Annotated in this window: 87 protein-coding genes and 2 pseudogenes; 34 read left to right on the top strand and 55 right to left on the bottom strand. The window is 70.8% G+C overall.

The annotated features are described in order from the left end of the window. The 7 genes from LMU33_RS37665 to LMU33_RS37635 all read right to left on the bottom strand — a co-directional run. On the bottom strand, positions 1-408 hold a 408-nt coding region (locus LMU33_RS37665), incomplete at its 3' end, for an ATP-binding cassette domain-containing protein (protein WP_228625983.1). Between the two features lie 35 nt (positions 409-443). Beyond that, positions 444-1,508 (bottom strand): ABC transporter ATP-binding protein, encoded by a 1,065-nt coding sequence (locus tag LMU33_RS37660; protein ID WP_228625981.1) that lies wholly within the window; start codon positions 1,506-1,508, stop codon positions 444-446. Between the two features lie 10 nt (positions 1,509-1,518). Beyond that, a complete protein-coding gene (locus LMU33_RS37655; RefSeq protein ID WP_228625979.1) occupies positions 1,519-2,499 on the bottom strand; it encodes an ABC transporter permease in 981 nt (326 codons plus the stop codon). 87 nt (positions 2,500-2,586) lie between these two features. After that, positions 2,587-4,395 carry an ABC transporter substrate-binding protein gene (locus LMU33_RS37650; RefSeq protein WP_228625977.1) on the bottom strand — a complete coding sequence of 603 codons (1,809 nt, stop codon included), beginning with the start codon at positions 4,393-4,395 and terminating at the stop codon, positions 2,587-2,589. 57 nt (positions 4,396-4,452) lie between these two features. Further along, entirely contained in the window at positions 4,453-5,487 is a 1,035-nt protein-coding gene (locus LMU33_RS37645; RefSeq protein ID WP_228625976.1) for an ABC transporter permease, read from the bottom strand. 547 nt (positions 5,488-6,034) lie between these two features. Beyond that, positions 6,035-7,942, bottom strand: a complete 1,908-nt coding sequence (gene typA / locus LMU33_RS37640; protein ID WP_228625974.1) for a translational GTPase TypA — start codon at positions 7,940-7,942, stop codon at positions 6,035-6,037. A gap of 153 nt (positions 7,943-8,095) precedes the next feature. Beyond that, positions 8,096-10,285 (bottom strand): ABC transporter family substrate-binding protein, encoded by a 2,190-nt coding sequence (locus tag LMU33_RS37635; RefSeq protein ID WP_228625972.1) that lies wholly within the window; start codon positions 10,283-10,285, stop codon positions 8,096-8,098. A gap of 314 nt (positions 10,286-10,599) precedes the next feature. On the opposite strand from LMU33_RS37635, the gene LMU33_RS37630 reads away from it, so the two are divergent. From LMU33_RS37630 to LMU33_RS37615, 4 genes are read left to right on the top strand one after another with little or no spacing between them, the layout of a single operon-like run. After that, positions 10,600-10,890: an Rv0250c family protein gene (locus LMU33_RS37630; protein ID WP_228625970.1), complete on the top strand. Its 291-nt coding sequence runs from the start codon at positions 10,600-10,602 to the stop codon at positions 10,888-10,890. A 22-nt stretch (positions 10,891-10,912) separates the two neighbouring features. Continuing rightward, the gene (sdhC, locus tag LMU33_RS37625) at positions 10,913-11,734 is read left to right on the top strand and encodes a succinate dehydrogenase subunit SdhC (RefSeq protein WP_228625968.1); all 822 of its coding nucleotides are present in this window, start codon (positions 10,913-10,915) and stop codon (positions 11,732-11,734) included. An 18-nt stretch (positions 11,735-11,752) separates the two neighbouring features. Further along, positions 11,753-13,714: a fumarate reductase/succinate dehydrogenase flavoprotein subunit gene (locus LMU33_RS37620; RefSeq protein WP_228625966.1), complete on the top strand. Its 1,962-nt coding sequence runs from the start codon at positions 11,753-11,755 to the stop codon at positions 13,712-13,714. Beyond that, positions 13,711-14,481, top strand: a complete 771-nt coding sequence (locus tag LMU33_RS37615; RefSeq protein ID WP_228625964.1) for a succinate dehydrogenase/fumarate reductase iron-sulfur subunit — start codon at positions 13,711-13,713, stop codon at positions 14,479-14,481. The genes LMU33_RS37620 and LMU33_RS37615 overlap by 4 nt, the downstream gene beginning before the upstream one ends. Before the next feature lie 97 nt (positions 14,482-14,578). On the opposite strand, the gene LMU33_RS37610 is transcribed toward LMU33_RS37615, so the two are convergent. Next, on the bottom strand, positions 14,579-15,763 hold the full coding sequence (locus LMU33_RS37610; protein WP_228625962.1) for a glycoside hydrolase family 18 protein: 1,185 nt from the start codon (positions 15,761-15,763) through the stop codon (positions 14,579-14,581). A gap of 81 nt (positions 15,764-15,844) precedes the next feature. On the opposite strand from LMU33_RS37610, the gene LMU33_RS37605 reads away from it, so the two are divergent. Further along, a complete protein-coding gene (locus LMU33_RS37605; protein ID WP_228625960.1) occupies positions 15,845-17,419 on the top strand; it encodes a hypothetical protein in 1,575 nt (524 codons plus the stop codon). Positions 17,420-17,427: 8 nt separating this feature from the next. Here LMU33_RS37605 and LMU33_RS37600 read toward each other — a convergent pair whose 3' ends face one another. From LMU33_RS37600 to LMU33_RS37580, 5 genes are all read right to left on the bottom strand, one after another. Next, positions 17,428-20,013, bottom strand: coding sequence for a SpoIIE family protein phosphatase (locus LMU33_RS37600; protein WP_228625958.1), 2,586 nt, complete (start codon positions 20,011-20,013; stop codon positions 17,428-17,430). Positions 20,014-20,284: 271 nt separating this feature from the next. Beyond that, positions 20,285-20,713: an ATP-binding protein gene (locus LMU33_RS37595; protein WP_228625956.1), complete on the bottom strand. Its 429-nt coding sequence runs from the start codon at positions 20,711-20,713 to the stop codon at positions 20,285-20,287. A gap of 99 nt (positions 20,714-20,812) precedes the next feature. After that, positions 20,813-21,223 carry a (deoxy)nucleoside triphosphate pyrophosphohydrolase gene (locus LMU33_RS37590; protein WP_228625999.1) on the bottom strand — a complete coding sequence of 137 codons (411 nt, stop codon included), beginning with the start codon at positions 21,221-21,223 and terminating at the stop codon, positions 20,813-20,815. A gap of 125 nt (positions 21,224-21,348) precedes the next feature. Continuing rightward, positions 21,349-21,540, bottom strand: coding sequence for an SPOR domain-containing protein (locus LMU33_RS37585; protein WP_228625954.1), 192 nt, complete (start codon positions 21,538-21,540; stop codon positions 21,349-21,351). A gap of 492 nt (positions 21,541-22,032) precedes the next feature. Next, positions 22,033-22,785 carry a GntR family transcriptional regulator gene (locus LMU33_RS37580; protein WP_228625952.1) on the bottom strand — a complete coding sequence of 251 codons (753 nt, stop codon included), beginning with the start codon at positions 22,783-22,785 and terminating at the stop codon, positions 22,033-22,035. A gap of 491 nt (positions 22,786-23,276) precedes the next feature. On the opposite strand from LMU33_RS37580, the gene LMU33_RS37575 reads away from it, so the two are divergent. Together LMU33_RS37575 and LMU33_RS37570 are read left to right on the top strand one after the other, a co-directional pair. Next, complete coding sequence (locus LMU33_RS37575; protein ID WP_228625950.1) at positions 23,277-24,512, top strand: serpin family protein; 1,236 nt, start codon at positions 23,277-23,279, stop codon at positions 24,510-24,512. Between the two features lie 25 nt (positions 24,513-24,537). Continuing rightward, complete coding sequence (locus LMU33_RS37570; RefSeq protein ID WP_372478135.1) at positions 24,538-25,758, top strand: serpin family protein; 1,221 nt, start codon at positions 24,538-24,540, stop codon at positions 25,756-25,758. On the opposite strand, the gene LMU33_RS37565 is transcribed toward LMU33_RS37570, so the two are convergent. After that, positions 25,721-26,161, bottom strand: coding sequence for a MarR family winged helix-turn-helix transcriptional regulator (locus LMU33_RS37565; protein ID WP_228625995.1), 441 nt, complete (start codon positions 26,159-26,161; stop codon positions 25,721-25,723). The genes LMU33_RS37570 and LMU33_RS37565 overlap by 38 nt on opposite strands. A 137-nt stretch (positions 26,162-26,298) precedes the next feature. Here LMU33_RS37565 and LMU33_RS37560 point away from each other — a divergent pair, with 137 nt between their 5' ends. After that, complete coding sequence (locus LMU33_RS37560) at positions 26,299-27,276, top strand: SMP-30/gluconolactonase/LRE family protein (RefSeq protein ID WP_308280840.1); 978 nt, start codon at positions 26,299-26,301, stop codon at positions 27,274-27,276. A gap of 563 nt (positions 27,277-27,839) precedes the next feature. On the opposite strand, the gene ychF is transcribed toward LMU33_RS37560, so the two are convergent. Then, positions 27,840-28,928 carry a redox-regulated ATPase YchF gene (gene ychF / locus LMU33_RS37555; RefSeq protein ID WP_228625949.1) on the bottom strand — a complete coding sequence of 363 codons (1,089 nt, stop codon included), beginning with the start codon at positions 28,926-28,928 and terminating at the stop codon, positions 27,840-27,842. Positions 28,929-29,295: 367 nt separating this feature from the next. Here ychF and LMU33_RS37550 point away from each other — a divergent pair, with 367 nt between their 5' ends. Then, positions 29,296-29,694, top strand: a complete 399-nt coding sequence (locus LMU33_RS37550) for a DUF6542 domain-containing protein (protein ID WP_372478134.1) — start codon at positions 29,296-29,298, stop codon at positions 29,692-29,694. A gap of 32 nt (positions 29,695-29,726) precedes the next feature. Here the strand turns inward: LMU33_RS37550 and ppgK are convergent, their stop codons facing one another. Both ppgK and LMU33_RS37540 read right to left on the bottom strand, forming a co-directional pair. Then, positions 29,727-30,473 (bottom strand): polyphosphate--glucose phosphotransferase, encoded by a 747-nt coding sequence (ppgK, locus tag LMU33_RS37545; protein ID WP_228625945.1) that lies wholly within the window; start codon positions 30,471-30,473, stop codon positions 29,727-29,729. Between the two features lie 29 nt (positions 30,474-30,502). Then, positions 30,503-31,510 carry a 4-hydroxy-3-methylbut-2-enyl diphosphate reductase gene (locus LMU33_RS37540; protein WP_228625943.1) on the bottom strand — a complete coding sequence of 336 codons (1,008 nt, stop codon included), beginning with the start codon at positions 31,508-31,510 and terminating at the stop codon, positions 30,503-30,505. Positions 31,511-31,661: 151 nt separating this feature from the next. Here LMU33_RS37540 and xseA point away from each other — a divergent pair, with 151 nt between their 5' ends. From xseA to LMU33_RS37525, 3 genes are all read left to right on the top strand, one after another. Beyond that, the gene (xseA, locus tag LMU33_RS37535; protein WP_228625941.1) at positions 31,662-32,870 is read left to right on the top strand and encodes an exodeoxyribonuclease VII large subunit; all 1,209 of its coding nucleotides are present in this window, start codon (positions 31,662-31,664) and stop codon (positions 32,868-32,870) included. Further along, positions 32,867-33,109: an exodeoxyribonuclease VII small subunit gene (locus LMU33_RS37530; protein WP_228625939.1), complete on the top strand. Its 243-nt coding sequence runs from the start codon at positions 32,867-32,869 to the stop codon at positions 33,107-33,109. The genes xseA and LMU33_RS37530 overlap by 4 nt, the downstream gene beginning before the upstream one ends. Positions 33,110-33,254: 145 nt before the next feature. After that, the gene (locus tag LMU33_RS37525; RefSeq protein WP_228625937.1) at positions 33,255-33,845 is read left to right on the top strand and encodes a malonic semialdehyde reductase; all 591 of its coding nucleotides are present in this window, start codon (positions 33,255-33,257) and stop codon (positions 33,843-33,845) included. Positions 33,846-33,911: 66 nt separating this feature from the next. Here the strand turns inward: LMU33_RS37525 and LMU33_RS37520 are convergent, their stop codons facing one another. Further along, a complete protein-coding gene (locus LMU33_RS37520; RefSeq protein WP_228625935.1) occupies positions 33,912-34,439 on the bottom strand; it encodes a DUF4245 domain-containing protein in 528 nt (175 codons plus the stop codon). Between the two features lie 127 nt (positions 34,440-34,566). Here LMU33_RS37520 and glpX point away from each other — a divergent pair, with 127 nt between their 5' ends. After that, the gene (gene glpX, locus LMU33_RS37515; protein WP_228625933.1) at positions 34,567-35,601 is read left to right on the top strand and encodes a class II fructose-bisphosphatase; all 1,035 of its coding nucleotides are present in this window, start codon (positions 34,567-34,569) and stop codon (positions 35,599-35,601) included. Positions 35,602-35,646: 45 nt separating this feature from the next. On the opposite strand, the gene LMU33_RS37510 is transcribed toward glpX, so the two are convergent. Together LMU33_RS37510 and LMU33_RS37505 are read right to left on the bottom strand one after the other, a co-directional pair. Continuing rightward, positions 35,647-36,024 (bottom strand): WhiB family transcriptional regulator, encoded by a 378-nt coding sequence (locus LMU33_RS37510; protein WP_228625931.1) that lies wholly within the window; start codon positions 36,022-36,024, stop codon positions 35,647-35,649. A 176-nt stretch (positions 36,025-36,200) separates the two neighbouring features. Next, positions 36,201-36,920 (bottom strand): DUF1707 SHOCT-like domain-containing protein, encoded by a 720-nt coding sequence (locus tag LMU33_RS37505; RefSeq protein ID WP_228625929.1) that lies wholly within the window; start codon positions 36,918-36,920, stop codon positions 36,201-36,203. A gap of 123 nt (positions 36,921-37,043) precedes the next feature. Between LMU33_RS37505 and LMU33_RS37500 the strand changes: the two genes are divergently transcribed. From LMU33_RS37500 to LMU33_RS37480, 5 genes are all read left to right on the top strand, one after another. Next, positions 37,044-37,268: a hypothetical protein gene (locus LMU33_RS37500; RefSeq protein ID WP_228625927.1), complete on the top strand. Its 225-nt coding sequence runs from the start codon at positions 37,044-37,046 to the stop codon at positions 37,266-37,268. 120 nt (positions 37,269-37,388) lie between these two features. Then, complete coding sequence (locus LMU33_RS37495; protein ID WP_228625925.1) at positions 37,389-39,059, top strand: fumarate hydratase; 1,671 nt, start codon at positions 37,389-37,391, stop codon at positions 39,057-39,059. A 117-nt stretch (positions 39,060-39,176) separates the two neighbouring features. Further along, a complete protein-coding gene (locus tag LMU33_RS37490; protein ID WP_228625923.1) occupies positions 39,177-40,568 on the top strand; it encodes a class II fumarate hydratase in 1,392 nt (463 codons plus the stop codon). Positions 40,569-40,650: 82 nt separating this feature from the next. Beyond that, entirely contained in the window at positions 40,651-41,358 is a 708-nt protein-coding gene (gene fomD, locus LMU33_RS37485) for a cytidylyl-2-hydroxypropylphosphonate hydrolase (RefSeq protein ID WP_228625921.1), read from the top strand. A gap of 244 nt (positions 41,359-41,602) precedes the next feature. Continuing rightward, positions 41,603-43,810, top strand: a complete 2,208-nt coding sequence (locus tag LMU33_RS37480; RefSeq protein ID WP_249814808.1) for a SpoIIE family protein phosphatase — start codon at positions 41,603-41,605, stop codon at positions 43,808-43,810. Between the two features lie 221 nt (positions 43,811-44,031). Here the strand turns inward: LMU33_RS37480 and LMU33_RS37475 are convergent, their stop codons facing one another. After that, the gene (locus tag LMU33_RS37475; protein ID WP_228625917.1) at positions 44,032-46,353 is read right to left on the bottom strand and encodes a transglycosylase domain-containing protein; all 2,322 of its coding nucleotides are present in this window, start codon (positions 46,351-46,353) and stop codon (positions 44,032-44,034) included. Positions 46,354-46,568: 215 nt separating this feature from the next. Here LMU33_RS37475 and LMU33_RS37470 point away from each other — a divergent pair, with 215 nt between their 5' ends. The 5 genes from LMU33_RS37470 (at position 46,569) to LMU33_RS37450 (ending at position 51,381) form a co-directional block, all read left to right on the top strand. Next, complete coding sequence (locus tag LMU33_RS37470) at positions 46,569-47,507, top strand: SPFH domain-containing protein (RefSeq protein ID WP_228625915.1); 939 nt, start codon at positions 46,569-46,571, stop codon at positions 47,505-47,507. Beyond that, a complete protein-coding gene (locus LMU33_RS37465; protein ID WP_228625913.1) occupies positions 47,504-47,737 on the top strand; it encodes a type II toxin-antitoxin system antitoxin in 234 nt (77 codons plus the stop codon). The genes LMU33_RS37470 and LMU33_RS37465 overlap by 4 nt, the downstream gene beginning before the upstream one ends. A gap of 94 nt (positions 47,738-47,831) precedes the next feature. Next, the gene (locus LMU33_RS37460; RefSeq protein WP_228625912.1) at positions 47,832-48,356 is read left to right on the top strand and encodes a PadR family transcriptional regulator; all 525 of its coding nucleotides are present in this window, start codon (positions 47,832-47,834) and stop codon (positions 48,354-48,356) included. Further along, entirely contained in the window at positions 48,353-49,042 is a 690-nt protein-coding gene (locus LMU33_RS37455) for an ABC transporter ATP-binding protein (protein WP_228625910.1), read from the top strand. Before LMU33_RS37460 ends, LMU33_RS37455 begins: the two co-directional genes overlap by 4 nt. Further along, a complete protein-coding gene (locus LMU33_RS37450) occupies positions 49,039-51,381 on the top strand; it encodes an ABC transporter permease (protein ID WP_228625908.1) in 2,343 nt (780 codons plus the stop codon). Before LMU33_RS37455 ends, LMU33_RS37450 begins: the two co-directional genes overlap by 4 nt. Positions 51,382-51,444: 63 nt before the next feature. Here the strand turns inward: LMU33_RS37450 and LMU33_RS37445 are convergent, their stop codons facing one another. From LMU33_RS37445 to LMU33_RS37430, 4 genes are all read right to left on the bottom strand, one after another. Next, positions 51,445-51,870, bottom strand: coding sequence for a hypothetical protein (locus LMU33_RS37445; RefSeq protein ID WP_228625906.1), 426 nt, complete (start codon positions 51,868-51,870; stop codon positions 51,445-51,447). A 3-nt stretch (positions 51,871-51,873) separates the two neighbouring features. Further along, entirely contained in the window at positions 51,874-52,260 is a 387-nt protein-coding gene (locus tag LMU33_RS37440) for a roadblock/LC7 domain-containing protein (protein WP_228625904.1), read from the bottom strand. 60 nt (positions 52,261-52,320) lie between these two features. Then, positions 52,321-53,187, bottom strand: coding sequence for a MarR family transcriptional regulator (locus LMU33_RS37435; RefSeq protein WP_228625902.1), 867 nt, complete (start codon positions 53,185-53,187; stop codon positions 52,321-52,323). A 175-nt stretch (positions 53,188-53,362) separates the two neighbouring features. Beyond that, entirely contained in the window at positions 53,363-54,310 is a 948-nt protein-coding gene (locus LMU33_RS37430; protein ID WP_228625991.1) for a LysR substrate-binding domain-containing protein, read from the bottom strand. Positions 54,311-54,448: 138 nt separating this feature from the next. On the opposite strand from LMU33_RS37430, the gene LMU33_RS37425 reads away from it, so the two are divergent. The 5 genes from LMU33_RS37425 to LMU33_RS37405 all read left to right on the top strand — a co-directional run bounded on the left by LMU33_RS37425 (position 54,449) and on the right by LMU33_RS37405 (position 61,184). Then, positions 54,449-55,003: a peroxiredoxin gene (locus LMU33_RS37425; RefSeq protein WP_067120133.1), complete on the top strand. Its 555-nt coding sequence runs from the start codon at positions 54,449-54,451 to the stop codon at positions 55,001-55,003. 3 nt (positions 55,004-55,006) lie between these two features. After that, the gene (locus LMU33_RS37420) at positions 55,007-55,549 is read left to right on the top strand and encodes an alkyl hydroperoxide reductase (RefSeq protein ID WP_228625900.1); all 543 of its coding nucleotides are present in this window, start codon (positions 55,007-55,009) and stop codon (positions 55,547-55,549) included. A gap of 333 nt (positions 55,550-55,882) precedes the next feature. Then, entirely contained in the window at positions 55,883-56,425 is a 543-nt protein-coding gene (locus LMU33_RS37415; RefSeq protein WP_228625898.1) for a hypothetical protein, read from the top strand. Positions 56,426-56,643: 218 nt separating this feature from the next. Then, positions 56,644-60,618 (top strand): SGNH/GDSL hydrolase family protein, encoded by a 3,975-nt coding sequence (locus LMU33_RS37410; RefSeq protein ID WP_228625896.1) that lies wholly within the window; start codon positions 56,644-56,646, stop codon positions 60,616-60,618. A gap of 95 nt (positions 60,619-60,713) precedes the next feature. Continuing rightward, positions 60,714-61,184 carry a hypothetical protein gene (locus tag LMU33_RS37405; RefSeq protein WP_228625894.1) on the top strand — a complete coding sequence of 157 codons (471 nt, stop codon included), beginning with the start codon at positions 60,714-60,716 and terminating at the stop codon, positions 61,182-61,184. Here LMU33_RS37405 and LMU33_RS37400 read toward each other — a convergent pair. From LMU33_RS37400 to LMU33_RS37380, 5 genes are all read right to left on the bottom strand, one after another. Next, the gene (locus tag LMU33_RS37400) at positions 61,140-62,471 is read right to left on the bottom strand and encodes an AI-2E family transporter (RefSeq protein ID WP_228625892.1); all 1,332 of its coding nucleotides are present in this window, start codon (positions 62,469-62,471) and stop codon (positions 61,140-61,142) included. The genes LMU33_RS37405 and LMU33_RS37400 overlap by 45 nt on opposite strands. A 137-nt stretch (positions 62,472-62,608) precedes the next feature. Beyond that, entirely contained in the window at positions 62,609-63,307 is a 699-nt protein-coding gene (locus LMU33_RS37395) for an aggregation-promoting factor C-terminal-like domain-containing protein (protein ID WP_228625890.1), read from the bottom strand. A gap of 401 nt (positions 63,308-63,708) precedes the next feature. Beyond that, entirely contained in the window at positions 63,709-65,034 is a 1,326-nt protein-coding gene (gene phoH2, locus LMU33_RS37390; RefSeq protein ID WP_228625888.1) for an RNA 5'-3' helicase PhoH2, read from the bottom strand. A 341-nt stretch (positions 65,035-65,375) separates the two neighbouring features. Beyond that, positions 65,376-66,149: an isoprenyl transferase gene (locus LMU33_RS37385; RefSeq protein ID WP_228625886.1), complete on the bottom strand. Its 774-nt coding sequence runs from the start codon at positions 66,147-66,149 to the stop codon at positions 65,376-65,378. Positions 66,150-66,852: 703 nt separating this feature from the next. Continuing rightward, positions 66,853-67,635, bottom strand: coding sequence for a methyltransferase domain-containing protein (locus LMU33_RS37380; protein WP_228625884.1), 783 nt, complete (start codon positions 67,633-67,635; stop codon positions 66,853-66,855). Between the two features lie 52 nt (positions 67,636-67,687). On the opposite strand from LMU33_RS37380, the gene LMU33_RS37375 reads away from it, so the two are divergent. After that, positions 67,688-68,197, top strand: coding sequence for a DinB family protein (locus tag LMU33_RS37375; protein ID WP_228625882.1), 510 nt, complete (start codon positions 67,688-67,690; stop codon positions 68,195-68,197). Here the strand turns inward: LMU33_RS37375 and LMU33_RS37370 are convergent. The 3 genes from LMU33_RS37370 to LMU33_RS37360 all read right to left on the bottom strand — a co-directional run bounded on the left by LMU33_RS37370 (position 68,181) and on the right by LMU33_RS37360 (position 70,203). Next, positions 68,181-68,519 carry a hypothetical protein gene (locus LMU33_RS37370; protein WP_228625881.1) on the bottom strand — a complete coding sequence of 113 codons (339 nt, stop codon included), beginning with the start codon at positions 68,517-68,519 and terminating at the stop codon, positions 68,181-68,183. The two genes, LMU33_RS37375 and LMU33_RS37370, sit on opposite strands and share 17 nt — an antisense overlap. A 258-nt stretch (positions 68,520-68,777) precedes the next feature. Then, entirely contained in the window at positions 68,778-69,278 is a 501-nt protein-coding gene (locus LMU33_RS37365) for a GNAT family N-acetyltransferase (protein WP_228625879.1), read from the bottom strand. A gap of 46 nt (positions 69,279-69,324) precedes the next feature. Next, complete coding sequence (locus LMU33_RS37360; protein WP_228625877.1) at positions 69,325-70,203, bottom strand: LLM class flavin-dependent oxidoreductase; 879 nt, start codon at positions 70,201-70,203, stop codon at positions 69,325-69,327. 95 nt (positions 70,204-70,298) lie between these two features. On the opposite strand from LMU33_RS37360, the gene LMU33_RS37355 reads away from it, so the two are divergent. Next, positions 70,299-70,709, top strand: a complete 411-nt coding sequence (locus tag LMU33_RS37355; protein WP_228625875.1) for a DUF192 domain-containing protein — start codon at positions 70,299-70,301, stop codon at positions 70,707-70,709. Between the two features lie 51 nt (positions 70,710-70,760). Here LMU33_RS37355 and LMU33_RS37350 read toward each other — a convergent pair whose 3' ends face one another. The 14 genes from LMU33_RS37350 to LMU33_RS37285 all read right to left on the bottom strand — a co-directional run bounded on the left by LMU33_RS37350 (position 70,761) and on the right by LMU33_RS37285 (position 82,048). Then, positions 70,761-71,375: an OmpA family protein gene (locus LMU33_RS37350; RefSeq protein WP_228625873.1), complete on the bottom strand. Its 615-nt coding sequence runs from the start codon at positions 71,373-71,375 to the stop codon at positions 70,761-70,763. Between the two features lie 7 nt (positions 71,376-71,382). Further along, the gene (locus LMU33_RS37345) at positions 71,383-71,964 is read right to left on the bottom strand and encodes a hypothetical protein (RefSeq protein ID WP_228625871.1); all 582 of its coding nucleotides are present in this window, start codon (positions 71,962-71,964) and stop codon (positions 71,383-71,385) included. A gap of 34 nt (positions 71,965-71,998) precedes the next feature. Further along, the gene (locus tag LMU33_RS37340; protein WP_228625869.1) at positions 71,999-72,592 is read right to left on the bottom strand and encodes a pilus assembly protein TadG-related protein; all 594 of its coding nucleotides are present in this window, start codon (positions 72,590-72,592) and stop codon (positions 71,999-72,001) included. Beyond that, positions 72,592-72,789 (bottom strand): Flp family type IVb pilin, encoded by a 198-nt coding sequence (locus LMU33_RS37335; RefSeq protein ID WP_228625867.1) that lies wholly within the window; start codon positions 72,787-72,789, stop codon positions 72,592-72,594. Before LMU33_RS37335 ends, LMU33_RS37340 begins: the two co-directional genes overlap by 1 nt. A 131-nt stretch (positions 72,790-72,920) precedes the next feature. Beyond that, positions 72,921-73,676, bottom strand: a complete 756-nt coding sequence (locus LMU33_RS37330) for a response regulator (RefSeq protein ID WP_228625865.1) — start codon at positions 73,674-73,676, stop codon at positions 72,921-72,923. Between the two features lie 11 nt (positions 73,677-73,687). After that, on the bottom strand, positions 73,688-75,040 hold the full coding sequence (locus tag LMU33_RS37325) for a sensor histidine kinase (protein WP_372478136.1): 1,353 nt from the start codon (positions 75,038-75,040) through the stop codon (positions 73,688-73,690). A gap of 150 nt (positions 75,041-75,190) precedes the next feature. Next, positions 75,191-76,078 carry a DUF5936 domain-containing protein gene (locus LMU33_RS37320; protein ID WP_228625987.1) on the bottom strand — a complete coding sequence of 296 codons (888 nt, stop codon included), beginning with the start codon at positions 76,076-76,078 and terminating at the stop codon, positions 75,191-75,193. Positions 76,079-76,094: 16 nt separating this feature from the next. After that, entirely contained in the window at positions 76,095-77,039 is a 945-nt protein-coding gene (locus LMU33_RS37315) for a type II secretion system F family protein (RefSeq protein ID WP_228625863.1), read from the bottom strand. A 7-nt stretch (positions 77,040-77,046) separates the two neighbouring features. Then, a complete protein-coding gene (locus tag LMU33_RS37310; protein WP_228625861.1) occupies positions 77,047-78,384 on the bottom strand; it encodes a TadA family conjugal transfer-associated ATPase in 1,338 nt (445 codons plus the stop codon). A gap of 16 nt (positions 78,385-78,400) precedes the next feature. Next, on the bottom strand, positions 78,401-78,754 hold the full coding sequence (locus LMU33_RS37305; RefSeq protein WP_228625859.1) for a TadE/TadG family type IV pilus assembly protein: 354 nt from the start codon (positions 78,752-78,754) through the stop codon (positions 78,401-78,403). Position 78,755: 1 nt separating this feature from the next. Continuing rightward, positions 78,756-79,136, bottom strand: coding sequence for a TadE family protein (locus tag LMU33_RS37300; protein ID WP_228625857.1), 381 nt, complete (start codon positions 79,134-79,136; stop codon positions 78,756-78,758). A gap of 7 nt (positions 79,137-79,143) precedes the next feature. After that, positions 79,144-80,385: a CpaE/TadZ family protein gene (locus LMU33_RS37295; protein ID WP_228625855.1), complete on the bottom strand. Its 1,242-nt coding sequence runs from the start codon at positions 80,383-80,385 to the stop codon at positions 79,144-79,146. A 12-nt stretch (positions 80,386-80,397) separates the two neighbouring features. Continuing rightward, positions 80,398-81,105, bottom strand: a complete 708-nt coding sequence (cpaB, locus tag LMU33_RS37290) for a Flp pilus assembly protein CpaB (RefSeq protein ID WP_228625853.1) — start codon at positions 81,103-81,105, stop codon at positions 80,398-80,400. Positions 81,106-81,163: 58 nt separating this feature from the next. Continuing rightward, positions 81,164-82,048: a hypothetical protein gene (locus LMU33_RS37285; protein WP_372478131.1), complete on the bottom strand. Its 885-nt coding sequence runs from the start codon at positions 82,046-82,048 to the stop codon at positions 81,164-81,166. Positions 82,049-82,362: 314 nt separating this feature from the next. Here LMU33_RS37285 and LMU33_RS37280 point away from each other — a divergent pair, with 314 nt between their 5' ends. Together LMU33_RS37280 and LMU33_RS37275 are read left to right on the top strand one after the other, a co-directional pair. Further along, positions 82,363-84,078 carry a chitinase gene (locus LMU33_RS37280; RefSeq protein ID WP_228625851.1) on the top strand — a complete coding sequence of 572 codons (1,716 nt, stop codon included), beginning with the start codon at positions 82,363-82,365 and terminating at the stop codon, positions 84,076-84,078. A 112-nt stretch (positions 84,079-84,190) separates the two neighbouring features. After that, positions 84,191-84,791 (top strand): annotated as a pseudogene (locus LMU33_RS37275) (CatB-related O-acetyltransferase). 170 nt (positions 84,792-84,961) lie between these two features. Here LMU33_RS37275 and LMU33_RS37270 read toward each other — a convergent pair. From LMU33_RS37270 to LMU33_RS37250, 5 genes are all read right to left on the bottom strand, one after another. Beyond that, positions 84,962-85,519 carry a hypothetical protein gene (locus LMU33_RS37270; RefSeq protein WP_228625849.1) on the bottom strand — a complete coding sequence of 186 codons (558 nt, stop codon included), beginning with the start codon at positions 85,517-85,519 and terminating at the stop codon, positions 84,962-84,964. 73 nt (positions 85,520-85,592) lie between these two features. Further along, positions 85,593-87,080 carry a GntP family permease gene (locus tag LMU33_RS37265; protein WP_228625848.1) on the bottom strand — a complete coding sequence of 496 codons (1,488 nt, stop codon included), beginning with the start codon at positions 87,078-87,080 and terminating at the stop codon, positions 85,593-85,595. Between the two features lie 122 nt (positions 87,081-87,202). Then, on the bottom strand, positions 87,203-87,613 hold the full coding sequence (locus tag LMU33_RS37260; protein ID WP_228625845.1) for a RidA family protein: 411 nt from the start codon (positions 87,611-87,613) through the stop codon (positions 87,203-87,205). Positions 87,614-87,629: 16 nt separating this feature from the next. After that, positions 87,630-88,391 carry an IclR family transcriptional regulator gene (locus LMU33_RS37255; protein WP_228625844.1) on the bottom strand — a complete coding sequence of 254 codons (762 nt, stop codon included), beginning with the start codon at positions 88,389-88,391 and terminating at the stop codon, positions 87,630-87,632. Then, on the bottom strand, positions 88,388-89,431 hold the full coding sequence (locus tag LMU33_RS37250; protein ID WP_228625842.1) for a sugar kinase: 1,044 nt from the start codon (positions 89,429-89,431) through the stop codon (positions 88,388-88,390). The genes LMU33_RS37255 and LMU33_RS37250 overlap by 4 nt, the downstream gene beginning before the upstream one ends. Before the next feature lie 158 nt (positions 89,432-89,589). Here LMU33_RS37250 and LMU33_RS37245 point away from each other — a divergent pair, with 158 nt between their 5' ends. Continuing rightward, the gene (locus LMU33_RS37245) at positions 89,590-90,861 is read left to right on the top strand and encodes an amino acid deaminase (protein WP_228625840.1); all 1,272 of its coding nucleotides are present in this window, start codon (positions 89,590-89,592) and stop codon (positions 90,859-90,861) included. 17 nt (positions 90,862-90,878) lie between these two features. Next, positions 90,879-92,492 (top strand): N-acyl-D-amino-acid deacylase family protein, encoded by a 1,614-nt coding sequence (locus tag LMU33_RS37240; RefSeq protein WP_228625838.1) that lies wholly within the window; start codon positions 90,879-90,881, stop codon positions 92,490-92,492. Here LMU33_RS37240 and LMU33_RS37235 read toward each other — a convergent pair. The 3 genes and pseudogenes from LMU33_RS37235 to LMU33_RS42130 form a co-directional block, all read right to left on the bottom strand. Beyond that, a complete protein-coding gene (locus LMU33_RS37235) occupies positions 92,489-93,322 on the bottom strand; it encodes a trypsin-like serine peptidase (protein ID WP_228625836.1) in 834 nt (277 codons plus the stop codon). The genes LMU33_RS37240 and LMU33_RS37235 overlap by 4 nt on opposite strands. Positions 93,323-93,427: 105 nt before the next feature. After that, positions 93,428-93,586: a hypothetical protein gene (locus tag LMU33_RS37230; protein ID WP_228625834.1), complete on the bottom strand. Its 159-nt coding sequence runs from the start codon at positions 93,584-93,586 to the stop codon at positions 93,428-93,430. A gap of 122 nt (positions 93,587-93,708) precedes the next feature. After that, positions 93,709-93,753: pseudogene (locus LMU33_RS42130) on the bottom strand (hypothetical protein); the annotation flags it as partial. Positions 93,754-94,001: the final 248 nt, after the last annotated feature.

Genomic DNA, 94,001 nt, shown 5'->3' with positions numbered 1-94,001 from the left:
ACCGGAGATGATCTTGCCGACCGTCTGCCGCGGGTTCAGCGACGAGTACGGGTCCTGGAAGATCATCTGGATCTCTGAGCGGATCGGGGTGAGCTGCTTACGGGTGGCGTGGCTGATGTCCCGCCCGCGGTAGGTGATCGTGCCGCTCGTCGGCTCCAGCAGGCGGGTGATCAGCCGGCCCGTGGTCGACTTGCCGCAGCCCGACTCACCGACCAGGCCGAAGCTCTCCCCCGCGTGCACGGTGATGTCGATGCCGTCCACGGCCTGCACCGCGCCGATCGTCCGGCGGATCGGAAAGCCGCCCTTGACGGGGAAGTGCTTGGTCAGTCCGGAGACCTCCAGCAGCGGCTCTCCGTCCGCGCCGGCGCTCTTCTCGCGCGGGGCCGGGAGGACCATGTCCTCGGTCATGACGGTGTCCTCCTAGGACAACTGGCGACTGGCGACTAGCCCAGACGGGGCTTGATCTCTTCGATGAAGATGGTCCGCTTCTGTTCCTCCGTGAGATGGCACGCGGAGGCCCGGTCCGGAGCGAGCAGCGGGCGCTCGCGGACACAGCGCCCCGTGCCCTCCACCCGCTCCTGGAAACCGCAGCGCGGGTGGAAGCGGCAGCCGGACGGCGGGTTGAGCAGCGAGGGCGGGGCGCCGGGGATCGGGGACAGCGGGGCGCCGAGGTCGGAGTCCAGGCGCGGCATCGAGTTCAGCAGGCCCCAGGTGTACGGGTGCCGGGGCGCGCGCAGCACCTCGTCGGTGCTGCCCCGCTCCACCGCGCCGCCCGCGTACATCACCATGATGTCGTCGGCCATGTCGGCGATCACCCCCAGGTCGTGGGTGATGAAGATGATGCCGGATCCGAACTCCTGTTGCAGGTCCTTGAGCAGGTCCAGAATCTGCGCCTGGACGGTGACGTCCAGGGCGGTCGTCGGCTCGTCGGCGATCAGCAGGTCGGGGTCGCAGACCAGCGCCATGGCGATCATCGCGCGCTGGCGCATACCGCCGGAGAACTGGTGCGGGTAGTCCTTCGCCCGCTCCTTGGGATTCGGGATGCCGACCTTGCCCAGCATCTCCACGGCGCGTTCCCAGGCCTGCTTCTTGGAGGCGCCGGTGTGCTTCATGTACGGCTCGGCGATCTGCCGGCCGACGGTGTAGTACGGGGAGAGCGCGGTGAGCGGGTCCTGGAAGATCATGGCGACCTTGTTGCCGCGCAGCCTCTCCAGCTCGGACTCGCGGGCCGTGGTCAACTCCCGCCCGTCCAGCAGGATTTCACCCTCGACGGTGGTGAACATGGGGTTGTGCAGGCCGAGGACGGTCAGGTTGGTCACCGACTTCCCCGAGCCGGACTCGCCCACGATGCCGAGCGTCCTGCCGCGCTCCAGGTCGAAGGAGAGCCCGTCCACGGCCCGTACGACGCCGTCCTCGGTCTTGAAGCTGACGTGCAGGTCCCGCACCGAGAGCAGGGGACCGGTGCCGGCCGGGGTCGGGGCACCGGCCTCCTTGGTCAGAGTGGTCACGACAGTGCTCCTAGGACAGCCGCACGCGCGGGTCGATGAAGGCGTAGGCGGCGTCGACGATGATGTTGAACAGCAGAATCATGCTGGCGGAGAAGAGCATCACGCCGAGCAGCAGCGGCAGGTCGCTGAAGAACACGGACTGCACGGCGAGGTTGCCGAGGCCGGGCAGGCCGAAGGTGTACTCGGTGATGATCGCGCCGCCGAACAGCGAGCCGAGGTCGATGCCGAAGATGGTGACGATCGGGATCAGTGAGCCCCGCCAGGCGTAGCGGAAGAAGACGTAGGCCCGGGACATGCCCTTGGCGCGGGCGGTGCGGACGTGTTCCTCCTGGAGCTGTTCGATCATCGAGGACCGGGCCATACGGGTGTACTGCGCGGCGAAGATCGTGGAGAGGATCACCCAGGGGATGATCAGCCCGGTGAACCAGGAAACGGGGTCATGGGTGAAGTCGGTGTAGTCGGGCTTGTCGAACCAGTGGGTCTGGTAGACGAGGATCGCCAGGGCCAGCGGGCCGAGGAAGTAGATCTGCAGCGAGCTGATCACCATGGCGCCCGCGGTGGCCGCCTTGTCGATCAGCGTGCCGCGCCGCCAGGCGGCGAGCAGCCCGGTGCCGAGGCCGACGAACAGGAAGCACACGGCCGCGCCCAGGGTGAGGGAGACGGTGGTGGGCAGCCGGTCCATGAGGGTGGCCCAGACCTGCTCGTTGGTGTGGTACGAGTAGCCGAAGCAGGGGGCGGGGCACGGACCCTGGGCGAACTGGTTGCTGCCCATGACGAGGTTGTGCAGGAAGATCCAGTACTGCTCGGTGATGGGTTTGTCCAGGCCGAGCACATGGTGGATGTTCGCGATGGCGTCCGGGTTGCAGGTCTTGCCGCACATCATCAGCGCGGGGTCCCGGGGCACCCCGAAGAACAGCACGAACGTGACGATGCTCAGCAGGAACAGAATGACGACGGCACCGATGATCCGGCGGACGAGGAAGCGCAGCATGGCAGGGCAGCTCTCAGACGTCGGCGGCCTTGGCGGTACCCGGCGCGCCCGTGCGGTGCGGGCGCGCCGGGTACCGGCGGGGGACGGTTACTTGATGTAGAGGCGACGCGGGTCGACGCCGCCGATCACGTCGTCGTAGACGAGGCCGCCGACCTTGGAACCGGCGATCTGGACCTGCTTGTAGTACGCGGTCGGGACGACGTTGACGACGTCCTTGACGATGTACTGGTCGAGCTTCTCCCACTCGGCCGCGGACTTGACCGGGTCGGTGATCGTGTTGATCCGGTCGATCTCGCTGTTGATCTTCGGGTCGTTGACCTGCGAGTAGTTCTGCGCGCCGTCGGCGATCACCCGGCCGTCGTACAGCGGCGGGAGCACGGTGGAGGCGGACGGCCAGTCGGCGCCCCACGCGGTGTGGAAGATGTCGTAGTTGTTGTTCAGCTTGGAGACCTGGTCGTAGTAGGTCTCGGCCGGGATCTCCTGGCGCTGGACGTCGAAGCCGGCCTTCTTCAGGCCCGCCGCCATGGCGGTGGAGTACTGCTGGCCCTCGGGGGTGTTGATGTAGCCGAAGGTCAGCTTCATGTTGAGCTTGCCGGCCTTCTGCAGCAGCGCCTTGGCCTTCGCCGGGTCACCGCCGGGGTTCTTCTTCTTGCCCCACGGGTCGAAGGCGGCGTCGTAGCCGGAGACGGTCGGGGAGATGAGACCGCCCGCGACCTCCATGGCGTCGTTGCCGCCGTAGGCGCGCACGAACGGGGTGATCGGCAGGGCGTAGGCGATGGCCTCGCGGACCGTCTTGTCCTTCATGGCCGGGTGGCTCATGTTGATGTTCATCTGGCCGACGTACGGCTGGTAGCCGGAGACCGTGCGGGCCTTCATCTTCGGGTCATGGAGCACCTGGGAGAGGTTGCCCGCGTCGACCTGGTTGTTGAAGCTGATGCCGGCCTGGTCCGCGCCGCTGTCGGCGAGCAGGGACTTGGTGGACGTCTCGAACTGCTGGTTGAACGTGATGTTGAACTGGTCCACGTACTGGTGCCGGATCGGGTCCGTCTTCGGGTCCCAGTTCGGGTTCTTGACCAGCACCATCGACTTGCCGGACTTGAACGACTGGATCTTGTACGGGCCGGTCACCACCGGGTTCTTGTCGTACCGCTCCTTGGTGTCGCCCTTCTGCGAGACGACCGCGTAGCCGGCCATGGCCAGCGCGTAGGGCAGGTCGGGGTGCGACTTCTTGAAGTGGAAGACGATGGTTTTGTCGTCCGGGGTCTCCAGGACGGAGTTGGGCAGGTGCTTGCCCTTGTACGGCCCGTCCTTGAGGAGGTTGCGGTAGGTGGCGCCGGAGGTGTCGGCGAGCCACTGCTGGACGTAGGTGGGGCCCTGGTTGATGAACGGCGCGAAGAGCCGCTCGATGCTCCAGCGGATGTCCTTGGACGTGATCGGCGTGCCGTCCTGGAACTTGATGCCGTCCTTGAGCGTGTACTTCCAGGTCTTGCCGCCGTCGGCGGTGGTGCCGGAGTCGGTGGCGAGGTCGCCGACCACCTCGTGCTGGTGGCCGTCGTTGCTGGTGGTCTTGTAGCCCGTGAGGCCTCTGTGGAGCAGCGTCGCGAGGGAACCCTCGTCGGAGACGTAGATCTGGCCCGGGTCGAGGTGCGCGTACGAGTCCCGCTGCAAAACCTCCATCGCGCCACCGGACTTGGCGCCGGGCACGGGCGCCGCCGGGCCGGTGGAGTCCGCCGTGCCGCCGAACTTGATCGACGCCTGCTGCCGCTTGGCGTCCTGCTGGTCCTTCTTGTCGTTGGTGCCCGTGTCGCTGCCGCCCTTGCTGCAGCCGGTGAGCACCAGTGCTCCGGCCGCGAGCACGGAGAGCGCGCTGTAGACGTGGCGTCCGCCCCTACTCATCACGAAATTCCCACCCATTCCTTGAAACTGATGTTCCGTGCGGTTGACGTACTGCGGTCAGCGCGCGGTCTTGGGATCGAAGGCGTCCCTGACCGAGTCCCCGAGCAGGTTGAACGCGACGACGAAGATGATCATCGAAACGCCGGGGAAGAACATGTAGGTGATGTCGTTCTGCATCACCAGTTCGGTGGACGCCTTGGAGAACATCTGCCCCCAGTCAGGCGTCGGTTCGACGATGCCGACGCCCAGGAAGGACAGACCGGCCTCGGCCGTCACGAAACCGGGCAGCAGGTACGTCGCCTGCACCAGCAGCGGGGTGACGACGTTCGGCAGGATCTCCTTGCGGATGATCCGCCACGAGGAGGCGCCGCTGACCCGTGCCGCCTCGATGAACTCCCGTTCCCGCAGGGCGAGTGCGGTGCCGCGCAGGATGCGTCCGAGTCCCATCCAGCCCAGGAACCACTGGACGATGATCAGGGCCACTACCCGCACATAGGTGGGCGTCTCGTCGCGGGGACTGACGAAGAGGGACACCACGACCGGCATGCTCGCGATGAAGAACAGCTGTGCCGGGAAGGCGAGCAGGAAGTCGATGACCCGGCCGAGGAAGTAGTCGGTCCTGCCGCCGAGATAGCCGGCCGCCACACCGAGCAGGATGCCGGTGATGACCACGGCGATGGTGACGGCGACCGAGATCATCAGCGAGGTGCGGATGCCGTAGATCAGCTTGGTGAAGACGTCGTAGCCGTTGCCGGGTTCGAGTCCGAACCAGAACTCGCTGCTGATACCGCCGTTGGGATGCACCGGCACGCCGGCACTGTCGAAGAGTTCCGGTCGCTCGTCCGCGTACACCGTGTACGGATTCTTGCCGTACAGCTTGGCGATCAGCGGGGCGAGCAGTGCGATCAGGAAGAAGAAGCCCACGACGTAGGCCGAGATCACGCCGGTGCGGTCACGCTTGAAGCGCAGCCACATCAGCTGGCCGGGGGACCGGCCTTCGAGCTTGACGGCTTCGCTCTTCGCCTCCGGCCCAGGTTCGCCGTCGACGACGACCGAAGTCCCGCCGCCCTCAATGTCGATAGGACTTGTCACGGTTCGTCCGTTTCACGGGTATGAATGTGAGAGGTTCCGGGTACTCCGAAGACGCGCGTAACCGCGAGGCGGACGCGCGTAGTTCTACAGCCGAATCACACCGCTGGAAGCGACGAACTGACCCACCTGGCGTTCGTGACACCACGCATGGGGGTTCCTCCTCATGACTCCACGTGTTCACCAACAGGAGAGGGTTTCCGTCTTGCCTCCGACACCCCTGACGGAGGACCAGACACCCCCTGGTGCTCGTGAGTCGGCGCACTGTCCCCACAGTGCGCTGGACCCATTGACCCGAGCGCTACGCGGCTAACTATCTGCCATGGGTCGACCACCGACCACTGCCCGCAGATCTCAATTCAGTCACGGATCGCGGCCGCACCTTCCAAAATCTGGACAAACTGTTCGACGAAAGACGGCACGAAACGGACTTGTTACATGGCTATCGGGCAGCGATCTCCGCATGTCGGACATACGGTCACTGGAAAATGGGTTGCAAAAAGCCCGGATGCCCCCATCCTGGGGGCACCCGGGCTCAAGAGGTCTGGAATCAGCCGTGCTTGGCGCGGCTCGCGGCGCGCGCCCGCTCCCGCTGGTCGAGGTTGACCTTGCGGATGCGAACGGCCTCCGGGGTCACCTCGACGCACTCGTCGTCACGGCAGAACTCCAGCGACTGCTCCAGCGACAGCTTGCGCGGCGGCACGATCGACTCGGCCACATCGGCCGTCGAGGACCGCATGTTGGTGAGCTTCTTCTCCTTGGTGATGTTGACGTCCATGTCGTCGGAACGGGAGTTCTCACCGACGATCATGCCCTCGTACACCTCGGTGCCCGGCTCCACGAAGAGCACGCCGCGCTCCTGAAGGTTCGTCATCGCGAACGCGGTGACCGCGCCGGCGCGGTCGGCGACCAGCGAGCCGTTGTTGCGGGTCTGCAGCGCACCGAACCAGGGCTCGTGGCCCTCGTGGATGGAGTGCCCGATACCGGTGCCGCGGGTCTGGGTCAGGAACTCGGTCCGGAAACCGATGAGTCCGCGGGAGGGCACGACGAACTCCATGCGCACCCAGCCGGAGCCGTGGTTGGACATGTTGTCCATGCGGCCCTTGCGGACACCCATCAGCTGCGTGACGGCGCCCATGTGCTCCTCGGGCACGTCGATCGTCATGCGCTCGACCGGCTCGTAGACCTTGCCGTCGACCTCCTTGGTGACGACCTGCGGCTTGCCGACGGTCAGCTCGTAGCCCTCCCGGCGCATGGTCTCGACCAGGATGGCGAGCGCCAGCTCACCACGGCCCTGGACCTCCCAGGCGTCGGGGCGCTCGGTGTCCAGCACGCGCAGCGAGACGTTACCGATCAGCTCGCGGTCCAGGCGGTCCTTGACCTGGCGGGCGGTGACCTTGCGGTCCTTCACGGCCGCCTTCGCGTCGGCGCCCTTGCCGGTGCCGCCGCGGCCGACCAGCGGGGAGGTGTTCGTACCGATGACCATGGAGATCGCCGGCTCGTCCACCGTGATCAGCGGCAGCGGGATCGGGTTCTCGGTGTCGGCCAGCGTCTCGCCGATCATGATGTCCGGGATACCGGCGACCGCGCAGATGTCACCGGGGCCGGCCTTCTCCGCCGGCTTGCGGGTGAGCGCCTCGGTCATCATCAGCTCGGAGATGCGGACGTTGCTGACGGAGCCGTCGCGCTTGATCCACGCGACCGTCTGGCCCTTGCGCAGCTCGCCCTGCTCGACACGGAGCAGCGCGATACGGCCGAGGAAGTTGTCGGCGTCGAGGTTGGTGACGTGGGCCTGGAGCGGCGCGTCCTCCTCGTACGTCGGCGCGGGGATGTGCTCCAGGATCGTGGAGAAGAACGGCTCCAGGCTGTCGGAGTCCGCCGGGACCGTGCCGTTGTCCGGCTTGGTCAGCGAGGCGATGCCGTCGCGGCCGCAGGCGTAGACGATCGGGAACTCGATCTGCTCCTCGTCCGCGTCCAGGTCCAGGAAGAGGTCGTAGGTCTCGTTGACGACCTCGTCGATCCGGGCGTCCGGGCGGTCCGTCTTGTTGATGCACAGGATGACGGGCAGCCGGGCCTGCAGCGCCTTGCGCAGCACGAACCGGGTCTGCGGCAGCGGGCCCTCGGAGGCGTCCACCAGCAGCACGACACCGTCCACCATGGACAGACCGCGCTCGACCTCGCCGCCGAAGTCGGCGTGGCCGGGGGTGTCGATGATGTTGATGGTGATCGGGTCCCCGCCGTCCTTGGGGTGGTACTTCACCGCGGTGTTCTTGGCGAGGATCGTGATGCCCTTCTCACGCTCCAGGTCATTCGAGTCCATCATGCGGTCGTCGACGCCTTCGAGCTGGTGGGCGGCGAAGGCGCCGGCCTGCTTCAGCATGCCGTCGACGATGGTGGTCTTGCCGTGGTCGACGTGAGCGACGATGGCGACGTTGCGGATGTCGTGGCGCGTGGCCATAGTGCGACGAACTCCCGGAGTGTGAGGATTGCCCTGCGCGTACGTCTGTGTCGCGCGGGTCCTGCCGGGCTGGACACGCCACGGCCTCACCCCATGGTACGTGGCCCCGGCGGAACCGGCCTCCTCAGGGCTGTGTGATCATCTCCGCGCAGGTCAGCCCCTGGGACTTGCGGAGGCGCTCGTGGGACCGGCGGGGACCTTCGCGCCCTTCTTCAGAAAGCCCATGTCCTCGTAGACCGGCGTCTGGAATCCGAACGCCCCGGCGTTGACCAGGCTCTTCCGCACCGCCACGAGCTGGGGCCGCTGATAGAGCGGAATGGACCCGGCCGAGGCCCAGATCCTGGCGTCCGCCTTGCGGATCAGCGACACCTCGTCGTCCTCGTCCAGGGTGGCCACGGCCTCGTCGAACAGCTGGTCCACCTGGTCCGTGCCGACCCGCGTGTAGTTCTGCTCGACGTTCACCGAGCCGTCCGCCGCCGGCTCCGGCTTGGCGAACACCGGCCGGTCGTCCGTCGCCGGGAACGCGGAGGACGGCCAGGAGTACAGCGCGAGGTCGTAGTCGCCGGCGGCGATGTGGTCCTTGAAGTAGCTCGCGTCCGAGACCTTGCTGATCGTCGTCCGGATGCCGACCCGCTCCAGCATGGCCGAGATCCGCTCGGCGACCGAGTTCAGCGTCTCGGAGCCGGCGCCGGACGGGAGCACGAAGCGGAGCAGGAGCGGCTTGCCGTCCTTGGCGAGCTGCTGTGCCGCGGCGGCCGCCGGCGCTGCCGTGCCCTGGGGAGCGTAGGCCCCCTGTGCACCGCCGTGCCTGCCCTCCTGGGCCAGGTGCCGGTCGCCGCCGTCCCCCCGTCCGCCGTTCTTGCCGTTCTCGTCGTTGTCCTCGCCGACGATGTACTCGCCGTCCCTACCCCCGTCCGACTTGTCCTCCTTGTCCTTCTTCTGGCTGTCTTTCTTCTCGCTCTTCCTGCCCTCGGGGCCGGCCGCCTTCTGGCCCTTCTTCTGCTCCTTGACCGGGCCGCCCGGCACCCAGCCGGCGTCCGCGAGCAGCTCCTGCGCCTGCTTGGTGTCCTGTCCGCCGATCGCGTCGCTGTTGTCGGCGTACGCGGCCTGCCCGGACAGGGCGAGATGGCTGCCGACCGGGACGGCGGGCAGGCCCAGCGGGGTCAGGACCAGCTTGGCCAGCTCCCGGCGGTCCAGGGCGCGGGCGACGGCCCGGCGGACGCGTTCGTCGGCGAGGGGGCCCTTGGAGCCGTTCAGGGCGAGCTGGGTGTATGCGGGCTCCAGTGATCTGCGGACCTCGACGTCGCGCAGCGCCTGCTGCTCGTCCAGGTACTCGGAGACGGCCTTGCGCAGCTTCTCCCGGCCGGCCTTGACGTCGTCGGAGTCGAAGTCGTGCGCGCGCGCCCACGCGCGCAGCTTCTTCACCGAGGTCTTGCCGGAGCCCTGCAGCGGGTTCGCGGCGCCGTGCGCGGCGAGCCCGATGCGCTGGGCGTCGCCGGGGTCGACGTCGGCGATGTCCACGCTGCCGTCGGCGAGCGCGGCGGCCCGCTTGTCGCGGGGTACGGCGTGCAGCACGATCTCGTTCAGCTTGGCGGGCCGGCCCCACCAGCGCGGGTTGCGGGTGAGGACGACGTCCTTCTTGGCGGTGTCGACCTTGTTCACCTCGAAGGGCCCGGCGGTGACCTTCAGGTTGCGGCGGGCGCCGTCGTTGAAGGCGTCCGGGCTGCCCATGACGTCCTTCGGGTACAGCGGGGAGAACAGCGACTTCCAGTCGGCGTAGGGCCGGGAGAAGGTGACCCGGACCTGGAGGTCGTTGGCGCCGCGCTCGATCTTCTCGATGCGGTCGTAGCCGGCGTTGCGGGCAGTCCAGTAGGAGCTGTTCCTCCCGGACAGGGCGCGCCACTGGGCGACGAAGTCGGCGGCGCCGATCTCCCGGCCGTCGCTCCACACGGCCTGCTGGTTCAGCTTGTACAGCACGACCTGGCGCGGCTCGGTCTCGATGACCTTGGCCGACTCCAGGTAGGCCGGGTCGGGCACCGGCCGGCCGGTGGCGTCCAGCCGGAACATCGACGGCAGGACGGCCTGGGCGACACGGCTGGTGCCGGCGTCGGCATCGGCCTGGAAGGTGTTCAGGGTCTCCGGCAGGCCGTCCACGGCCCACTTCAGGGTCCCGCCGTCGGCGACCAGGTCACGGGCGACCGGGGCGATGTCCTGCCCGGCGAGGGGCTTCGCGACCTTCTCGTCGGAGCTGCATCCGGCGAGGAACGGCACCGCGAGCGCGCCGGCGGTGAGGAAGGAGACCGAGCGCATCACCGCACGCAGTCCGACGCCGTGGTGGTACATCTCTGCTACCTCCGGGAAGCCGCGGGTTTATGCTCGCTTGTGTCAATATGTGGAGCTGATCACTTTTGGCGGTATTTGGAGCTGATCAGATCTATGCGGCCCACTGAAGAGGAAGGGATCCGGCCACAGCGGGCGACACGGCGACGACGGGCGGTAACCCCACCCGTGTGGCGCAACACCACCGGAGATGCACCAGTGCGCCTCCGCCAATCGCTGCACACGCCTTCACATCGACAGGTGTGACGCGCAACACTCCAAGGCGCATGAACGTTGCCGCCCAGGGCCCGCCGGATCCGCGGAAGTGAGGGCAAGTCATGTCCGTGCACGACGACATCACCTCGGTCCAGCGCTCTCTCGACGACCTGAACCGGTCGCTGGGACGCCTGGAACACCAGCTCGGCAGCGGCGGCCTGGAGATGCGCCGGGTCCGGTTGGACGCCGACCATCTGCGCGAGAGCGTGGCGCTGCTGCGTGAGGCCGCCACCACCGGGGAAGCCCCGCGCCGCCCCGACCTCGTCACCATCTCCGACGCGCCGTACGACACCAGCCTGTGGGTGGGCTCGGACGACGAGGGCCTGGGCGCCCGCGACCGGCACGCCCCCTGATCCCCGACGACCGGAGCCTGCCTTGGCCACTGGTACGGAACCCCAACAGAACAGCGGCGGCGTACGAACCGGTGCGCGCGCCGCGATCACGGCCCCGCATCTGCGGACCGACCGCTGGTGGCTGGCGCCCGCCGTCACCGCGGCCGGTCTGCTGGCCTTCGTCGTCTACTCGACGTGGCGGGCCTTCGCCAACGCGCACTACTACGCGGCGCCGTACGTCTCGCCGTTCTACTCGCCGTGCCTGGCGAGCAACTGCCGGACCATGCACGCCGGGCCGAACGCCGACCTGTTCGGGAGCTGGTGGGGCATCTCCCCCGCGATCATCATCCTGATCTTCCCGCTCGGCTTCCGGCTGACCTGCTACTACTACCGCAAGGCGTACTACCGCAGCTTCTGGGCCTCCCCGCCCGCCTGCGCGGTGGCCGAGCCGCACAGGACGTACACCGGCGAGACCCGCTTCCCGCTGATCCTGCAGAACGTCCACCGGTACTTCTTCTACGCGGCCCTGCTGGTCGCCGGCGTGCTCACCTACGACACCGTGCTGTCCTTCCGGGACACCCACTACCGCTGGGGCCACATGGGGCTCGGCACCCTGGTGTTCCTGGCCAACATCGTGCTGATCTGGGCGTACACCATCTCCTGCCACTCCTGCCGGCACATCGTCGGCGGCAAGCTCAAGCACTTCTCCCGGCACCCCGTGCGCTACAAGGCGTGGCAGTTCGTCGGCAGGCTCAACGCCCGGCACATGCAGCTGGCCTGGGCGTCCCTGCTGAGCGTGGCGCTCGCCGACTTCTACGTCTATCTCGTCGCGTCCGGGGTCTTCGCCGACCCGCGCTTCTTCTAGGAACAGGTGAGCCGTCTTATGTCCGTGGTGGACCGCCAGGAGTGGGACGTCGTCGTGGTCGGTGCCGGCGGCGCCGGGCTGCGGGCCGCGATCGAGGCGCGCGAGCGGGGCGCCCGTACGGCGGTGATCTGCAAGTCGCTGTTCGGCAAGGCGCACACGGTGATGGCCGAGGGCGGTATCGCGGCGGCCATGGCCAACGCCAACGAGCACGACAACTGGCAGGTGCACTTCCGCGACACCATGCGCGGCGGGAAGTTCCTCAACCAGTGGCGGATGGCCGAGCTGCACGCGCAGGAGGCCCCGGACCGGGTGTGGGAGCTGGAGACCTGGGGCGCGCTGTTCGACCGTACGAAGGACGGCCGGATCTCCCAGCGCAACTTCGGCGGCCACGAGTACCCGCGGCTCGCGCACGTCGGCGACCGCACGGGCCTCGAGCTGATCCGCACGCTCCAGCAGAAGATCGTCGCCCTGCAGCAGGAGGACTTCAAGGAGACCGGGGACTACGAGTCCCGGCTGAAGGTCTTCCAGGAGTGCACGGTCACCCGGGTCCTGAAGGACACGGCATCCGAAGGCGGCTCCGCCGCGGGCCGGGTCTCCGGTGTCTTCGCCTACGAGCGCGAGACCGGCCGCTTCTTCGTCCTGGAGGCCCCCGCGGTCGTGATCGCGACCGGCGGCATCGGCAAGTCCTTCAAGGTCACGTCGAACTCGTGGGAGTACACGGGTGACGGGCATGCGCTCGCCCTGCTCGCGGGCGCGCCGCTGCTGAACATGGAGTTCGTGCAGTTCCACCCGACGGGCATGGTCTGGCCGCCGTCGGTGAAGGGCATCCTCGTCACCGAGTCGGTGCGCGGCGACGGCGGGGTCCTCAGGAACTCCGAGGGCAAGCGGTTCATGTTCGACTACATCCCGGACGTCTTCAAGGAGAAGTACGCCGAGTCGGAGGAGGAGGCCGACCGGTGGTACGAGGACCCGGAGAACAACCGGCGCCCACCGGAACTCCTGCCCCGCGACGAGGTGGCCCGCGCCATCAACGCCGAGGTCAAGGCGGGCCGGGGCTCCCCGCACGGCGGGGTCTTCCTGGATGTGTCCACGCGCATGCCGGCGGAGGTGATCCGGCGCCGGCTGCCGTCGATGTACCACCAGTTCAAGGAGCTGGCGGACGTCGACATCACGGCGGAGGCGATGGAGGTCGGGCCGACCTGTCACTACGTGATGGGCGGGATCGCCGTCGACTCCGACACGGCGGCGGCGCGCGGGGTGCCGGGCCTGTTCGCGGCCGGCGAGGTGGCCGGCGGTATGCACGGCTCCAACCGCCTCGGCGGCAACTCGCTCTCCGACCTGCTGGTCTTCGGGCGCCGCGCGGGCTGGCACGCGGCGGAGTACGCGCAGGGGGTGACGTACCAGCGTCCGCCGGTGGACGACGCCCAGGTCAACGCGGCCGCGGCGGAGGCCCTGCGCCCGTTCTCCGCCGAGGCGGACCGGGAGGGCGAGGCGGGCCCGCCGGAGAACCCGTACACCCTGCACCAGGAACTCCAGCAGACCATGAACGACCTGGTCGGCATCATCCGCCGCGAGGGCGAGATGGAGCAGGCCCTGCGCAAGCTCGCGGAGCTGCGGGTACGCGCCCGCCGGGCCGGGGTCGAGGGCCACCGCCAGTTCAACCCCGGCTGGCATCTGGCGTTGGACCTGCGGAACATGCTGCTGGTCAGCGAGTGCGTGGCCCGTGCGGCCCTGGAGCGCACCGAGTCGCGCGGCGGCCACACCCGCGAGGACCACCCCACGATGGACCGCAAGTGGCGCAACGTGAACCTGCTGTGCACGCTCGCCGACCCCACCGGCGGCCTCGCGGCGACCGACTCCGGCCGCGGCCAGATCCGCCTCGCCCGCGAGAGCACCGCCCCCATCCGCCCGGACCTGCTCGCCCTCTTCGAGAAGGAGGAGCTGGTCAAGTACCTCGCCGAAGAGGAGCTGTACGAGTGAGCAGCTACGAGGCCCGCTTCAAGGTGTGGCGGGGTGATGAGCAGGGCGGTGGCCTGGAGGACTTCACGGTCGAGGTGAACGACGGCGAGGTGGTCCTCGACATCGTCCACCGCCTCCAGGCCACCCAGGCCCCCGACCTGGCCGTGCGCTGGAACTGCAAGGCCGGCAAGTGCGGTTCGTGCTCGGCGGAGATCAACGGCCGCCCCCGGCTGATGTGCATGACCCGCATGTCGGTCTTCGACCGCGCGGAGACGATCACGGTCACGCCTCTGCGCACCTTCCCGGTGATCCGGGACCTGGTGACGGACGTCGGCTTCAACTACCGCAAGGCGCGGGAGGTCCCGGCCTTCGTCCCGCCCGCCGGGCTGGGCGCCGGCGAGTACCGGATGATGCAGGAGGACGTGGACCGTTCGCAGGAGTTCCGCAAGTGCATCGAGTGCTTCCTGTGCCAGGACACCTGCCACGTCGTCCGCGACCACGAGGAGAACAAGACGGCGTTCGCGGGGCCGCGTTTCCTGATGCGGATCGCCGAACTCGACATGCACCCGCTGGACGCGGCCGCCGAGACGGGCCTGGACCGGGGGCGCACGGCCCAGGACGAACACGGCCTCGGCTACTGCAACATCACCAAGTGCTGCACGGAGGTCTGCCCCGAGGGCATCAAGATCACCGACAACGCCCTGATCCCCATGAAGGAACGCGCGGTCGACCGCAAGTACGACCCGCTGGTGTGGCTGGGTTCGAAGATCAGGAGGCGGTCTTCGTAGCGTTCCATCGGCGCCCGGTACTGCGGCCGGACGAGGACCGGGCGCCGCTCGCTGAGAGGTGCCGCTGCGGCGGCTGTCCTGTGCTGTCGTGTTCCGGTCACCGGGCCCAGTCTTCCCGATAGGCCGCCCAGTCCGCTTCGGTGGCCGCGAAGTCGACGTAGAGGGCGACGCCGAAGCGGGCCCGGTCCCTGTCGGTGCGGGACAGACCGAGGCGGACGCCGCGCACGGCGGCCGGCACGGTCTCGGCACGGGCCCAGTGGCCGAAGCGGTTCTCGTGGTAGAAGGGCAGGCCCATGAGCAGGTCGGTGGACTCGGGGGTGACCTCCAGGGCCAGCGAGGTCTGCTGGGCGACATAGCCGCCGTACAGGCTCTGCAACGGCTGCATGGTGTCGTACGACATCACCGCGATCTGGTCGACGCGGCGCGCGACCTGCCCGAAGTACGCCTGCGACCACCACTTGGGGTGCCCGGTCACGGTGCCCCAGAAGGAGTGGAAGGCCGGCAGCGGATCGATCTGGTGCGCGGCGACGGAGAGCACGGCGTGGCGGGCGCGGGTGACGCGGTGCAGGGCGTCCAGGAGGGCGAGGTAGTCCCGGTCGCCGGAGTGCAGGGGCTCCAGGTCGAAGTGGGCGCCCTCGAACCCGGCGTCCAGGATCCGGCGGGTGGACTCCACCACGGCGGAGCGGGTCGCGGGCCGCTCCAGGTGCATGGCGTACGGCTTCTCGGGGGCGACCTCGTCGCCCAGCCAGGCCTGCACACGGATGTGCGGCGCCCGGCGGCGCAGGGTTTCCGTCAGCCAACGGGCCCTGGGATACGCCGACTCCGGGAGCGTGCCGTCGTGTTCCAGAGGGCCCGCGTGGACGTACAGGTCACGGATGCCGGTGTCGCGCAGACGGCCGACGAGCGCGGTGACGTCGGCGTCGGTCTTGCGGCCGTCGATCCACGCGTGGCCGAGCCAGATGGCGTCGCGGTTGCGGGTGTGGGTGCCGCGGCCGGGGGTGCCGGTGTAGTCCAGGCGGAGGGCGGTCTCCGCGGCGAGGGTGGGAAGGAGCAGGAGGAGGACGAGGGCGAGCGCGGTGCGCCTGAGTGTGCGCGGCCATCTGCGTTTCGGCCTCGTGTCGACGGGGCCGCTCTCCTCGTCCGGTGCGGGTGGCTCTTCGGGGGCGGGCTCGGCGTCGGGTGCGGGAGGGATTCGGGTGGCGTCGGCGGCCGCGGGCGGCCGTGGCGTGAGCTCGCCGGTCTCCCCGTCCGTTCCTGCCCCGCCGCTGTCCCTGGCGTCCATTCCTGCCCCCCTGCCCATCGCGTCCCCCACCCGTATCCGTCCCGCTCGCGAAGGCGCCTACCTGCCCATACGCTCCGAAATGTGACGTCCTCCCTGATCCGCGGCCGGCCCCGGTGCGCCAAGGCGCACATATGGGTGCGGGTGGCGCATGCCGTGGTGGGTGTCGTGGTCGGGACCGGGTGGCTGGTGTTGCCGGTGATGACGGTCGGCGCGCAAGATCCGGTTCCCGTGACGCCCGGCGGGACCGTCGCGAGCGCCACCGCGCCGCATCAGGACGAGACGTCCGCCGTCGACCTCCTGCTGCCCCTGATCGCGGTGGTCGCCGCCGTGGGGCTGGCCGGATACGGCTACCTGCGCCGCACCCGCCGTGCCCGTACCCGTACGACCCCCGGGATCGTCTCCGTCGCCCCGCCCGCGCCCACCCCGGCCGACTCCGAGCGCCAGGCGCGCGCCGCGCTGGTCCTGGCCGACGACTGTGTGCGCACGAGCCGGGAGGAACTCTCCTTCGTCCAGGACCGGTTCGCGCGGAGGGACACCGAGCCCTTGGTGCAGGCGCTGCGGGCCGCCGAGACCGAGCTGGCGGCCGCGTGCGCGATCTGGCGGCGCTACGAGCAGGGGGTGCCGGAGGACGACGTGGCCCGGCGGCAGGCGCTGGTCGGTGTGGTCGGCCGGTGCGCGGAGGCGGGGCGCCGGCTGGACGCCCAGGCTCCCGCGCTGGACCGGCTGCGGGACCTGGAGGGGCCGGGCTTGGCCCGGGCGCTGGAGGTCGCCGAGGGGCGGTTCCGGGAACTGACGGGGCGGACACCGACCGCCGAGGACACCCTGACCGACCTGCACGACCGCTGCACGCCTGCGGCCGTCGCGCCCGTCACCGGGTACCTCGAACAGGCCAAGGACCGGCTGCTGTTCGCCACCACGCGGCTCAACGCGGCCCGCCAGTCGGCCGACGCGGGCGAGGGCGCGCGGGCCGCCGGGCAGCTGCGCGCCGCCGAGGGCGCGGTGGCCCAGGCCGACGTCCTGGTCACCGGGGTGGAACGGCTCGCCACGGAGCTGCGGCAGGCGGCGGATCTGGTGCCGGCCGCGCTGACCGGCGCGGAGGCGGAGATCGCGGCGGCCCGGAAAGGGGGCGTTGCGGTTGCTCTGACCAGCGGTGAGCTGCACGCCCGGCTGGCCCACGCGGACGGCGTGCTGGCCGCCGTACGGCGGGAGCTGACGGCGGGTCCGTACGACCCGCTGGACGCCCTGCGCCGGATCGCGCGGGCGGTGGAGCGGCTGGAGACGGGCCACGCCGGTGCGCCGTCCGCCGCGGCGCTGCTCGTGGCCAGGAGTTCCGTCGCCGGGGCGGAGGACTTCGTCACGGTGCACCGGGGTGCGGTGGGCCCCCAGGCGCGGGTCCGCCTGGCGGAGGCGGTGCGCGAACTGGGCGCGGGTCACGCCGGCCGGGCCGACGACACGGCCCGCGAGGCCCGGGACGTGGCCGAGCAGAACGTACGGGCCCACGGCAACCCGCACACGAGCGCCGACGGAGACGCACCGGGCCTGGCCGCTGCGGTCCTGGGCGGGGTCCTCCTGGCCGAGGACCCGGACGGGGGTCCACCGGCGGGCTACGGCGGACCGGAGACCAGGGGCCGCCACCGCTTCTCGGCACCCGACTAGCGCCGGTGTCAGAAGAGGCTCAGCAGGGCCTCCGCCGGGTCGGTGAGGCTGGCCTCGCCGCCGGGCAGCGGCAACTCGAACCACACCGTCTTGCCGCGCGGCGTCCGGCGCGAACCCCACGCCGCACTGAGCAACCCCACCAGCTGGAGCCCCCGGCCCCCCTCGTCGGTGTCCCGGGCCCGCCGGCGCCGGGGCTGGACCAGCCCGGAGTCCCACACCTCGCAGACCAGCGTGCGGTCCAGCAGCAGCCGTAGCCGTATCTCCCCCTCGCCGTACCGCAGCGCGTTGGTGACCAGCTCGCTGACGAGCAGTTCGGTCGTGTCGACGAGCGGTTCCAGGTCCCAGCTCAGCAGCTGCCCCCGGGCGTACTCCCGCGCCCGTCCCACACTCCGCGGCTCACGCGGCAGCGTCCAGTCGCCGACGGACTCGGCGGGCAGCCCCTGCACCCGGGCCATCAGCAGCGCGATGTCGTCCTCGCCGTGATGGGTGTCGAGGGTGTTGAGGACGTGGTCGCAGACGTCCTCCAGCGGGCGGGAGGGGTCGGTGAGCGCGCCGACGAAGGCCTGGAGCCCCTCGTCCAGGGGATGGTCCCGGGACTCGACCAGGCCGTCCGTGTAGAGAGCCAGCAGCGCGCCCTCCGGCAGTTCGACCTCGACCTCCTCGAACGGCTCGCCGCCCACCCCGAGCGGCATGCCGGGCGGCACGTCCAGCATCAGGGCGGGCTCACCGGGCTCGACCAGGACCGGCGGCAGATGGCCGGCGTTGGCGAACGTGCAACGTCTGGTGACGGAGTCGTAGACGGCGTAGACGCAGGTCGCGAGGTAGACCTCGGACAGGTCGGCGTCGCGCGGCTGGCGGGCCGTGCGGGTTGCCTGCTGCACCCCGCCCGGGGTGCCCAGTCCCCGCGCGATCTCGTCCAGCGCGGAGAGCACCTCGGCCGGTTCCAGATCCAGCAGCGCCAACGTCCGTACCGCCGTGCGCAGTTCGCCCATCGCGACCGCCGCCCGCAGGCCGCGCCCCATCACGTCGCCCACCACCAGCGCCGTTCGGTGGCCCGGCAGTTCGATCACGTCGAACCAGTCGCCGCCCACCTCGGTCGCCGCGTTGCCGGGCAGATAGCGGCAGGCAATGTCCAGCCCGGAGGCCTCGGGGTCGCCCGGCGGCAGCAGCGAGCGCTGCAGTATCAGCGCCCGCTCGTGCTCCCGGCGGTACAGGCGCGCGTTGTCGATGCAGACCGCCGCGCGCGCGGCCAGCTCCACCGCCAGGTCCCGGTCGCGGTCGCCGAACGGCTCGCTGCCCTTGGTGCGGGCGAACTGGGCGAGGCCCACGACCGTGTCGTGGGCGACCATCGGCACGGCCAGGGTGGACTGCACGAGCCCGCCCTCCTCGGGCGGCACGGCTTGCGGCCGGGCGGTGCGCAGAGCGTCAGCGCAGGGCGAGTTGAAGGGGAAGTGGTGGACCGCGCCGACCTCGACGGGCTCGCCGGAGGCGGCGAAGGGGACGCCGGCGACGGCGCTCGCGAAGGCGACGCGGCGCAGTTCGGCGCTGCCGTCGGTGAGTCCGGGCGGGGTCTCGTCGCCGGTGAGCAGGCCTTGGTAGAGGTCGACGGTGGCGAGGTCGCAGAAACCGGGGACGACGACGTCGAGGAGTTCCCGGGCGGTGGTCTCCAGGTCGAGGGAGTTCCCTATGCGCGCGCCGGCCTCGTTGAGCAGGGCGAGGTTGCGCCGGGCGGCGGCGGCCTCGCGGGCGGCGGCCCGGCGGGAGGTGATGTCGGTGCCGAGCCAGGCGATGCCGATGGGCCGGCCGCTGCCGCTGCGCACGCGGTAGAGGTTGACGGACCAGTGCCGGCGTTCCTCGGAGCCGGGGACGTGACCGGTGACGTGCATGTCGGTGATGGACTGGCCGCTCTCCAGCACCCGCCGCAGGGTGGCCGAAACGCGCTCCGCCTCACCGCGGGGCAGATAGTCGTGAACTCCCTTGCCCCGGTGGTCGTCCGGGGTTCCGCCGAAGATGGAGGCGAACCGCTCGTTGGCCCGACGGACCCTCAGATCGGTGTCGATCAGCAGGAATCCGAACGGGGACTGGCCGAAGATGGCCTGTGAGGCGGCCAGATCGGTCTCGATGGTGCGCAGGGTGCGGACGTCCACGACGATGCACACGGCGGCCTTGTCGCCCTCGGCGGTCCTGGTGGGCATGACGTAGACCTCGGCCAGGCCCTCCTCGCCGCGCCCGCCGTCCGCCTTGTCCGGCATCCGGAAGGGCACGACCCCGGTCCACTCCCGCCCGTCGAGAATTTCGGCCATCTTGCGCTGGCCGCGCTCGCGCAGGTCGGGGTCGATGAAGGCCTCTATCGGGTCCATGCCGACGGCGCGTGCGGCGGGGACGCCGAAGAGCTGCTCGGCGCGCAGGCTCCACTGGTCGACCAGCCCGCCGGGGCTGATGGAGAAGGACGCGACCTTGATGTAGTCGTACATGGAACCGGGCGGACTGCTCTGCCACATGGCGTCGCCGGGTGCGGCGGCCTCCGCGGCCTGGTTCATCGCGCCGTCCGACGGGTCCTCGGACTCCGTGGCCTTCGCTGGTATCTCGCTCACGCGAACCGTCCCCTCCAGCTCACCGCGCCCGGCACCGGTCACCGAAAGCGGCTGCCCGCAGTATCCAGCACTACGGCGCCGCACGACACGGTGTTCACGATCACAGCTCGGTCCAGATGTTTTTCGGACCGGTCCGTGACAACACTTCCACTCTTCTAACCAGGGAACACGCCCTCGAATCACGCACCCCGGAGCCGGCGGCGCGCCCGCGGCGCACGATGGACGTGCCGCCCCCGGGTGTACACCCCCGTGCCCCCCGGATGCTTCCGGCTCACCCCGGCACCGTCAGTTCGAACCAGACGGTCTTTCCGCTCGCGCCGGGCCGGGTGCCCCAGCGGCGGCAGGAGCCGGCGACCAGCTGCAGGCCGCGCCCGCTCTCGTCCTCGGCGTGGGCGACGCGTTCGCGCGGCGGGTCGGGCAGCGGGTCGGAGACCTCGACCAGCAGCGCGTCGTCCAGCCCGACGGGGCGTACGAGCCGTACCCCGATGGGGCCGGTGGCGTGCCGCAGCGAGTTGGTGACCAGCTCGCTGACCAGCAACGCGGCGAGATCGGCCAGGCAGTCGAGGTGCCAGCCGTGCAACTGGCCGCGGACCGCGGCGCGCGCGGTCCGCACGGCACCCGGTTCCGCGGGAAAGGTCCACTCGGCGCAGTCGCCATCGGTGTCGATCACGCCGATCACTTCCCAGGCCAGCAAGCCCACCCATGTCCGGTTTCATGGGGTTAATGGGCACATACCCGATATCCCGGGGGCAGTACCGCGTGGGAGGGCGCACAGTGGCACGAACGGCGTAGGAGTCGCTCAGTGCAGGCCGGTGGTGAGCCGGGGTGCGACTTCACGGACCGCCGGGACGTCCTGGTCGAGCCAGTCCACCTCCCAGATCCGGTCCGGGGTCAGCCAGCGCAGTTCGTCATGGTCCTGGAGGGGGCTCGGCGCGGGGGAGCCGGGGCGCAGGCGGGCGGTCCACACCTGCAGGACGTACGGCGCCCGCAGCGGCCACTGTCCGGGCACGCGCTCGACCGCCTCGGCCTCGATGCCGAGTTCCTCGCGCAGTTCACGCACCAGGGCGTCCTCGGGCCGCTCGCCCGGCTCGACCTTGCCTCCGGGCAGCTCCCAGCGGCCGGCCAGGTCGGCGGGTGCGCTGCGGCGGGCGGCGAGCAGTCGGCCGCCGTCGAGCAGGGCGGCTCCCACCACCACGATCCGGTCCTTCAGCGGTGTGCCGGGTGTCATGGGCGTCATGGGGCGGAGCCTACGGGAGGGCGCGCGAGGTCAGTTGGGGCGCCGTCGCCGTGTCAGTTGCAGGCGCCGTGCCCGTGGTTGCAGGCGCCGTCCCCGTGTCAGTTGTGGGTGCCGTCCCCGTTCTGGCCGATCCGCTCGACCCAGTAGAGCTGTTTGTGTCCCCGGTCGTCGAGACTGTCGGCGATCTTCTGGGCCTCGGCGCGGGTCGCGTACCGGCCGACGCGGTAGCGATTGCCGTTGTCGTCCTGCCGTATCACGATCCAGGGCAGGGAGACCGTCCCCTCACTCATCGCCCCCACCGCCCGCGTCGCTCCTTCTCGCACCACCCCACCCGCTCCCTGTCCCGGGCCCCCGCCGTGCCCCGCCTAAGGAAACCGCAATACGCATATGCCCGAGCGTACGCCCAACCTTTACGCAGCGAACACGCCTTTTCACAAAGAGGTATGCAACCGGCCAGAACGCAGGGGGCGCACGGAAGCAAATGCGCCGTCGTGAGCGCCGCTGTCCCGAGTCGGGGGCCTATCCGTGTGACCGCTGGTCACCTGCGAAAACGGCCGAATTGCGGCGTCGGCCCACGCCCGGAGTCCGAACGCGCGACCCCCCTCCCTCACCGGGCCGCACCAGGGGTGTGCGCTACCTCACTCAGGGGGGCGCACGCCAGACCGCCGATCCCCGCCCGCCACACCCGAGGTCCGCCGACTGTCGGGACCGGTCGGGCAGTTGGGCGTGGGACCGGCGGGCGCCGACCGGCCACCGCCCCCCAGCGGCCCGCCGGGGCCCCTTCACCTCACCGGCAAGTGATAAGCCACCTGGTATCGGTCCGCCGGGATCACCACATCGGCCGTTTCCACCGGGCGGCCGGAGGCGTAGTACGTGCGGTGGACGACCAGGACCACGTGGCCGGGGACGCCGCCGAGCACGTGCAGTTCCTCGGCCAGGCCGGGGCGGGCGCCGACCTCCTCGGTGACGTTGTCCACGATGACGTCGATGGCGCGCATGCGCTCGACCACGCCCATGCCGCCGAGCGGCCCCTCCTCGGGCAGCATCACCGGGGTGCGGCCGGTGACGGCGAGGGGCTCCCAGGAGGTGGAGAGCATCATCGGCTCGCCGGCCTCCCGGAACAGGTACCTGGTGCGCATGACCCGGTCGCCGACCTGGATGCACAGCCGCTCGGCGATGGCGGTCCCGGCCTCGCTCTGTTCGCTGCTCGATTCCCAGGTGCCGCGCACCGAGGCGTCGGCCTGCTCCTGCCGGAAGGGCGTGGCCCCGCTGGAGGGGCGGTATCCGGAGCGGGCCACGCGGCGGGGCACCGGGCGCTCGCGTACATAGGTCCCCGAACCGGACCGGCCCTCGACGAGCCCCTCGGCCATCAGCACCTTGCGGGCCTCCAGCGCGACGGTGTCCGAGACGCCGTACTCCTCGCGGATGCGGGCCTGGGAGGGCAGGCGGGTGTGAGGCGGCAGTGAACCGTCGACGATCTTCTTGCGGAGATCACCCGCGACACGCAGGTACGCCGGCTGCTCACCGAAAGTCACTGGCCGCTCCCATCAGGTTGTACAGACAGCAACAGCCTGGCAACCCTGGGTTGTGCCACGCAAGCAAAGGCCAGAGAATCACTCGATGTGATTACACGGGATGGGGGAAGGCTTTACCCAGGCACTTTCTCCCTATAGACGCATAGATGCGCTCACGCGGCCGTCCTCACACCTGAACCGTGCTCACACCTGGGCGCGTGTCCGCACCGTCGTCGCCCCCGGGGCGGGGCGTTGCCAGGCCCAAGGCCTTCCGTACGGTGACCGACCCGTGCGGCTCGATCAGGCCGAGGGCGGCCTCCCAGCGGTCCCGGCCGGCACGGCCCTTGTGGCTGATACGGCCCTTGTGGCTGGTGGGGGTCGGGAGGCGGGGGCATCGGCACCGGTACCGTGCTCCTGGGGCGGGCGACGGCAGCGCTCGGGACCGGTGAACGGCCGGTGGCCGGGCCGACGTACGACCGGGCATGGCAAGCGGGGCACGAACGGGGGGCGGAATGAGGGTGGACACCACCCTGCCCGGGAACCGGGTGGGCGACGAGGTCGTCCGGGCGGTGAACGGGCTCACCAAACGCTGGGCGGCAACGATCCAGGACGGCACGGTCTTCTCGGCGGCCGGGGTCTGGCCGCTGCTGGCGTTGCTGGCGGACGGCGCGTCGGGCCCGGCGCGGGCCGAGCTGAGCGAGGCCATCGGGCTGCCGGCGGATCAGGCGGCCGGTGCCGCACGGGAGTTGCTCGGCGCGCTGGGCGGCCTGCCCGGTGTGGGCTCCGCCGTCGGTCTGTGGACGAAGCGGACGGTGCAGGTCGTCCCGGAGTGGGAGGCGGGGCTGCCCGCCGAGGCGCACGGCGTGCTCACCGGGGACCTCGGCGCCGACCGGCGAGCGCTGGACGCCTGGGCGGCGCACCGTACCGGCGGGCTGATCGACCGGATGCCGGCCACGCTGGACGAGGACACCGAGCTGGTGCTGGCCGGGGCGCTGACGATGCGCACCAGGTGGCTCAGCCCCTTCGACGAGGTTCCGCTGGAGACGGCGTACGAACCCTGGGCCGCCACCGAGCGGTTGGGCCTGCGGCACAGGAGCACCCTGCTGGACGGGGTCGGCGTCGCCGACACCCCGCACGGCTGGGTCACCGAACTGAAGGTGCCCGGCACGGACGTGCTGGACGTGCATCTGCTGCTGGGCGAGGAGGGGACGGCGCCGGGCCGGGTGCTCGGCGCGGGCGTGGACCTGCTGCACGGGCCGCGCACGGTCGTACCGGGCTCCCGGCTGCCGTACGGGGAGGCGGGCCCGGGACTGCGGGTGGTCGAGGAGCGCTGCCCCGCCCCCGCCCCGCCACTTCTCGACGTCCTGACGGCCGCGTACGAGATCACGGCGGACCACGATCTGCTCCAGCGGCCCGAGCTGTTCGGGCTGACCACGGCACGGGACACCCGGCAGGGGCACTTCCCGGGGATCAGCGGCTTCCCGCTGGCCGTCGGCTCGGCCGCGCAGAGCGCCCTGGCGCGGTTCGGGGCGCTGGGCTTCCACGCGGCGGCGGTCACGACGGTCGGGGCGTACGGGGCCGGCATGCCGCCGCTGCGCCATGTCAGGCGGCGAGTGGACGCCGTCTTCGACCGCCCCTTCGGCTTCCTCGCGCTGCACCGGCACTCGCGGCTGGTGCTGGCGGCGGGGTGGGTGACGGATCCCGTGCCCTTCCGGAGGCACCCGGAGGATTCGTGGGACGACGAGTGAGCAAGGCCCTGTGGAAGGACGATCAGTGAGCAAGGTGACCGCCGAGACGGTCCGTCGGGTCAACGGGCTGACGGCCCGCTGGGCGCAGGCCCTGCCGGAGGGAACGGCCTTCTCCGCGCCGGGGGTCTGGCCCCTGCTGGCCTTCCTGGCCGACGGGGCCGCGGGCCCGGCGCGGGCCGAGCTGAGCGGGGCCCTCGGTCTGCCGGCGGACCAGGCGGCCGGTGCCGCACGCGAGTTGCTGGCGGCGCTCGCGTCCGTGTCCGGGCTGGACGCGGCGCTCGGCCTGTGGACGCACCAGGCGCTCACCCTGCGGGAGGAGTGGCGGGCCGGGGTGCCGGCCGGGACGTACGGGGTGTTCGGGGACGACCTCGTCACCGCGCAGGAGCGGCTGGACGCCTGGGCGGCCGAGCGGACGGGCGGGCTGGTGGAGCGCATGCCGGTGACGCTGACCCGGGACGCGCGGATGGTGCTGGCCAGTGCCCTGGCGCTGCGCACGACCTGGCGGCAGCCGTTTGCCGAGCTGCCGCTGCGGCCCGGCTCCGGCCCCTGGCAGGGGCGTACGCTGCGCGGCCTGCACCGCAGGAGCGTGCGGCCGGACCGGGTGGGTGTGACGGGCACCCCGGACGGCTTCGTCACCGCGCTGACGGTGCCCGGCGACAACGGCATCGACGTGCATCTGGTGCTCGGGGAGGAGCGCATGGCCCCGGGCCAGGTGCTCACGGCCGGGGTGGGGATCGTCGAGCGGACGCTGCCGCTCACCGGCGGCGGCGCGCTGCCGCACGGACATGTGGGGCCGGGCCTGTACGTGGAGCAGCAGCCGGCCGTCGCGCCGGAGCCGCTGACGCTGGATGTGCGGACGGTGGCGTACGAGGTGCGCGCCGACCACGATCTGCTCGCCCTGGCGGGACTGTTCGGCCTGACGGCTGCGACGGATGCGCGGCACGCCCATTTCCCCGGCGTCAGCGACTACCCGCTCGCCATCGGCGCGGCCCGCCAGTCGGCGCTGGCCCAGTTCGGCGCGCTCGGCTTCCGCGCGGCGGCGGTGACGGCGGTGATGGCGGAGCCGGGCAGCGCCCCGCCGCAGTACCGCTACGAGTCGACGGTCGTCCGGGTCGTCTTCGACCGTCCCTTCGGCTTCCTCGCCGTCGACCGCGAGTCGCGTCTCGTGCTGGTGGCGGGCTGGGTGACGGATCCGGCGCCGGAGCCCGTCATGAGCTTCCCGGGCGCTGTTCCTCCAGGACTCTGACACAGCGGGCGAGCAGCCCGGTCAGGGTGCCCCGCTCGGCGTCGGTGAACTCCGCGGCGAGGGCCCGTTCGACGCGTACGGCGGCCGTGTCGGCGTCGGTCATGACGGCGCGGCCCTCGTCCGTGAGGCGGGTCTCCAGGACGTTCCTGTGCCACTCGTGCGGGCTGCGGGTGATCAGACCGCGGTCCTGGAGGTTCTTCAGGACAGTGTTCATGGTCGGCGGGGTGACCCCGCACAGCCGGGCCAGGGCGGCGGCGGAGATGCCGGGGTTGTCGGAGAGGTGGAGCAGCGCGGCGTACTGGGCGACGGTCAGGCCCGCGGGCTTGAGGACCGCGGTCTTCGTGGCGTTGAGGGCCTGCTCGGCCCGCTTGAGGTGGGAGCCGAGGCGCTCGGACGCGGGCATGGAGGTCACCCGGCCCAGATTAGTGCTTGGGCGAGGATGAACACCCTGGCGATAATTAATACGCTAGCGAGCATTAGAGCTCTAATGTAGCTTTGCACACGTCGTACAGTGAGCAGCCGAACCGAGAGGCACCTGCCGTGTCCCGTTCGATCCACCGCCGCACCTTCCTGACCGGCGCCGCCGCCGCGACCGTGGCCCTCGCCGCACCCCGGGCGACCGCGGCCACCGGTCCCCGCATCTCCACCGCCTTCACCCTGCCGGACGACCGGGCCTACCCCGAGGGCATCGCCCTCGACCCGCGCACGGGCGACGCGTACGTCGGCTCCTTCACGACCGGTGCGATCTACCGGGCCGCCGCCGGCAGCCGCGCCGCCGGCGTCTTCCTGCCGGCCGGCGCGGACGGCCGTACGACGGCCAACGGCCTGAAGGCCGACCGGGCGGGCCGCCTGTGGGTCATCGACCACACCGCCGGAATCGACGTCTACGACCTGCGCGACCGCTCCCTGCTGGCCCGCTTCCAGGTGCCGCAGGGCGACCCGCACTTCATCAACGACCTCGTGATCGGCGCGGACGGCACGGCGTACGCCACCGACAGCGTGCGCCCGGTGATCTACCGGGTCACTCCGGCCGAGGTGGCGCGGGGCGGCAGCGCGCCGCTGGCCGCACACTTCGACCTGAGCGGGGCCGTACCTCCGCACTCGCCGAACGCCTACACCCTCAACGGCATCGCCGCCGACCCCACCGGACGCCTGCTGTTCGCGGTCGACATGACCGGCGGCGGCCTGTACCGGGTCGACGTCACCGACGGGTCGGTCCGCCAAGTCACCCTGTACGGGAGCGACTTGGTGAACGGCGACGGCCTGGAGCTGTCCCACCGCACCCTGTGGGCGGCCCACAACCGGACCAACGCCCTGACCCGCTGGCACCTCTCCCCCGACGGCACCGAGGCCCACCTGACCCGCACGCTGACCACGCCCGACCTCCAGATCCCCACCACCCTGGCCCACACCCACCACGGCCTCCTCGTCGTCCGCTCCCAGTTCGACAAGGGCGGCCCGATGGGACCGGGGACCCCGACCACGCCGTTCACGGTGGCCCGGGTGACGGGGATATGAGCCCAGCTGCCATCGACCGAACGGCCGGCGGCCCGAGTTGAAGCGCTACCGCGGGCCAAGGGGCCGGGCTCCTGAGGTACGTCGGCCGAGACGGCCGCGCCACCAGGTGACAGGCCACAGGACGTTGACTCCGCCCAGGGTGACCAGCACCGCCGCAGAGTCGGCGTTGCCCGCAAGGCCGTTCCTCGGGCCCAGCCCTCGCACCGCGCGGACCAGCAGGGTGTCGCGCCGCATCGCCAGGTCGTGCAGCACGACACGGGGCGACGGCTCGATCCGGGGAGAGCCCTCAGCCGCGGTGTCCGTCGCGAGGGGTCTCCGGGTCCCGGGGGCGCCGCGCATTCCGGGTTCACTGTTCCCGTGCGGCCATGCCTCGGGCCGGCCGCCGCGGAGGTGGTGGCGGAAGGGAGCGAGGTGGGTGGGTTCGGGGGCTCGGTGAGGTGCTGGGTGCCGCCTTCTCCGAGCGCCTCGGCCACACCGACGCGGCCATGACGCGGACCCGGTGCGGACAGCAAAGGCCGCCCAACCCGCTCCGCCGCAGGTCAGACGGCCTTTCGCCGGACGTGTCAGACGTTGAAACGGAACTCCACCACGTCGCCGTCCTGCATGACGTAGTCCTTGCCCTCCATGCGGGCCTTGCCCTTGGCCCGGGCCTCGGCCACCGAGCCGGTCTCCACCAGGTCGGCGAAGGAGATGACCTCGGCCTTGATGAAGCCCTTCTGGAAGTCGGTGTGGATCACGCCGGCCGCCTCGGGGGCCGTGGCGCCCTTCTTGATCGTCCAGGCGCGGGACTCCTTGGGGCCGGCCGTGAGGTAGGTCTGCAGGCCGAGGGTGTCGAAGCCGACGCGGGCCAGGGTGGCGAGGCCGGGCTCGTGCTGGCCGACGGACTCCAGCAGCTCCAGCGCCTCCTCCTCGTCCAGCTCGGCGAGGTCGGCCTCCAGCTTGGCGTTGAGGAAGATCGCCTCGGCCGGGGCGACCAGGGCGCGCTGCTCGTTCTTGAAGTCCTCGTCGACCAGTTCGTCCTCGTCGACGTTGAAGACGTAGAGGAAGGGCTTGGTCGTGAGCAGGTGCAGGTCGTGGAGGAGTTCGTTGCGCTCGGTGCCCTGGACGATGCCGTGCGCGAAGAGCGTGTCGCCCTTCTCCAGGATCTCCTTGGCCTCCTCGACCGCCTTGACCTTGGGAGCCACGTCCTTCTTGATCCGCGACTCCTTCTGGAGACGGGGCAGGACCTTCTCGATCGTCTGGAGGTCGGCGAGGATCAGCTCGGTGTTGATCGTCTCGATGTCGTCCTTCGGCGAGACCTTGCCGTCGACGTGCACGACGTTCTCGTCCTTGAAGGCGCGGATGACCTGGCAGATCGCGTCGGACTCCCGGATGTTCGCGAGGAACTTGTTGCCGAGGCCCTCGCCCTCGGAGGCGCCGCGCACGATACCGGCGATGTCGACGAAGTCGACCGTGGCCGGAAGGATGCGCTCCGAGCCGAAGATCGAGGCCAGCTTGGCCAGGCGGCCGTCGGGCACGCCGACCACGCCGACGTTGGGCTCGATCGTGGCGAACGGGTAGTTGGCCGCCAGCACGTCGTTCTTGGTCAGGGCGTTGAACAGGGTCGACTTGCCGACATTGGGCAGGCCGACGATTCCGATCGTGAGCGACACGTTGCGACTTCCCGTACATGAGTGGGCCAGGGGCTGCCAGGGGCCAGAGACTCACACTGGCCGATCCACCAGTCTACGGCGTCCGCGCCGGGCGGCTCCGGGGAGCTTCGAACGTCCGGCCAAGCTCTGCCCACCGGCGTGTCTGATGGGCTATTCGGCACATAAACAGACCTAAGTTGGTCCAGTGGAGCAACACGGAAGGCGATCCCCGAACGACGGACCGCGACGCGGCAGGCCGCAGCAGCCAGCGCACCTTCCACCGCAGTCCCGGGGCGGGCCCGGCGGCGAGCGCGGGCCGGGGCAGGGGACACGGCGGCCGGGGCGGTACGGGAGCGGCGGGCGACCGGCAGGGTCCGCCGCCCGCCCCATGTCGCCGGAGCCGCGGCTGCCGGGGCCCCGGCTCACCGGGCTCGGCAGCGGACTGTTCTGCACCCTCGTGATGTTCCTGCTCGGCTGCCTGGACGCGCTGCTGCTGGACGGGGCGCTACCCGTGTACGGCGTGCTGTTCGTGCCGGTGTGCGTGCTGACCGCGCTGTGGGTGCGGGCCGGGGACCTGCTGACCGCCCCCGTGGTCGTACCGATCGCGTTCGCCGTGGGGCTGATCCCCGTCACCGACGGCGGCGGGGGGCTGCTCGGCAGCCTGATGGGGCTGTTCACCGGGCTCGCGACCCAGTGCGGCTGGCTGTACGGAGGGACGCTCGTCGCCGGAGTGATCGTGCTGGTACGCCGGGTGCTGTGGGTACGGCGGCGCCGGCGCCGGAGCTGAGCCGACGCCCGCGGCCGTCCCCCGTCACCCGGTCATCTCTCCTGGGCGGCTCTCATCGCCGCTCCCACGATCCCCGCGTTGTTCTGCAGCTGCGCGGGCACGATCTCGGCCTTGACGCCGTCGATGAGGTGCAGGAACTTGTCGGCCTTGCGGCTGACCCCGCCGCCGATGATGAACAGCTCCGGCGAGAACAGCATCTCCACGTGCGCCAGGTACTTCTGGACGCGGTGCGCCCACTGCTCCCAGCTCAGGGCGTGGTCGTCCTTGGCCTTGCTGGAGGCCCGCCGCTCCGCGTCGTGGCCGCCCAGCTCCAGGTGGCCCAGTTCCGTGTTCGGCACGAGGACGCCGTCCACGAAGACGGCGCTGCCGATGCCGGTGCCGAAGGTGAGCAGGACGACCGTGCCCCCGCGGTCACGGCCGGCGCCGAACTGCATCTCGGCGACGCCCGCCGCGTCCGCGTCGTTGACGACCGTCACCGGCAGGCCGCCCAGCTTGCCGCTGAACAACGCGCGCGCGTCGGTGTCGATCCAGCTCTTGTCCACGTTCGCCGCCGTACGGACCGTGGCGCCGCCGGTGACCACTCCGGGGAAGGTCAGGCCGACGGGGCCGGTCCAGCCGAAGTGGTCGATGACCTGCTTGACCCCGTCGGCCACGCCGTCGGGCGTCGCCGGGTGCGGGGTGAGCACCTTGCAGCGCTCCTTGGCCAGGTCGCCCCTGTCCAGGTCCACAGGGGCGCCCTTGATCCCGGATCCGCCGATGTCCACGCCGAAGATCTGCATGGCACCACGTTACGACGGACGACTGACAGTCACTTCTCGGAAGTGCCGGTGCCGCCGCGCTCGGCGACCAGGCCGGCGGCCTCCTCGCGCAGGTCGCGGCGGAGCTCCTTGGGGAGGGAGAACGTGATGGACTCCTCGGCGGCCTTGACGATCTCCACGTCGCCGTAACCGCGCTCGCCGAGCCACTGAAGGACCTGCTCGACGAGCACCTCGGGGACGGAGGCGCCGGAGGTGACACCGACCGTCGTCACGCCCTCCAGCCAGGCCTCGTCGATCTCGTCGGCGAAGTCCACCAGGTAGGCCTCGCGGGCGCCGGCGAGCTTGGCGACCTCGACGAGCCGCTTGGAGTTGGAGGAGTTGCGCGAGCCGACCACGATGACCAGCTCGGCCTCGGCGCCCATCTGCTTCACGGCGAGCTGGCGGTTCTGCGTGGCGTAGCAGATGTCGTCGCTGGGCGGGGAGACGAGACCCGGGAACTTGGTCTTCAGGGCGTCGACGGTCTCCATGGTCTCGTCCACGGAGAGGGTGGTCTGGGACAGCCAGACGACCTTGGAGGGGTCGCGGACCTCGACCTTGTCGACGTCGCCGGGGCCGTCGACGAGCTGGATGTGCTCGGGGGCCTCGCCGGAGGTGCCGATGACCTCCTCGTGGCCCTCGTGACCGATCAGGAGGATGTCGTAGTCCTCCTTGGCGTAGCGGACGGCTTCCTTGTGGACCTTGGTGACCAGGGGGCAGGTGGCGTCGATGGTGGCGAGCCGGCCCTGCTCGGCCTCCTCGTGCACGACCGGGGCGACGCCGTGCGCCGAGAACATGACGATGTTGCCCGGTGGCACCTCCTCCGTCCGCTCGACGAAGACGGCGCCCTTCTTCTCCAGGGTCTGCACGACGTACTTGTTGTGGACGATCTCGTGCCGGACGTAGATGGGGGCCCCGTACTGTTCGAGGGCCTTCTCGACGGCGATCACGGCGCGGTCCACACCGGCGCAGTAGCCCCGGGGGGCGGCGAGCAGGACACGGCGGCCAGGCGAAGCGGTCATGCGTCCCATCGTAAGGCCGCGTCCGGCGCCGCCGAGATCGCGTGCCCGGTGCCGCGCGGGCCCTGCGGCCGCTGCGGCGGCACCGCATCCGGCAGACGACCGCGAGGGCGACGGCGCTCCGCTGTCGGTGCCCCCCGTTACTCTCAACCGCATGGCTGCGAAAACCACCCCCGAAGCCCCCCTGCCCGTGGGCGAGGTCTCCCGGCTGATCGGGGGCTGGATCGATCGGCTGGGTGCGGTGTGGGTCGAGGGGCAGATCACGCAGTTGTCGCGGCGGCCTGGCGCCGGGGTCGTGTTCCTGACGCTGCGCGACCCGTCGTACGACATCTCCGTGAGCGTGACCTGCTACCGGCAGGTGTTCGACGCCGTCGCCGATGTCGTCGGCGAGGGCGCCCGGGTCGTCGTACTGGCGAAGCCGGAGTGGTACGCCCCGCGCGGGCAGCTGTCCCTTCGCGCCGCCGAGATAAGGCCCGTCGGCGTCGGTGAGCTGTTGGCCCGGCTGGAGCAGCTGAAGAAGGCGCTCGCGGCCGAGGGGCTGTTCGCGCCGGAGCGGAAGAAGCCGCTGCCCTTTCTGCCGCAGCTGATCGGCCTGGTCTGCGGTCGCGCCTCGGCCGCGGAGCGGGACGTGCTGGAGAACGCCCGCCACCGCTGGCCCGCCGTCCGCTTCGAGGTGCGCAACGTCCCGGTGCAGGGCGTGCACGCCGTCCCGCAGGTCGTGCAGGCGGTGAAGGAGCTGGACGAGATCGAGGACGTGGACGTCATCATCGTCGCCCGTGGGGGTGGCAGCGTCGAGGATCTGCTGCCCTTCTCCGACGAGCAGCTGGTGCGGGCCGTGGCCGGGTGTCGTACGCCCGTGGTGTCCGCCATCGGCCACGAGCCGGACAACCCGCTGCTGGACCACGTGGCGGACCTGCGCGCCTCCACGCCCACCGACGCGGCCAAGAAGGTCGTACCGGACGTGGGCGAGGAGTTCGAGCGGGTGCGGATGCTGCGGGACCGGGCCCGGCGCTGTGTGAACGCGTATCTGGAGCGGGAGGAGCGCGGGCTGGCGCACGCGCTGGCCCGCCCCTCGATGGAGGATCCGCACCGGATGCTCGACGAGCGCGTAGACCACGTGGCCTCCCTGGTCGGGCGGAGCCGGCGGACCCTCGGCCATCTCCTCGACCGCGCGGACTCGGAGCTGACGCACACGCACGCGCGCGTGGTGGCCCTCTCCCCCGCGGCGACGCTCAAGCGCGGGTACGCGGTGCTGCAGAAGGCGGACGGGCACGTGGTGCGCGGTCCGGACGAGGTGACGGAAGGCGAGGCGCTCCGGGCCCGCGTCGCCGACGGTGAATTCACAGTGAAGGTGGGCGAATGACCGGCAAGGTGGACGAGGCGCTCTCCTATGAGCAGGCGCGGGACGAGCTGATCGAGGTCGTGCGGCGCCTGGAGGCGGGCGGTACGACGCTCGAGGAGTCCCTGGTGCTGTGGGAGCGCGGCGAGGAGCTGGCCAAGGTGTGCCGGCGCTGGCTGGAGGGGGCGCGGGCCCGGCTGGACGCGGCGCTGGCCGAGGAGGAGGAGCACGAGGAGGAGGAAGCGAAGGGGGACGCCGGGTAGGCATCGGCCCGTGGGCTGTGAAGCGGGTCACCGCACCCCGACCTTTGTTGAAGGTTGAACTTCATTGCCGTAGGGTCACCCCTGTCAGCCGATCCGGACCGCGGTCCGGTACGTCGGATCACGGCGCCACCAAGGAAGTCCACGTATGTCTCTCGTTCTTGACCCCGCCGCCCAGGACCTGCTGTTCCGCGAGGCCCGCACCGCGAACACCTTCACCGACGAGCCGGTGACCGACGAGCAGCTCCAGGCGATCTACGACCTGGTCAAGTACGGCCCCACCGCCTTCAACCAGAGCCCGCTGCGCGTCACCCTGGTCCGCTCCCCCGAGGCCCGTGAGCGCCTGGTACGGCACATGGCCGAGGGCAACCAGCCGAAGACGGCCGCCGCCCCGCTGGTCGCGATCCTCTCCGCGGACAACGAGTTCCACGAGGAGCTGCCGACCCTCTTCCCGCACTTCCCGCAGGCCAAGGACGTCTTCTTCGGCGAGCGTCCGGCCCGTGAGGGCGCCGCCGCGCTGAACGCCGCCCTGCAGGCCGCCTACTTCATCATCGGCGTCCGCGCCGCGGGCCTCGCCGCCGGCCCGATGACCGGCCTCGACTTCGAGGGCGTGCGCAAGGAGTTCCTGGACGACGACCACACCCCGCTGATGGTCGTCAACATCGGCAAGCCGGGCCCGGACGCCTGGTTCCCGCGCTCCCCGCGCCTGGCGTACGAGGACGTCGTCACGACCGTCTGAGCCGCACCGGACACACGAAGAGGCCCCCGGCAGCGCCGGGGGCCTCTTTCGCATGCCGTGCGTGGCTCACTGCATCTTCAGCGCCGCCACAAACTTCGCCAGCTCCGTGAGGGACGCCGTACCGGCCACCACCGTGGTGGAGCCGGGCGTGCCGTTCAGGACGAGGGCGTCGTAGCGGCCGCCGGTGTAACGGGTCCAGGTGCGGCCGTCGATCGTCTCGGTGTTCTTCGTCGCCGACGAGCCCTGGCTGGCCTGGTCGATGAAGTCGGCCCGCTTCTGCGTGGACTGCTCGATCTGTACATACTGGCTGTCCGGGGTCTGGAAACCCAGGTGCCAGCGGTCGCCGTTCTCGCCCTGGAAGCGTACGGAGGTCGCCTTCCAGGTACTCGGCAGGCCCTCGGGGGCGGCCACCGGATAGCTCGCCGCGCGACGGGCCGTGAGCAGTTCGACCTGGTAGTCGACCCGCTTGAGGTCGGGAGCGTGATCGTCGTGCGGGATGGTGAGGAAGTAGACGACCGCCGCCGCGATGCCGATCAGGGCCAGGGAGAGAATCATGTCCCGGGCCGTCTTCTGCTTGCCGTTCGAACCTGCCACGCCCTCTATCGTCGCAGGTGCCCCGAGCGCTCATCCGTGGGGTCCCCTGCTCATTTTGTCTGCCTAAGGATAGAGTCAGGGCCAACACCCTCATCCGGCCGTCGTCGTATCAGAAAGGTGCGCTCCGATGACCGAAAATCATCACCTGCCGTCCGAGCTCGATGTTCCCTCCGAGGCTCCCGACCGCAACCTCGCCCTGGAACTCGTCCGGGTGACCGAAGCCGCCGCCATGGCCGCCGGCCGCTGGGTGGGGCGCGGCGACAAGAACGGCGCCGACGGTGCCGCGGTGCGCGCCATGCGCTCCCTCGTCTCCACCGTGTCGATGAACGGCGTCGTCGTCATCGGCGAGGGCGAGAAGGACGAGGCCCCGATGCTCTTCAACGGGGAGCACGTGGGCGACGGCACCGGTCCCGAGGTCGACATCGCGGTCGACCCGATCGACGGCACCACGCTGACCGCCAAGGGCATGCCCAACGCGATCGCCGTCCTCGCGGCGGCCGAGCGGGGCGCCATGTTCGACCCGTCCGCCGTGTTCTACATGGACAAGCTGGTCACCGGCCCGGAGGCCGCCGAGTTCGTCGACATCGACGCGCCCGTGGCCGTGAACATCAAGCGGATCGCCAAGGCGAAGAAGGCCACGCCGGAGGACGTCACGGTGGTCATCCTCGACCGGCCGCGGCACGAGGGCCTGATCAAGGAGGTCCGGGATGCGGGTGCGCGCATCAAGCTGATCTCCGACGGTGACGTCGCCGGTTCCGTGTACGCGCTGCGCGAGGGCACCGGTGTCGACCTGCTGCTCGGCATCGGCGGTACGCCGGAGGGCATCATCTCGGCCTGCGCCGTGAAGTGCCTGGGCGGGACGATTCAGGGCAAGCTGTGGCCCAAGGACGACGAGGAGCGTGCGCGGGCCATCGACGCCGGGCATGACCTGGACCGCGTCCTGACGACCGACGACCTGGTGTCCGGGGAGAACGTCTTCTTCGTCGCGACCGGGATCACCGACGGTGAGCTGCTGCGGGGCGTCCGGTACCGGTCGGAGACCGCGCTGACCGAGTCCATCGTGATGCGCTCGAAGTCGGGGACGGTTCGTCGGATCGACTCCGAGCACCGGCTGAGCAAGCTGCGGGCCTACAGCGCGATCGACTTCGACCGGGCCAAGTAGCACCAAGCGCCCCCGGTGCGGCGGGGGCGCTCCCTCTTCCGTGCCCTAACCCGCTATGCGGTTGGCCGCCGTCGCCCGTGCCGCCTTCTTCAGTTCCATCTCCCGGCGGCGCCTTCGCGCCAGGACCACCCGGCGCTCCGCTGCCGTGAGGCCGCCCCAGACGCCGTACGGCTCGGGCTGCAGGAGGGCGTGTTCGCGACACTCGACCATCACCGGGCAGCGGGCGCAGACGCGCTTGGCCGCCTCCTCGCGGGACAGCCGGGCGGCGGTCGGCTCCTTCGACGGGGCGAAGAACAGGCCCGCCTCGTCGCGCCGGCACACGGCCTCGGTGTGCCAGGGAGCGTCTTGATCCCTGTCTCGCGCTGGTACCCGCTGGGCCGGAAGGGCAGCTACCTGCAAGGACGAATGCGGCGGTTGCAGCACGGGTCTACTCCTGACGACGGCTTCGCGAGCGAGAGACGATGCAGCAAGCCCTACCCGCTGTGCGCGCGCCTATGCACAGCGTCCCCAGTCGCAGGCGCGCGGGCGGCTCGTTCGCGCCCCCGCCGGGGCCGCGCAGGAGGAGCGGAACCTTCCGCTCACCGGCGGATTCGCGACCGTCAACGCCCCAGGTGTTTGCGCATCTTCCGGTCGACCTTGTCCTGGACGCGCTCCAGCTTCCGGTCGACCTTGCTCTGCACCCGCTCCAGGATGTCCGCCACACGCCTGCCGCGCCGGGGGCGCGCCTCGACATTGCCGAGTACGGCCCAGCCGTCGACGTAGACGACCGGCGCGTCGGAATCGACCGAGTCCAGCGTGTCCACCTCGAAGTTGCCGAGGACCCCGCCTCCGGTGCCGCGCAGCGACACGTTCTCCGGGACGCGGATCTGGACGTCGCCGAAGACCGAGACGGCCTTGATCACGACCTGCTGGTACTCGAAGATCGCCTCGCTGAGGTCGATCTCGACGCTGCCGAAGACCGAGTACGCGTGGATCCGGCGGCCGGCGCGCCAGCGGCCTCGGCGCACGGCGCTGCTGAAGACGGCGACAACGTTGGCGTCCGCCTCCTGCGGGATCGCACCCGGGGTGGGGCGGGGCGGGACGGGCGTGTAGGCGCCGGCGGCGGGGCGCTGGTGCGCGGCGGGCAGGTCCCGGATGAAGACCTCCAGCTCGCCCACCGTCTTGGCGGCGAGGACGCCCTCGACCCGCTCGGCGTGCTCGTCGGCGGTCAGCCGGCCCTCGGCCAGGGCCTCACGGAGAATCTCGGCGATGCGGTCACGGTCGGCGTCCGAGGCACGCAGCTCGGCGACAGGTGCGTCGGTGTGCTTCTGAAGGTCCACGGCAACAGCGTACCGAAACGCGATAGATCGCGACTAGGGGTGTGGACGGCCCCTGCGTGTCCCGGTCACGGAACTGTGGCTTCCAGCACTGCGTGCAACCGGCGCGCCTGCTCGACTTGCCCGATGTTGATCAACCTGATCCTCCGTGCCCTGCCGTTCTGGCTCCGCGAACCGCTGCTCATCGGCGTCTCCCTCTTCTTCGCCGGCCTCGGCCTCTACTGGTTCGCCGTCGCCGGAGGGTGGCAAAGAGCCGTCGTCGGCCTCGTGTTCCTCGCCCTCGCGGTCTTCCGGGCGTTCGTCCTGCGTCGCGCGTGGAGATCCCGCCCGAGAGCCGGCCAGGCCGCCTGAGCCCCACCTCACACCTACTGAGCCCTACCTCACAGGTTCGCCGTCAGTGGCAGGTTCTAGGCTGGTGAGGCCCGCCAGCGTCGGCGGGCGGACGTCCGTCAGAGTGAGGAATGGGCTGAGATGCCTGAGTTCGCGTACACCGATCTGCTCCCCCAGGGAGAGGACACCACCCCATACCGGCTGGTGACGTCCGAGGGCGTCTCCACCGTCGAGGGCCCGGACGGGCGGACGTTCCTCAAGGTGGAGCCGGAGGCGCTGCGCAAGCTGGCCGAGGAGGCCATCCACGACATCCAGCACTACCTGCGCCCCGCCCACCTCGCCCAGCTGCGCCGGATCATCGACGACCCGGAGGCGTCGGGCAACGACAAGTTCGTCGCCCTGGACCTGCTGAAGAACGCGAACATCGCGGCGGCGGGCGTGCTCCCGATGTGCCAGGACACCGGCACGGCGATCGTCATGGGCAAGCGCGGGCAGAACGTCCTGACGGAGGGCGGCGACGAGGCGGCGCTGAGCCGCGGCATCTACGACGCCTACACCAGGCTCAACCTGCGCTACTCGCAGATGGCTCCGCTCACCATGTGGGAGGAGAAGAACACCGGCTCCAACCTCCCGGCCCAGATCGAGCTGTACGCCACCGACGGCGGCGCCTACAAGTTCCTGTTCATGGCCAAGGGCGGCGGCTCGGCCAACAAGTCCTTCCTCTACCAGGAGACGAAGGCCGTCCTGAACGAGGCCTCCATGATGAAGTTCCTGGAGGAGAAGATCCGTTCGCTCGGTACGGCCGCCTGCCCGCCGTACCACCTGGCGATCGTCGTCGGCGGCACGAGCGCCGAGTACGCGCTGAAGACCGCGAAGTACGCCTCCGCGCACTACCTGGACGAGATCCCGGCCGAGGGCTCGGAGCTGGGTCACGGCTTCCGGGACAAGGAGCTGGAGCAGAAGGTCTTCGAACTGACCCAGAAGATCGGCATCGGCGCGCAGTTCGGCGGCAAGTACTTCTGCCACGACGTCCGCGTGGTCCGCCTCCCCCGGCACGGCGCGTCCTGCCCGGTCGCCATCGCCGTCTCCTGCTCGGCCGACCGCCAGGCCGTCGCGAAGATCACCGCCGAGGGCGTCTTCCTGGAGCAGCTGGAGACCGACCCGGCGCGCTTCCTGCCGGAGACCACGGACGAGCACCTGGACGAGTCCTCGGACGTGGTCAGGATCGACCTCAACCAGCCGATGGACACGATCCTCGCCGAGCTGACCAAGTACCCGGTCAAGACCCGCCTCTCCCTGACCGGCCCCCTGGTCGTGGCCCGCGACATCGCGCACGCCAAGATCAAGGAGCGGCTGGACGCGGGCGAGGAGATGCCGCAGTACCTGAAGGACCACCCCGTGTACTACGCGGGCCCGGCGAAGACCCCCGAGGGCTACGCCTCCGGTTCCTTCGGCCCGACGACGGCCGGCCGCATGGACTCCTACGTGGAGCAGTTCCAGGCGGCGGGCGGCTCCAAGGTGATGCTGGCCAAGGGCAACCGCAGCAAGCAGGTCACCGACGCGTGTGGCGCGCACGGCGGCTTCTACCTCGGCTCCATCGGCGGCCCGGCCGCCCGTCTCGCCCAGGACTGCATCAAGAAGGTCGAGGTCCTGGAGTACGAGGAGCTGGGCATGGAGGCCGTCTGGAAGATCGAGGTCGAGGACTTCCCGGCGTTCATCGTCGTGGACGACAAGGGCAACGACTTCTTCCAGGACCCGGCGCCGCAGCCGACCTTCACGTCGATCCCGGTGCGGGGTCCCGGGCTCGCCTAGTCCCTGTCCCGGTTGCCGTACCAGGGGACTCCGCCCCCTGGTACGGCACAGCCGCGCCGTCGCTCACTCAGCGTAACGAAGGGGAACAACCCCGCGCGTCCGATCGCTATAACTGCCATGAGCGACAGCGACTACCGCATCGAGCACGACTCCATGGGCGAGGTCCGCGTCCCCGCCACCGCCAAGTGGCGCGCCCAGACCCAGCGTGCCGTCGAGAACTTCCCCGTCTCGGGTCGGCGCCTGGAGCGCGCCCACATCGAAGCCCTGGCCCGGATCAAGGGCGCCGCCGCCAAGGTGAACGCACAGCTCGGCGTGCTCGACAAGGAGATCGCCGAGGCGATCCAGGAGGCGGCCGCCGAAGTCGCGCGGGGACAGTGGGACGAGCACTTCCCCGTCGACGTCTTCCAGACCGGTTCCGGCACCTCCTCCAACATGAACACCAACGAGGTCATCGCGACCCTCGCCAGTGAGCGGCTGGGCCGGGACGTGCACCCGAACGACCACGTCAACGCCTCCCAGTCCTCCAACGACGTCTTCCCCTCCTCCATCCACATCGCCGCCACCGCCGCCGTCACCCACGACCTGATCCCCGCCCTCGGGCACCTCGCCGCCTCCCTGACCCGCAAGTCGGAGGAGTTCGCCGACGTCGTGAAGTCCGGGCGGACCCACCTCATGGACGCCACCCCCGTGACGCTCGGCCAGGAGTTCGGCGGGTACGCCGCCCAGATCCGTTACGGCGTCGAGCGGCTCGAGGCCTCCCTCCCCCGCCTCGCCGAACTCCCCCTCGGCGGCACCGCCGTCGGCACCGGCATCAACACCCCGCCCGGCTTCTCCGCCGCCGTCATCCAGGAGGTCGCCCGGACCACCGGGCTGCCGCTCACCGAGGCCCGCGACCACTTCGAGGCGCAGGGCGCCCGGGACGGGATCGTGGAGACCAGCGGGCAGCTGCGGACCATCGCGGTCGGGCTGACGAAGATCGCCAACGATCTGCGCTGGATGTCCTCCGGGCCGCGCACCGGGCTCGCCGAGATCCGGCTGCCCGACCTGCAGCCGGGGTCGTCCATCATGCCGGGCAAGGTCAACCCGGTGATCCCCGAAGCCGTGCTCATGGTGGCCGCCCAGGTCATCGGCAACGACGCCACCATCGCCACCGCCGGCGCCTCCGGCAACTTCGAACTGAACGTCATGCTGCCGGTCATCGCCAAGAACGTGCTCGAATCCATCCGGCTGCTCGCCAACGTCTCCCGGCTGCTGGCCGGCCGGACGGTCGACGGCATCACCGCCGACCGTGAACGGGCGCGCGAGTACGCCGAGTCGTCCCCCTCCGTGGTCACCCCGCTCAACAAGTACATCGGCTACGAGGAGGCCGCGAAGGTCGCCAAGAAGTCCCTCGCGGAGCGCAGGACGATCCGGCAAGTCGTGCTGGAGAGCGGGTACATCGAGCGCGGCGACCTGACCCTGGAGCAGCTCGACGAGGCCCTGGACGTCCTGCGGATGACACGTCCGTAGCCGCGAACGAGCCTTTTCGGCCACCGCCGGAACCGTGACGTGCACCGCAGCGTCGTATGCCCACGGCACCTAATATCTGTCCATGACGGACGACGGAGCGACGACACACGTGGACACGGCGGACACGGCGGGCCGGAGACCCGCGACCCACTGGACTCCCGGGACCCAGATCCTGTGGCGCTACCGGGAGAACGCCGGCGCGCGCATCCACATCGCCCGGCCCGTCACCGTCGTACGCGACGACGCCGACCTGCTCGCCGTGTGGATGGCCCCCGGCACCGAGTGCGTGAAGCCGGTCCTCGCCGACGGCACGCCCGTGCACCTGGAGCCGCTCCAGTCCCGCTACACCAAGCCGCGCTCGGTGCAGCGGGACCACTGGTTCGGCACGGGCGTGCTGAAGCTGGCCCAGCCCGGCCGGCCCTGGTCGGTGTGGCTGTTCTGGGAGCCGGGCTGGCGGTTCAAGAACTGGTACGTCAACCTCGAGCAGCCCCTGGCCCGTTGGGCGGGCGGGGTGGACTCCGAGGACTACTTCCTGGACATCTCCGTGCACCCCGACCGCAGCTGGCACTGGCGCGACGAGGACGAGTTCGCGCAGGCCCAGCGGGACGGGCTGATGGACACGGCCACCGCCGAACGGGTCCGGGCGGCCGGACGGGACGCGGTCGAGGTCATCGAGGCCTGGGGGGCGCCGTTCTCGGACGGCTGGCAGCACTGGCGCCCGGATCCGTCCTGGACGGTACCTTCTCTCCCCGAGGACTGGGACCGTACGCCCGCGCACGTGTCCTCATGAGACCCTTGATGCGCCCCCGGGCAGGAAACGTAGGATCGTCGTCCGCAAGGGCGCACAAGTGCAACTCCGGGAGCATGCGCTGGGCTTGACCGAACGTCACCGAGGGGCGGCAGCACGTGAGCGAGGGGCACCAGGGCACAGGAACCACCTCTGACCACGCGGGAATTCCGTTCCTGGGGCACGTATTGCGGGTATCGGGACTTCTGCGGGAGCAACTGCGCGCCCGGCGCGCAGTGCCGTACGGATGGATGCGACACGCGTGACGGAGCAGCCCACCTCCTTCGAGCGCCCCCAGGGCGCCGACCCCGCGGAGGGCCGCGGGGCGCTTCTGCGTGCCCCGAAGCCTGTCGCCGACCCGGCCTTACCGGTGCAGGCCCGGGCGGAGGGAGCGCCCTGCGGACCGGGCACAGCCACGCCCTGTGGCCAGGGAAAGGACGGCAGGGGGACGCAATCCCCGGTCGGCAAGGGGAAGGAGCCCCCAGTCAACGGCCCCGAGCACTCCCAGCCCGCGACCACCGAGCCCGGCGCACACCGCCCGCGGCCCGCGCCCGAGGCCATTCCGCCGCGACCGGCGTCGGAGGCCGTCCCACCGCGCCCCGGGCCGGAGGCCATCCCGCCGCAGCCCGGCGCCGAGCAGGAGCGGACGGCGGACCGTGCCCCGGGCAGCCAGGAGCGCCGTACCGGGCGTGGTCTGCCGCCGGGCCGGCCGATGCCGATGCGGCGCGACGGCGACCGGCTGAGATTCGTGGGCGCGGCCACCCGGCGGATCGCGCGCGGCCTCGATCTGGACGAGATCGTGATGGGCCTGTGCCGGGCGACCGTGCCGACGTTCTCGGACGCGATCCTGGTCTATCTGCGCGACCCGCTGCCGGTCGGCGACGAGCGGCCCACCGGCCCGGTGGTGCTGCGGCTGCGCCGTACCGACCGGATTCCGGAGGATCGGGACACCGACGGTGTGCTGCTGGCCCCGGCCTTCGACCCCGAGCCGGAGCCGAGCGCGCTGGCCGAGCTGTCCTCGCTGACCACCGAGCTGTGCGAGGTGCGCCCCGGCGGCGCGCTGAACGAGGTACTGCGCGGAGTGCGGCCGGTGTTCGCCGACGCGCCCGCCGCCCGGGCCGCGCTGCCCGAGCTGCTCGGCGACTGCGCCGAGACGGTCGTACCGTCCGGGCAGCACGCGATCCTCGCGCCGCTGCGCGGCCGGCGCCGGGTGATCGGCGCGGCGCTGTTCCTGCGCCGCCCGGAGCGGCTGGCGTTCGAGGCCGACGACCTGCTGGTGGCGGCCCAGCTCGCCACGCACAGCGCGCTCGGCATCGACAAGGCGGTGCTGTACGGCCGTGAGGCGTACATCGCCGACGAGTTGCAGCGCACCATGCTGCCGGAGACCCTGCCCCGCCCGACGGGTGTGCGGCTGGCGTCGCGGTATCTGCCGGCCGCGGAGACCGCGCGGGTCGGCGGTGACTGGTACGACGCGATTCCGCTGCCCGGCAGCCGGGTCGCGCTCGTGGTCGGTGACGTCATGGGGCACTCCATGACCTCGGCGGCGATCATGGGCCAGCTGCGCACCACCGCGCAGACCCTGGCCGGGCTCGATCTGCCGCCGCAGGAGGTGCTGCACCACCTGGACGAGCAGGCGCAGCGGCTGGGCACCGACCGCATGGCGACCTGCCTGTACGCCGTCTACGACCCGGTGACGCACCGCATCACCATCGCCAACGCCGGCCATCCGCCGCCCGTGCTGCTGCACCTGGGCGGCCGGGCCGAGGTGCTGCGGGTGCCGCCGGGCGCGCCGATCGGCGTCGGAGGTGTCGACTTCGAGGCCGTGGAGCTGGACGCGCCCGCCGGAGCCACGCTGCTCCTCTACACGGACGGGCTGGTGGAGTCCCGGCTGCGGGACGTGTGGACCGGCATAGAGCAGCTGCGGGAGAAGCTCGCCGCGACCGCCCAGTTGACCGGGCCGGACCATCCGCCGCCGCTGGAAGCCCTGTGCGACGAGGTGCTGGACATGCTCGGGCCGGGCGACCGGGACGACGACATCGCGCTGCTCGCGGCCCGCTTCGACGGGATCGCGCCGAGCGATGTCGCGTACTGGCGGCTGGAGCCGGAGGAGACGGCCCCCGGCCAGGCCCGCCGGCTGGCCCGGCGCGCGCTCGCCCGCTGGGACATGGAGGACCTGACGGACTCGGTCGAGCTGCTGGTCAGCGAGGTCGTGACGAACGCCGTGCGGTACGCCTCCCGGCCGGTGACGCTGCGGCTGCTGCGCACCGACGTGCTGCGCTGCGAGGTCGGCGACGACGTGCCGCAGCTGCCGCGCCTTCGCCAGGCCCGGGCCACGGACGAGGGCGGGCGCGGCCTGTACCTGGTCAACAGGCTGGCCCGGCGCTGGGGCGCGACCCGGCTGAGCATGGGCAAGGTGGTGTGGTTCGAGGTCAACTACGCTGCGGCGCAGGACTGATGGCCGCCGGGGCGGTGCGCCCCGCGTGAGGTCGGGCGGTACGCGGCGATCCGGCGTGACGACTGCTGTGGGCGGGCGGTGCGCAGGGCTGTGGACCCGGTCCGGCCGGAGCGGGCGTCACCGCCTGAGCGCCGCCACAGGGCGGATCGACAGCGCCGTCGAGAACGCGAGGGGCGCCCGGGAATTTCCCGGGCGCCCCTCGCGTGTGCGTTCCGACCGGCCTACTGGCCGAAGTTCCCGCCGCCGCCCGGGTCGATCGGGTCCTGCGTGATCGGGCCCGTCGGCGTCTGCGTCGGCGTCTGCGTGGGGGTCTGCGTCGGCGTCTGCGTGGGCGTCTGGGTCGGCGTCTGCGTCGGCGTCCTGGACGGGGGCGCGGAGCTGCTCGGCGCCTTGCTGGTCGGCGTGTGCGACGGTGTCTGCGACGGGCTCTGGCTGTAGGTCGGGGTGTCCGTCGGCTGGACGGCCGCGCCCTGGGTGGTGTCGAGGTCGAACTTGGCCCTGTCCGTCACACCGAAGGTGTACGCCGCCCAGATCTGCGCCGGGTAGCCGCCGCCGTTGATGCGGCCGGGCGGCTTGATCAGGCCGGTCGCGCCCGTCAGGGACACATGGCGGCCGGTCCCCTTCTGCTCGCCGAACAGGCCGACGGAGGTGACCAGGTCGGGCGTGTAGCCGGTGAACCAGGCGGACTTGTCCTCGTCGGAGGTACCGGTCTTGCCGGCCACCTGCTGGCCGTCGCGCAGCGGGTTGTCCGCCACGTGCTCCTTCGCCGTACCGTCGTCGACCACGCCGGTCAGCACGGAGGTCACGGTGTCGGCTGCGGTCCGGCTGATCACCTGGCCGCCGACCGGGTTGGGGATCTGGACCGTACGGTTGCTCTTCTCGGCCGACTTGAGGATGCTCGGCGTCACCTTGCTGCCGTGATTGTCGAGCGTGGCGTAGATCCCGGCCATCTCCAGCGGGCTCGCGCCCATGGAGCCGAGGGTCTGCGCGGGCACCGCCTGCATGCCCGTGGTGTCCATGCCGAGCTGCTTGGCCGTGGCCATGACCTTTTCCATGCCCACGTCCATGCCCATCTGCGCGAACACGGAGTTGACGGAGTTGTTCATCGCCTGCTGGACGGTGATGGGGCCGTAGTCGTGGTGGTCCTCGTTCGGCGGGCCGAAGCCCACCTTTCTGCCGTGGTCCACGACCTGGCGGCCGCTGGTGCCGTCGTAGACCGTGTTGGCGGCGATGGGCTGGCCGTCCTGCGTGGTGGAGCTGTTCTGGAGCGCGGCGGCGAGGATGACCGGCTTGAACGTCGAGGCGGGCTGGTAGTCCCGGCGGGTGGCGTTGTTGACGTAGTGCTGGAAGTAGTCCTTGCCGCCGTACATCGCGACGATCCTGCCGGTCTTCGGGTCCACCGAGGCAGCGCCGGCCTGGACCGCGCCGTCGACCTTGCGCTTCTTCGCGTCCAGTTTGCCGGTCAGCTCGGACTTGACCGCCTGCTCCAGCTCGGCCTGCTTCTTCTTGTCGATGTTCAGCGTGATGGTCCAGCCGCGGTCGACGACCTCGGCCTCCGCCTGGGAGCGGCTGATGCTCTCCTGCTCCATCAGCTGCTGTTCGAGCTGCTGGTTGGCGAGGTCGATCAGATAGCCCTTCTGGCCCGCCTGACTCGGCGTTGCCTTGGGCTCCTTGGGATAGGGGAACTTCATGGCCTGCCGCTTGGCCGGGTCCAGCCAGTGCTGCTTGACCATGTTGTCCAGGACGTAGTTCCAGCGGGCCTGCACCAGCTTCTTGCCCGTGGAGGTGGCGACGGCCCAGTCGTACTGGCTCGGCGCCTGCAGGAGCGCGGCGAGATAGGCGCCCTGTTCGACCGACAGTTTCTGGGCGTCGGTGCGGTAGTAGGCCTGGGCGGCGGCCTGGATGCCGTAGGCGCCGCGGCCGTAGTAGCTGGTGTTGATGTAGCCCGCGAGGATCTGGTCCTTGGACAGCCTCTGGTCGACCTTCAAGGAGATGACCATCTCCTTGAGCTTGCGGCTGACGGTCTGGTTCTGGGTGAGGTAGTAGTTCTTGACGTACTGCTGGGTGATCGTGGAACCGCCCTGGGCGCCGCGGCCCATCGCGGTGTTGTACAGACCGCGGGCCAGGCCCTTGAGGTCGATGCCGGAGTCCGTGTAGAAGGTCTTGTTCTCGGCGGCGACGAAGGTGTGCTGGACGTCCTTGGGCACCCTGGACAGGTCCACGCTCTCGCGGTTGGTCTTGCCGACGCGGGCCAGGAGCGTGCCGTCGCTGTACTTGTAGACGTTGCTCTCCTGCTGGGCGAGCGCGTTGGCGCCCTTGGGGATGTCCACCAGCATGTAGAGGGCGATGAAGCCGCCGATGCCGAGCAGGCACAGCCCGAGGAACGTGCCGAGGATCTTCTTCCAGGAGAAGAGCCGGCGTATGAAGCTCTTCGCGGGCTTGCCACCGGCCGGTGCAGCCGCCGTGGGGGCGGAGCGGCGGCGCCTGGGCGCCGCGCGGTGGCCACCGCGCTGTCGCGCTCGTCTCTCTTCCGCGCGTCCCATTGGTTCCTTCGCTCCGCTTCCGTCTCGGGGTCAGCTCCGAAAACTAACACCCGTCTATATGACAAAGGTCGTCCGATCCGCTCTTTTACGGACGTGACAATCAGCACCTGTTCCAAGGGAACCGACGGATCTGGAGGTCGCGGGGTTGCTTCCGCGCGTAAAAGTGATATCACTTAGCTAGACAGAAGATAGGCAAGACCTGAACGGGGACCACCATGACCGCCAACGACTCCACCCACGACGCGCTCGACGTGCCCGAGATGCCCGCGCCACAGGTACGGGAGTTCACCGCGCACAGCATCGGCGGCGGGCTCGCGCTGCTGCTCGGCCTGCTCGGGCTCGGTGCCACCGCCGCGCTGCTCGCCGGCGCCTCGGCCGTCCCCGCCGGCGGCGCCAAGGCGGGGCTCGTCGTCGCCGGCATCGTCGTCTTCCTCGCCGCGATCATCTCGCTGCGCGGACTGAACACCGTCGCCCCCGGCGAGGCCCGGGTCGTCCAGCTCTTCGGGCGCTACCGGGGCACCATCCGGCAGGACGGCCTGCGCTGGGTGAACCCCTTCACCTCGCGGACCCGGATCTCCACCCGGGTGCGCAACCACGAGACCGCCGTCCTGAAGGTCAACGACGCCTACGGCAACCCCATCGAGCTGGCCGCGGTCGTGGTGTGGAAGGTCCAGGACACCGCGCAGGCCACGTTCGAGGTGGACGACTTCGCGGAGTTCGTCGCCACGCAGACCGAGACGGCCGTACGGCACATCGCGATCGAGTACCCCTACGACGCCCACGACGAGGACGGTCTCTCGCTGCGCGGCAACGCCGAGGAGATCACCGAGAAGCTGGCCGTGGAGCTTCAGGTGCGGGTGGAGGCGGCCGGAGTGCAGATCGTCGAGTCGCGCTTCACCCATCTCGCGTACGCTCCCGAGATCGCCTCGGCGATGCTCCAGCGGCAGCAGGCCGGTGCGGTCGTGGCCGCGCGGCGGCAGATCGTGGACGGCGCGGTCGGGATGGTCGAGGCGGCGCTCGGCCGGATCGCGGAGGCGGACATCGTGGAACTGGACGAGGAGCGCAAGGCGGCGATGGTGTCCAACCTGATGGTGGTGCTCTGCGGCGACCGGGCCCCGCAGCCCGTCCTCAACACCGGGACGCTCTACCAGTGACGGACCCCTCGGAGACTCCGAAGCGACGGCCGCAGCAGCGCAAGCAGGTGCTGCTGCGGCTGGACCCGTCGGTGTACGAGGCGATCGCGCGGTGGGCCGGGGAGGACCTGCGGTCGGCCAACGCGCAGATCGAGTTCCTGCTGCGCAGGGCGCTGGCGGAGGCGGGACGGCTGCCGAAGGAAACCGGCCCCATGCCGCGCAGAGGCAGGCCACCTGTTTCGGAACCGTGACAATCGGCCCCCACCTGCACGGCCGTACACCGCGCCATGATCTCCCCACTCCGCGTATACATGCGGCGTATACACCGTGTGTAGAGTGCTGTGCATGTCCATCGGTCACACTCTCCTGGGACTCCTGGAGTCCGGCCCGCGGCACGGTTACGACCTGAAGCGGGCCTTCGACGAGAAGTTCGGTCACGACCGGCCGCTGCACTACGGCCAGGTCTACTCCACGATGTCCCGGCTGCTGAAGCACGGCCTCGTGGAAGTCGACGGGATAGAGGCGGGCGGCGGCCCCGAGCGCAAGCGGTACGCCATCACCGACGCCGGCATCACCGACGTCCAGCGCTGGCTCGCCACTCCGGAGAAGCCCGAGGAGTACCTGCAGTCGACCCTGTACACCAAGGTCGTCCTCGCCCTCCTCACGCACCGCGACGCCTCCCTCATCCTCGACACCCAGCGCGCCGAGCACCTGCGCAGCATGCGGATCCTGACCGACCGCAAGCGCAAGGGCGACCTCGCCGACCAGCTGATCTGCGACCACGCGCTGTTCCACCTGGAGGCCGACCTGCGCTGGCTGGAACTGACCGCCGCGCGCCTCGACAAGCTCCGTGAGGCGGTGGCCAAGTGACTCCTCCCCCCGGCTTCCTGCTCGCCGCCGAGGACCTGCACAAGGCCTACGGCCCCACGGTCGCGCTCGACGGCGCCGAGTTCTCCATCCACCCCGGCGAGGTCGTCGCCGTGATGGGCCCCTCCGGCTCCGGCAAGTCGACGCTGCTGCACTGCCTCGCCGGCATCGTGCCGCCCGACTCCGGGTCCATCATCTACAACGGCCGCGAACTGGCCGGCATGAGCGACGCCGAACGCAGCGCGCTGCGCCGCTCCGAGTTCGGGTTCGTCTTCCAGTTCGGCCAGCTGGTGCCCGAGCTGACCTGCGTGGAGAACGTGGCGCTGCCGCTCAGGCTGAACGGCACCTCCCGCAAGCAGGCCGAGCGGGCCGCGCTCGCCTGGATGGAACGCCTGGAGGTGGACGACCTCAAGGACAAGCGGCCCGGCGAGGTCTCCGGCGGCCAGGGACAGCGCGTCGCGGTGGCACGGGCACTGGTCACCGAGCCCCGGGTGGTGTTCGCCGACGAGCCGACCGGCGCGCTCGACTCCCTCAACGGCGAGCGTGTGATGGAGCTGCTGACCGACGCGGCCCGCACCGCCAACGCGGCCGTCGTCCTGGTCACGCACGAACCCCGGGTGGCCGCCTACTCCGACCGCGAGATCGTCGTACGCGACGGCAGGTCCCGGGACATGGAGCGCGCCATATGAATGCCCGTCAGTGGGGCCGGGATCTCGGCATGGGGGTCCGGTTCGCCCTCACCGGCGGGCGCGAGGGCTGGGTGCGGATGCTGCTGACCGCGGTCGGCGTCGGGCTCGGCGTGGCGCTGCTGCTGCTGACGACCGCGATCCCGAGCGCGCTGGCGGTGCGGCACGACCGCGACCAGGCCCGCCTGGACTACACCTTCGGCCCGCGCCTGCCGAAGGCCGCGAACACCCTGCTGATCTCCGACACCGACACGTCGTACCACGGCAAGGACGTCCGCGGCCGGCTGGTGGAACCGGAGGGGCCGCGGGCACCGATCGCACCGGGCCTGTCGAAATATCCGGCGGTCGGGGACATGGTCGTCTCCCCCATGCTGAAGAGGCTGCTCGACTCCGCCGACGGGAAGCTGCTGCGCGAGCGGCTGCCGTACCGGATCGTCGGGACGATCGGCGAGCCCGGGCTCATCGGCTCGCACGAACTCGCCTACTACGCCGGTGCGAAGGACCTGGCCCCGCGCGTCAACGGCTGGCGGACGGCCCGGATCACCCACTTCGGGCCACCGAAGAAAACACCGGCGAACCAGGCCGACCCCGTGCTGATCCTGCTGGTGCTGGTCGTCTTCGCGGTGCTGCTGATGCCGGTCGCCGTGTTCATCGCCACCGCCGTGCGGTTCGGCGGCGAGCGGCGCGACCGCAGACTGGCCGCGCTGCGGCTGGTGGGCTCCGACAGCCGGATGACCCGGCGGATCGCGGCGGGCGAGGCGCTCGCCGGATCGCTGGTCGGGCTGGTCTTCGGCACCGGCTTCTTCCTGCTCGGCCGGCAGCTCGCGGCCTCGGTCGAGATCATGGACATCAGCGTGTTCCCCAGCTATCTCAACCCCTCCCCGGCGCTGGCCGCCCTGGTCGCGGTCGCCGTTCCGGCGGCGGCGGTGCTGGTCACGCTGTTCGCGCTGCGCGGGGTGGTCATCGAGCCGCTGGGCGTGGTCCGTACGGCCAGGCCCGCGCGCCGCCGGCTGTGGTGGCGGCTGCTGCTGCCGCTGGGCGGCCTGGCGATGCTCGCCCCGATGATCGGACAGGGCCGCAGCAACGGCACCTTCAACGAGTACCTGGTGATCGGCGGCGTCCTGCTGCTGCTCGTCGGCGTGACCACGCTGCTGCCGTGGGCCGTCGAGGCGGTCGTGGCCCGACTCGGGCGCGGCGGGGTGGCCTGGCAACTGGCCGTACGGCGGCTGCAGTTGAGCAGCGGTTCGGCGGCCCGCATGGTGAACGGCATCGCGGTCGCGGTGGCCGGGGCCATCGCACTGCAGATGCTCTTCGCGGGCGTGCAGGGCGACTACACCAAGGTCACCGGGCAGAACACCGACCGGGTGCAGATGCAGGTCAACCTGTCGCGAGGCGTTCCCTTCCTCCCGGCCGCCGGGAAGTTCGCCACCACCAAGGGCGTACGGAAGGCCACGACGCTGGGCAGCACCGAACTGGGGGACCGGCGCTGGACCCCCGGCAACGGGCCGGACAACACCGTCGAACTCACCGTCGGCACCTGCGCCTCGCTGCGGGAGATGGCCGACCTGCCGAGCTGCCGCGACGGTGACGTCTTCGCGGTGACCGGCGCAGACCGGGACTCCGACGTGACGAAGCTCGCCCGGCCCGGCCGCACCCTCCACGTCAACACGAGCGACGGCACCGGCGGCGGCCCGGACGTCATGTGGACCGTGCCGGGCGAGCTGAAGCGCGGCCGGGCGCTGATCGGTCCGGCCGGGTACAAGGAGAGCGGCGTGCTGATGACACCGGCCGCCGCGTCCCGGCCGATGAACAACGCGCTGACCGGATCGGTGTACCTCTCGCTGGACGAGTCGCTGCCGGACGTGCACGAGTACGTCCGCAACACGGCCGCGCGGATCGACCCGATCGCGGACGCGATGGTGTGGTCGTCCACCGAGCGGTCGACGCAGTTCAACTCCATCCGCACCGGTACGTTCGCCGGCGCCGTCTGTGTGCTGGCGCTGATCGGGGCGAGCCTGCTGGTGTCCCAGCTGGAGCAGTTGCGCGAGCGGCGCAAGCTGCTGTCGTCGCTGGTCGCCTTCGGCACCCGGCGGCGCACCCTGAGCATGTCGGTGCTGTGGCAGACGGCGATCCCCATCGCCCTGGGCCTGCTGCTCGCCTCGGCCGTCGGGCTGACGCTGGGCGCGGTGCTGCTGAAGATGGTGGGTGCGACGGTGGGCGTGGACTGGCCGAGCGTGCTGTCGATGACCGGCGTCGGCGCGGCGGTGGTCGTGACGGTGACGCTGCTGAGCCTGCCGCCGCTGCTGCGGCTGATGCGGCCTGAGGGGTTGCGGACGGAGTAGGAGCGCGAAGTCGGAGCGCGGTCGGCCGTGGGCCCCTCCCCGGAGGGGCCCACGGCCGTCTCCTCACAGGCTGTGCTCGCGCACCACCCTCCGGGCCTGGGCGATCAGCATGCCGACGTTCACCGACTTACGGCAGACGACGACGGCGACGACGTCCTGCTGCTCGTTCATCCGCAGGAACAGATGGGTGAGGTTCTCGCTGTTGACGAGGATCTCCTGGAAGAAGTGGCTGTCGTCGCTGACCCCGCGGCGCTCCTTGAAGATGTCTTCGATCATGACGACCGTGCGGCCCTGGAACAGGTCGAGGGTCGCACCCGCCAGCAGGTCCAGGACCTCCGGCGGGTGGTTGTCGACGGTCTCGTACGACAGCAGCATCCCGGTGGCCATGTCGACCACACCGGCCGCGACGCAGTCGGGCGCCTCTGCCCGCAGCGACTTGACCAGACTCATCACCTGGTCGGAGAAACCCGTCATGCGCTTCGTCGCCATGTGTCACACCCCTTCTGGCGTCTTCTCGGTGAGGATCGATCCGATGCGGTCGAGGGCCGGGTGGGTCGCCCGGTGCAGGCGGTTGACGTCCATCCCCTCGTCACCGAGGACCACCATCAGGGCCGTGTCGCCGACGGCGTAGAAGGCGACGCAGCCCTGGCTGCCGTACGTCACCGTCTGGCGCAGCGCTCCGCGCGCCGTGGCGGCGGCGGTGCGGCGCGCCAGGCCCAGGCCCGCCGCCGCGAGCGCGGCGAGCCCCTCCGGGTCGATCGACTCCGCGGTGTCCGCCGCGATGAGCATGCCGTCGGCCGCCGCGAGGGCCGTGTCGGTGATGCCGGTCACCTCCTCGCGCAGTCCGCGCATCTCCCGCGCCAGCGCTTCGTGGTCCATGTGCTCAACTCCCTTGTTCCCTTGCCGGATTCGACCGCTGCGGCAGTCGGCGGAGCCCTGTCATTCGGCGGTTCCGTGCCGCAGCCGGAAGAACCCTTTCCAGCTCACCCCGCTCGTCGGCGGGGGGAGGACTTCGGTGATGCCGCTGGCACCGGGTGCGCGGTGCGGCAGTTCGGCGGAGGGGGGCGCCTCCGGCTCCGGCGCGGCCTGCTCCCGCTGCCGTGCGACGGGCGCCTCGGGCGCCATCAGGAGCGGGACCGGGGCGAGCGGGCCGGCGCACTCCAGCAGCCCCTCGCTCAGCATCCGCGCGATCTCCACGGTGACGGTGTAGACCCCGCGGCCGGTGCGGAAGGCGAGGTCACGGGCGGTACGGCGGCCGTCGGCGTGCGCGAGCAGGTCCCGTTGCAGCGGGGTGCAGGCCTGCTGCGGCGAGGCCATGGGCAGGGGCCGTTCGCGGTCGGGCCGTACGGGGTACGGCAGTGCGTCCACGGCCGCCACCTTGCGCACCGCGTCCTCCAGCAGCCGGGCGGGCCTCTCGCCGGGGGCGACCGGGGCGTGCGGCTCGGTGCCGGTGACGCGTTCGCAGGCGTCCACCCGGCCGGCGACGACGGCGAAGGCCGCGTCCTGCAGCGCCATCAGGCACACCACCCGGAGCTGGGCGGCCCCCGCGTAGCCGCGCTCGACCAGCGCGGCGGTCGGCCAGCGCTCCCCGGTCCCGCGCACGAGTTCCGCCCACTGCTCGCCGTCGATGCGCTCGGAGCGCAGGAGCAGTGCCTCGGCGCCGGGCGCGCCGGGACTCTCCGCCGCCACGACGAGTCCGTCCCGCAGGTGGAAGGCGCCGCCGGGGCTGCCCGGCACCCGCAGCTCCCCGGTGAATCCGTCACGCCCGCACGCGGTCAGCGCGTGCGCGAGCCCGCCGTGATCCATCACTCCCCTTGCATTTCGCACAGACGCCTGACGCGTCACACCGAGGGGGGTATGTGTATCAGCCGATCGGCATATTTCGGCCGGGGATTTCCGACCTGACCCGGACTGACGGAAGTTGGACTTTCGAGCCGTTGCACATCGCTTTGTTCGACACTCATTTGATCGATTGGCGGGCTCAGGCGTCCGGTTCGAGCACCCGCACCGGCAGTGTGCCCAGCACCTCCCGCAGGGCCGCCGCCAGTTCCTCGTACTCGGCGGCCCTGGCCGCGCCCGCGCGCATGGCGAAGGCGACCCGGCGGCTCGGGGCGGGCTCGGCGAAGTAGCCGGTGAGGAGCCGGCTGCTGCGGGTGGTCTCCAGCTTCAGCGCGGTGCGCGGCAGCAGGGTGCACCCGAGGCCGCCGGCGACGAGCTGGACCAGGGTCGACAGACCGGCGGCCGTGGTCGTCACCGGCGCGTCCGCGCGCCCCGCCTCGCGGCAGATGTCGAGAGCCTGGTCGCGCAGGCAGTGGCCCTCGTCCAGGAGCAGCAGGTTCAGCTCCTTCAGCGCCTCGCGCGGGATGCCCTCGCGGCCGCCGAGCCAGTGGTCGACCGGGGTGACGAGCACGAAGTCCTCGTCGAAGAGCGGGAGTTCGGCGACTCCGGGCACGCCGAGCGGCACCGCCAGCAACAGCAGGTCGAGGCGGCCGGAGTTCAGGCCGTCGATCAGGCTGGCGGTCTGCTCCTCGTGCACCTGGAGGTCGAGGTGCGGATAGCGCTCGTGGACCAGCCGCAGCACGGCCGGCAGCAGGTACGGCGCGACCGTGGGGATCACCCCGAGGCGCAGGACGCCCGTGAACGGCGCCCGGACCGCCTCGGCCTCCTCCAGCAGCGCCCCGACGGCGTCCAGCACCGCCTTCGCCCGTACGGCCAGCCGCTCGCCGGCGGTCGAGAGCAGCACCTTGCGCGTCGTACGCTCGAGGAGGGTCACACCCAGGGTCTCCTCCAGCGCCGAGACCGCGCCGGACAGGGCGGGCTGGCTCATCCCGATGGCTGCCGCCGCGTCCCGGAAGTGCAGATGCTCGGCGACGGCGGCGAAGGCACGCAGCTGCGCGAGGCTCGGCTGCCTCCGCTTGCCGTTACTCATGGTCACTGATAACTACCTCCGATCAACATGACCGAGTGTAGCTATTTCACTAATCAATGCACCCTGTGCCAACATCAACGGAGTCCAACCCATGGGAAACGCCCTCAAAAGGGGTGTTCCTCGCTGCAAGGAGAGCGTGTGCTCACTGTCGGTGACAAGTTCCCCGAGTTCGAACTGACCGCCTGCGTCTCGCTGGAGAAGGGCAAGGAGTTCGAGCAGATCCACCACAAGTCCTACGAGGGCAAGTGGCTGGTCGTCTTCGCCTGGCCGAAGGACTTCACCTTCGTCTGCCCGACCGAGATCGCCGCTTTCGGGAAGCTGAACGACGAGTTCGCCGACCGCGACGCCCAGATCCTCGGCTTCTCCGGTGACTCCGAGTTCGTCCACCACGCGTGGCGCAAGGACCACCCGGACCTGACCGACCTGCCGTTCCCGATGCTGGCCGACTCCAAGCACGAGCTGATGCGCGACCTGGGCATCGAGGGCGAGGACGGCTTCGCGCAGCGCGCCGTCTTCATCGTCGACCCGAACCGCGAGATCCAGTTCACCATGGTCACCGCCGGTTCCGTGGGCCGTAACCCCAAGGAGGTCCTGCGGGTCCTGGACGCCCTGCAGACCGACGAGCTGTGCCCGTGCAACTGGACCAAGGGTGAGAACACCCTGGACCCGGTCGCGCTGCTGGCCGGTGAGTGACCCATGTCGCTCGACTCGCTGAAGTCCCGCGTCCCGGACTACGCCAAGGACCTGAAGCTCAACCTGGGTTCGGTCATCGGCAACTCGGACCTGCCCGCGCAGCAGCTGTGGGGCACGGTGCTGGCGACCGCCATCGCCTCCCGTTCCCCGATCGTGCTGCGTGAGCTGGAGCCGGAGGCGAAGGCGAACCTCTCGCCGGAGGCGTACACGGCCGCCAAGTCGGCCGCCGCCGTCATGGCGATGAACAACGTCTTCTACCGGACGCGTCACCTGCTGTCCGACCACGAGTACGGCACCCTGCGCGCGGGCCTGCGGATGAACGTCATCGGCAACCCGGGCGTGGAGAAGGTCGACTTCGAGCTGTGGTCGTTCGCGGTGTCCGCGATCAACGGCTGCGGCATGTGCCTGGACTCGCACGAGCAGGTGCTGCGCAAGGCGGGCGTGGAGCGCGAGGTCGTCCAGGAGGCGTTCAAGATCGCCTCGGTGATCCAGGCGGTCGGCGTCACCCTCGACGCGGAGGCGGTGCTGGCCGAGGCGGCCGAGTAACCCACCGGCCCGGCGCATCACGGCCCCTGCCATCCTGTTGGGCAGGGGCCGTCGCCTGTTTCCGGCGCCCTGAAATCCATGTGGTATGCACCACTCAGCCACTCGGGGCCGAAGACGGCGAGTGAACAAGAGGTCGAACGATTGCCCGGTTCTTCCTCTCGGGCGAAGAAGATTCACACGCGTAGAGTCATAACGGAATCCAACTCCCCGCTTCATCGTCGAATAGCTGATCGACAGTCACCGAGGCGATCTGATTGGCTCCCGGGGACCACATTTCAGCCGCCGAACCGCGTTCCGCCGGCGGCTGCTTGCACGCTTTTCAGGGGGATCCCCATGTCCATGCGCAGCCATGTCTCGGCACGAACGGTGCTCGCCGCAGCCGCAGCCGGCCTCGGCGCCCTCGGCGTGACCGCTCCGCAGGTCGCCGCCGCCGACCAGCCGGTTCCCAGCATCTCGGTCAAGGCCGACCAGCACACGAAGGCGATCGCGGCGGCCCATCCCACCGCTGCCGCGGCAGGCGCGACCGTCTGCGGCACGGGCTACGCCCTCTACAAGGCGGATCAGCTGCCCGACGCCCGGCGTTTCGCGACTCTCTTCGTCTACGTGAAGGGGAACAACCCCGCGAGCAACGACGCCCCCACGTGCGCCATCCTCGACAACAACGCGTCCGGCGCGAAGTGGATGAAGATCAAGCTCTGCTCGAACTACACCGCGGAGGGCTGCGCGAGTGACGCGGGCGTCTACTCCCAGTACGCGGGACCCGTCTACCGCAACCACGGAGGCTGCGGCACGGTCACGTCGTTGATGAGCTCCTCCACCTCCAGCTCGGCGCCGCTGCTCGTCAACAACATCACGGACGCCACGAACTGCAACTAGCAGGTGCCGCATCGGCCGTGAACCGGGACCCCACGACACTCACGCGTGGGGTCCCGCCGCGTTGATTCCCACCTGACTCCCGTCCGCCCCGGCTGACTGTCTCGCCCCGGCGGAGGGGTTTTCGCCGTGCCCTGAAGGGCGCGGAAGCAACTCGACCGAAGACGGGGAAATCTCCTTTGCGTTCGAAGAGACGAACTCGCGCGCCCCTGGTGGCCCTTGTGGCCTGCGCCGCTGTGACCGGCGGTCTGCTCCAGGCGGCACCCGCGGGCGCCACACCCGGATCCTCCGCCCACCCCTCCGCCCGCCCCACCGCGCCGGTGCCTCCCAGCCTGATAGCGAATCCCGGCAAGAAGCTCGGCAAGGACTGGAAGAGCAGTCCCGACCGTGCCGTCACCGCGGCCGCCGACGCGGACGGTCTGCACCTCCTCGTCGCCGACAGCAACAAGGCGTACGAGTGGAAGACGGTCGCCGTTCTGTCGGAACCGGGCATGCCGGCGGATTCCTGGATCGGCAACCAGTGCCTGATGGACCACACGCACGCGGCCGTCGTCTACGCGCCGCGCACGTTCACGAACAAGCCCGACCTGATGCAGGGCGGCGCGTTCACCGCCATCGTCGATCTGACGAACGGGAAGGTGAAGAAACTCCCGTTCACCGCGTCGCTGGCCTACTTCGACCCGTCCTGCAACACCACGACGCACCAAGCCGCGTTCACCGCCTTCCGGGACATGAACGACCCCGCGAGCACGCGGACGCGGGTGATCACCGTGGATGTCTCCGGTAAGACCTCGGGTACGGCCGCGGCGCGGGGCGAGATCACCAGCGCGGTTCCGGTCAAGGACGGCACGGTGGCCGCGCTCGGCAGCCGCCTGGTCCACCTCGACCGCTCCGGCAGGGTGAAGAACCTCGCGGACGCGGACGGCGCCCCGTTCGACATCCGGCCCGCCGCCGACGGCAGGATCGCCTTCCTCGACCGCAAGGGCGACTCCGCGGCGCACGCCAAGCTGTTCACCGGCAGCGGCAGGCCGAAGGCCATCGCCTCGGGCAGGCTCGGCGACCTCGACCTCATGCAGGGCGAGTCGGGCAGGGTCTTCCTCACCGGCCACCCCAAGGGGTCCCCCGCCACCGCGGGCACCGGCGTCACCCGCCTCGACGCCCCGGCCGGCACCGATGTGTCCTCGCACGGCCGTCTCGCGATCGAGCCGGTCCTCACCCCCGGTGTGCACGCCGGCCTGACGCAGATCAAGGGCGCCGGCAAGGGCTTCACGAAGTCCGCGGAACCCGCCTCGCGGACGGCGACGCCCGCCGACGACGGCGACAAGCCGGTGACGGTCACCAGCATCGCCACCGCCACCGGGGCCAAGCTGACGCAGAGCGTGCAGCACGACGCCGTGGACGGCACGGGGAACAATCCCTCCCCGGTCCTCGCCACGGCCGCCGGGACGCACCGGTCGAAGGGGGCTTCGAAGGCGGGCCTGACCGTGAGCTCCCCGACCGACGACGACCGCTGGTGCGCGGTGTCCCGCAACGACCTCAAGGTGCAGGCACTGCAGCCGACCCCGAACCAGGTCGAGTGGGCCGCCGGCATGGCGGTGCGCGGTGATCTGAGCGCGAGCTACATCCGCCAGGGCGGATACCGCGACCAGGCCGGCGCCGGCACCGTCGACCCGCAGGCGCTGTTCCCGCTGCCGAAACTGACCGGAGACGGCAGGATCCCGGTCAACGTGCTCCTCGGCATCATGGCCCAGGAGTCCAACCTGTGGCAGGCCGAGGGCGGATCGATCCCCGGGCAGATGGGCAACCCCCTGGCCGCCGTCGACGGCTACTACGGCCACAAGGCCGACCCCAACGACCCGGCCGCCTACTGGCAGATCAACTGGGACAAGTCCGACTGCGGCTACGGCGTCGGCCAGGTGACCGACGGAATGCGGCTGGCCGGTCACGAGAAGCCGGGCGAGACCAGCCTGAAGCCTGCCCTGCAGAAGCTCGTCGCGATCGACTACGCGACGAACATCGCCGCCTCCCTGAAGATCCTCGCCGACAAGTGGAACGAGGTCCACAAGGACGGCCAGAAGATCACCGTCAACAACGACGACCCCGCCTACGTGGAGAACTGGTTCACCGCCGTCTGGAACTACAACCTCGGCTTCAACCCTCCCTCGGAGGCCGGGAAGCACGCGGGGCACTGGGGCCTGGGCTGGTACAACAACCCCGCCAACCCGATCTACGCCAAGGGCTGGGGTCATCCGTTCATGAACACGGACGTCGACCCCTACGCCGTCAAGGACGCGGCGCATCCGCAGGACTGGCCGTACGAGGTCAAGGTGATGGGCTGGGCCGCCTGGTCCATCGACACCGGCTACTCCTACGCCACCTCCGGCCGCCAGGACTGGCCGGGTGAGTCCGGCTTCTCCTCCGCCGGCTTCCGTCCCGCCTACTGGAACGGAACGGACCAGCCGTACCTGTACGAGGGCAGCGCGCGCTACAACCGGGTGCACGTGACGCCGTCGCTCGACGCGTTCTGCAACTCCAAGAACAACTGCGACACCAACACGCCGCCGAAGTGCCCGGACGCCGAGTGCTACGCGCAGTACTGGTGGAACCAGCCCAATGTGACCTGGAAGTCCGACTGCAGCCAGACCTGCGGCCACGAGAACATCAAGTACCAGACCCTGGTGCCGGAACCGCAGCGCGGCTACCGTCTCCAGAACGGTACGCCGGTGTGCACCGCCCCGACCGGCGCCAAGGTCGTCACCTCCGTCCCGGACGGAACGCCGACCTGGAGTGAGTGCGGGACGGCCAAGTCCGCGGGAAGTTTCCAGTTCTCGTTCAACCCCGGCACGGAAGGCCGTTACGAGGCGAAGGCCGACCTGCACTCGGTGGGCGGCGGCTACGGCGGCCACTACTGGTACACCCACACCCGTGACACCGCCCACTTCGGCGGCCCCAACGGCTACATGACCATCGACGGCACCTGGACCCTCGGCCAGAGCCTCAACTGGGCGCGCGTACTGGTCCACCTTCCCGACACCGGCGCACAGACCCGGCAGGCCACGTACGACGTGCAGGGCACGGACAGCCGGCACCACCAGCGGGTCGTGCTCCAGCGCGCGGGCGGATGGGTCAGCCTGGGCGTGTTCCACTTCACCGGCACCCCGCGGGTCGAGCTGTCGAACACGACCAAGGACGGAACCGGCGACGAGGACATCGCCTGGGGTGCGGTCGCCTTCCAGCCGCTCGCGGCCAAGCCGGCCAATTTCGTCGTCGCGATGGGCGACTCCTACTCCTCGGGTGAAGCGGTCACCGGGCCGAACGGCTCCGACCTGTACCCGGAGACCGACCACCCCGACGAGATCGACGACAACCAGATCGACAAGTGTCACCGCTCCAAGCTGGCGTGGTCGAGGCAGGCGACCCTGCCGGGATACTCCAGCTCCATCGGTGCCATGGCCGACAGCCTTGACCCGCAGATGGACTACCACTTCGTGGCCTGCTCCGGGGCGCGCACCTACAACGTGCTCAACCAGCCCCAGTCCGGCGAGCTGCCGCAGATCGACACCGGGTACCTGGACGACAACACCACCCTGGTGACGCTCAGCATCGGCGGCAACGACGCCCGCTTCAGCGACGTCATGGGCAAGTGCATCGACCTGGCCGACCCGCAGACGACCACCTGCCCGTACTCGGAGCTGGACAACATCGACCCCGCGACCGGCAAGTCGACGGGCGGCACCACCGGGCCCCTGAAGGACTGGGCGCCGAAGTGGCTGCACGACTCCGTGCGGCCGCAGATCGCCCTGACGCTGAAGGCCATCCACACCCAGGCCCCGCACGCGAAGGTCGTCCTCATGGGCTACCCGCGCCTGGTGGAGAAGGACCACAGCTGCTTCCCCGGCGCCTACGAGACCGTCGAGAACGACTGGGTACGCGGTTTGGCCGACGACCTCGCGACCGAGATGAAGGGCGCCGCCGAGCAGGACGCCGGAACCTGGGCGGTCTTCGCCGACCCGCGGACCAACTTCGACGGCAAGGCCGCCTGCGGCAGTCCGGAGACCATCAACGCCATCGTGGAGAACGGGCGGGAGAAGGCGGACACCGAAGCCCCGAAGGCGTCCATGCAGACCCTCCACCCGAAGATCGCCGGGGCCCGCATCTACGCGGACACCCTGGAGCAGACACTTCGGAAGCCGTGACCGATGACTGATCGGAAGCTGTGACGGACGAATGACCCGGGGGCCTGAGTATCGGTACTCAGGCCCCCGGCCGTTGCCTACGAAAGGCTGCAGGCATGACCACCCCCCGCACCGAACCCGAGCCCCGCACAGAGCCACGGTCCGTCCTGCCGCGCGTGCTGGGCGCGGCCGTCACCGGAGCGGTGCTGGCCACCAGCGCCCGGGCCTACCTCTCATGGGCCGGGCAGCACAGCGACCGGCTCTGCCGGACGACCGACACCCTCTGCTTCACCGGATGGAACCTGACGGCGCTGCCCCTCGTCTTCACCGTCTCGCTGACCGTGCTGCTCGTCGTCTACAAGCGGCTGGGCATCAGGCCACGGCTCGCGGTCGTCCCACCGACGCTGGTGCTGGCGCCGATCCCTCTCGCGGCCGCGGACACGACGGCCGTCTGGTGGGCTGTCGCCCTCGTGGGCGGGGCCTGGTCATCCTCGTTCGCCCTCGCCGCGTGGAGCCGCTACCAGATCCCGGCGCTCGCGGCCTCAGCCGTGCTGCTGCTCGCTTCCCTGGTCGTCCTCTACGGCTGACGGCCGGCTCCTGCTCGCGGCCACTTCCTCGGAGTACACGCGCAGGTACCCCACGACGGTGTTCGTCACCGCCACCAGCGGTACGGCCACCACCGCGCCGCCGATGCCGGCCACCATGCCACCGGCGGCGACCGTGAGGACGACGGCGAGCGGGTGCACGCGGACCGCGCGGCCGAGGATGAACGGCTGCAGGACGTGGCCCTCGATCTGCTGGACCGCGAGGACGACGAGCAGGGTCATGACGGCCGTGAAGACGCCCTGGGTCACCAGCGCCACGATCACCGCGAGCGCGCCCGAGGCGACCGCGCCGACGAGCGGGATGAACGAGAACAGGAAGATGAAGACGGCCAGCGGAACGGCCATCGGCACGTTCAGGAAGTAGATGCCGATACCGATGAAGATCGCGTCGATCAGAGCGACCAGGACCGTGCCGCGCACATAGGCGGTCAGGGTGCGCCAGGCGCGCGGGCCGGCACCGGCCACGCCCGGGCGGGCCGCGGCGGGCACCAGCTTCAGGAACCACTCCCAGATGCGCCTGCCGTCGTAGAGCAGGAACAGCGTCGAGAAGAACACCAGCAGGATGCTGGTGAGGGTCTCGATGATGACCTGAACGCCCTCCAGGCCCGCGGAGGTTATCTGGTCGGCGTTGGCGCCGATCGCCTCGCGGAGGTTCTTGGCGATCTGGTTGATCTGCTTGTCGGTGACGTGGAAGGGGCTCTTCAGCAGCCAGTCGCGCAGGTCGTCGATGCCGGACTGGATCTGGGTGGAGAGCGTGTCGATGTTCTCCATGACCTGCCAGGTCACGAACCAGCCCATCAGCCCTATGACGACGAACCCACTGATCGCGGTGAGCGCGGTGGCCGGGCCGCGCGGCACTCCGCGCCGGGTGAGCCGGGCGACCGTCGGCTGCAGCAGCGCGGTGACAAGCAGGGCGATGACGAAGGCGAACACCACCAGCTGGATCGCGCTGATGACCCGCATCAGGATCCAGAGGGTGCCGGCGAGGACCAGCATGCGCCAGCCGGCCTCGGCCGCGACCCGCACTCCCCAGGGCACGGCCTCGGCGGGGTCGGGGCGGGGTCCGGCCGACGGCGCGGGCCGGCGGGGTGCGGGTACCGCGGCCTCGGCTCCGGGGTCCGGGGCGGCGGGCTGCGGCGGGGTCGGCGGGGTGTCCGAGGGGTCCGGGGCGTGCTCGCGCTCCACCTCCGCGCGGCGCTCGTCCAGGCGTTCGCTGATGTCGGTGAGACCGGCACCGAGCTTGCCGAGCCACCCTGGCACTCGCGACATGATCCGTCCTCTTCCCCCGCGTCCCCGCGTGCTCGCCACCTCTGCTCCCCCTGGAGGTTCCCGGGTACGACCGTACAGGGCGAAAGCCCCTCCCTAAGGACCGGGAGGGGCTGCGCGAGGTTGAGTGGCCGACGGGCCTAGTACCAGTGGTTGGCCTGCCAGAACGACCAGGCCTGGCAGGGGCTGTGGTACCGGTCGTTCATGTAGTTGAGGCCCCATTTGATCTGGGTCGCCGGGTTGGTCCGCCAGTCGGCGCCGGCGGAGGCGTACTTGCCGGCGGGGAGAGCCTGGAAGAGACCGTAGGCACCGGAGGAGGCGTTGACCGCCTGGTAGTTCCAGCTGGACTCGTTGTTCACGATGTTGCTGAAGCACTGGAACTGGTCGGACGCCACCATCTGGCGCGCCATCGCCTGGATCTGCGCGACGCTGTAGCTGCTCTGGACGGGGAAGCTCGAGGAGTCGCGGGCGCTGTCGCGGCTGGCCGCGGACTTCGCCTCGGCGCGCGCCTTGGCCTGCTTGGCCGCCTGCTCGGCCGCCGCCTTCTTGGCGACCGCGGTCTCGGCGGCAGCCTTGCGGGCAGCCTCCTCGGCGTCCTTCTTGGCGCTCGTGTCCGCGGCGATGGCCTGGGCGTCGGCCTGCTGCGTCAGCGACGCGGACTGGACCTGGGCCTGCTGACCCGCGGGTATGTCGGCGAGGAGCGTGGTGTCGGCTGCCGTCGCCTCGGCGTCGTTGTTGTTCTGCGCGACGCTGCCCGAGGCAACTCCGACGACGCTTCCGACGGCGGTGACCGCGGTGGCCGAGGCCACTGCGAATCCCCGGACCGAAATCCGGCTCACACGGTTTCCTTCCAGCATCGCCCGCTTCGGTGACCCTGGCGGACGCAATCGTGCCCCTTGACACTGGCCTCCCAACTGCGGGGTCACGGGAGGCGCGGGCCCGGTGGGCAACTCCCCCTGCGGGGAGCGCCGCGTGGTGCTCGGGCGGCATACGACGAACTCTATGGAGTTGGTGGTGCTTCTGTGGTGCTGTACCGCTGGCGGTACAGGTGTGTCGTATGCGGGGCCTGACAGGACTGAGACTCTGCCGTAACCGGACGCCGGGTGGCAATTCTGTGTTGCGTGTGAAAGCTCACATCCCGTTTGGCCCGGGGGATTTTCGGAAAGCTCCACACGCCGAGGCGCCGCCCGGCTAGGCTCGTGGCCTTTGCCGGACGGCGCCAACTGCCGTGCGGGTGGGGTCAGATGTGGCCGTCCTCCAGCATTTCGGTCACAAGCGCCGCAATCTGGGACCTCTCGGACCGGGTCAGCGTGACGTGCGCGAAGAGCGGGTGTCCCTTGAGCTTCTCAACGACGGCGACCACTCCGTCGTAGCGGCCCACGCGCAGATTGTCCCTCTGCGCCACGTCATGGGTCAGAACAACCCGTGAATTCGCGCCGATCCGGGACAGAACGGTGAGAAGCACATTCCGTTCGAGCGACTGCGCCTCGTCCACGATCACGAACGCGTCGTGCAGCGAGCGGCCGCGGATGTGGGTGAGCGGGAGCACCTCCAGCATCCCGCGCGCGGTGACCTCCTCGATGACCTCGCGGCTGGTGACCGCCGACAGCGTGTCGAAGACGGCCTGCGCCCACGGGCTCATCTTCTCCGCCTCGCTGCCCGGCAGATAGCCCAACTCCTGCCCGCCGACCGCGTACAACGGCCGGAACACCATCACCTTCTGGTGCTGGCGGCGCTCCAGGACCGCCTCCAGGCCCGCGCACAGCGCCAGAGCCGACTTTCCGGTGCCGGCCCGGCCGCCCATCGAGACGATCCCGACCTCGGGGTCGAGCAGCAGGTCGAGCGCGATGCGCTGCTCGGCACTGCGGCCCTTGATGCCGAACGCCTCCCGGTCGCCGCGCACCAGGCGGACGTTGCCCTCGGCGGTGATGCGGCCCAGGGCCTTGCCGCGCTCGGAGTGGATGGTCAGTCCGGTGTGCACGGGCAGCTCGGCGGCCTCCGGGACGTACAGATGCCCTTCCTCGAAGAGGATGTCCACCTGCTCGCCGGAGAGCGTCAGTTCGGACATTCCGGTCCAGCCGGAGTTCTCCGTGATGGCGAGTTCGGCGCGGTACTCCTCGGCGAGGAGGCCGACGGAGGAGGCCTTGATCCTGAGCGGGAGGTCCTTCGACACGACGGTGACGTCGTACCCCTCGGCCTGCAGGTTGCGGGCGACCGCGAGGATGCGGGAGTCGTTGTCCCCCAGGCGGTAGCCGGTGGGCAGCACGCTGGGGTCCGAGTGGTTGAGCTCGACACGGACGGTGCCGCCGAGGTCCCCGATCGGAATGGGGGCATCGAGACGGCCGTGCCGGACCCGGTAGTCGTCGAGCAGGCGCAGGGCCTGTCGGGCGAAGTAGCCGAGTTCCGGATGGTGCCGCTTGGCCTCCAGTTCCGTGACCACCACGATGGGGAGCACGACCTCGTGCTCGTCGAAGCGGGTCAGGGCGTTCGGGTCGGCCAGCAGGACGCTGGTGTCGAGAACGTAGGTGCGCCGGTCTGGCTTGTGGCGCTTTGTGCTGGTCACCACGGAAGGACGTACCCCCTCGGATGAGGTCGGGGAGCGACGAAGTGGAGCTGGACCGGTGTGCGGCCCCCGCGTACGGCGGCGGGCCGTGAACCGGCCCTCCGCGGCTGCTTCCGTGCAGTGACCGCACGATCGGGCTGGTGCAAAGGGCCTCCCGGGCGGACGGCCCCGTGCCGCCCGCTGAGATCCGACACCCGTGGTTCGGGCGTCGACCTGTTTGCCTTATGCCCTCGAACATGCACCGCCATGCAAAAGCGGCCACCGGCGTACCGGTGAACTCCTCGTTACATCCACACGAATCCGGGTATCCGGAGCGCCGTCGACGGCGGGGCGTTCGGCGCGGTTCAGCCGCCGTAACGGCGGTGACGTGCGGCGTAGTCCCGCAGGGCGCGCAGGAAGTCGACCTTGCGGAAGGCGGGCCAGAAGACCTCGCAGAAGTAGTACTCGGAGTGCGCGGTCTGCCACAGCATGAATCCGGACAGCCGCTGCTCGCCGCTGGTGCGGATGACGAGGTCCGGGTCGGGCTGGTCGCCGGTGTAGAGATGACGGCCGATCATGTCGATGTCGACGGACTCGGCGAGGTCCTCCATCGCCACGCCCTTGTCGTGGGCGTCGAGCAGCATGGAGCGCACGGCGTCGGCGATCTCCTGCCGGCCGCCGTAGCCGATGGCCACGTTGACGAGTATCCCGTCGATGTGGGCGGTGGCCTCCTCGGCCTCCTTCAGGGTGCGCTGCATGCCGCCCGGCAGCAGGTCCGTCGTGCCGACGTGGTGCACGCGCCAGCGGCCGTCGGCGGCGAGCGTGCGGACGACGTCCTCGATGATGCCGAGCAGCGGGACGAGTTCGTCCTGCGGGCGGTCGAAGTTGTCCGTGGACAGCAGCCACAGGGTGACGACCTCGACGTCGGTCTCGGTGCACCAGCCGAGGAACTCCTCGATCTTTTCCGCACCGGCCCGGTGGCCGTGGACGGTGGTGGAACCGGACGCCTTCGCCCAGCGGCGGTTGCCGTCCATGATGACGCCGATGTGCTTGGGCACCTGAGCGTGGTCCAGGTGGCCCTCCACCCGGCGTGCGTAGAGCCTGACGAGCAGGCTGCGCAGGTTGTCGCGCAGGTTCACGTGGCCCTCCGGGGGTGGCGGGGGTTGGGGGTGCGGGAGGTTGTCGAGCCTACCCCCGCTGGGGGTTCGGTTCTGGCCCGGGGTTTGGGGATCGGGGGGCGCCCCTGCCGACGGGGACGCTCGTCCACAGGTGGGGACGCTCGTGGTGAGCCGGGAGGTTCCCGGAGTCCCCCCGCTGGGGCCCGGCGACGACCGGGCAAGAAAAACGGGCCGGTCCGTGGGGGGGAGACGGACCGGCCCGAGGGGGGGGTTTCCACCATAACCCTTCGTAAGGGATGGTGGGTGCATCGGCGGGACACAACTACTCTCCGGAATCATCCGGCGACGCCCCGGTGGGTGCGGAAGGCTGGATTCAGGGGTGCCGCATGGCCGATTCACAGCGGATTCCCAAGGAAAACCGATCAGATACGAAACGTTTCGGAGGGATCCGCAGAGTTTGCGCCATCTTGATGGCATCTCGGCGAGTTGCCCCGGGGTCCCCCCGACGGGCTAACCGGCCGGCGAACGATGACTTGACGGTTCCGCTACGGGGTCCGGAAAAATCATTCGGCTTCACGGCACCGCGCAGCCCCCTCCTCTGCGCGGTACCGGCCGCGCGGGTTTGCCGACGCGAATAACCTTGGTCTGAACTTATGTGACAGATGAGGCTGATGTGAACCGCACCGGATAACGATGTGGAAACCGTCGGTGAACCACGGGTGAATCAGCCCGGCTTGCGCACATCGAAGAGGTGCCGGGTGCTGTGCGCCACGAACGACCCGTCCCGCTCGATCCGCTCGTGCAGCGCGCGGAGTTGAGGCCCGTACGCCTCCGCCGTGAAGCCCGGGACCATCCACACCACCTTGCGCAGGAAGTGGACGACGGCGGCGATGTCGTGGAACTCCATCCGCAGCCGCTCCGCCCGCAGCCCGGCCACCTCCAGGCCCGCCGCCTCGGCGTCGGCCCGCTCGCGCCCGGGGTCCCGGACGAAGCGCACCTCCTCGGGCAGCGGCCCGAGGAAGTGCTCGACCAGCTCGAAGACGCTGGCCGGCCCCACATGCTGGGCGAAGTACGTGCCACCCGGCCGCAGCACCCGGGCGATCTCCTCCCAGTACGGCCGCACCGGATGCCGGCTGAGCACCAGGTCGAACGCCTCGTCGGCGAACGGCAGCGGCGCGTCGTCCGCGGCGGCGACGACCACCACCCCGCGCGGCCGCAGCAGCGCGGTGGCCTTGGCCACGTTCGGCGGCCAGCCCTCCGTCGCGGCGGCCAGCACCGGCCGGGCCGGAGCCGCCGTGGCGAGGGCGAAGTCGAACACCTCACCGCCGCCGGTCTGGATGTCGAGGGTGGCCTCGGCACCGGCCAGCCGCTCCCCCGCCGAGACGGCGTACCCCCACGAGGGCCGCTCCTCGTCCGCCCGCCCCTCGAACCAGGAGAAGTCCCACCCCTCGGTGGGTACGGCGGCGCCCTCGGCCACGAGGTCCTCGAAAGAGCGGTTCACTGACATGCCCTCCATGATCCCAGGGCGTTGGCGGCGCGGCCTGCTAATTTCCGCACCCATGACGACCCGTATGACGACGTACACCGCCGGAGAGAAGCAGACCCTCCACGCGAGCCTGGACCGGCACCGGGACGCCGTGCTGTGGAAGCTGGACGGCCTCGACGGCGAGCAGCTGCGCCGGCCGATGACACCCTCCGGCACCAACCTGCTGGGCCTGGTGAAACATCTGGCCAGTGTCGAGTACGGCTGGTTCGTGGAGACGTTCGGCGGCGAGGCCGAACCCCTGTGGTTCGACCCGCACGACGACATGCGGGTCACCCCCGAGGAGACGACCGAGCGGATCGTCGCCTTCTACGGCCGCGCCCGCGCCGCCGCCGACGCCGTCATCACCGGGCTGCCGCTGGAGGCCGAGGGCAGCCCGGCCTGGCGGGACATCACCGTGACCCTGCGCTGGACCCTGGTCCACATGGTGGAGGAGACCGCGCGGCACGCCGGCCACATGGACATCCTGCGGGAGCTGATCGACGGCGCGACCGGGGACCATCCCCCGGTCACCGGTTCACGCTGAGCGTGTCGTGGACCATCTCGTACGCCGCCCGGGCCGTGGGCGCGTCGAGACCGCCGGCGTCCAGGTGACGGCGGGCCTCGCGGGCGGCGGGGCCCTGCGGCACCAGGTCCGGCCTGTGCACGAGCCCCCACAGCGTCATCAGCAGGGCGCCGAAGCGGGCGAGCGGGTGGAGCGCACCGTCCAGCGGGCCCTCACGGGCGGCCCAGCGGGCGGCTGTCGCGCCGCCGGCCTCGGGGACGCGCTCCACTCCGCGCCAGTGCTCGTCGGCGGTGGCGTAGCCGACGTGCGGGACATGGGCGTGGATCAGCGCGCCAGCAGGCACGGCTCGAGGGTGGTGTACAGGCGGTGACCGGGGTGCCGGCGGCCGGCCGGGAGCCGGGCCAGGGCGTTGATCTCGGCGTGCGCCAGACCGGTACCGGCGAGCTGGCCCGGCGGTGCGGTGGTTCCCTGCCGCGGTTCCGCCCGGCGGCGATGCCGGTGCCCTCCGCGTCGTACAGCACGGCGCCGACGGGCCGGCCGCCGGCCCGCAGCGCCTCCCGGGCCGGCTCGAAGGGCAGGCGTCAGGGGGCTGGGATCGACCTCATCGGGGCGCCGCCGGCCCGTCGAGGACGAGGAGGATGTGCTCGTCCTCCCCGTGCCGGACCGTGCCGGCCCGCTCGAAGCCGTGTCTCTCCAGCAGGCGGACGGAGGCGGTGTTGCCGCCGAAGGGGTCGGCGTACAGGGGCCGCACAGGCTCCAGCTCCAGGAACAGGCCGAGCGCGCGGGTGCCGACGCCGCGCCCCCAGTACGGCCGCCCGAGCCAGTACCCCACGTACCGCCGCTCGTCGTCCGCCGTCCAGGAGACGACGCTCCCGGCGACCTCGCCGCCGACGGTGACCGTCCGCACGAGGCAGTCGGGATCGCCCAGCACGCGCTCCCGCCAGTGCGTGAGGAAGGCGTCCCGCGGCCGGGGCGTGAATCTCGACCGCCGGACGGCCTCCGGGTCGTGCTCATAGGCAAGCAGGACGTACAGGTCGGCGTCCGTGACGCCCCGGAGGCTCACTTCGCTGTGCTTGTCGCGCCCGTCGCGCTTGTCGGTCATGTCGGGCAGTGTGGCAGCCGCCACTGACAACGCCCCCCCTGTCAGGTCAGTCCAGCAGCGGCCGGACCTCCTCGGCGGCGAACCGCACGAACCCCTCCGGGTCGGGCTCGTCCCCGGTCGGCTGCAGCACGACGGTGTCGGCACCGGCCTCGGCGAGCCGCCGTACGGCCGCGGCGACGGCGCGCGCGTCCCCCGCCACCCCCACATCCGTGGCCGACCCCAGCCCCTCGGCGACGAGTTCGGCCCGCAGCCGGGCGTCGGCGCCGGGCCCCGTGGCGGCGAGCAGATACACGACGACCTGGTGCGGCCGCGACGCATCACCCCCTGCCTCCTTCTGCCCCTCCGCGATGAGCTGCCGGGCCTGGCGTACGCCGTCCGGGGAGGTGGCGGCGGTCAGGACCGTACCGTCGGCCTTGGCGCCGGACAGGCGGAGGGTGCGCGGCCCGGTGGCGCCGGCGAACACGGGCACGGCACCCTGCGGCGGCCAGTCGAGGCCGACGTCGTCCAGGGAGACGTACCGTCCGCGCACGGTGAGCCGTTCACCTCCCAACAGGGCGCGCAGGGCGTCGAGATGCTCGCCGAGCAGCGTCAGCGGAGAAGCGGGGCGGGCGCCGACCTGCCCCATCCAGTCCTGCACGCCATGCCCGACGACGAGGGTCGCGCGGCCCGGGAACATCCGGTGCAGGGAGGCGGACTCCATCGCGGTGAGCGCCACGTTCCTGAGGGGCACCGGCAGCAGCCCGACACCGACCCGCACCCGCTCGGTCCAGGCGAGCGCCGCGGCGGCGGTCGTCATCCCGCCCTCCCGGAAACAGTCCTCCCACAACCACAGTTCCTCAAGCCCTGCTTCATCCGCCGCGCGGGCCACCGCCCGCAGCCGCTCGGGGGGAAGCTGGGGGCGGAATACGACACCGAGTGCAGTCATGGACCTCTTCCTAGTGGGGAGGAGGCGGGGTGGCAACCGAGTTTTGTCACCGGCGAGTTGTCTGTGCCGCAGGGCCGTGGGAGGGGACAGGGGACATGGGAAGGCGCTGGCGGGACGGGTCGGGGAGACTGATCGTTCCGAGGGACGGGGACGGGGAGGCACCGAGGGACGAGGACGGCGAGAAGCCGACCGCCGCCCCGTTGACCCTCCCCCTGGAGATCGCGGCCTCCTACCGGGCCCGGACGAAGGGGCTGCTGGGGCGGGACTCGGTCGCCGGGGCGATGCTGCTGACACCGGCGAGCGGTGTGCACACGTTCGGGATGCGCATTCCCATCGACGTCGCCTACCTGGACCGCCACCTGACCGTCCTCGCCGTCCGCACCATGCCCCCGGGCCGCCTGGGCCTGCCCCGCCTGCGGGCCCGGCACGTACTGGAGGCGGAGGCGGGGGCGATGGCGTGGTGGGGGGTGCGGGTGGGCGTGCGAGTCACAGTGGAGGCGGGGTAGGGACCTCACTCCTGGTGATACCCACTCACACGAAACCGGTATCCGGGCCCGTCAGCTCTCCGAGCGCGGGAACGACACCTCGACGCGGCGGTTCTTCCTGCGGCCCTCCTCCGTGGAGTTGTCGGCGATCGGGTACTGCTCGCCGTAGCCGCGGACCTCGAAGGTGACGTTCGGGTCGTTCAGGTCCTGGTCCAGGACGGCCTGTACGGCGTTGGCGCGCTGCCTGGACAGGACGTCGCCGTGGGCGGACGAGCCGAGGTTGTCCGTGAAGCCGAAGACGCGGACCTGGGTCGCGTTCTGCTTCTTGATCTCCTCGGCGATGGTCGCGATGCGGCCCTTCGCCTCGTCGCTGAGTTTCGCGCTGTCCTTGCTGAAGAGCACCTCGGCCTGCAGTGCGAAGGTGACGTCGGCGTTGGTGTCCTCGCGCCGCTCGTCCCCGCTCTGGTCCTCCACGACCGACTTGATGTCCAGCACCTTGGGCGCGGCGAGCGTGGCGCCCTCGGGGAGCTTGAGGTCCGGGTCGGTGGGATCGACCTTCACCGGGGCGGCGGCGGAGGGCGCGGTGTCCGGGGGCTGACTCGGGTCCGTGTCGTCGGCCTGGGCCGGGGTGACCGCGAGGAGGAGGGGGACGACGGCGAGGGTGAGGGCGAGACGGGGGGTGGTCACTTCGGCCTCACCCGGAGATCTTGATGGTGGCGGAGGAGAGGGTGGGCAGTTGGAGGGTCACCTCAGTGGTGCCTGTGGGCGGCGAAGGGAACTGCATGAAGACCGGCAGCGACTGACCCGCCTTGAGCGTGCCGAGGCCGGTCGTGGTGAGCGGGCGGCCCTCTGTGTCGCGCAGTACGTAGTAGCGCTTCTTGCCCTTGGAGTCGACAAGGGTGGCTCCGCCCAGGGACGGACCGTTCTTGGTGATCTCGGTTTCATTTCCGCTGAGTGCGGACGGGATGAGCAGGTCACCGGCACCGTCGTTCTTCATCGTGCCGTTCACGGTGACGAAGCCGCCAGAATCACGTTGCACGGAGGTGATCTGGAGAAGCAGGCCGTCCGAGCCCTTCAGTTCGGCCAACGGTTGGTCCGATTGCCCCTCCTGGGCGCTCGGGCCGGAGTTGCCTCCCTGGGAAGCGGACGCGGAACTGTGCGGCTTCTTGTCGTCGCCGGCTCCTCCGCCGCAGCCGGCCACCCCGACAGCCAGACCAGCCACAACGGTCAATGCGACCATCCCCCTGCGGGCCTTCGCAGTGAACCGAATGCTCATCGCTCCGCTTCCTTCGTCATTGATCGTTCGCTCGTCAGTCGGCCAGGTGGACGTCGAAGAGGTCTTCGGGCTTCGGCAGCCCCGTCGTGTCGTCCGGCTTCAGATGCCAGACCTTGCCGTTGCAGGTGAGTGGGGGCAGCGCGTCGCCGCCGGTACCCCCGGCGGGGGGCTCGAAGGTACAGAGGGACGTGATCTCGGCGGTGGCGGAAGCCGTCGACTGGTAGTTCTCCGACCCGGGCACGACAGACCGGCCGACCGACTTGTCGGTCTGCACGTCGACCCGGTACTTCAGCAACCCCTGCGGCGAGCAGCCGTTCAGCACGGCATGGTTCTGCGTGGCGAGTTGGCCGGCCCGCAGGCACGGGCCGGGGCCGACGATCGTCGCCCTGCCCTCGAAGACGGCCTGCCACTTCGCGGGGTCGGGCAGCACCTTCACCCACTGGGCGGCGAGTTGATCACGCTCGCTCTGGGCCGCCGCGAGCGCTGCCGCGTCGGCCGCCGTCTGGGCCCCGCTGCGATTCACCGACGCCTGGCCGACCGCGAGGTAGGCCAACGCAAGAAAGAGCAGGCCTGCCACCACCGTGATGTAGATGGGGAAGGCCTGCCCTGCGTCGCGGCGTGGAGGCATCAGCCGCCGGTGACTTCGGAGATCTTGTTCCTGATCGCATCGAAGATCGTCTGCCCGATGCTCGTGCCCGTGATCGCCAACACGATCGCCACCACCACCGCAATGATGCCGAGGTACTCCACCGCGGTCTGCCCCCTGTCGCTGCGAGCAACACGGGCCTGCAGGTACGCGACGGTGGTGTTGAACCAGTTGTTCATGGTGGTCCCCTCCGGACTCGCCTCCGATCCGGAAAACGTAGGCCGGAACGCCGCGCCCGCGAGAGGGCCCCAGGGCCCAACCCCGGACCCATTCCCCTTCCCTCCGCCGTCCGCTCCCCCGGGCACCCATCTCAGGCCACCCCCAGCCACTTCGCGGCCGCCTGGGACCGGGTGGCGGTCTGGAGCTTGGCGAAGATGCGGTTGATGTGGTTCTTGACCGTCTTCTCGGAGATGAAGCAGGCGGCGGCGATCTGCTGGTTGGTCATGCCGGATGCGATGAGGTCCATGATCTCCGCCTCCCTTGTGCTCAGCCGGAAACGTGAACGGACTGACTGTCCCATGGAGGATTGCAGTTGCGAAAGAACTTGTGGTGAGTTTTTCCCTAAAAATTGAGGGACTTGGGGTTCCGTGTGTGCAGGTGCACTCGATCGTAGCGCCGACAGCAACGCCTTCGTCGCGCCCGGGGTCACATGCGGCCGCCCCTCCCGGACATCGCGCACCGCGCGCACCAGCTGCTCCGTCGTGAACTCGCCGTGCACCAGGTATCCCCCAGCCCCCAGCCGCAACGCCTCCCGCACGGTCTCCGTCTCGTGGCTGTAGGTGAGCATCATGACCGGCGCCAGCCGCACCAGGTGCGGCAATGCCGAGATTCCGTCGACTCCGGGCATGCGGACGTCGAGGAGGATGACGTCCGGGCGGTGCCGTACGGCCGCCTCGTACGCCTCCCGGCCGTCCGTCGCCTCCGCCACCACCGTGGTGTCCGCGCGGCCCGAGAGCAGCGCCGTCAGGCCCGCCCGGACCACGGGGTTGTCGTCGGCCACCAGCAGGCGCAGGGGCGGGGGAGGCGGTGGCGAGGTGGCCTCCGGCCAGGGGTCACTGTGCTGCATGGCGCCTCCTCTCAGGGTTCCCGGGATGCGGGGTCGGAGCCGTTCAAGGACGACAGGGGAACTTCCACGCGCACCTCCGTACCGCGCTCATGGCCGCCCCGGCCGATGCGGATCCGGGCGCCCGCCTGCCCGGCCCGCTCCACCATGCCGAGCAGGCCGAAGTGGCCGGAGTCGCGGAGCCGTTCGAGTGTGGTGCCGGGCGGGAGGCCCCGGCCGTCGTCGTGGATCGTGAGGCGCAGCAGACCTCCGTGCAGCGCCGCCCTCACCTCCACACGGGTCGCGCACGCGTGGCGGTGGGCGTTCTCCAGCGCTTCCGTGGTGATGGAGAGGAGGTGTCGGGCCAGGGCGGCGGGCAGAGCGGGAAGGCCGCGGTCCCGGGCCGTGTCCCGACCGCCCCTGCCTTCCCCGTCGCTGCCGTTCGGCCAGGAGCAGGTGACCCTCAGGCCCGTGCGGGCCGTGAAGTCGCGGGTCACGTCGGTCAGTTCGCGCCACACCGTCGTCCCGCCCGCGTCGAGCGCATCCGGCTGCTGCCGGCGCAGGTCCGTCAGGAGTTCCCTGGACTCCGCCGCCGCCCTGCGCGCCGAGCGGGACACCAGTTCCGCCTGTTGCCGGATGTGGTCGGGGTCGGGAGTGTCCGTCGAGGCCGTCGCCGCCAGGCCGTCCGCCGCGAGGGCCACGCCGTACAGGGTCTTGGCCACGGAGTCGTGCATCTCGCGTGCCAGCCGGGCGCGTTCCGCGCTCACCGCCTCCGCCGCCGCGAGGCGGGCCTGGACCGTCGTCAGGGCGTGGGTCGCGGCGCCGAAGCGGAGCATCAGGTTGCGCAGGGTCGAGCCCATGGCGCCGGCGATGACGCACAGGCCGGGCAGGAGAAGGGCCTCGGCGACCGGTGCGTGGCGGTCGGCCTTCAGGGTGGCGTGGACCAGGAGCAGGATCAGGGACTGGAGGGAGGCGAAACACGCCGCGCCCCGCCAGCTGTAGACCAGTCCTGCCAGGAGCGGGGTGCAGACGCTGACGTAGGCGAGGGTGGTGTCCGGGCCGGCCGAGACCAGCAGGAACGAGCCGAAGAGGGTGTCGGCGGCGAGGAGGCTGGGGTGGCGCAGCAGGAGGGGGCCGAAGCGCTCCCAGTCGCGGAAGAGGACGTAGGACACCATGAACGTGACCACCACGGCCGCGCCCACCAGGCGGGCGCCCAGGCCCGGGGCCGCGTGCAGCAGCGCGGCGGGCGCGGCCAGGGCGATCATGGCCAGGCGGAAGCCGAAGACCTGCCGGCACATCGCCTGCAGTGCACGGACCTGGATCTTCTCCGAGGGCAGTACCGCAGGGCCTACGGCATGGTCCACCGCAGGGCCGGCTCCGTCCGCCATGTCGGCCGCCGGCTTCGACCGGCCCGCACGGCCCAGAAGGCCCGCACGGCCCACCCGGTGTACGAACCGGCCGGCGGCCGCCCGCACCCGGCCGCCGCCGAAGTGCCGTCCTCCGCCGCGTCCCGTCAGTCCCGCCACCGTCACGTCCGCTCACTTCCCCGTGAGCGAGCCGAAGTCCACGCCGGAGCCGAGGATCAGGCCCGCGCCCAGCAGGAGCATCGTGGCCGGGACCATGAACGTGGTGATCATCAGTGTGGCCCTGGGCACCGCGCGCGCGGCCTTGCGGCGGGCGTTCTGGGCGTCGGTGCGGCGCATGTCCTTGGCCAGCGAGACCAGTGTGTCCACGATCGGGGCGCCCAGCTCCTCCCCCTGCTGCAGTGCCGTCACGAACATCGCCACCTGTTCCGAGTCGTTCCTCCGCCTCAGCTCCGCGAAGGCCTGGCGGCGGCTCATGCCGAGGTCCATCTGGCGGAGGGTGATGCTCAGTTCGTCCGCCCATGGGCCCTCGTACCTCGTCGCCACCCGGTCCAGGGCCTGGCGGAAGCCCAGCCCCGCGCTGACCACCACCGCCAGCACGTCCAGGAAGTCCGGCAGCGTGCGCTCGATGACGTCCTTGCGGACGCGGATCGCCGACCAGATGCCGACCTCGGTCCAGAAGGCGCCGAACAGGAGCAGGAGCACGGCCACGAACCACTGGCCCCGCAACAGGAACACCAGGCAGCCGACCGCGCCCAGCGCGCCGTAGACCGCGCGGCGGGCGGCGTAGCGGTCGATGGTCAGGCCGCCGGGGTTGCCGGCGAGGTCGATCTTGCGGCGGTACTTGGCCACCAGGCGCGGGCCCATCAGGCGCAGCACGGCGGGGGCGTAGCGCATGCCCATCCGGTCGACGACCGAGCCCACGGCGCCGGTGCGGGTGGCGCCGACCTCCAGGGCCACCGCCAGGTCACCGGGGAGTTTCGCCTCCGCGCGGTACATGCGCAGGCCGGCGAAGGCGCCCCAGACGCCGAGGCCCATCAGGAGTGCGAGCAGGAGTCCGATCACCGGGCCGCCCCCCTCACACGTCGATCCGGCTCAGGCGCCGGATGAGGACGAATCCGACGGCGTACATGGCGAACGCGATGAGCACGCAGGCCTGGCCGGCCGGTGAGCCGGTCATGCGGGCCAGCGCGCCGTCCTTGACGCCGTTCATGAGGAAGAGCGCGCCGACTCCGAGGACGGGGACGGCGTACGACGTCATGGTCACCTGGGAGAGCTGGGTGCGGATCTCGCGCCGGGTCTCCTTGCGTTCCTCCAGGGTCTCGGTCAGGTTCCGCAGGGCCGACACCACCTGGCCTCCTGCCCGGTTGGACAGGACCAGGGTCGTGACGAGGACGACCAGCTCCCGGGACGGCAGCCGGTCCGCCAGCTCGCCCAGCGCGTCGTCGAGGGAGTGGCCGATGGCCAACTGGTCGCTGACCTTGCCCAGTTCCTCGCCCGCCGGGGCCTCCAGTTCCTCCGCCGCCATGCCGATCGCGGTGCGCAGGGCGAGGCCCGCCTGGGTGGCGTTGGCCAGGATGCGGGCGAGTTCGGGGAGTTGGTTGATGAAGCGTTCGATGCGTTTCTGCCGCTGCCAGTTGAGGAACTGCACGGCCGCCCAGACGCCGAGGAGGCCGGCGATCGGGCCGAAGAAGGGGGCGAGGGTGGCCTGGCCGATCAGCCAGAGCGCGGCGACCGTGGCCAGGATGTAGACGAAGAACTCGCCCGGGGTGACGTCCAGCCCGGTCGCGGCCAGCCGGAGTTCCAGCCAGCGGCCGAGGCGGGTGCGGCGCAGTCGCCGGTCCAGGTCGCGGAAGCGGCGCCTGCGGCCGGTCGCCGGGACCGGGCCGGTGTGGGTGAGCCGGTCCACGAGGGCGGCGCGCTGGGCTCGGCCCGAGGCGTAGGCGTGCACGCCGGCCACCGCCAGGACGCAGGCCAGCAGCGTCGCACCGGTGGTGAGCTGGACGAGGGTGTGGAGTTCCATGGGCGGCCTACCTGGCTTCTCGGGTGGCGAGCTGGTCCACGGAGTGGGCGACTCCGAAGGCCTGCGGGACGGGCTGGCTCGCCATGTAGAGGCGGTCGGCGGCACGGCGGGGCAGCGGGAAGTACTGGAAGCTGCCGTACACGCGGCCGTCGGGGGTCATGGGCTGCGCGTCGAACCGGGCCACGGTCGCGATCCGGTACGGCTCCCCGCCGTGGCTGTCGAGCAGCGCGATCTCGGTGATCCGGCGGGCGCCGTCGGCGAACCGGGTGAGCTGGACGATGACGTCGACCGCGCTGTTGATCTGGTCGTGCAGGGCCACGAAGGGGACCTCCACGTCGGACATGGAGGCGAGGGTCTGCAGCCGGGTCAGGGCGTCCTCCGCGCTGTTGGCGTGCACGGTCGCCAGCGATCCGTCGTGGCCCGTCGACATCGCCTGGAGCATGTCGAGGGACTCGCCGCCGCGGACCTCACCGACCACGATCCGGTCCGGGCGCATGCGCAGCGAGTTGCGGACCAGGTCGCGGATGGTGACCTGGCCCTGGCCCTCGACGTTCGGCGGCCGCGACTCCAGCCGGACCACGTGGGTCTGCTGGAGCTGGAGCTCGGCGGAGTCCTCGATGGTGATGATGCGCTCGTGGGACGGGATCAGACCCGACAGCGCATTCAACAGGGTCGTCTTGCCGGTCCCCGTGGCCCCGGAGACGATGATGTTGAACTTCGCCTGCACCAGCCCCGCGAGCAGGTACACCATGTGCTCGTCGAGGGAGCCGAACGAGATCAGCTCCTGGAGGGTGAAGGAGCGCGGGAAGCGGCGGATGGTGAGGATCGGGCCGGTCAGCGACAGCGGCGGGATGATGACGTTCACGCGCTCGCCGGAGGGCAGCCGGGCGTCGACCATCGGGTTCGACTCGTCCACCCGCCGGTTGACGGTGGACACGATCCGCTCGATGGTCTGCATCAGCTGGTCCGAGGAGACGAACCGCAGGGGCAACTGCTCGACTCGGCCGCCTCGTTCGACGAAGATCGCATCGGGGCCGTTCACCATGATCTCGGTGATCGACGCGTCCTCCAGCAACGGCTCCAGGATGCCGAGGCCCAGCGCCTCGTCCACCACCCGGCGGATCAGCTGCGAGCGCTCCACGGTCGACAGCACCGGGCCCTCCCGGCTGATGATGTGCCCGAGCACCCGCTCGAGCCGTGCCCGGCGTTCGGCCGCCGCGAGCGAACTCATCTCCGCGAGGTCGATCTCCTCCAGCAGCTTGGCCCGGTAGGAGGCGACCAGATGACCGTCCTCGCCCCGGCTGCCGTGCTCCTCCGGAGTGCTGATGCGTGCCCGCAGGCTCATGTCGGCATCTCCTCGCCTAGTGGTCGAGCGGCATGGTGGCGGACTTGACGGCGGGGTCGAAGTGCCAGCCGGGGACGATCTGGGGGATGTCCACGGTGGCGGTGACGGTGACCGAGCCGGCAGCACCGCCTCCCCTGTCGCACCGCACCGTGAGTGCGCCGCTGACCGCCTGAGCGCACGCCTGCTGCGGGTCCTGCTCCAGGGACGCGGCCCGCGCCCCCGCCCGGGCCGCCGTACTGGCCTGCTCGGCGGCGTAGGCGACGGCCCCGATCTGGATGCCGGCCATGGCCACGATCAGGAGGATCGGGACGAACCCGAGGTACTCGATGGCGACCTGGCCCCTGTCCCGCCGTCCGCGTCGGTACGGCATCTCAGTGCTTCACCTCCTCGACGGCGCCGGCGTGGCCGGTCACCGTGGCCGGGAAGTCGATCAGGCCGGGGAAGAGGACGGGGACGTGCAGCTTGACGTCGGCCGTCACATAGCCGCTCCCGCCACAGGACACTTCCGCGCTCCCCCTCCACGCCGCCGACAGGTGCTTGAGTCCCGCCGTCGAGCAGGCCGCATCCCTCGCGCCACCCGGCGCCGCCGCCGTCCCCGCCCGCACCGCCTCATCCGCAGCATTCCCGGCGAGCGTGAAGGTGTACCCCACGAGCACGGCCTGCCACACGAGCACCAGCGTCAGAACGATCAGCGGCGTCATCCCGAGGAACTCGATGCTCACCTGCCCCCGGTCTCCTCCCGGCCTTCTCATGGAGCACTCACTCCTTCCGTCGCCGGAATCCGCCCGGGCCACGCCCGCTGCCCCGATGGCCCGCAGCCCCGTCGGCCGCCCTCACCAGCCCCAACTCCCCCGCGAGCGCCCACAACGCCTGTTTCACGGAACTCCTGCTGTCGAGCTCGTGCACCCGGCCGGCGTCAACGGTCGCCTGCAGTTCCTTGAAGTTGGCGGGCACGGCCGTGCGCGCCAGTGCCGTGCCGGTGATGCGCTGCACCAGCGCCGGCTGGATCTCCGTACTGCGCGTGTACCGGTTGACGACCACCGTCGTCTCCTCGGCCTTGCGGATCTGCAGCCGGTCCCACATCCGTACGGTCCGTTTGGCGGCGCGGACGGCGATGACGTCCGGGGTGGTGACCAGGAGTGCGATGTCGGCCATCTCCACCACGGCGGCGCCCGCACCGCTCAGCTGGGCGCCGCAGTCGACGACGACCACTTCGTAGCGGGAGCGCAGGGCGCTGACGGTCTGGCGGGCGGCGCGGTCGGTGACCTCCTCGCCGCGTTCGCCCTCGCCGGGTGCGAGGAGCAGGGCGAGCCCGGTGTCGTGGCGGAAGACGGCGTCGGCGAGGACGCGGGGCGAGATGTCGGTGATGGCGGCGAGGTCGGCGACGGACCGCCGGAACTGGATGTCCAGGTAGGAGGCGATGTCACCGGCCTGGAGGTCGAGGTCGACCAGCGCCGTCGGCCGGCCGGAGGCCTGTGCGGCGAGGGCCAGCTGGATCGCCGCCAGGGTGGCGCCCACGCCTCCCTTGGCACCGCTGACCGTGACGACGGTGCCGCCGGCCCCGCCGAGCACGTCGGAGGCGCCGTGGCCGAGATGACGCCGTACCCCCGTCGACCACTGGGCGACCGCCTGGACCCGGCTGGCGAGTTCCTCGTAGGCCAGCGGGAGCGCGACCAGGCCGCGGGCGCCGGAGTCCATGGCGGCGGAGAACAGGCCGGGGCCGGCGTCGGTGGTGACGAGGATGACGCCGACGGCGGGGAAGCGGAGCGCGACCTCGCGGATCAGCTCCAGGGCCGGGACCGGGCCGATCCGCTCGTGGACGACCACGACCTCGGGCAGTTCGTCCACGGACTCGGCGGCGAGCCGGGCGAGGGTGTCGACCAGCTGGGTGGAGTCACCGACCGGTGGCTGCGGTTCGGCGTCGGGGAGCTGGCTGAGCAGGGTGGTGAGGGAGCGTACGGCGTCCGGGTCGGCTCCCGCCGGGAGGATCCTGGTAGGCATGCGGGCCGCCTCTCACTTGTCCGTCGCGAGTTCGTAGGTGCGGTCCTTGTCCGGGACGCTGGTCTCGCCGCCGGGGGCCACCAGCGCGAGCCGGACGCGCTGGGCGAAGGACTCGGCGTAGGTGATGCGCTGGGCGTCGAGGGTGGACAGCGCGAAGGTGATGGGGACGGCCTCGCTGGGCTGCTGCTGGTTCTTGCTCTGGTCCGGGTCGAGGGCGGTGATCTGGCCGACGTCGAGGACCCGTGCGTCCGTGACGATGATCTTCGACTGGTCCGGGTCGCCTTCCTTCTTTCCGGCGAAGGTGGCGTACACGTTGACGTGCGATCCCGGGGTGATCTTCCCCGCCACGCCGGTCGCCGCGTCGATCATGATGGCGACCTCCTGCTGTCCGGGCTGGAGGGCGGGCTGGTCGACGATCATGTCGGTCTGGAGCAGGGAACCCTTGCGCAGGGTGGTGACCGCGATCTTGCCCTGGATCTGCCGCAGATCGGTGACCGCGTTGTCCGACAGCCACCGCTTGGGCATCTCGGTCTTCTCGAACTGGCCGGCGTCCAGGGTGGTGTACGGCTTCACGTCGGAGCGCACCCGGTAGGCGGTGACCTCGGGCCCGACCTTGGAATTGACGTTGTGGACGACGGAGAGCACGCCGGCGAACGCGCCCAGAGCGCACAGGACCGACAGGATCAGGAGTATCACGCCGCGGCGCTGACGGGAGTTCATGAACCGTGCAACCTCATTGGGGGAATCGGTCGAGCGGGCTGGGGACGTGCTGGTCGGGTCAGGCGGGCGTGCGCTGTTCCAGGGCGCGGGGCGCGGCGGGTTCGTGGGCGGGCGGGGTGGCGGAGCAGAAGACACAGCGGTCGCCGATGACGTCCAGTCCGCACCAGTGACAGGTGGTCTGCCGTACCGACGTGACGAGTTGGTAGAGAACCGACAGATCGGCGAGGTAGCTGCAGAACTCGGTCATGCGGCCCGTGCCCCACCACACCGGGGACTCGGCGGGCAGCGGGACCTCGCGCAGCCCGTGCACGCTCCACTGCCCGGCGAGCCCGGAGACCCAGTCACCCTGCGTCTGCTGCCCTTTGGCGACGAGCATCCAGGTGTTGAACTCGGGCCCTTTGAGCGTGGCACCGGGAGCCGTGCGCACGAGCTGCGGTTCGGGATGCGCGAGTACGGCGAACTGGCTCCCCGGCACCCAGGACTTGGCGTGTGCCTTGAGGCCGACCGGTACGCGGTCCAGCCTGGCGACCGAGCCGAGCACGGCACCGGCGTGGATGTAGTGGGTGAGCAGCCGCCCGGCGGAGGCGAGGACGCCCGGGCTGAGGTCGCAGGAGGCGAGTTGCCGCAGCTGCCGGGCGAGCACGGCGATGCCGAGGGGCGGAAGTTCGGGCCGGAAGAGGGCGATACGGTCGCTCTCCAGCAGCGAGCGCAGGGTGTGCAGCCGCCGTACGACCGGCTTCGGCGTGGCGGTCGAGCAGACGACGATCAGATAGCCGTACTGCTCGGTCAGGGTGTGGAGTTCGGTGAGCGCGTGCTCCAGGGGCCGCTGGTCGAGGCCGCCCAGCACGACGGCCGGCATGGTCCGTTCGTCCTGCGCCGGCAGCGCCATGTCGGCACTGGTCACGGCAATGGCAGTTGGCACGCGCAACTCCCCGCTCTTCACACCCGCCGGCCCACGGAGGTAACTCCCGTGCGCCAGGACGACTTCACTGCGTGACTACGTGAGCACTGTATCCACGGCCGTATGACCGGAGAACAGCGTTTGTGAAGCCCGCGTGGAACTCTCTGGCCACAACTCCGGCCAAATACGGACAGGTTGAGCGGCGAACCGGAAATGGTTTTGGTCTGGACCTCTTGACACCCAGATTGGTCTGGACCAACTTGTATGCCCAACGGTGGCACCGCATCTCCCCCCTCCCCTCTCCCCTCCCCGCCAAGGCTCCCTCCCCGAACTCCACTTCCCCACCGGAGGCCCCAGTGGACCATGCACCAGGCATACCCAGACCCCGTGGACGGCGAATCACCCTGTGGTCCGCCGCCACCGCCCTGGCCCTCTCCGTCGCAGGGCTCGCCGCGACCCCGGCCTCCGCGGCGGACGTCAACAACGCCGCGAACGCCGGCTTCGAGTCGGGCCTGTCCGACTGGACGTGCACCGCCGGCAGCGGCACGACGGTCTCCTCCCCGGTGCACTCCGGTTCCTCCGCGCTGAAGGCGACCCCGGCCGGCCAGGACGACGCCCAGTGCACCCAGACGGTCGCGGTCAAGCCCAACTCGACGTACACGCTGAGCGCGTGGGTGCAGGGCGGCTACTCCTACCTGGGCGTGACGGGCACGGGCACGACGGACGTGTCCACGTGGACGCCGGACACGACGACCTGGAAGCAGCTGTCCACGACCTTCACCACAGGAGCGTCGACGACGTCGGTCACGGTCTACACCCACGGCTGGTACGGCCAGGCGGCCTACTACGCCGACGACGTCTCGGTCTACGGCCCCGACGGCGGCGGAGGCGGCGACCCGGCCCCGACGATCCCGGCGGCTCCCACCGGCGTGACGGTCTCCGCCACGACGTCCTCCTCCGTCTCCCTGTCCTGGTCCCCGGTCTCGGGCGCGACGGGCTACAACGTCTACCGCGACGGCACCAAGGTGACGGCTGTGACGGGCACCTCGGCGACGGTGACGGGCCTGACGGCCTCGACCTCGTACTCCTTCCAGGTGACGGCGACGAACGCGGCGGGCGAGTCGGCGAGGTCGGCGACGGTGTCCGCCACGACGGGCTCCGGCAGCAGCGGCGGTGGCGGTGGGTCGCTGCCCAAGCACGCGGTGACCGGCTACTGGCAGAACTTCAACAACGGCGCGACGGTCCAGAAGCTGTCGGACGTCCCGTCGTCGTACGACATCATCGCGGTGGCCTTCGCGGACGCCACGTCGACGCCGGGCGCGGTCACCTTCAATCTGGACTCCTCCGGCCTGGGCGGCTACACCGTCGACCAGTTCAAGGCGGACATCAAGGCCAAGCAGGCGGCCGGCAAGAAGGTGATCGTCTCGATCGGCGGCCAGAACGGCACGGTGTCGGTGAGCGACTCGACGTCGGCGACGAACTTCGCGAACTCGGTCTACTCCCTCATGCAGACGTACGGCTTCGACGGCGTGGACATCGACCTGGAGAACGGCCTCAACGCGACGTACATGACCCAGGCGCTCCGCGCCCTGTCCGCGAAGGCCGGCTCGTCCCTGATCATCACGATGGCCCCGCAGACGATCGACATGCAGTCGACGTCGAACGGGTACTTCCAGACGGCCCTGAACGTGAAGGACATCCTCACGGTCGTCAACATGCAGTACTACAACAGCGGTTCCATGCTGGGCTGCGACGGCAAGGTCTACAGCCAGGGTTCCGTGGACTTCCTGACGGCCCTGGCCTGCATCCAGCTCCAGGGCGGCCTCGCCCCCTCCCAGGTGGGCCTCGGCCTCCCGGCGTCGACCAGCGCGGCGGGCAGCGGCTACGTGTCACCCACCGTGGTGAACAACGCCCTGGACTGCCTGACGGCCGGCACCAACTGCGGCACCTTCAAGCCGTCCAAGACCTATCCGGACCTGCGGGGCGCGATGACCTGGTCGACGAACTGGGACGCGTCGGCGGGGAAGGCCTGGTCGAACGCGGTGGGGGCGCATGTGCACGCACTGCCCTGACCTGAGATCCATCCCGTGATGTGACGACGCCCGGGCCGTGAAAGGGTCCGGGCGTCGCCGCATATTGTCGACGCCGGGGACACATGGGTGTCCGGGACGGCTCGGCGCGGCGATCACGGACGGGTCACGGGTGGTGCTGCTCGAACCGCTGGTGACCTCCCCGCTGATCGAGGTCGGGGAGTACTCCTCCTACGACGACCCGGACGACCCGACCGCCTTCGAGACACGCAACGTGCTCCACCACTACGGGCCGGAGAAGCTGGTCATCGGCAGGTTCTGCGCGCTGGGCACGGGAGTGCGGTTCATCATGAACGGCGCCAACCACCGCATGGACGGCCCCTCGGCCTTCCCCTCCCCACCATGGGCGGCTCCTGGGCCGAGCTCTTCGACCTGCTCACCGGCCTGCCCAACCGCGGGGACACCGTCGTCGGCAACGACGTCTGGTTCGGCCACGGCACCACGGTGATGCCGGGCGTGCGGGTCGGACACGGCGCGTTCATCGCCACCGGCGCGGTGGTCACCGCCGACGTACCCGACTACGGCATCGTCGGCGGCAACCCGGCCCGCCTCCTCCGCACCCGCTACGACGACCAGGACATCGCCCGGCTGCCGGCGGTGGCTGGTGGGACTGGCCGCCGCAGCACATCACCGAGCACGTGCGGACGATCATGTCGGGCAGCATCACCGAACTGGAGGCGGCCGCCCCCTGGTGACGTCCCGGCCCCGCCCCTCCTCCGACTCCCCCACAGAAGCAGCGATGTGGACCTGTGGGCGGGGCACCCGATGCAGCGCAGGGCCATCGTCGGACGTCCGGGCCGCGCCGTCTCACCGGCCCCCGGTGGTTCGCGTGACTTCATTCACCGGCTCGACGCTCCGAAGGGGACTATTCGGCGTCCTCGAAGTACGCGTCCAGCACCGCGTCCAACTGCTCGTCCCACTCCTTGAAGCGGGACTTCGTCGTCGCCTCGATCTCGATCGGGAACCAGCGGCGGTCCGGCGTGTGCACGGTGATCGTGTAGCGCTTGCCGAAGCGGGGGGACTCCGTCTCGACCGCCGCGATCTCGTCCCAGCGGAACTCGCAGGCCTCCTCGTCCAGGCGGAGGCGGACGCCCTTGCGGTCGGCCACGATCTTCGCCCGGCGGTCGGAGGCCTCGAAGACCGGGCCGCCGTCCGGGCCTTCGCCGTCCGCGGACTCCGTGGCTTCCCCGGACGTCCCGGTCGCCTCTGTCTTTCCGGGCGCCTTCGAGTCCTCCGGCTCTGCGGATTCCGCCGGCTCCGCCGACGCCACCGCGTCCTCCGGCTCCGGCTCGCCGGACCCGGCCTGTGCCGGAACCGTGATTCCGGGGATGAACGCCGGGTCGAAACCGGCGCCCGTCAGGGGCTCGGCCTTCAACGGCTCGGCCTCGGACGGCTTGCTGCTCGCTCCTATGCGCTGCTCCACGGCGGCAGTATGGACGACTTCCCTGTGCCGGAACCAGTCAGCCCGCTCATCCCCGGTATCACTCACGTCACGTTCACACGAACACGCTCACCACCGCCGCCACCGCGAACCCCGCCACCGACAGCACCGACTCCAGGACCGTCCACGTCCGCAGCGTGTCCCGTTCGCTGATGCCGAAGTACTTGGCCACCATCCAGAAACCGCCGTCGTTGACGTGCGAGGCGAAGATGGAGCCGGCCGAGATGGCCATGATGACCAGGGCCACGAAGGGCTGCGAGTGGTGGCCCTCCGAGAGCAGGGGCGCCACGATGCCCGCCGTCGTCACGATCGCCACCGTCGCCGAGCCCTGGGCCACCCGCAGGACCAGCGAGATCAGGTACGACAGGACGATCACCGGCAGGCCCACGCCGTGGAAGGTGTCCGACAGGGCCTGGGCCACCCCGCTCGCCTTCAGTACGGCACCGAAGACCCCGCCCGCGCCCACCACCAGCAGGATGTTGCCGACCGGCTTGAGCGAGGAAGTGGACACCGTCTCCAGGGACTTGCGGGACCAGCCACGGCGCAGGCCCAGCAGGTAGTAGGCCATCAGCAAGGCGATGGTCAGGGCCACGAACGGGTGGCCGAAGAACTCCAGGACCGAGCGGGCGGGGGACGGGTCCAGGGCAATCGAGGAGAAGGTGGCCGCGAGGATCAGGATGAGCGGTGTGCCGATGATGGCCAGGACCGTGGCGAGCGGGACCGGACGCTCCTGGGGTTCCACTCCCTGGGCGCGCTGTTCGGCCACGACCGCCTGCTTGGCCTCCTCCGCCGCCTCGACCATGTCCTGCGGTACGGCGACGAAGATCCGCTGTCCGATCCAGGCGGAGTACGCCCAGGCGGCCAGGACGGCCGGGATGCCGCAGACGATGCCCATGAGGATGATCCAGCCGAGCTGGACGTGGAGGAGGCCCGCGGCGGCGACCGGGCCGGGGTGCGGGGGCAGGAAGGCGTGGGTCATGGACAGGCCGGCCAGCAGGGGCAGGCAGTAGAGGAGGATCGACTTGCCGCCGCGCTTGGCCGCCGCGTAGACGAGCGGTGCCAGGACGAAGATGCCCACGTCGAAGAAGACCGGGATGCCGAAGATCAGGCCCGTCAGGCCCATTGCGAGAGGGGCGCGCTGTTCGCCGAACAGGCCGAGCAGGCGGCCTGCCAGTACCTCCGCGCCGCCGCTGACCTCCAGGATCGCGCCGAGCATCGTACCGAGGCCGATGATGATGGCGACGTGGCCGAGGATGCCGCCCATGCCGGACTCGATGGTGGAGACGGCGTCGGAACGCTGGACCGTGCCGAAGAGCTCGGTGACCGACAGGCCGGCCAGCAGGCCCACGGCTATGGAGACGGCCAGGAGGGCCACGAAGGGCTGCAGCCGGACCTTGATGATCAGGTACAGCAGGAGGGCTATGCCCAGCGCTGCGACCGTGAGGAGGCCGGGTGTGCCGTTCAGGAGGAGGAGCAGGCCTCCGGTGTGGGGTGGGGCGGCGGGCGCGGCAGCGGCCACGGAAATGACAGAAGTGAGGGGCATACGGGGGTCCTCTGCGTAAGTTCATGGTGCTTTCGGGCAGGGGGGATCGCGGCACGGCGGCCCGGGGGTGGGGGCCGCCGTGCCGTGAAGGGACGTGCGGGCGGTGAGGGGTCGTCAGGTGCTCAGCCGAGGACGGCGAGAGCGTCGATCTCGATGAGGAGGCCGGCCGGGAGACCGACGTAGACCGTGGTCCGGGCGGCGGGCGGCTGGGTGAGGCCCTGCTCCTCGAAGTAGGCGTCGTAGATCTCGTTCATCTCGGCGAAGTGGTCCACGTCGGTGAGGTAGACGCGGATCATCATCACGTCGTCCCAGTTCGCGCCGCCCTCTTCGAGGATCGCCCGGACGTTGGCGAGGGTCTGGAGGGTCTGCTCGCGCAGGGTGGGACCGGCCGGTGCCGGGGGCTTGCCCTCCTCGGCGGGCAGGAAGCCGACCTGGCCGGCGACCTGGAGGAGGTTGCCCTTCTTCACGCCGTGGGAGAACTGGGCGGGCGGGGTGGTGTGGGTCTTCGGGGTGAGGGCGGTCTTCTCGGTCATGCACGGTCCCTGTCTGTCATTCGGGGTCACCGACTGGCGTTCTTCCGGAGTACTCGCCGCTGATCGCGTCCGCGGTACGGCGGACCTGCGGGAGCAGGGTGAGGAGTTCCTCGGCGGTGACGACCACGTTCGGCGCGGACACCGACATCGCGGCGACCACGCGGCCGTCGGCGCCGCGGATGGGGGCGGCGACGCAGTTGATGGACTCCTCGTGGCCACCGAGGTCGGTGGCCCAGCCCTGTTCGCGGACCTTCTCGAGCTCCCGCAGGAACGCGGGGGCGTTGGGGGTGGAGCGGGCCGTGTACAGGGGGTATTCGAGCTTGTCCGCGAGGGCGCGGCGCTCGGGTTCGGGCAGGTCGGCGAGGAGGAGTTTGGCCACGGCCGCGACCGTGATGGCGACGGGCCTGCCGATCCGCGAGTACATGCGGACCGGGTAGCGGCTGTCCACCTTGTCGATGTAGAGGACCTCGCCCTCCTCGTACACGGCGAGGTGCACGGTGTGCCCGCAGGCCTCGTTCAGCCGTACGAGGTGGGGGTGGGCGATCTCGCGGATGTCGAGGTTCTCCATCGCCTCCTGGGCGAGGGCGAAGAGGCGGGCGCCGAGGCGGTAGCGCTGGTCGGACTGGCGGTAGACGAGGCCGTGCTCGTGCAGGGTGCGCAGGAGGCGGAGTGCGGTGGACTTGTGCACGCCCAGACGGTCGGCGACCCGACCGAGGTCGGCGGGACCCTCGGCGAGGAGCGGCAGGATGCTCAGGGCGCGGTCTACGGTCTGGCTCATGGGGTGTTCGCCTCCTGTGTGGCCCGCGCGGCCTGCGTCCAGCCGGGGGCGAGTCGAAGTCTCCCCCATGCGGTGTCGTCCAGGGCGGCCAGCCGGTCGGCGTGGTCCCGGGCGGGGGGTGCGGCCAGGTCGCCGGGGGTGGTGAGGGCGGCGGCGGCGAAGAGGTGGCCGAGCCGTAGGCGGTCCCGCAGGGGCAGCCGGCGGAGGGTGCCGGAGAGGAATCCGGCGGCGAAGGCGTCTCCGGCGCCGACATGAGCGACGACGTCGACGTTCGGGGCCCGGACGAACGTGGCGGTGCCGTCGGCGTCCTCCATGCCGTCGGTGGTCCGGTCGAAGGCGGTCGCTCCGCCCTTGCCCTGCTTGACGACGACGACGGCCGGTTCGGGCAGTGCTGCCACGATGGACCGTCCGCCGTGCAGTCCCCAGGCGTCACGCGCCTCGTCGTCCCCGACGAAGACGATGTCCGAGCGCCGCGCCAACTCCAGCAGTACGCCGGGTCCGTCGGGGGTGTCGCGCCACAGCGCGGGCCGGTGGTTGACGTCGAAGGAGACCAGCGGCCGGCCGGGACGGGGGGCCGTCAGTTCGTGCATCAGTTCACGGCACTCACCGGAGAGGGCGGCCGTGATGCCGGACAGGTGCAGCACGCGCCCCGCCAGTGCCGCCGCCAGGTCCACGTTGCCCACACCCATGGCGGAGGCTGCGGAGCCGGTCCGGTAGTACGCCACCTCGTGGGTGTCGGTCGCGCGGTCGGCCGCGGTGCGGAAGTAGATGCCCGTGGGCCGGGTGGCGTCGGTGCGCACGGCGCTCGTGTCGACCCCGTACCCGGCGATCCCCTCCACCAGGTGCTGGCCGAACCCGTCCGCTCCCACGCGGCTCACCCACCGCGCGGTGTGCCCGGCGGCGGCCAGCACGCAGGCCACGTTGGACTCGGCGCCGCCGATCGCGCGGTCGAAGGAGGGTACGTCCGCGAGGCGGCCCGGCCGGCTGGGCAGGAAGGTGACCATGGACTCGCCGAGCGCGACCACGTCCACGACCTCCATGACCGCACCCTTCACGGCGTAAGCAGCGTCGTTGATGATGACTCCTGTCCGATGCCCGGGTCACGGTCCGTTGACCCGATGTCGGCGAGATGCTAGACACCATTCAGCAATCCGTGCAATGACTGTTGCAGAGAGTGCAACGACAGGAAAGGGGCTCCATGAGCAGCGAAGCGCTCGCCCGGCTGGCCGAGGAACGCGTCGACCACCGCTTCAAGGGCCTCCCGCCGGACGCGGACGGCCTCACCGTCGGCGAGCTGGCCGCCCAGCGCCGCAACCTCTTCGCCGAGGCCGACGGCTTCACCGCGCCCGTCCTCGCCCTGTCCGCCGAGCGCCTGGAACACAACCTCGCGCTCATGCAGACGTACACCGCCCGGCACGGCCTCGCCTTCGCCCCGCACGGCAAGACCTCCATGGCCCCGCAGCTCTTCCACCGCCAGATCGAGCACGGCGCCTGGGGCATCACGCTGGCGGTGCCCCACCAGGTGCGTGTCGCCCGGGCGTTCGGCATCCAGCGGGTCTTCCTCGCCAACGAGCTGGTCGACGCCCCGGCACTGCGCTGGATCGCGGGCGAGCTCGCCGCCGATCCCGGGTTCCGGTTCATCTGTTACGTCGACTCCGTGCGCGGTGCCGAGCTGATGGACGCCGCGCTCGAGGGCTGCGCCCGGCCCGTGGACGTGGTGGTCGAGCTGGGCGCGGGCGACGGCGCGCGGACCGGCGTACGGACGGAAGCCGAGGCCCGGGCCGTCGCCGATGCCGTGGCCCGGGCGCGGACGCTGCGGCTCGTGGGCGTCGCCGGTTACGAGGGCGAGGTGCCGCGGGCCGATCCGGAGCGGGTGCGGGCGTATCTGCGGCGGCTGGTGGCGCTCGCCGCCGGCCTCGACGGGGCCGGACTCCTCAAGGACGCGCAGGAGATCGTGGTGAGCGCGGGCGGCAGCGCCTGGTTCGACGCGGTGGCCGAGGTGTTCGAGGAGATCCCGGAGCTGTCGCTCCCCGTGCTGAAGCTGCTGCGCTCGGGGGCGTACGTCTCGCACGACGACGGGCACTACCGCAGGCTCACCCCCTTCACCCGGGTCCCGGAGGAGGGCGCCCTGGAGCCCGCCTTCCGGTTGTGGGCGCAGGTCGTGTCCCGGCCGACCCCGGAGCAGGCCTTCGCCAACGCGGGCAAGCGCGACGCGGCCTACGACCTGGACCTGCCCACCGCCCAGGTGGTACGCCGGAACGGTGTCGAGCGCCCCGCCGACGGGATCACGGTGACCGGGCTGTCCGACCAGCACGCCTGGCTGCGCACGGAACCGGGCGCGGACGTCGAGGTCGGCGACTGGATCGCCCTCGGGCTGTCCCACCCGTGCACGTCCTTCGACAAGTGGCAGCTGATCCCGGTGGCCGAGGCCGACGGGACGGTCGTGGACTACATCCGCACGTTCTTCTAGACATCGGGAGGACCGGCATGGAGGACCTGGTCATCCGGGACGCCGACGTCGTCGACGGCAGCGGCGGAGCGTCGTACCGGGCCGATGTGGTGGTCGACGGCGGGCGGATCGTCGGAATCGTCAAGGAGGCATCCGCGGCCGGCTGTCAGCGCCCGCGCGCCATGCGGGAGCTCGACGCGGAGGGCCTGGTCCTCTCCCCCGGCTTCATCGACATGCACGCCCACTCCGACCTCGCCCTGCTGCGCGACCCCGACCACAGCGCGAAGGCCGCGCAGGGGGTCACGCTGGAGGTCCTCGGGCAGGACGGGCTGTCGTACGCACCGGTGGACGACCGCACGCTTCAGGAGGTGCGGCGGGCGATCACCGGGTGGAACGGGTACGGCGACGACATCGACTTCGACTGGCGGTCGGTCGGCGATTACCTGGACCGGCTCGACCGGGGCATCGCCGTCAACGCGGCCTACCTCGTCCCCCAGGGCACCGTCCGCGCGCTCGCCGTCGGCTGGGAGGACCGCCCGGCGACCCCGCAAGAGCTCGACCGGATGCGGCGGTTGGTCGCAGAAGGGCTGGAGCAGGGCGCGGTCGGGCTGTCCTCCGGGCTGACCTACACGCCCGGCATGTACGCCCCCGACGCCGAACTGACCGAGCTGTGCCGGGTGGTGGCGTCGTACGGCGGCTACTACTGCCCGCACCACCGCTCCTACGGCGCCGGCGCGCTGGAGGCGTACGCCGAGATGGTCGCCCTGACCCGGGAGGCCGGGTGTCCGCTGCATCTGGCCCACGCGACGATGAACTTCGGCGTGAACGAGGGACGGGCGCCGCAGCTGCTGGCCCTGCTGGACACGGCCCTGGAGGCCGGCGCGGACATCACCCTCGACACCTATCCCTACACGCCCGGCTGCACCACCCTGGCCGCGCTGCTGCCGAGCTGGGCGAGCGAGGGCGGCCCGGAGGAGGTCCTGGCGCGGCTCACCGACCCGGCGACGGCCGCGCGCATCCGGCACGACCTGGAGGTCACCGGCTCGGACGGCTGCCACGGCGTGCCGGTGGAGTGGCAGACGATCGAGATCTCCGGCGTCACCGACCCGGCGCTCGGTGACCTGGTGGGCCGTACGGTCCGGGAGGCGGCCGCCCTGCGCGGCGAGGCCCCCTGGGACACCGCCCGCCGGCTGCTGGTCGGGGACCGGCTCGGTACGACGATCCTCCAGCACGTCGGCAACGAGGACAACGTCCGCACGATCATGCGGCACCGCACCCACACCGGCGGCTCGGACGGCATCCTGCGCGGCGACAAGCCGCATCCGCGCGCCTACGGCACCTTCCCGCGCTATCTCGGCCACTACGTGCGCGAGTTGGGGATCCTCTCCCTGGAGGAGTGCGTCGCCCACCTCACCTCCCGGCCCGCGGCCCGGCTGCGGCTGCCGGACCGGGGGCTGGTGCGCGAGGGGTACCGGGCCGACCTGGTGCTGTTCGACCCGGAGACGGTGGCGCCCGGCGCGACCTTCGCCGAGCCCCGCACGCGTCCCACGGGGATCCCGCACGTCCTGGTCGACGGCCGGTTCGTCATCGAGGACGGGAAGCGTACGGATGTGCTCGCGGGCCGGTCCGTCCGCCGCACGGACGTCCGCTAGGGCTTCGGCAGGGTGCAGCCGGCTGCGCCGAGGTTCAGCTTGTTGCCCGTGGTGAAGCAGGCGGGGATCTGGTAGGTCTCCTCTGCGTAGTTGATGCCCTGGTGGATGGTGACGTTGCCGTTCTCGTCCACCTCGCACGGGTTGTTGACCGTGCAGGTCTCGCCGTCCTCGTTGCCGGTGTTGTTGACGGCGACGACCTTGCCGGTGGTGGTGTCGATCACCGGGGAGCCGGAGGTGCCGCCGATGGTGTTGCAGGCGGAGGTGTAGCGCAGGGAGTCCTTCCAGGTCCAGTCGCCCTCCTTCAGCCGGTACACGAACCCGTCGACGTTGCAGCTGTAGGTCCGCTTCCAGTAGCCGGAGACGACCTTGATGGCGGTGCCGGCGGTGGGGTGGGTGTCGTGCACGGTGAGCGGGCTGATCCCGTACGCGCTCTTGATCTGCGCGTAGGTGGTGGTCAGCCGGTAGATCGTGACGTCCGTGTCCGTCATGGTCGAGTAGACGACCTGGTTGGCGCGGAGGGTGGCGACCCTGCTTCCGGAGGCGTTCAGCAGGCCGAAGCTGCGGCTGGAGGACTGTCCGGTGATGACCTGGCCGGGGTCCGGGAAGCCGGTCTCCAGGCAGTGGCCGTTGGTGAGGACGAGCGCCGGGTCGCTGTCGGCGGAGTTGGGGAAGCGGATGACGGAGCCGGAGCAGTTGCTGAGCGCGACCGTGCCGGCGAAGTTGACGGTCACCGCCGGCTTTTCGGTGGTGTGCGGCGCGGCGACCGCAGGGGTGGCGCCCAGCCCGGCCAGGGCCAGGGAGGAGAGCGCGGCAAGGAGAGGCTTGTTCATGTGGGGGTCCCCTCTGACGACTTGGGCGACCGGAGTTCTCCGGCCGCCCTTTCGTTTGTCATGCACATACTCAGTGCACGAGGGGTGCGGGAACAAGACGCCGGCTCAGGTCATAGGGGTTTCCCTCTGCGGAGGGATCGCCTTCGGCTTCGCGACGACGGCGCCGAACAGCGCCAGGCCTTTGATGACGACGCGCGGGGCACCGGGCCGTTCCAGTCGTTCCGGCACGACCCGCCGGCCCTCGCGGGCGAAGACACCGAACACGCCGAGGGCGAACGGGAGGTGGGCGCCCGGTCCACCACCAGGGAGCCTCTGGGCCCGGGTTCGGGCAGCCCGCGTGCGGCGACCGCTACCTCGCCGAGCGTCCGGGCGCTGTGCACCCGGCCGAGCCGGTCGTCCAGCTCACTCGGCGCCAGGCGGCCGTCCGCCACGGCGGCCCGTATCCGCTCGACGGCCCGCTCGCGGTCCCCGTCGGAGGCGAGCACGTCGGAGTGGGGCACCTGCTGCCCTGCGCGAGTAGGGCGAGGCTGCTCGCTCACGCGGCAACTCTACGGCCCACCCGTCGGCCAAGTGGCCCCGAAAGAACCCCCGTTGACGTGAAGACGGGCACCGAACACCTGCGGGCCGCGCCCACGACATCAGCGGCCCGAAAGCCCCGCGGAACACCCGAACCGCCGGG

Source organism: Streptomyces barringtoniae (assembly GCF_020819595.1).
GTDB classification, from domain to species: domain Bacteria; phylum Actinomycetota; class Actinomycetes; order Streptomycetales; family Streptomycetaceae; genus Streptomyces; species Streptomyces barringtoniae.
This window is presented reverse-complemented; position numbering and strand designations above follow the sequence as displayed.

What these genes read in the sequence shown, in the direction of transcription:
- LMU33_RS37655 (WP_228625979.1), bottom strand. Translation starts at nt 2,499, where the DNA reads ATGCTGCGCTTCCTCGTCCGCCGGATCATCGGTGCCGTCGTCATTCTG.
- LMU33_RS37650 (WP_228625977.1), bottom strand. Translation starts at nt 4,395, where the DNA reads ATGAGTAGGGGCGGACGCCACGTCTACAGCGCGCTCTCCGTGCTCGCG.
- typA (WP_228625974.1), bottom strand. Translation starts at nt 7,942, where the DNA reads ATGGCCACGCGCCACGACATCCGCAACGTCGCCATCGTCGCTCACGTC.
- LMU33_RS37635 (WP_228625972.1), bottom strand. Translation starts at nt 10,285, where the DNA reads ATGTACCACCACGGCGTCGGACTGCGTGCGGTGATGCGCTCGGTCTCC.
- LMU33_RS37630 (WP_228625970.1), top strand. Translation starts at nt 10,600, where the DNA reads ATGTCCGTGCACGACGACATCACCTCGGTCCAGCGCTCTCTCGACGAC.
- LMU33_RS37620 (WP_228625966.1), top strand. Translation starts at nt 11,753, where the DNA reads ATGTCCGTGGTGGACCGCCAGGAGTGGGACGTCGTCGTGGTCGGTGCC.
- LMU33_RS37610 (WP_228625962.1), bottom strand. Translation starts at nt 15,763, where the DNA reads ATGGACGCCAGGGACAGCGGCGGGGCAGGAACGGACGGGGAGACCGGC.
- LMU33_RS37585 (WP_228625954.1), bottom strand. Translation starts at nt 21,540, where the DNA reads ATGAGTGAGGGGACGGTCTCCCTGCCCTGGATCGTGATACGGCAGGAC.
- LMU33_RS37575 (WP_228625950.1), top strand. Translation starts at nt 23,277, where the DNA reads ATGAGGGTGGACACCACCCTGCCCGGGAACCGGGTGGGCGACGAGGTC.
- LMU33_RS37565 (WP_228625995.1), bottom strand. Translation starts at nt 26,161, where the DNA reads ATGCCCGCGTCCGAGCGCCTCGGCTCCCACCTCAAGCGGGCCGAGCAG.
- LMU33_RS37550 (WP_372478134.1), top strand. Translation starts at nt 29,296, where the DNA reads ATGTCGCCGGAGCCGCGGCTGCCGGGGCCCCGGCTCACCGGGCTCGGC.
- ppgK (WP_228625945.1), bottom strand. Translation starts at nt 30,473, where the DNA reads ATGCAGATCTTCGGCGTGGACATCGGCGGATCCGGGATCAAGGGCGCC.
- LMU33_RS37540 (WP_228625943.1), bottom strand. Translation starts at nt 31,510, where the DNA reads ATGACCGCTTCGCCTGGCCGCCGTGTCCTGCTCGCCGCCCCCCGGGGC.
- xseA (WP_228625941.1), top strand. Translation starts at nt 31,662, where the DNA reads ATGGCTGCGAAAACCACCCCCGAAGCCCCCCTGCCCGTGGGCGAGGTC.
- LMU33_RS37530 (WP_228625939.1), top strand. Translation starts at nt 32,867, where the DNA reads ATGACCGGCAAGGTGGACGAGGCGCTCTCCTATGAGCAGGCGCGGGAC.
- LMU33_RS37525 (WP_228625937.1), top strand. Translation starts at nt 33,255, where the DNA reads ATGTCTCTCGTTCTTGACCCCGCCGCCCAGGACCTGCTGTTCCGCGAG.
- glpX (WP_228625933.1), top strand. Translation starts at nt 34,567, where the DNA reads ATGACCGAAAATCATCACCTGCCGTCCGAGCTCGATGTTCCCTCCGAG.
- LMU33_RS37500 (WP_228625927.1), top strand. Translation starts at nt 37,044, where the DNA reads ATGTTGATCAACCTGATCCTCCGTGCCCTGCCGTTCTGGCTCCGCGAA.
- LMU33_RS37495 (WP_228625925.1), top strand. Translation starts at nt 37,389, where the DNA reads ATGCCTGAGTTCGCGTACACCGATCTGCTCCCCCAGGGAGAGGACACC.
- LMU33_RS37490 (WP_228625923.1), top strand. Translation starts at nt 39,177, where the DNA reads ATGAGCGACAGCGACTACCGCATCGAGCACGACTCCATGGGCGAGGTC.
- fomD (WP_228625921.1), top strand. Translation starts at nt 40,651, where the DNA reads ATGACGGACGACGGAGCGACGACACACGTGGACACGGCGGACACGGCG.
- LMU33_RS37480 (WP_249814808.1), top strand. Translation starts at nt 41,603, where the DNA reads ATGGATGCGACACGCGTGACGGAGCAGCCCACCTCCTTCGAGCGCCCC.
- LMU33_RS37475 (WP_228625917.1), bottom strand. Translation starts at nt 46,353, where the DNA reads ATGGGACGCGCGGAAGAGAGACGAGCGCGACAGCGCGGTGGCCACCGC.
- LMU33_RS37470 (WP_228625915.1), top strand. Translation starts at nt 46,569, where the DNA reads ATGACCGCCAACGACTCCACCCACGACGCGCTCGACGTGCCCGAGATG.
- LMU33_RS37460 (WP_228625912.1), top strand. Translation starts at nt 47,832, where the DNA reads ATGTCCATCGGTCACACTCTCCTGGGACTCCTGGAGTCCGGCCCGCGG.
- LMU33_RS37450 (WP_228625908.1), top strand. Translation starts at nt 49,039, where the DNA reads ATGAATGCCCGTCAGTGGGGCCGGGATCTCGGCATGGGGGTCCGGTTC.
- LMU33_RS37445 (WP_228625906.1), bottom strand. Translation starts at nt 51,870, where the DNA reads ATGGCGACGAAGCGCATGACGGGTTTCTCCGACCAGGTGATGAGTCTG.
- LMU33_RS37440 (WP_228625904.1), bottom strand. Translation starts at nt 52,260, where the DNA reads ATGGACCACGAAGCGCTGGCGCGGGAGATGCGCGGACTGCGCGAGGAG.
- LMU33_RS37435 (WP_228625902.1), bottom strand. Translation starts at nt 53,187, where the DNA reads ATGGATCACGGCGGGCTCGCGCACGCGCTGACCGCGTGCGGGCGTGAC.
- LMU33_RS37430 (WP_228625991.1), bottom strand. Translation starts at nt 54,310, where the DNA reads ATGAGTAACGGCAAGCGGAGGCAGCCGAGCCTCGCGCAGCTGCGTGCC.
- LMU33_RS37420 (WP_228625900.1), top strand. Translation starts at nt 55,007, where the DNA reads ATGTCGCTCGACTCGCTGAAGTCCCGCGTCCCGGACTACGCCAAGGAC.
- LMU33_RS37415 (WP_228625898.1), top strand. Translation starts at nt 55,883, where the DNA reads ATGTCCATGCGCAGCCATGTCTCGGCACGAACGGTGCTCGCCGCAGCC.
- LMU33_RS37405 (WP_228625894.1), top strand. Translation starts at nt 60,714, where the DNA reads ATGACCACCCCCCGCACCGAACCCGAGCCCCGCACAGAGCCACGGTCC.
- LMU33_RS37400 (WP_228625892.1), bottom strand. Translation starts at nt 62,471, where the DNA reads ATGTCGCGAGTGCCAGGGTGGCTCGGCAAGCTCGGTGCCGGTCTCACC.
- LMU33_RS37380 (WP_228625884.1), bottom strand. Translation starts at nt 67,635, where the DNA reads ATGTCAGTGAACCGCTCTTTCGAGGACCTCGTGGCCGAGGGCGCCGCC.
- LMU33_RS37375 (WP_228625882.1), top strand. Translation starts at nt 67,688, where the DNA reads ATGACGACCCGTATGACGACGTACACCGCCGGAGAGAAGCAGACCCTC.
- LMU33_RS37365 (WP_228625879.1), bottom strand. Translation starts at nt 69,278, where the DNA reads ATGACCGACAAGCGCGACGGGCGCGACAAGCACAGCGAAGTGAGCCTC.
- LMU33_RS37360 (WP_228625877.1), bottom strand. Translation starts at nt 70,203, where the DNA reads ATGACTGCACTCGGTGTCGTATTCCGCCCCCAGCTTCCCCCCGAGCGG.
- LMU33_RS37355 (WP_228625875.1), top strand. Translation starts at nt 70,299, where the DNA reads ATGGGAAGGCGCTGGCGGGACGGGTCGGGGAGACTGATCGTTCCGAGG.
- LMU33_RS37345 (WP_228625871.1), bottom strand. Translation starts at nt 71,964, where the DNA reads ATGAGCATTCGGTTCACTGCGAAGGCCCGCAGGGGGATGGTCGCATTG.
- LMU33_RS37340 (WP_228625869.1), bottom strand. Translation starts at nt 72,592, where the DNA reads ATGCCTCCACGCCGCGACGCAGGGCAGGCCTTCCCCATCTACATCACG.
- LMU33_RS37335 (WP_228625867.1), bottom strand. Translation starts at nt 72,789, where the DNA reads ATGAACAACTGGTTCAACACCACCGTCGCGTACCTGCAGGCCCGTGTT.
- LMU33_RS37330 (WP_228625865.1), bottom strand. Translation starts at nt 73,676, where the DNA reads ATGCAGCACAGTGACCCCTGGCCGGAGGCCACCTCGCCACCGCCTCCC.
- LMU33_RS37325 (WP_372478136.1), bottom strand. Translation starts at nt 75,040, where the DNA reads ATGGCGGACGGAGCCGGCCCTGCGGTGGACCATGCCGTAGGCCCTGCG.
- LMU33_RS37315 (WP_228625863.1), bottom strand. Translation starts at nt 77,039, where the DNA reads ATGGAACTCCACACCCTCGTCCAGCTCACCACCGGTGCGACGCTGCTG.
- LMU33_RS37310 (WP_228625861.1), bottom strand. Translation starts at nt 78,384, where the DNA reads ATGAGCCTGCGGGCACGCATCAGCACTCCGGAGGAGCACGGCAGCCGG.
- LMU33_RS37305 (WP_228625859.1), bottom strand. Translation starts at nt 78,754, where the DNA reads ATGCCGTACCGACGCGGACGGCGGGACAGGGGCCAGGTCGCCATCGAG.
- LMU33_RS37300 (WP_228625857.1), bottom strand. Translation starts at nt 79,136, where the DNA reads ATGAGAAGGCCGGGAGGAGACCGGGGGCAGGTGAGCATCGAGTTCCTC.
- LMU33_RS37295 (WP_228625855.1), bottom strand. Translation starts at nt 80,385, where the DNA reads ATGCCTACCAGGATCCTCCCGGCGGGAGCCGACCCGGACGCCGTACGC.
- cpaB (WP_228625853.1), bottom strand. Translation starts at nt 81,105, where the DNA reads ATGAACTCCCGTCAGCGCCGCGGCGTGATACTCCTGATCCTGTCGGTC.
- LMU33_RS37265 (WP_228625848.1), bottom strand. Translation starts at nt 87,080, where the DNA reads ATGCCCCTCACTTCTGTCATTTCCGTGGCCGCTGCCGCGCCCGCCGCC.
- LMU33_RS37260 (WP_228625845.1), bottom strand. Translation starts at nt 87,613, where the DNA reads ATGACCGAGAAGACCGCCCTCACCCCGAAGACCCACACCACCCCGCCC.
- LMU33_RS37255 (WP_228625844.1), bottom strand. Translation starts at nt 88,391, where the DNA reads ATGAGCCAGACCGTAGACCGCGCCCTGAGCATCCTGCCGCTCCTCGCC.
- LMU33_RS37250 (WP_228625842.1), bottom strand. Translation starts at nt 89,431, where the DNA reads ATGGAGGTCGTGGACGTGGTCGCGCTCGGCGAGTCCATGGTCACCTTC.
- LMU33_RS37245 (WP_228625840.1), top strand. Translation starts at nt 89,590, where the DNA reads ATGAGCAGCGAAGCGCTCGCCCGGCTGGCCGAGGAACGCGTCGACCAC.
- LMU33_RS37240 (WP_228625838.1), top strand. Translation starts at nt 90,879, where the DNA reads ATGGAGGACCTGGTCATCCGGGACGCCGACGTCGTCGACGGCAGCGGC.
- LMU33_RS37235 (WP_228625836.1), bottom strand. Translation starts at nt 93,322, where the DNA reads ATGAACAAGCCTCTCCTTGCCGCGCTCTCCTCCCTGGCCCTGGCCGGG.